This window comes from Nocardia sp. NPDC050378 (assembly GCF_040655675.1).
In the GTDB taxonomy this organism is placed as follows: Bacteria; Actinomycetota; Actinomycetes; order Mycobacteriales; family Mycobacteriaceae; genus Nocardia; species Nocardia coubleae.
In genome coordinates, this window is the sequence record NZ_JBFAKI010000001.1 from 1 (window position 1) to 115,343 (window position 115,343).

The 115,343-nt window shown below is 67.5% G+C and carries 102 protein-coding genes and 5 tRNA genes (1 of these 107 running past the window's edge); 52 read left to right on the plus strand and 55 right to left on the minus strand.

Annotation, left to right across the window (positions count from 1 at the left end):
- Positions 1–168: 168 nt before the first annotated feature.
- The 4 genes from AB0I35_RS00005 to AB0I35_RS00020 form a co-directional block, all read right to left on the minus strand.
- The gene (locus AB0I35_RS00005; RefSeq protein WP_357392914.1) at positions 169–2,076 is read right to left on the minus strand and encodes an ABC transporter ATP-binding protein; all 1,908 of its coding nucleotides are present in this window, start codon (positions 2,074–2,076) and stop codon (positions 169–171) included.
- The gene (locus AB0I35_RS00010; RefSeq protein WP_357392916.1) at positions 2,073–3,806 is read right to left on the minus strand and encodes an ABC transporter ATP-binding protein; all 1,734 of its coding nucleotides are present in this window, start codon (positions 3,804–3,806) and stop codon (positions 2,073–2,075) included. Before AB0I35_RS00010 ends, AB0I35_RS00005 begins: the two co-directional genes overlap by 4 nt.
- Positions 3,807–3,900: 94 nt before the next feature.
- Entirely contained in the window at positions 3,901–4,377 is a 477-nt protein-coding gene (locus AB0I35_RS00015; RefSeq protein ID WP_357392918.1) for an Rrf2 family transcriptional regulator, read from the minus strand.
- Positions 4,378–4,458: 81 nt separating this feature from the next.
- The gene (locus AB0I35_RS00020; protein WP_357392920.1) at positions 4,459–5,055 is read right to left on the minus strand and encodes a TetR/AcrR family transcriptional regulator; all 597 of its coding nucleotides are present in this window, start codon (positions 5,053–5,055) and stop codon (positions 4,459–4,461) included.
- A 133-nt stretch (positions 5,056–5,188) separates the two neighbouring features.
- On the opposite strand from AB0I35_RS00020, the gene AB0I35_RS00025 reads away from it, so the two are divergent.
- Both AB0I35_RS00025 and AB0I35_RS00030 read left to right on the plus strand, forming a co-directional pair.
- Positions 5,189–7,483 (plus strand): MMPL family transporter, encoded by a 2,295-nt coding sequence (locus AB0I35_RS00025; protein WP_357392922.1) that lies wholly within the window; start codon positions 5,189–5,191, stop codon positions 7,481–7,483.
- A 160-nt stretch (positions 7,484–7,643) separates the two neighbouring features.
- Positions 7,644–9,932 (plus strand): MMPL family transporter, encoded by a 2,289-nt coding sequence (locus tag AB0I35_RS00030; protein ID WP_357392924.1) that lies wholly within the window; start codon positions 7,644–7,646, stop codon positions 9,930–9,932.
- Positions 9,933–9,965: 33 nt separating this feature from the next.
- Here the strand turns inward: AB0I35_RS00030 and AB0I35_RS00035 are convergent, their stop codons facing one another.
- On the minus strand, positions 9,966–10,214 hold the full coding sequence (locus AB0I35_RS00035; protein ID WP_067494949.1) for a hypothetical protein: 249 nt from the start codon (positions 10,212–10,214) through the stop codon (positions 9,966–9,968).
- 287 nt (positions 10,215–10,501) lie between these two features.
- On the opposite strand from AB0I35_RS00035, the gene AB0I35_RS00040 reads away from it, so the two are divergent.
- Positions 10,502–11,518, plus strand: a complete 1,017-nt coding sequence (locus tag AB0I35_RS00040) for a helix-turn-helix domain-containing protein (protein WP_357392926.1) — start codon at positions 10,502–10,504, stop codon at positions 11,516–11,518.
- Here AB0I35_RS00040 and AB0I35_RS00045 read toward each other — a convergent pair.
- From AB0I35_RS00045 to AB0I35_RS00055, 3 genes are all read right to left on the minus strand, one after another.
- A tRNA-Ser gene (locus AB0I35_RS00045) sits at positions 11,497–11,587 on the minus strand. The genes AB0I35_RS00040 and AB0I35_RS00045 overlap by 22 nt on opposite strands.
- 46 nt (positions 11,588–11,633) lie before the next feature.
- The gene (locus AB0I35_RS00050; protein WP_357394103.1) at positions 11,634–12,068 is read right to left on the minus strand and encodes a nucleoside deaminase; all 435 of its coding nucleotides are present in this window, start codon (positions 12,066–12,068) and stop codon (positions 11,634–11,636) included.
- 11 nt (positions 12,069–12,079) lie between these two features.
- Entirely contained in the window at positions 12,080–12,619 is a 540-nt protein-coding gene (locus tag AB0I35_RS00055; RefSeq protein WP_067494712.1) for a tRNA adenosine deaminase-associated protein, read from the minus strand.
- A 40-nt stretch (positions 12,620–12,659) separates the two neighbouring features.
- Here AB0I35_RS00055 and AB0I35_RS00060 point away from each other — a divergent pair, with 40 nt between their 5' ends.
- On the plus strand, positions 12,660–13,625 hold the full coding sequence (locus tag AB0I35_RS00060) for a prephenate dehydrogenase (RefSeq protein WP_357392928.1): 966 nt from the start codon (positions 12,660–12,662) through the stop codon (positions 13,623–13,625).
- Positions 13,626–13,703: 78 nt separating this feature from the next.
- On the opposite strand, the gene AB0I35_RS00065 is transcribed toward AB0I35_RS00060, so the two are convergent.
- Genes AB0I35_RS00065 through AB0I35_RS00075 form a run of 3 tightly spaced genes read right to left on the minus strand, consistent with a single transcriptional unit; the run spans position 13,704 to position 18,041 of the window.
- Positions 13,704–14,321, minus strand: a complete 618-nt coding sequence (locus AB0I35_RS00065; RefSeq protein ID WP_357392930.1) for a putative glycolipid-binding domain-containing protein — start codon at positions 14,319–14,321, stop codon at positions 13,704–13,706.
- Positions 14,322–14,370: 49 nt separating this feature from the next.
- On the minus strand, positions 14,371–16,212 hold the full coding sequence (locus tag AB0I35_RS00070) for an ABC transporter ATP-binding protein (protein WP_357392932.1): 1,842 nt from the start codon (positions 16,210–16,212) through the stop codon (positions 14,371–14,373).
- The gene (locus AB0I35_RS00075) at positions 16,212–18,041 is read right to left on the minus strand and encodes an ABC transporter ATP-binding protein (protein WP_357392934.1); all 1,830 of its coding nucleotides are present in this window, start codon (positions 18,039–18,041) and stop codon (positions 16,212–16,214) included. Before AB0I35_RS00075 ends, AB0I35_RS00070 begins: the two co-directional genes overlap by 1 nt.
- Before the next feature lie 271 nt (positions 18,042–18,312).
- On the opposite strand from AB0I35_RS00075, the gene dcm reads away from it, so the two are divergent.
- Both dcm and AB0I35_RS00085 read left to right on the plus strand, forming a co-directional pair.
- On the plus strand, positions 18,313–19,446 hold the full coding sequence (gene dcm, locus AB0I35_RS00080; RefSeq protein WP_357394105.1) for a DNA (cytosine-5-)-methyltransferase: 1,134 nt from the start codon (positions 18,313–18,315) through the stop codon (positions 19,444–19,446).
- Positions 19,443–19,892: a very short patch repair endonuclease gene (locus AB0I35_RS00085; RefSeq protein ID WP_357392936.1), complete on the plus strand. Its 450-nt coding sequence runs from the start codon at positions 19,443–19,445 to the stop codon at positions 19,890–19,892. Before dcm ends, AB0I35_RS00085 begins: the two co-directional genes overlap by 4 nt.
- 42 nt (positions 19,893–19,934) lie before the next feature.
- On the opposite strand, the gene AB0I35_RS00090 is transcribed toward AB0I35_RS00085, so the two are convergent.
- A complete protein-coding gene (locus AB0I35_RS00090; protein WP_255495604.1) occupies positions 19,935–20,063 on the minus strand; it encodes a hypothetical protein in 129 nt (42 codons plus the stop codon).
- Between the two features lie 113 nt (positions 20,064–20,176).
- Positions 20,177–21,757 (minus strand): esterase-like activity of phytase family protein, encoded by a 1,581-nt coding sequence (locus AB0I35_RS00095; protein ID WP_357392938.1) that lies wholly within the window; start codon positions 21,755–21,757, stop codon positions 20,177–20,179.
- Between the two features lie 85 nt (positions 21,758–21,842).
- Here AB0I35_RS00095 and AB0I35_RS00100 point away from each other — a divergent pair, with 85 nt between their 5' ends.
- Both AB0I35_RS00100 and AB0I35_RS00105 read left to right on the plus strand, forming a co-directional pair.
- Positions 21,843–22,238, plus strand: a complete 396-nt coding sequence (locus AB0I35_RS00100) for a RidA family protein (RefSeq protein WP_357392940.1) — start codon at positions 21,843–21,845, stop codon at positions 22,236–22,238.
- A gap of 144 nt (positions 22,239–22,382) precedes the next feature.
- The gene (locus AB0I35_RS00105) at positions 22,383–23,108 is read left to right on the plus strand and encodes a maleylpyruvate isomerase family mycothiol-dependent enzyme (RefSeq protein WP_357392942.1); all 726 of its coding nucleotides are present in this window, start codon (positions 22,383–22,385) and stop codon (positions 23,106–23,108) included.
- A gap of 56 nt (positions 23,109–23,164) precedes the next feature.
- Here the strand turns inward: AB0I35_RS00105 and AB0I35_RS00110 are convergent.
- From AB0I35_RS00110 to AB0I35_RS00120, 3 genes are all read right to left on the minus strand, one after another.
- Positions 23,165–23,237, minus strand: a tRNA-Arg gene (locus AB0I35_RS00110).
- 31 nt (positions 23,238–23,268) lie between these two features.
- Positions 23,269–23,358, minus strand: a tRNA-Ser gene (locus AB0I35_RS00115).
- Between the two features lie 93 nt (positions 23,359–23,451).
- On the minus strand, positions 23,452–24,180 hold the full coding sequence (locus AB0I35_RS00120; RefSeq protein ID WP_357392944.1) for a dienelactone hydrolase family protein: 729 nt from the start codon (positions 24,178–24,180) through the stop codon (positions 23,452–23,454).
- Between the two features lie 45 nt (positions 24,181–24,225).
- Between AB0I35_RS00120 and hisC the strand changes: the two genes are divergently transcribed.
- Positions 24,226–25,293, plus strand: a complete 1,068-nt coding sequence (gene hisC, locus AB0I35_RS00125; RefSeq protein ID WP_357392945.1) for a histidinol-phosphate transaminase — start codon at positions 24,226–24,228, stop codon at positions 25,291–25,293.
- 244 nt (positions 25,294–25,537) lie between these two features.
- Positions 25,538–26,326 (plus strand): PRC and DUF2382 domain-containing protein, encoded by a 789-nt coding sequence (locus AB0I35_RS00130; protein ID WP_067640297.1) that lies wholly within the window; start codon positions 25,538–25,540, stop codon positions 26,324–26,326.
- A gap of 82 nt (positions 26,327–26,408) precedes the next feature.
- Here AB0I35_RS00130 and AB0I35_RS00135 read toward each other — a convergent pair.
- Positions 26,409–26,508: transfer RNA gene (locus tag AB0I35_RS00135), tRNA-OTHER, on the minus strand.
- Between the two features lie 144 nt (positions 26,509–26,652).
- On the opposite strand from AB0I35_RS00135, the gene AB0I35_RS00140 reads away from it, so the two are divergent.
- A complete protein-coding gene (locus AB0I35_RS00140) occupies positions 26,653–27,012 on the plus strand; it encodes an antibiotic biosynthesis monooxygenase (protein ID WP_357392947.1) in 360 nt (119 codons plus the stop codon).
- 401 nt (positions 27,013–27,413) lie between these two features.
- Here the strand turns inward: AB0I35_RS00140 and AB0I35_RS00145 are convergent, their stop codons facing one another.
- The gene (locus AB0I35_RS00145; RefSeq protein ID WP_357392949.1) at positions 27,414–27,569 is read right to left on the minus strand and encodes a hypothetical protein; all 156 of its coding nucleotides are present in this window, start codon (positions 27,567–27,569) and stop codon (positions 27,414–27,416) included.
- 819 nt (positions 27,570–28,388) lie between these two features.
- On the opposite strand from AB0I35_RS00145, the gene AB0I35_RS00150 reads away from it, so the two are divergent.
- Positions 28,389–29,216 (plus strand): hypothetical protein, encoded by an 828-nt coding sequence (locus AB0I35_RS00150; RefSeq protein ID WP_357392951.1) that lies wholly within the window; start codon positions 28,389–28,391, stop codon positions 29,214–29,216.
- A gap of 62 nt (positions 29,217–29,278) precedes the next feature.
- Here the strand turns inward: AB0I35_RS00150 and AB0I35_RS00155 are convergent, their stop codons facing one another.
- Positions 29,279–29,965, minus strand: coding sequence for a GntR family transcriptional regulator (locus tag AB0I35_RS00155; RefSeq protein ID WP_357392953.1), 687 nt, complete (start codon positions 29,963–29,965; stop codon positions 29,279–29,281).
- A gap of 225 nt (positions 29,966–30,190) precedes the next feature.
- Between AB0I35_RS00155 and AB0I35_RS00160 the strand changes: the two genes are divergently transcribed.
- The 11 genes from AB0I35_RS00160 (at position 30,191) to AB0I35_RS00210 (ending at position 37,515) form a co-directional block, all read left to right on the plus strand.
- Positions 30,191–30,637 (plus strand): hypothetical protein, encoded by a 447-nt coding sequence (locus tag AB0I35_RS00160; protein WP_357392955.1) that lies wholly within the window; start codon positions 30,191–30,193, stop codon positions 30,635–30,637.
- Positions 30,638–30,642: 5 nt separating this feature from the next.
- Positions 30,643–30,906, plus strand: a complete 264-nt coding sequence (locus tag AB0I35_RS00165; protein ID WP_357392957.1) for a hypothetical protein — start codon at positions 30,643–30,645, stop codon at positions 30,904–30,906.
- A gap of 2 nt (positions 30,907–30,908) precedes the next feature.
- Entirely contained in the window at positions 30,909–31,508 is a 600-nt protein-coding gene (locus tag AB0I35_RS00170; RefSeq protein ID WP_357392958.1) for a DUF2637 domain-containing protein, read from the plus strand.
- Position 31,509: 1 nt separating this feature from the next.
- Positions 31,510–31,713 (plus strand): hypothetical protein, encoded by a 204-nt coding sequence (locus AB0I35_RS00175; RefSeq protein ID WP_357392959.1) that lies wholly within the window; start codon positions 31,510–31,512, stop codon positions 31,711–31,713.
- Positions 31,713–33,032 (plus strand): FtsK/SpoIIIE domain-containing protein, encoded by a 1,320-nt coding sequence (locus AB0I35_RS00180; RefSeq protein ID WP_357392961.1) that lies wholly within the window; start codon positions 31,713–31,715, stop codon positions 33,030–33,032. Before AB0I35_RS00175 ends, AB0I35_RS00180 begins: the two co-directional genes overlap by 1 nt.
- Positions 33,029–33,349, plus strand: coding sequence for a hypothetical protein (locus tag AB0I35_RS00185; protein ID WP_357392963.1), 321 nt, complete (start codon positions 33,029–33,031; stop codon positions 33,347–33,349). The genes AB0I35_RS00180 and AB0I35_RS00185 overlap by 4 nt, the downstream gene beginning before the upstream one ends.
- A gap of 2 nt (positions 33,350–33,351) precedes the next feature.
- Entirely contained in the window at positions 33,352–33,531 is a 180-nt protein-coding gene (locus AB0I35_RS00190; RefSeq protein WP_067494771.1) for a hypothetical protein, read from the plus strand.
- A gap of 139 nt (positions 33,532–33,670) precedes the next feature.
- Positions 33,671–34,321 carry a hypothetical protein gene (locus AB0I35_RS00195; RefSeq protein WP_357392965.1) on the plus strand — a complete coding sequence of 217 codons (651 nt, stop codon included), beginning with the start codon at positions 33,671–33,673 and terminating at the stop codon, positions 34,319–34,321.
- 32 nt (positions 34,322–34,353) lie between these two features.
- Complete coding sequence (locus tag AB0I35_RS00200) at positions 34,354–36,102, plus strand: replication initiator (RefSeq protein WP_357392967.1); 1,749 nt, start codon at positions 34,354–34,356, stop codon at positions 36,100–36,102.
- 13 nt (positions 36,103–36,115) lie between these two features.
- On the plus strand, positions 36,116–36,295 hold the full coding sequence (locus AB0I35_RS00205; protein ID WP_067494776.1) for a helix-turn-helix domain-containing protein: 180 nt from the start codon (positions 36,116–36,118) through the stop codon (positions 36,293–36,295).
- A complete protein-coding gene (locus AB0I35_RS00210) occupies positions 36,292–37,515 on the plus strand; it encodes a tyrosine-type recombinase/integrase (protein ID WP_357392969.1) in 1,224 nt (407 codons plus the stop codon). Before AB0I35_RS00205 ends, AB0I35_RS00210 begins: the two co-directional genes overlap by 4 nt.
- A gap of 15 nt (positions 37,516–37,530) precedes the next feature.
- Here the strand turns inward: AB0I35_RS00210 and AB0I35_RS00215 are convergent.
- Positions 37,531–37,615 (minus strand) — tRNA-Ser (locus AB0I35_RS00215).
- Positions 37,616–37,775: 160 nt separating this feature from the next.
- Here AB0I35_RS00215 and AB0I35_RS00220 point away from each other — a divergent pair.
- Positions 37,776–38,759 carry an NAD(P)H-quinone oxidoreductase gene (locus AB0I35_RS00220; protein WP_357392971.1) on the plus strand — a complete coding sequence of 328 codons (984 nt, stop codon included), beginning with the start codon at positions 37,776–37,778 and terminating at the stop codon, positions 38,757–38,759.
- 31 nt (positions 38,760–38,790) lie between these two features.
- Here the strand turns inward: AB0I35_RS00220 and AB0I35_RS00225 are convergent, their stop codons facing one another.
- Positions 38,791–39,993, minus strand: a complete 1,203-nt coding sequence (locus AB0I35_RS00225; protein WP_357392973.1) for a cysteine desulfurase-like protein — start codon at positions 39,991–39,993, stop codon at positions 38,791–38,793.
- A gap of 86 nt (positions 39,994–40,079) precedes the next feature.
- Here AB0I35_RS00225 and AB0I35_RS00230 point away from each other — a divergent pair, with 86 nt between their 5' ends.
- The 6 genes from AB0I35_RS00230 to rsgA all read left to right on the plus strand — a co-directional run bounded on the left by AB0I35_RS00230 (position 40,080) and on the right by rsgA (position 45,495).
- On the plus strand, positions 40,080–40,670 hold the full coding sequence (locus AB0I35_RS00230; protein ID WP_357392975.1) for a bacterial proteasome activator family protein: 591 nt from the start codon (positions 40,080–40,082) through the stop codon (positions 40,668–40,670).
- 173 nt (positions 40,671–40,843) lie between these two features.
- Entirely contained in the window at positions 40,844–41,671 is an 828-nt protein-coding gene (locus tag AB0I35_RS00235) for an ABC transporter permease (RefSeq protein ID WP_357394107.1), read from the plus strand.
- 18 nt (positions 41,672–41,689) lie between these two features.
- Positions 41,690–42,508, plus strand: a complete 819-nt coding sequence (locus AB0I35_RS00240) for an ABC transporter ATP-binding protein (protein ID WP_357394109.1) — start codon at positions 41,690–41,692, stop codon at positions 42,506–42,508.
- Between the two features lie 124 nt (positions 42,509–42,632).
- Positions 42,633–43,661 carry a glycosyltransferase family 2 protein gene (locus AB0I35_RS00245; protein WP_357392977.1) on the plus strand — a complete coding sequence of 343 codons (1,029 nt, stop codon included), beginning with the start codon at positions 42,633–42,635 and terminating at the stop codon, positions 43,659–43,661.
- 39 nt (positions 43,662–43,700) lie between these two features.
- Positions 43,701–44,228 (plus strand): hypothetical protein, encoded by a 528-nt coding sequence (locus tag AB0I35_RS00250; protein ID WP_357392979.1) that lies wholly within the window; start codon positions 43,701–43,703, stop codon positions 44,226–44,228.
- A gap of 235 nt (positions 44,229–44,463) precedes the next feature.
- Positions 44,464–45,495 carry a ribosome small subunit-dependent GTPase A gene (gene rsgA / locus AB0I35_RS00255; RefSeq protein ID WP_357392981.1) on the plus strand — a complete coding sequence of 344 codons (1,032 nt, stop codon included), beginning with the start codon at positions 44,464–44,466 and terminating at the stop codon, positions 45,493–45,495.
- Between the two features lie 194 nt (positions 45,496–45,689).
- On the opposite strand, the gene AB0I35_RS00260 is transcribed toward rsgA, so the two are convergent.
- Both AB0I35_RS00260 and AB0I35_RS00265 read right to left on the minus strand, forming a co-directional pair.
- Positions 45,690–47,588: a glycosyltransferase gene (locus tag AB0I35_RS00260; protein ID WP_357392983.1), complete on the minus strand. Its 1,899-nt coding sequence runs from the start codon at positions 47,586–47,588 to the stop codon at positions 45,690–45,692.
- A 110-nt stretch (positions 47,589–47,698) separates the two neighbouring features.
- On the minus strand, positions 47,699–48,229 hold the full coding sequence (locus AB0I35_RS00265) for a GtrA family protein (protein WP_357392985.1): 531 nt from the start codon (positions 48,227–48,229) through the stop codon (positions 47,699–47,701).
- Positions 48,230–48,357: 128 nt separating this feature from the next.
- Between AB0I35_RS00265 and AB0I35_RS00270 the strand changes: the two genes are divergently transcribed.
- Together AB0I35_RS00270 and AB0I35_RS00275 are read left to right on the plus strand one after the other, a co-directional pair.
- The gene (locus AB0I35_RS00270; RefSeq protein WP_357392987.1) at positions 48,358–49,323 is read left to right on the plus strand and encodes a glycosyltransferase; all 966 of its coding nucleotides are present in this window, start codon (positions 48,358–48,360) and stop codon (positions 49,321–49,323) included.
- Positions 49,320–50,837: a DUF2142 domain-containing protein gene (locus AB0I35_RS00275; protein ID WP_357392989.1), complete on the plus strand. Its 1,518-nt coding sequence runs from the start codon at positions 49,320–49,322 to the stop codon at positions 50,835–50,837. The genes AB0I35_RS00270 and AB0I35_RS00275 overlap by 4 nt, the downstream gene beginning before the upstream one ends.
- 25 nt (positions 50,838–50,862) lie before the next feature.
- Here AB0I35_RS00275 and rfbB read toward each other — a convergent pair whose 3' ends face one another.
- Positions 50,863–51,864 (minus strand): dTDP-glucose 4,6-dehydratase, encoded by a 1,002-nt coding sequence (rfbB, locus tag AB0I35_RS00280; RefSeq protein ID WP_357392991.1) that lies wholly within the window; start codon positions 51,862–51,864, stop codon positions 50,863–50,865.
- A gap of 305 nt (positions 51,865–52,169) precedes the next feature.
- On the opposite strand from rfbB, the gene AB0I35_RS00285 reads away from it, so the two are divergent.
- A complete protein-coding gene (locus AB0I35_RS00285) occupies positions 52,170–52,871 on the plus strand; it encodes a hypothetical protein (protein ID WP_357392992.1) in 702 nt (233 codons plus the stop codon).
- A 114-nt stretch (positions 52,872–52,985) separates the two neighbouring features.
- Here the strand turns inward: AB0I35_RS00285 and AB0I35_RS00290 are convergent, their stop codons facing one another.
- Complete coding sequence (locus tag AB0I35_RS00290; RefSeq protein WP_357392994.1) at positions 52,986–54,035, minus strand: alpha/beta hydrolase; 1,050 nt, start codon at positions 54,033–54,035, stop codon at positions 52,986–52,988.
- Between the two features lie 242 nt (positions 54,036–54,277).
- Here AB0I35_RS00290 and rfbA point away from each other — a divergent pair, with 242 nt between their 5' ends.
- Positions 54,278–55,150 carry a glucose-1-phosphate thymidylyltransferase RfbA gene (gene rfbA / locus AB0I35_RS00295; RefSeq protein WP_067494815.1) on the plus strand — a complete coding sequence of 291 codons (873 nt, stop codon included), beginning with the start codon at positions 54,278–54,280 and terminating at the stop codon, positions 55,148–55,150.
- Positions 55,151–55,153: 3 nt separating this feature from the next.
- Positions 55,154–55,702: a dTDP-4-dehydrorhamnose 3,5-epimerase gene (gene rfbC, locus AB0I35_RS00300; RefSeq protein ID WP_357392996.1), complete on the plus strand. Its 549-nt coding sequence runs from the start codon at positions 55,154–55,156 to the stop codon at positions 55,700–55,702.
- 51 nt (positions 55,703–55,753) lie between these two features.
- On the opposite strand, the gene AB0I35_RS00305 is transcribed toward rfbC, so the two are convergent.
- The gene (locus tag AB0I35_RS00305) at positions 55,754–57,217 is read right to left on the minus strand and encodes an MFS transporter (RefSeq protein ID WP_357392998.1); all 1,464 of its coding nucleotides are present in this window, start codon (positions 57,215–57,217) and stop codon (positions 55,754–55,756) included.
- Between the two features lie 85 nt (positions 57,218–57,302).
- Here AB0I35_RS00305 and AB0I35_RS00310 point away from each other — a divergent pair, with 85 nt between their 5' ends.
- Positions 57,303–57,701 carry a MarR family transcriptional regulator gene (locus tag AB0I35_RS00310; RefSeq protein WP_067494823.1) on the plus strand — a complete coding sequence of 133 codons (399 nt, stop codon included), beginning with the start codon at positions 57,303–57,305 and terminating at the stop codon, positions 57,699–57,701.
- Between the two features lie 4 nt (positions 57,702–57,705).
- Here the strand turns inward: AB0I35_RS00310 and AB0I35_RS00315 are convergent, their stop codons facing one another.
- Both AB0I35_RS00315 and AB0I35_RS00320 read right to left on the minus strand, forming a co-directional pair.
- Positions 57,706–58,551: a helix-turn-helix transcriptional regulator gene (locus AB0I35_RS00315; RefSeq protein ID WP_357393000.1), complete on the minus strand. Its 846-nt coding sequence runs from the start codon at positions 58,549–58,551 to the stop codon at positions 57,706–57,708.
- 121 nt (positions 58,552–58,672) lie between these two features.
- Positions 58,673–59,278, minus strand: a complete 606-nt coding sequence (locus tag AB0I35_RS00320) for a DUF4282 domain-containing protein (protein WP_357393002.1) — start codon at positions 59,276–59,278, stop codon at positions 58,673–58,675.
- Positions 59,279–59,458: 180 nt separating this feature from the next.
- Here AB0I35_RS00320 and AB0I35_RS00325 point away from each other — a divergent pair, with 180 nt between their 5' ends.
- From AB0I35_RS00325 to AB0I35_RS00335, 3 genes are all read left to right on the plus strand, one after another.
- Positions 59,459–59,950, plus strand: a complete 492-nt coding sequence (locus AB0I35_RS00325; RefSeq protein ID WP_357393004.1) for a hypothetical protein — start codon at positions 59,459–59,461, stop codon at positions 59,948–59,950.
- Between the two features lie 108 nt (positions 59,951–60,058).
- The gene (locus AB0I35_RS00330) at positions 60,059–62,221 is read left to right on the plus strand and encodes a molybdopterin-dependent oxidoreductase (RefSeq protein ID WP_357393006.1); all 2,163 of its coding nucleotides are present in this window, start codon (positions 60,059–60,061) and stop codon (positions 62,219–62,221) included.
- A 140-nt stretch (positions 62,222–62,361) separates the two neighbouring features.
- Positions 62,362–62,985 carry a pyridoxamine 5'-phosphate oxidase family protein gene (locus AB0I35_RS00335; RefSeq protein ID WP_357393008.1) on the plus strand — a complete coding sequence of 208 codons (624 nt, stop codon included), beginning with the start codon at positions 62,362–62,364 and terminating at the stop codon, positions 62,983–62,985.
- A gap of 1 nt (position 62,986) precedes the next feature.
- On the opposite strand, the gene AB0I35_RS00340 is transcribed toward AB0I35_RS00335, so the two are convergent.
- On the minus strand, positions 62,987–63,442 hold the full coding sequence (locus AB0I35_RS00340; protein WP_084457194.1) for a GtrA family protein: 456 nt from the start codon (positions 63,440–63,442) through the stop codon (positions 62,987–62,989).
- A 69-nt stretch (positions 63,443–63,511) separates the two neighbouring features.
- Between AB0I35_RS00340 and AB0I35_RS00345 the strand changes: the two genes are divergently transcribed.
- The 7 genes from AB0I35_RS00345 to AB0I35_RS00375 all read left to right on the plus strand — a co-directional run bounded on the left by AB0I35_RS00345 (position 63,512) and on the right by AB0I35_RS00375 (position 73,118).
- Positions 63,512–64,927 carry an FAD-binding oxidoreductase gene (locus AB0I35_RS00345; protein ID WP_357394111.1) on the plus strand — a complete coding sequence of 472 codons (1,416 nt, stop codon included), beginning with the start codon at positions 63,512–63,514 and terminating at the stop codon, positions 64,925–64,927.
- Entirely contained in the window at positions 64,924–65,703 is a 780-nt protein-coding gene (locus AB0I35_RS00350; protein WP_357393010.1) for a decaprenylphospho-beta-D-erythro-pentofuranosid-2-ulose 2-reductase, read from the plus strand. The genes AB0I35_RS00345 and AB0I35_RS00350 overlap by 4 nt, the downstream gene beginning before the upstream one ends.
- 149 nt (positions 65,704–65,852) lie before the next feature.
- Positions 65,853–67,823, plus strand: coding sequence for an arabinofuranosyltransferase (locus AB0I35_RS00355; RefSeq protein WP_357393012.1), 1,971 nt, complete (start codon positions 65,853–65,855; stop codon positions 67,821–67,823).
- Positions 67,824–67,984: 161 nt separating this feature from the next.
- A complete protein-coding gene (locus tag AB0I35_RS00360) occupies positions 67,985–68,521 on the plus strand; it encodes a hypothetical protein (RefSeq protein ID WP_357393014.1) in 537 nt (178 codons plus the stop codon).
- A 191-nt stretch (positions 68,522–68,712) separates the two neighbouring features.
- Complete coding sequence (locus AB0I35_RS00365) at positions 68,713–69,222, plus strand: hypothetical protein (RefSeq protein WP_357393016.1); 510 nt, start codon at positions 68,713–68,715, stop codon at positions 69,220–69,222.
- Positions 69,223–69,270: 48 nt separating this feature from the next.
- Entirely contained in the window at positions 69,271–72,804 is a 3,534-nt protein-coding gene (locus AB0I35_RS00370) for an arabinosyltransferase domain-containing protein (RefSeq protein WP_357393018.1), read from the plus strand.
- A 152-nt stretch (positions 72,805–72,956) separates the two neighbouring features.
- On the plus strand, positions 72,957–73,118 hold the full coding sequence (locus tag AB0I35_RS00375; RefSeq protein ID WP_157101793.1) for a hypothetical protein: 162 nt from the start codon (positions 72,957–72,959) through the stop codon (positions 73,116–73,118).
- Positions 73,119–73,189: 71 nt separating this feature from the next.
- Here the strand turns inward: AB0I35_RS00375 and AB0I35_RS00380 are convergent, their stop codons facing one another.
- On the minus strand, positions 73,190–76,474 hold the full coding sequence (locus AB0I35_RS00380) for an arabinosyltransferase domain-containing protein (RefSeq protein WP_357394112.1): 3,285 nt from the start codon (positions 76,472–76,474) through the stop codon (positions 73,190–73,192).
- 519 nt (positions 76,475–76,993) lie between these two features.
- Positions 76,994–77,296 carry a hypothetical protein gene (locus AB0I35_RS00385; RefSeq protein WP_357393019.1) on the minus strand — a complete coding sequence of 101 codons (303 nt, stop codon included), beginning with the start codon at positions 77,294–77,296 and terminating at the stop codon, positions 76,994–76,996.
- Here AB0I35_RS00385 and AB0I35_RS00390 point away from each other — a divergent pair.
- The 3 genes from AB0I35_RS00390 to AB0I35_RS00400 all read left to right on the plus strand — a co-directional run bounded on the left by AB0I35_RS00390 (position 77,286) and on the right by AB0I35_RS00400 (position 79,211).
- The gene (locus tag AB0I35_RS00390) at positions 77,286–77,624 is read left to right on the plus strand and encodes a hypothetical protein (protein WP_245655373.1); all 339 of its coding nucleotides are present in this window, start codon (positions 77,286–77,288) and stop codon (positions 77,622–77,624) included. The genes AB0I35_RS00385 and AB0I35_RS00390 overlap by 11 nt on opposite strands.
- 189 nt (positions 77,625–77,813) lie before the next feature.
- Entirely contained in the window at positions 77,814–78,311 is a 498-nt protein-coding gene (locus AB0I35_RS00395) for a peptidylprolyl isomerase (RefSeq protein ID WP_357393021.1), read from the plus strand.
- Positions 78,312–78,647: 336 nt separating this feature from the next.
- A complete protein-coding gene (locus AB0I35_RS00400) occupies positions 78,648–79,211 on the plus strand; it encodes a Uma2 family endonuclease (protein ID WP_357393023.1) in 564 nt (187 codons plus the stop codon).
- A 582-nt stretch (positions 79,212–79,793) separates the two neighbouring features.
- Here AB0I35_RS00400 and AB0I35_RS00405 read toward each other — a convergent pair.
- The 21 genes from AB0I35_RS00405 to AB0I35_RS00505 form a co-directional block, all read right to left on the minus strand.
- Positions 79,794–81,338: an acyl-CoA carboxylase subunit beta gene (locus AB0I35_RS00405; RefSeq protein ID WP_357393025.1), complete on the minus strand. Its 1,545-nt coding sequence runs from the start codon at positions 81,336–81,338 to the stop codon at positions 79,794–79,796.
- 5 nt (positions 81,339–81,343) lie between these two features.
- Complete coding sequence (gene pks13, locus AB0I35_RS00410) at positions 81,344–86,512, minus strand: polyketide synthase Pks13 (protein WP_357394114.1); 5,169 nt, start codon at positions 86,510–86,512, stop codon at positions 81,344–81,346.
- Between the two features lie 132 nt (positions 86,513–86,644).
- On the minus strand, positions 86,645–88,558 hold the full coding sequence (gene fadD32 / locus AB0I35_RS00415) for a long-chain-fatty-acid--AMP ligase FadD32 (protein WP_357393026.1): 1,914 nt from the start codon (positions 88,556–88,558) through the stop codon (positions 86,645–86,647).
- 213 nt (positions 88,559–88,771) lie between these two features.
- Positions 88,772–89,791, minus strand: coding sequence for an LLM class F420-dependent oxidoreductase (locus tag AB0I35_RS00420; protein WP_067494879.1), 1,020 nt, complete (start codon positions 89,789–89,791; stop codon positions 88,772–88,774).
- Positions 89,792–89,944: 153 nt separating this feature from the next.
- Positions 89,945–90,934 (minus strand): cutinase family protein, encoded by a 990-nt coding sequence (locus AB0I35_RS00425; protein WP_357393028.1) that lies wholly within the window; start codon positions 90,932–90,934, stop codon positions 89,945–89,947.
- A complete protein-coding gene (locus AB0I35_RS00430; protein ID WP_357393030.1) occupies positions 90,934–91,437 on the minus strand; it encodes a DUF732 domain-containing protein in 504 nt (167 codons plus the stop codon). The genes AB0I35_RS00425 and AB0I35_RS00430 overlap by 1 nt, the downstream gene beginning before the upstream one ends.
- Positions 91,438–91,550: 113 nt before the next feature.
- Positions 91,551–93,317, minus strand: a complete 1,767-nt coding sequence (locus AB0I35_RS00435) for an alpha/beta hydrolase-fold protein (RefSeq protein WP_357394116.1) — start codon at positions 93,315–93,317, stop codon at positions 91,551–91,553.
- A 216-nt stretch (positions 93,318–93,533) separates the two neighbouring features.
- Positions 93,534–94,571, minus strand: coding sequence for an alpha/beta hydrolase family protein (locus AB0I35_RS00440; RefSeq protein WP_357393032.1), 1,038 nt, complete (start codon positions 94,569–94,571; stop codon positions 93,534–93,536).
- A 333-nt stretch (positions 94,572–94,904) separates the two neighbouring features.
- Positions 94,905–95,963, minus strand: a complete 1,059-nt coding sequence (locus tag AB0I35_RS00445; protein WP_357393034.1) for an alpha/beta hydrolase family protein — start codon at positions 95,961–95,963, stop codon at positions 94,905–94,907.
- A gap of 301 nt (positions 95,964–96,264) precedes the next feature.
- Positions 96,265–97,335: an alpha/beta hydrolase family protein gene (locus tag AB0I35_RS00450; RefSeq protein ID WP_067494891.1), complete on the minus strand. Its 1,071-nt coding sequence runs from the start codon at positions 97,333–97,335 to the stop codon at positions 96,265–96,267.
- A 157-nt stretch (positions 97,336–97,492) separates the two neighbouring features.
- Entirely contained in the window at positions 97,493–99,355 is a 1,863-nt protein-coding gene (zomB, locus tag AB0I35_RS00455; protein WP_357394118.1) for a flagellar motor control protein ZomB, read from the minus strand.
- Positions 99,356–99,398: 43 nt separating this feature from the next.
- Entirely contained in the window at positions 99,399–100,331 is a 933-nt protein-coding gene (locus AB0I35_RS00460; RefSeq protein WP_067494894.1) for a decaprenyl-phosphate phosphoribosyltransferase, read from the minus strand.
- A gap of 26 nt (positions 100,332–100,357) precedes the next feature.
- On the minus strand, positions 100,358–100,870 hold the full coding sequence (locus AB0I35_RS00465; protein WP_067494988.1) for a phosphatase PAP2 family protein: 513 nt from the start codon (positions 100,868–100,870) through the stop codon (positions 100,358–100,360).
- 71 nt (positions 100,871–100,941) lie between these two features.
- Positions 100,942–102,867: a glycosyltransferase gene (locus AB0I35_RS00470; RefSeq protein ID WP_357393037.1), complete on the minus strand. Its 1,926-nt coding sequence runs from the start codon at positions 102,865–102,867 to the stop codon at positions 100,942–100,944.
- Positions 102,864–104,102 carry a UDP-galactopyranose mutase gene (glf, locus tag AB0I35_RS00475; RefSeq protein ID WP_357393039.1) on the minus strand — a complete coding sequence of 413 codons (1,239 nt, stop codon included), beginning with the start codon at positions 104,100–104,102 and terminating at the stop codon, positions 102,864–102,866. Before glf ends, AB0I35_RS00470 begins: the two co-directional genes overlap by 4 nt.
- 159 nt (positions 104,103–104,261) lie before the next feature.
- Entirely contained in the window at positions 104,262–104,882 is a 621-nt protein-coding gene (locus AB0I35_RS00480; protein WP_357393041.1) for a hypothetical protein, read from the minus strand.
- Positions 104,883–104,930: 48 nt separating this feature from the next.
- Entirely contained in the window at positions 104,931–105,476 is a 546-nt protein-coding gene (locus AB0I35_RS00485) for a hypothetical protein (RefSeq protein ID WP_357393043.1), read from the minus strand.
- A 24-nt stretch (positions 105,477–105,500) separates the two neighbouring features.
- On the minus strand, positions 105,501–105,911 hold the full coding sequence (locus AB0I35_RS00490) for a hypothetical protein (protein WP_357393045.1): 411 nt from the start codon (positions 105,909–105,911) through the stop codon (positions 105,501–105,503).
- 30 nt (positions 105,912–105,941) lie between these two features.
- Positions 105,942–106,514: a hypothetical protein gene (locus AB0I35_RS00495; RefSeq protein WP_357393047.1), complete on the minus strand. Its 573-nt coding sequence runs from the start codon at positions 106,512–106,514 to the stop codon at positions 105,942–105,944.
- A gap of 117 nt (positions 106,515–106,631) precedes the next feature.
- The gene (locus tag AB0I35_RS00500) at positions 106,632–107,390 is read right to left on the minus strand and encodes a MerR family transcriptional regulator (protein WP_357393049.1); all 759 of its coding nucleotides are present in this window, start codon (positions 107,388–107,390) and stop codon (positions 106,632–106,634) included.
- 68 nt (positions 107,391–107,458) lie between these two features.
- A complete protein-coding gene (locus tag AB0I35_RS00505) occupies positions 107,459–108,172 on the minus strand; it encodes an SDR family oxidoreductase (RefSeq protein ID WP_357393051.1) in 714 nt (237 codons plus the stop codon).
- A 107-nt stretch (positions 108,173–108,279) separates the two neighbouring features.
- Between AB0I35_RS00505 and AB0I35_RS00510 the strand changes: the two genes are divergently transcribed.
- Positions 108,280–108,906 (plus strand): helix-turn-helix domain-containing protein, encoded by a 627-nt coding sequence (locus tag AB0I35_RS00510; RefSeq protein WP_357393053.1) that lies wholly within the window; start codon positions 108,280–108,282, stop codon positions 108,904–108,906.
- Positions 108,907–108,964: 58 nt separating this feature from the next.
- Here AB0I35_RS00510 and AB0I35_RS00515 read toward each other — a convergent pair whose 3' ends face one another.
- Positions 108,965–109,879, minus strand: coding sequence for an EamA family transporter (locus AB0I35_RS00515; protein WP_357393055.1), 915 nt, complete (start codon positions 109,877–109,879; stop codon positions 108,965–108,967).
- A gap of 104 nt (positions 109,880–109,983) precedes the next feature.
- Between AB0I35_RS00515 and AB0I35_RS00520 the strand changes: the two genes are divergently transcribed.
- Positions 109,984–110,484, plus strand: coding sequence for a MarR family transcriptional regulator (locus AB0I35_RS00520; protein WP_357393057.1), 501 nt, complete (start codon positions 109,984–109,986; stop codon positions 110,482–110,484).
- 220 nt (positions 110,485–110,704) lie between these two features.
- Here AB0I35_RS00520 and AB0I35_RS00525 read toward each other — a convergent pair whose 3' ends face one another.
- Complete coding sequence (locus AB0I35_RS00525; protein ID WP_357393059.1) at positions 110,705–112,306, minus strand: SpoIID/LytB domain-containing protein; 1,602 nt, start codon at positions 112,304–112,306, stop codon at positions 110,705–110,707.
- Positions 112,307–112,575: 269 nt separating this feature from the next.
- Between AB0I35_RS00525 and AB0I35_RS00530 the strand changes: the two genes are divergently transcribed.
- Positions 112,576–115,068: an N-acetylmuramoyl-L-alanine amidase gene (locus AB0I35_RS00530; protein ID WP_357393061.1), complete on the plus strand. Its 2,493-nt coding sequence runs from the start codon at positions 112,576–112,578 to the stop codon at positions 115,066–115,068.
- Between the two features lie 94 nt (positions 115,069–115,162).
- On the opposite strand, the gene AB0I35_RS00535 is transcribed toward AB0I35_RS00530, so the two are convergent.
- A protein-coding gene (locus AB0I35_RS00535) for an HAD family hydrolase (protein WP_357393063.1) crosses the window boundary here: on the minus strand, positions 115,163–115,343 show its 3' portion. The gene runs 647 nt beyond the window's last position; only the last 181 of its 828 coding nucleotides appear in the window; its start codon lies beyond the right edge, outside the window — the gene reads right to left on this strand; the stop codon is at positions 115,163–115,165.

The window sequence follows — 115,343 nt, forward strand, 5'->3', positions numbered from 1 at the left end:
CAGTCCCCGCGCGTCGGCAAGGGCATGCGAACAGGTCAGGGCGACAACGGTTCCACCGCCTGCCAGAGGTGCCGCCGACACAGGTGCCGTTGCGTAGGCGACGAAGGAGCAAGCAACGGCACCTGATCGTCGGGACTTGCGGGGCCGCCGACTCGAGCGCGCCAGCGCTCAATCCAACACAGCCGCGAACTGGGCGTTGTAGAGGCGGTAGTAGGCGCCACGTTCCTCGAGCAGGCGTTCGTGGTTGCCGTGTTCGACGATGCGGCCCTTCTCCATCACCACGATCAGGTCGGCGTCGCGGATCGTCGAAAGCCGGTGGGCGATCACGAAACTCGTGCGGTCGCGGCGCAGTGCGGCGGTGGCGTGCTGCACCAGCAGTTCGGTGCGCGTGTCGACCGAGCTGGTCGCCTCGTCGAGGATCAGGATCGACGGCTTGGCCAGGAACGCGCGGGCGATGGTGATGAGCTGCTTCTCACCGGCGCTCACCCCGCCACCTTCCTCGTCGATCACCGTGTCGTAGCCGTCGGGCAGCGAGTGCACGAACCGGTCGACGTAGGCGGCGCGGGCCGCAGCGATGATGTCGTGCTCGGAGGCGTTGGGATTGCCGTAGGCGATGTTCTCGCGGATGGTGCCCTGGAACAGCCAGGTGTCCTGCAGCACCATGCCGATGCGCGAACGCAGGTGGTCGCGGGTGATGGTGGTGATGTCGACGTCGTCGATGGAGATGGTGCCCGCGTCGATCTCGTAGAAGCGCATCAGCAGGTTCACCAGCGTGGTCTTGCCCGCACCGGTCGGTCCGACGATGGCGATCACATGCCCCGGGTCGGCCACCAGCGAAAGCCGTTCGATGACCGGGGTTTCCGGGTCGTAGCCGAAGGACACCGCGTCGAACTCCACCCGGCCGCGGTCGACCGGGCGCGAGTTCTCCACCAGCGGGTCGGGGCTCTGTTCCTCGGCGTCGAGGATCTCGAAGATCCGCTCGGCCGAGGCCACCCCGGACTGCAGCAGGTTGGCCATGGCGCCGATCTGGGTGAGCGGCTGGCTGAACTGGCGCGAGTACTGGATGAAGGCCTGCACCTCACCGAGCGAGAGATTGCCGGTGGCCACCCGCAGGCCACCGACCAGCGCGATGAACACGAAGTTCACGTTTCCGAGGAACATGATCGCGGGCATGATGAGGCCGGAGATGAACTGCGCCTTGAAGCTGGCGTTGTAGAGCCTGTCGTTGCGCTCGTCGAACTCCCGGCCGACCTCGCGGCTGCGGCCGAACGCGGTGATGATCTCGTGGCCGGTGTAGGCCTCCTCCACCGAGGAATTCACCTCACCGGTGTATTTCCACTGGTTCACGAAGTGCGGCTTGGACCGCTTGGCGATCTGCGCGGTGACGACGATGGCCGCGGGCACCGTGAGCAGGGCGATCAACGCCAGCAGCGGCGAGATCCAGAACATCATGATCAGGATGCCGACCACGGTGAACAGCGACACGAGCAGCTGGCTCATGGTCTGCTGCAGGCTCTGGGAAACATTGTCGACGTCGTTGGTGACGCGGCTGAGCACGTCGCCGCGCGGTGCGGTGTCGAAGTAGCGCAGCGGCAGCCGGTGCAGCTTGTTCTCCACGTCGTCGCGCAGGCGTTTGACCGTGCGGTTGATGACGACATTGAGCAGATAACCCTGCAGCCAGCCGAATACCGCGGCGACCACGTAGAGCACCAGGACCAGCGTGAGCACCCGGCCGACCGCGCCGAAGTCGATACCGGTGCCGGGCACCACGTTCATGGCCGAGAGCATGTCGGCGCGGGTGTTCTCCCCCCGCTGACGCAGCATCTCGACGGTCTCGTCCTTGCTCAGTCCCGCCGGGAGCTGCTTGCCGACGAACCCGTCGAACACCAGGTTCGTCGCCTTGCCGAGCAACCAGGGGCCGAGGGTGTTGAGCACCACCGAGGTGACGACCAGCGCGATGATGACCGCGACGGAGAATTTCTCCGGCGCGAGCCTGCGCAGCAGCCGCTTCAGCGACGGAACGAACGATTTCGGTTTGGTACCCGGGGCGCCGGGGACGGGTGCACCCGGCCTCATCGAGCCTCCTCCACACTGAGCTGGGACTCGACGATCTCGCGGTACTCCGGGCACCGCTGCATCAGTTCGTCATGGGTGCCGAGGCCTGCCATCGCACCGTCCTCGAGGACGACGATCTGGTCGGCGTCGCGAATGGTCTGGATCCGCTGGGCCACGATGATCACCGACGCGTCGGCGGTCTCGGGTTTCAGCGCCGCGCGCAACCGGGCGTCGGTCGCCACGTCGAGCGCGGAGAACGAATCGTCGAACAGGTAGACGCGCGGCTTGCGCACCAGCGCGCGGGCGATGCACAGGCGCTGACGCTGACCGCCCGACACCGTCGTACCGCCCTGGGCGACCGGGGTGTCGAGGCCCTGCGGCATCTCGCGCACGAAGTCGGCCGCCTGGGCCACCTCGAGCGCGTGCCAGAGCTCCTCGTCGGTGGCGTCGGGTTTGCCGTAGCGCAGGTTGCTCGCGACGGTTCCGGAGAACAGGTACGCCTTCTGCGGCACCAATCCGATTCCGCCGCGCAGAGATTCGAGGTCGAGGTGCCGCACGTCGGTGCCGCCCACGTACACCGCGCCGTCGGTGACATCGATCAGGCGCGGGATCAGATTGACGAGCGTGGTCTTGCCCGCGCCGGTGGAACCGACCACGGCCGTCGTCGTGCCGGGCGCCACCTGGAAGCGGATCGCCCGCAGGACCGGCTTCTCCGCACCGGGGTAGGCGAATTCGGCGAACTGCAGATCGACGGTGGCCGGGTCGCCTGCGAACGGCTGCGGCAGGCGCGGCGGGCGCACCGAGGACTCGGTGTCGAGCACCGCGCCGATCCGGTCGGCCGAGACCGCCGCACGGGGGGCCATCATCGCCAGGAACGAGGCCATCATCACGGCCATCAGGATCTGCATGATGTAGGACAGCATCGCGGTGAGCGAGCCGATCTGCATGGTGCCGTCGTCGACGTGATGCCCACCGAACCAGATCACCCCGACGGCGGTGACATTGGAGATGAGCATGACGATCGGGAACATCAGCGCCATCAGCTTGCCCACGCGCAACGAGGCGTCGGTGAGCGAGGTGTTGGCCATCCCGAAGCGCCAGATCTCCTGACGTTCCCGCACGAACGCGCGGATCACCCGGATACCGGTGATCTGCTCGCGCAGCACCCGGTTCACTCCGTCGATGCGTTCCTGCATCTGCCGGAAGCCCGGCACCATCTTCGCCACGACCAGCCCCATGCTCAGCGCCAGCGCGGGCACCGCGATGAGCAGCAGCCACGAGAGCCCGGCGTCTTCGCGCACCGCCATGATGATGCCGCCGACGCACATGATCGGTGCCATCACCAGAATCGTCACCGACATCACGATGAGCAGCTGCACCTGCTGGATGTCGTTGGTGGAGCGGGTGATGAGCGAGGGCGCGCCGAACAGACCGACCTCGCGCGCGGAGAACGTCTCGACCCGGTGCAGCACGGCGCCACGCATGTCCCGGCCCGCGCCCATCGCCGCCTGCGCGCCGAAGTACACCGAGGCCGACGAGGCGATGATCTGCACGCAGCTCACCGCGAGCATCCACAGGCCGGTGGTCCAGATGTAGCCGATATCGCCCCTGGTGATGCCGTTGTCGATGAGGTCGGCATTGAGGCTCGGCAGGTAGAGCATCGCGATGACCGAGACCAGCTGGAGCCCGAGGACCCCGGCCAGCTGGGCGCGGTACGGGGCCAGGTAGGTCCGCAGCAGGGTGATCAACATGATGGACGCAGGCTACCGCGTGCGACGAACCGTCGCCCCCGAGTTATCCAGGCGTTTCACCAGGCCTGTGGATAAACCTGGACCTGTGGACAGATCACGTGCCTGCCGGAGTACGGGGCTCACGCCGAGCCCAGGCTCCAGGATCCGCGATCAGGTCACCGATGAAACCGGGCAGTCGGTCGGCGGCGATGTCGGCGATCGACACGTTCTCGAGCACGGCCCGGATATTCACCCGCAGCGCGATCCACACCTGCTGCAGCGGCTCACCCGCGCCGGGGTAGCGCACGTCTTCCGGGCGCTGCCCACGCACCGAGGCCAGCGGCGATTCCACGCCACGGATCACATCGGCCACCGAGATCTCCTCGGCGGGCCTGCCGAGCCGGTACCCGCCGTCCGGCCCGCGCCTGCTGCGCACCAGCTCGGCGCGACGCAGCTCGGCGAGCACGGTCTCGAGGACTTTCGGCGGGATCTGCGCCGCGGCGGCGATGGCCTCGGCCTTCACGACCCCATCGGCCGCGGCGAGCTCGAGCAACGTTCGCACCGCGTAATCGACTCTTGCGGTGATATGCACGGTTCGAACCTACGCGGTCGCCCGGCGTGCGCGGTCAGCGGCCGGAGGCGGCAGCGGAGCGTAACCACGCAGGCCGCCCGCTCACGCCGAATCGGCACCGCCGGCAAGTACGGCGGTCGCCGCGTCGAGCAGCGTCTGCTCGACGAGCGCGTCGGTGGCTCCCGGCGCCAGCTCGATCGACAGCAGTGCGACCCCGAGCACCTCGATGGCTCCGGCCGCGCGCAGCATCGACTCCGGCGTCGGATTCGGTCCGGACAACCATGCCCGCAGCTCTCGAGTCGGCTCCATGAGATCCGGGTAGCGGTCGGCGATGGCGTTGACGATGGCCGCGGTGTCGCGCACGCACAGTGCCCCCGCGTCGCGGTGGCGGATCATGCCGCGCAGGTAGGTGCGCAGGACGGCGCGAATGCCCTCGCTGTCGTAGGGGACGGCATCGATATCGGTGACGATGTCGCGCATGTGGTCGATGATCGGGTCGATGATCGCCAGCAGCAGATCGAGCTTGGACGCGTAGTGGTAGTACAGCGAGGCCTTTGTGATTCCCACCATATCGGCGACCTCGCGCAGACTGGTCTGCTCGAAGCCCTTGGCGGCGAACAGCCGGAGGGCGGCGTCACGAATCGCCTGTTTAGTACCTCCACCTGCGGTAACCGTGTCGGTGGTCTCCCGGACAGCCATATCGCAATCCTCCCATGAATCGTTGTGATCTATCCGGCGCCCATAAAATTGAGGTTGCCCCTCCACTTACGCCGTCGGTAGTCTACCTACCGCACGGTAGACAAAATCATTCACGATGTGGAGGCGGGGACACGTGTCCGTATACCTGTACAGATGGGGAAAGTTCGCTTTCCGCCGTAAATGGATAGTGTTGCCGGTCTGGCTACTGCTGTTCCTGCTGCTCGGCGGCCTCGGAGCCAGCCTCAGCAAGCCGATGAGCAACGACTTCAGCATGCCCGAGCTGCCCTCGGCGCGCGCCAACGAAATCCTCGACAAGCACTTCCCCGGCATGTCCGAACAGTTCAAGTTCGACGCCGTGGCAGGCACCTACGTGATCGCCGCGCCGCAGGGCCAGCAGCTCACCGACCCGGCCAACCGCGCCGCGATCGAGGCGTTCATCGCCAAGCTCGGCGGTCTCGAGATCGTCGACAAGACCAAGCCGCTGGCCGACCCGATCGAGATGACCGACAAGATGGGTTGCCTGAGCAACCCTGACCCGTCGACCTGTTCGAGCGCCCCGCTCAACGTCCTCAGCGAGACCGCGCCGAAAACCGTCGCCACGCTCAACGTCCCGTTCACCATCAAGAACGTCACCGACGTGACCGACGCCGAGCGCGACGCCGCCTTCGAGGTCGGCGCCGACGCCCGCAACGCGGGCCTGACCGTCGAACTCAGCGGTTCCATCGCGATGAAGCAGGAACAGCCGAGCGGCAAGTCCGAGCTCATCGGTATGGGCGTCGCCCTGATCGTCATGGTGATCGCCTTCGGCGCCATCGTCGCCGCGGTCGTCCCGATCGTCACCGCCATCGTCGGCCTCGGCGCCGCGACCTCGACGATCATGCTCGGCACCTCCTTCATGGAAGTGCCCGGCTTCACCACCTTCCTCGCCTCGATGATCGGTATCGCGCTGTCGATCGACTACGCGCTGTTCATCGTCTCGCGCTACAAACACGAACTGTCCGTGCGTGATTCGGCCGAGGAAGCCGCCGGTACCGCGCTGGGCACCGCCGGTTCGGCCGTGGTGTTCGCCGGTCTCACCGTCATCATCGCGCTCGGCGCGCTGAGCATCGTCGGCGTGGAGTTCCTGACCTTCATGGGTCTCGGTGGCGCCATCGCCGCCGCGTTCGCGGTGCTCACCGCCGTCACCCTGATGCCCGCGCTGATGGGCGCCTTCGGTAAGGCCCTGTTCAAGCCGAAGCTGCCGCTGGTGGCACAGCACGATCCCGAGGACGACACCTCGGTCACCAACGGCCAGCGTTTCGCTCGCCTGATCGGCAAGGCGCCGTGGGTCGCCCTGATCCTGTCGGTGGTCGTGCTCGGCGCGCTCGCCGCGCCCGCCGCGGGCCTGAACCTCGGCCTGCCCGGCGAGGACAGCCTGCCCAAGACCTCGACCGTGCGTAAGGCCTACGACCTGCGCACCGAGGGCTTCGGTGAGGGCAGCAACGGTGTGCTCATGGTCGTCGCCGACCTGAGCGCCACGCCCGAGGGTCAGCGTGAGGCGGCGCTCGGCGCGCTGCGCGACAAGCTCGCCTCCTACGAGGGCATGGACTACGTCACCGAGCCGCAGTGGAGCGAGGACAAGCAGGGCGCCATGCTCAACGGCGTCCCGGTTTCCGGTCCGAACAACCAGGAAACCAAGGATCTCGTGCAGTCAGCGCGCGGTGCCGAGGCCGAGCTGCAGGCGCAGTACGGCATGCAGTACGGCATTACCGGTACCACCGCCATCTACGCCGACGTCGACCACGCGCTGCTCAGCAAGATCGTGCCGTACCTGGCGATCGTCGCCGGTGCCGCGTTCATCCTGCTGATCCTGGTGTTCCGCTCGATCCTGGTCCCGCTCACCGCGGCACTCGGGTTCCTGTTGTCGATGGCTGCCACCTTCGGTGCCACCGTGCTGATCTTCCAGGAGGGCACCTTCGGGCTGATCGAGGACCCACAGCCGCTGGTCAGCTTCCTGCCGATCATGTTGATCGGCTTGGTGTTCGGCCTCGCGATGGACTACCAGGTGTTCCTGGTGACCCGCATGCGTGAGGAATTCGTGCACGGCCGTTCGCCGAAGGACGCCATGGTCGCCGGTTACCACCACGGCGCCCGCGTGGTCACCTCGGCCGCGATCATCATGATCTCGGTGTTCGGCTCCTTCATCATGGAAACCGACGTCACCGCGAAGTCGTTCGGTTTCGCGCTGGCCGCCGGTGTCGCCATCGACGCCTTCGTGGTCCGCATGGTGATCGTGCCCGCGCTGCTGGTGATCATGGGCAAGTGGGCCTGGTGGATGCCGAAGTGGCTCGACCGCATCGTTCCCGATATCGATGTCGAGGGCGCCAAGCTCGAGCAGCTGCGCAACTCGGGCACCGAGACGGTGAAACACCCGGTCGCCGTCGGCTGACGGTAGTCCCCCCACGACCCCGCGATCCGCCCATGGATCGCGGGGTCGTCGCATGTGCGGGCCCGGTTGCTTGATATCGCGGTATCGCGGCAGCAGACTCAGGTCTAGTTCGACCCGGCTCTACCTCCACGTTCTGCATCGAATCACCGAGGAGAAACCCGTGTCCGTCTATCTGTACCGGTGGGGAAAGCTGGCCTTTCGCCGCAAATGGATCGTCCTCCCCGTCTGGTTACTCTGCTTCATGGTGCTCGGCGGACTCGGTGCCCAGCTGCAGAAGCCGATGACCGACGACTTCAGCATGCCGAACCTGCCGTCGGAGCGGGCGACCGAAATCCTCGACAAGCACTTCCCCGGTATGTCGGAGGCGTTCGCGTTCGACGCGGTCACCGGCACCTACGTCGTCGGCGCGCCCGCCGGCCAGAAGCTCACCGATCCGGCCAACCGCCAGGCCGTCGCGGCGATGATCGAGCGGCTGGAGCAGTTGCCGATCGTCGATCACACCGAACCGATCGTCGACCCGATCACGGCCACCGAGGAGATGGGTTGCCTTACCGCGCAGCCTGATCCGTCGACCTGCAGTGGCGCGCCGCTCAACGTGCTGAACGAGTCGGCACCCGACACCGTCGCCTACTTCAGCGTGCCGTTCACCATCAAAGAGTTCGCCGATGTGAAGCCCGAGGACCGCGAGGCCGCCTACGCCGTCGGCGACGACGCCCGCGCCGCCGGACTCACGGTGGAGATGAGCGGCAGCCTGCCCATGGAGCAGGAGATGCCGAGCGGCAAATCCGAGATGATCGGTATGGCCGTTGCCCTGGTGGTGATGATCGTGGCGTTCGGCGCGATCGTCGCGGCCTTCGTGCCGATCATCACCGCGATCGTCGGCCTCGGCGCCGCGACCTCGCTGATCTTCCTGTCCACCACGGTGCTCGAGATTCCGAGCTTTACGACGTTCCTGGCCTCGATGATCGGTATCGCGCTGTCGATCGACTACGCGCTGTTCATCGTCTCCCGATACAAACACGAACTGACCGTGCAGGATTCGGCCGAGGAAGCCGCGGGTACCGCGCTCGGCACGGCGGGCTCGGCGGTGGTGTTCGCGGGTCTCACCGTCATCATCGCGCTCGCCGGGCTGGCCATCGTCGGTGTCCGGTTCCTGACGTTCATGGGTCTGGGTGGTGCCGTGGCGGCCGCGTTCGCCGTGCTCACCGCGATCACCCTCATGCCCGCGTTGCTCGGTGCGTTCGGCAAGGCCCTGTTCAAGCCGAAGCTTCCGCTGATCGCCCAGCACGATCCCGAGGACGACAGCGTCGTCACCAACGGCACCCGCGTCGCCCGGGTGATCGCCAAGTTCCCCGCGGTGACGATGATCCTTGCCATCGTGGTGCTCGGGTTGCTCGCCGCGCCCGCGCTGAACCTGAACCTCGGCCTGCCCGGCGAGGACAGCCTGCCCAAGTCGACCACCGTGCGTAAGGCCTACGACCTGCGCACCGAGGGTTTCGGTGAGGGCAGCAACGGCGTGTTGCAGGTGGCCGTCGACCTGGCCGACACCCCCGCCGATCAGCGGCCAGCCGCGCTGAACGCCTTGCGTGACAAACTCACGTCCTACCCCGACATGGATCTGGTCACCGAACCGCAGATGAGCTCCGACGGTGCGGGCGCCCTCATCAACGGTATTCCCAAGGCCGGACCCAACGACCAGTCGACCAAGGACCTGGTGCAGTCGGCACGCGACGCCGAAGCCGCGCTGCACGAGCAGTACGGAATGTCCTACGGCATCACGGGAACCACCGCGATCTACGCCGATATCGACCACGTGCTGCTGAGCAAGATCGTGCCGTACATGGCGATCGTCGCCGGTGCCGCGTTCATCCTGCTGATCCTGGTGTTCCGCTCGATCCTCGTCCCGCTCACCGCGGCACTCGGATTCCTGCTGTCGATGGCTGCCACCTTCGGCGCGACCGTGCTGATCTTCCAGGAGGGCAAGCTCGGGCTGATCACGGATCCCCACCCGCTGGTGAGCTTCCTGCCGATCATGTTGATCGGCTTGGTATTCGGGCTCGCGATGGACTACCAGGTGTTCCTGGTGACCCGCATGCGCGAGGAATACGTGCACGGTTCCGACCCGACCGAGTCCGTGGTGAAGGGTTATCACCACGGCGCTCGCGTGGTCACCTCGGCCGCGATCATCATGATCTCGGTGTTCGGTTCGTTCCTGCTCGAATCCGATGTCACCGCCAAGTCGATGGGCTTCGCGCTGGCGGCGGGTGTCGCACTCGACGCCTTCCTCGTGCGGATGGTGCTCATTCCCGCACTGCTTGTGCTGCTCGGCAAATGGGCCTGGTGGATGCCCGCCTGGCTGGACAAGATCGTCCCCGACATCGACGTGGAAGGCGCCAAGCTGCGCGAGATCCACCGCAACGATCGGGAGATGGTCGCCACAAAGCTGTGAGCGCCGGGCCGGGCACTCGTTCGGGTGCCCGGCCTATTTGCTCGGCTGCGGAACCTCACATTCGGTGACCCTCGGGTTCAGCCCGATGTAGTTCCCCGGCCCCGCCGCCGCCGTCACGGCGATCGTCGCCCAATCCGAGCACTCCCTCGGCAGTTTCGAGAAATAGTGCCGCTGACCTGCGGCGAGCAGCCCCACGGCCACCCACCCGAGCACGATCAGAACCAAGAGCTTCCCCCCGAGCCCGATCCCGGACTTCGCGGGTGGCGGCACACGCCCGCGCATAATCATCGTTCCTTCCCGGATTTCGGTGTAACTCAGTCTATTACGGAGTACTACACCGCAGGTCGGACGCAGGTGAATAGCCGTCGACAGGTCTCGATCAGCGCGTTGTTGTGGGTTTCGCGGGTTCGCGACGGGCGGCGGCGGGCGGGCACACACCGTGCCTGATGGCGTTCGCGGCGTGGATGCCGAGTGCGAATTCCTTCAATTTCTTCCACATGAACCCATGGTCGCGGGCTGCGAAGGCCACGAGAAGTGGCGTAGATGACGACTATCGCTAAGATTCAGACATGGGTTCGACAGTGTCGGTGCTCGCCTACGACGGGATGACGGCGTTCGAGGCCGGCATCGTCATCGAGGTGTTCGGCCTCGTGTGGCCCGACATCGATCAGCCCTGGTACGAGCTGAAGGTCTGCACCGAAACACCCGACCCCATCCGGGTGATCGGCGGCGCGACCATGAGCAGCCCCTACGGTCTCGCCGACTTCGCCGCCGCCGACACGGTGGTGGTGCCGAGCGTCGCCGACCCGCGCGCCGCCACCTCACCGGCGCTGATCGAGGCACTCCAGCAGGCGCATCGCAACGGGGCACGCGTCGTGTCGATCTGCTCTGGTGCTTTCGCGCTCGCGGCCGCCGGGCTGCTGGACGGTCGCCGGGCCACCACGCACTGGCGATACACCGACCTGCTGCGTGAGCGGTATCCCGCCGTGGTCGTCGACGCCGAACCGCTCTACACCGACGACGGCGACATCCTCACCAGCGCGGGCTGCGCGGCGGGCCTCGACCTGGCGCTGCACCTGGTGCGCACCGACATGGGCGCGTCCGTCGCGAACGCGGTCGCGCGCAGGCTGGTGATCCAGCCGCACCGCACCGGCGGCCAGGCGCAGTACATCGAGTCCCCGATGCCGCCCGAACCTCTCGACGACCCGGTCGGCCGCAGCCTGGCCTGGGCCGCCGAACACATCCACGAACCGATCGGCGTCGCCGACCTCGCCCGAGTGGCGGGCCTGTCCCAGCGCACCTACCTGCGCCACTTCGTTCGGTCCACCGGCACCACCCCGAGCAAATGGCTCACCACCCAACGCATTCAAGCCGCCCTGGTGATGCTCGAAACCAGCGCTGCCCCGGTGGAGGAGATCGCCACGGCCGTCGGCTTCGCCACCGCGGTCACTTTCCGCCACCACTTCGCGAAGGCGCTGCACACCTCCCCCTCGGCGTACCGCAACACCTTCCGAACCGCACAAAGCAAAAGCCCCTCACCTGCCGGAACAGGTAAGGGGCTTGCTGGCGGTGGCGGAGGGATTTGAACCCTCGGACGGGGGTTACCCGTCACACGCTTTCGAGGCGTGCTCCTTAGGCCGCTCGGACACGCCACCGCCGACTACGGTACCGGATAGGGGGCGCGATCACTAAATCGGCTGGTCAGCGCTGGTTGCGGAAGAAGGTGTCGAGGAGGGCGACGCAGTCGGATTCGAGGATTCCGGCGCGTACCTGGGGGCGGTGGTTGAGGCGGCGGTCGCGGACTACGTCCCACAGGGAGCCGACGGCGCCGGTCTTGGGTTCCCAGGCGCCGAAGATCACCTTCTCGACGCGGGCCAATACCAGCGCGCCCGCGCACATCGTGCACGGTTCCAAGGTGACCGCGAGGGTCGCGCCTTCGAGCCGCCAACCGTCGCCGTGGACGGCTGCGGCTTTTCGCAGGGCGAGAACCTCCGCATGCGCGGTCGGGTCGCCGAGGGCTTCGCGCGCGTTGGCCGCGCGGGCCAGCTCACGGCCCTGCGCATCGAAGACGACGGCGCCGACCGGCACATCGCGCGGGTCGGCGTCGGCGGCGGCCGCGAGCGCGGCGCGCAGCATGTCCTCGTCGGTCACTTCTGCAGTTTGTCCAGCACCGCCGCGTATTCGTCGGCGAAACCGAGGCGCTCGGCGATCAGTTTCAGCTGTTCGTCCGGGTAGAGGTCGGTGTCGGCGAGGATCACGCTGAGTACCGGTTCGGGTAGGCCGAGGTCGGCGAGTACGCCGAGGTCGCCCTCTTCCCACGGTTCGATGTCGTCGAGCTCGTCGGGGTCGATGTCGGGGATCTCGACATTGAGTGCGTCGAGGACGTCGGCGGCGATGTCGTAGTCGATCGCGGCGGTCGCGTCGGAGACGAGCAGCCGGGTGCCGCTCGGCGCGGGCCGCAGCACGATGAAGAACTCGTCGTCGACGTCGAGCAGCCCGAACACCGCACCGGAGCTGCGCAATGCCTTCAATTCGGTCTCGGCGGTGGAGAGGTCGACGAGGGCGTCGTGGCTGAGAGGACTGCACCGCCACGTACCTTCTTCGCGGACCACCGCCACGGCGAACCCTTCGACGTCGAAGTCGTCATCCGACGCCGCCCTGTTCGTGCCCGAGCGCTGTGCTGCCATGGACCAAACGGTAGTCTGTCCCGCCCGAATTGATGAACTCGTGTGCCAATCTGTTCTCGTGAGTATCGACGAGCGTGGCGCCGTATGTGTCCTCGGAACGGGTCTGATCGGCGGCTCCGTGCTGCGCGCGGCCGTGGACGCCGGGTACGAGGCGTTCGGGTACAACCGGTCGGCCGACGGGGCACAGGCCGCCCGGCTCGACGGTTTCGACGTGTCGGGTGACCTGCCCGAGGTGCTGAACCGGGCCGCTGCCGCCGACGCGCTCGTGGTGCTCGCGGTGCCGATGCCCGCCGTCGCGCCGGTGCTCGCGCAGGTCGCGGCCTATGCGCCGGGGTGTGCGCTGACCGATGTGGTCAGCGTGAAGGGGCCGGTGGCCGACGCCGTGCGCAAGCAGGGGCTCGAAGCCGGGTACGTGGGCGGTCATCCGATGGCAGGAACCGCCGAGTCGGGTTGGGCCGCAACCGATCCCGAGCTGTTCCGCGGAGCCGTGTGGGCCGTCGGAGTAGACGAGGGCACCCGGGTGCAGCCGTGGTCGCGGGTGGTTCGGCTGGCTTTGGACTGCGGTTCCGTGGTGGTTCCGGTCGTCGCCGAGGAGCACGACCGAGCCGTCGCACGGATCTCACACCTGCCGCATGTGCTGGCCGAGGCACTGGCCGCCGCCGGTGCGAGCGGGGGCGAACTGGCGCTCGGGTTGGCCGCCGGCTCATTCCGCGACGGGACCCGGGTGGCCGGGACCGCGCCGGACCTGGTGCGTGCCATCTGCGAACCGAACGCGACCGCGCTCGGCCTGGTGCTCGACCAGACCATCGACGCCCTGGTGCGGGCCCGCGACACCCTGCGTACAGACGCGACCCTCGGCGAACTTGTCGAGACGGGTTACCGCGGGCGGACAGCGTACGAGAATCGCGCACGATGGGACATCACCGGCATCGTGCCCGGCTCGCCCGGATGGTTGGACGAGCTGCGCGAGGCGGGTCGACGCGGAGGCGTGTTGCGAGAGCTCTGACCGCGAGCCTGCCCGCGCTGACACCGCCGATCTCGGCCCCGGACAACGACTCCACCGCAGGCAGGTGCATCGGCTGGCTCAGACGCGCTCGGCCAGCCCGGGATAGTCGAGGACGAATCCTTCCGGGTCCACCGTCAACGTGGCGCTCGAGACCGGGGACAGCACGTTGATGCCGTCGGCGGCGCTCGAATAGGTGAGTTCGGCCTCCTGCACCAGCAGGTCGGGCAAACGCACGTAGACGACCGGCACCTGCACGTCACCGACGGCGTGCTGCAGGCTGAACCGGCGGATGGGGAGCGTGTTGAAGAACGGGCTGAGCACCACGTCCACATCGAGGGCGCCGGCGAACGTCGAACGCACATGGGTACCGCCCGCGTCGACGAGCCAGTAGTTCTCCTCGTCGCGCGACACCGATGCGTGGCGTTCACCGGCAGCGGTGGTGGTGCGCAGCGACAAACGCCTGGTCGCGCCCGCTTCGTCGGTGACCAGGTCGTAGGAGGCACTGAACGCCGGGTGCTCGTGGTTGGCGCTGCCGATCATCCGGCCCGCGGCTCTGATCCGGTTGCCGTTCACCGTCACCCGGACCGATTCCATCCGGGAGTTGTCGTGGGCTCGCCAGGTGAGCACCGCCGGCCACCGAGAGGCCGGTCTGTTCTCGGTGGGGCCTGCGGCCGGGCCCGGGGCTGGGGTCGTCACCTCTCTACGGTAAGCGACACCGGGCCCGGTGCTGTACAACACGAGCGCATCACACCAGCGAATCCCGCCAGGCGGCGTGCAGTCCGGCGAAGCGGCCCTGGCCTGCGATCAGCTCGGCCGGTGCGCCGTCCTCGACCACGCGGCCGCCGTCGAGCACCAGCACCCGGTCGGCAATGGCGACCGTGGACAGCCGGTGCGCGATGATGACGGCCGTCCGGTTCCGCAACAGCGTCTCCAGCGCACGCTGCACCAGGCGCTCACCGGGGATGTCGAGACTCGACGTCGCCTCGTCGAGCACGATCACCACCGGATCGGCGAGGAACACCCTGGCGAAGGCGACCAGCTGACGCTGACCGGCCGATAATCGTCCGCCCCTGGTTCGCACGTCGGTGTCGTACCCGTCCGGCAACGACCCGACGAACTGGTCGAGCCCGACCGCGCGGGCCGCCGCCCGCACCTCGGCATCGGTGGCCGATGGCCTGCCGAGCCGGATGTTGTCGGCGATCGTGCCGGAGAACAGGTACGCCTCCTGCGTGATCATCACGACGTGTCTGCGCAGCTCGGTGTCGGCCAGTTCGCGCAGGTCGACACCGTCGAGGGTGATGGTGCCGCCGGACGGGTCGTAGAACCGGGTGAGCAGCTTGGCCAGCGTCGACTTGCCGGCGCCGGTGGCGCCGACCAGTGCGACGATCTGCCCGGCCGGAATGTCGAGGTCGAATTCCGGCAGCACCGGCGAGGCCGCGTCGTAGCCGAACCACACCTTGTCCATCCGCACCGCACCGGTGGGATGTTCGACGGTGACCGGCTCGACCGGTTCCGCGACCGCCGGTTCCTCCTCGAGCACACCGGAGATCTTCTCGAGCGCCGCGGCCGCCGACTGGTAGGAGTTGAACACCTGCGCCAGCTCGTCGAGCGGGCCGAAGAACTGGTCGAGGTAGAGCAGGTAGGCCGCGAGCACGCCGATGGCCAGGTTGCCCTCCATCACCTGCCAGGACCCGACGAGCAGCACGACGACCGTCGTCACCTTGCCGATGAAGTTCGACAGACCCACGTAGTCGCCGACGCCGCGCATCGCGGTGGTCGTCGCCTTCTGGTACGCCGCGTCCTCGACACCGAGTACTTCCTGGTTGCGGTGTTCGCGCCGAAACGCCTGCACCGCCCGCATGCCGCTCATCGATTCGACGAACTGCACGACGACCCTGGCGATCGCACCACGGGTCCGCCGGTAGCCCGCCCGCTGCCGCCGCTGCGCCCACCGGGTGACGAACACCAGCGGCACGAACCCGAGCAGCACGATGGCCGCGAGCATCGGGTCGAGCCAGACGAGCAGAACGGCGATGGTGACCACCGAGAGCAGCGCGCTCGCCGCCTGGTTCAGCGCCCCCTCGAGCAGGTCCTGCAGCGCCTCGATATCGCTGGTGAGCCGGGTGACGACCTTGCCGGAGGTGTATTTCTCGTGGAACGACACACTCAACCGCTGGGTGTGCGCGAAGGTGCGCACCCGCAGGTCGAACAGCACCCGCTGGCTCAGTGCTCCGGCCGCGCGCAGGAACGCGAAGGTGGTGAGTCCCGACAGCACCGTCACCGCGATGAACCCGGCGACGGTCGCGATCAGCGGCGTCCAGTTCCCTTGGCGCCCTTGGGTTATTCCGTGGTCGAGCCCGTAGGCGATGAACAACGGCACCGACACCTTCGCCGCGTTGTCCAGCACGATCAGGACGAAGGTGAGGACGGCCAGTTTTCGATAGGGCCGGACCAGATCGAGCAGCAGCCGACGGGAACGACCGGCGAGCACCACGTTGCCGGTGCCGGTGACGACGTCGTCCTCCTTGGCGATGCCGCGCCAGTCGGCTGCCTGTTCCTGTTGTGTTTCAACCGTTTCGGTGGTCATCAGACACCACCCATCAGTTCGCGGTAATGACGGCTCGTGCGCAGCAACTTGTCGTGGGTGCCCTCGGCGACGATGCGCCCGTCGGCGAGCAGTGCCACCCGATCGGCTAGTGCGGCGGTGGACGGGCGGTGCGCCACCAGCAGAGTCGTCGCACCGGAGAGCACCGCGCGCAGCCGATCCTGCACGCGCTCCTCGGTTTCCACGTCCAGCGCGGAGAGCGGGTCGTCGAGCACCATGATCCGGCCCGCGTCGGCATCCGCCGCACCGGTGAGCACCGCCCTGGCCAGCGCGAGCCGTTGCCGTTGCCCGCCGGACAGGCTCATGCCCTGCTCGCCGATCCTGGTGTCGAGGCCCCACGGCAGCGCGTCGACGAAGTCGGTGGCCTGGGCGATGTCGAGCGCGCGCCGCACGTCGTCGTCGGTGGCGCTCGGGTCGCCGAGAGCCACGTTCTCGCGCACGCTCGCCGAGAACAGCACCGGCTCCTCGAAGGCAACCGTCACCACCCGGCGCAGGTCGGGCAATCGCAGCGTGGCGATGTCGACGCCGTCGATGGTGATGTGACCGGCGTTCACGTCGTAGAGGCGCGGAATCAGCTCGAGCAGGGCGGTTTTGCCGCTACCGGTCGCGCCGACGAGCGCGACCGTCTCGCCCGGCCTGATCCGCAGCGAGACATCCTCCAGCACAACGTTTTCCGGACCGCCGTCGGCGCGCGGGTAACCGAACCGGACGCCCTCGATCTCCAGTTCGCCACGCACCGGCACGGGCAGGGCGACCGGGTCCGGCGGGTCGGCGATGTCGAGCGGGGTGTCGATGATCTCCCAGTACCGGTCGGCGGCGGTCCGTGCCTCGAACAGCTCCGACAGCAGGAAGCCGAGCCAGATCACCGGCCACTGCAGGAACGTTTCCAGCGTGACGGCGGCGACCAGGGTGCCGATGGTCATGGAGCCCTGCGCCACCGCGTATCCACCGACACCGAGCGACAACGCGATCGCGATGGTAGGCAGGGCGACCAGCGCCGACCACAGCGTGGCGTCCAGATGCACCTTCGTCAGCTCGGTACGTTGCAGTTCACGCGACAGAGCGGTGAAGCGGGCGCCGAAGAACTGGCCACGGCCGAGCGCCTTGAGCACACGCACGCCCTGCGCGGATTCCTGGGCGATGGTCGCCAGGTCTCCCGCCTGGTCCTGGGAGCGGCGCGAGGCCACCTCGAACCGGCGGACGAAACGCGCGCAGTACACGGTGAGCGGCAGGCAGGTCACCGTGAAAATCAGCCCCACTTGCCAATTGAGCACGAACAAGGCGATGAGCCCGACGGGCGCGATCACCGAGTTGACGATGAGGAACGGCCCGGCGAACGCGACGAACCGGCGTAGCGCCGACATGTCGTCGATCGCACGCGAGAGCAGCTGGCCGGACTGCCACCCGTCGTGACGACCGATCGATAACGCCTGCAGCTTCGCGAACAGCTTCGCCCGCATGGTGATTTCGAACGTCGTCGCAGGTTTGGACACCAACCAGCGTCTGCCCCACATGCCGAACGATTCGAGTGCGCCGAGCAGGAACACGAACGCGACCGGCACGAGCAGGCCCGCGAAATCGCGGCGGGCGATCGGTCCGTCGATGATGCGGGCGATGACCAGCGGTGTCACCACCGCGGTCGCCGCCATCATGATGGCCAGCAGGTTCGCCAGGATCAGCGGGACCCGGTACGGCTTCAGGTACGGCAGGAACCGGCGCAGCGAGCGCATACCCCCGCGCGCTCGCTGTGTGGGTTGCCCGGAACTGTCGGCCTCCGATTCGGCGACCGCCAGTTCTGATGTGACAGACAAAGACTCCCCCTCGGGTCCGGTTGGATGGTTGGTTACCGGAACGGACTCCCAGACGATGTTCGCATCGGGGTCCGACAAGTAGGCCCTTCCAGAGTCGCACCGGACCCCCGTTCCCGGCCACCGATTTTTCTGCCGGACGAAAGCATCCACAGCCGTGCACAGCCCCGGCTGCTACGCCCTCTGCCGCTGTTCAGCGGCCCGATACAATGCCGCAGGCGCGAGAAGTGGGTGGTTGCGCGTTCCGACAAGCACAGGAGGACTGTTGACGCGGATGGTCGGGTTGTTCGCCGGGATCGGCGGGCTCGAACTCGGCCTCGGCAGACACGGATGGTCCACCGAGTTGCTGTGTGAGATCGATCCGGGTGCGCAGGGCGTGCTCGCCGCGCGTTTTCCCGAAACACCTCTGCACGCCGACATCACCCGCCTGCGTTCGCTGCCCGCGCGCACCGAACTGGTCGCGGCGGGGTTCCCGTGCCAGGACCTGTCCCAGGCCGGGCGCACCGCAGGTATCACCGGTCGCCGTTCCGGTCTGGTCGACGAGGTGTTCCGGCTGGTCCGGCGGCAGCGCGGGCCACGCTGGCTGCTGATCGAGAACGTGCCGTTCATGCTCCAGCTGGGTCGTGGCGCGGCGATGCGCCACATCACCACCGCCCTGGAGGAACTCGGATACACCTGGGCCTACCGGGTGGTCGACGGTCGCGCGTTCGGCCTGCCGCAACGGCGCCAGCGCGTGTTGATGCTCGCCTCCCGCACCGAGGACCCGCGCCAGGTCCTGTTCGGTGACGACGCGGGCCCGCGCGACTACGGCGACCCCGACCGCGACCCGTGCGGCTTCTACTGGACCGAGGGCGTGCGCGGCCTCGGCTGGGCGGTGAACGCGGTGCCGACCTTGAAGGGCGGTTCCGGGCTCGGCATCGCCAGCCCGCCCGCGGTGCGGCTTCCGGCGGGCGAGATCGTCACCCCTGGCATCATCGATGGGGAACGATTACAGGGTTTCGATGCCGAGTGGACCGCGCCCGCGCTCGACGTGCCGGGTGTGCGGCAGGGGCATCGGTGGAAGCTGGTCGGTAACGCGGTGAGTGTGCGGATGGCGAACTGGGTGGGTGAGCGGCTGGCCGCGCCGCTGGAGCCGCTCACCGTCGGTGCGCCACTGCGACCGGGCGCACCGTGGCCGAGCGCGGCGTGGGGGCATGCGGGCGTGGTGCATCAGGTGCCGCTGTCGACGTGGCCGGTCCACGAGCCCTATGAGGATCTGAAGAACTTCCTCGCCGAACCCCGATTGCTCTCCCCGCGTGCCACGGCCGGGTTCTTGCGACGAACGTCCATGGGCAACTTACGTTTTCCGCCCGGATTCCTCGACGACGTGCGCGACCACCTCGATCGCATGGGTGGCTGGGCGGCATGACCGGGCGGCGGGATCACGGAGACGACGCTCCGCGGTCGGCACCCGTCACCGATGCGGCGACCAGCGCGCGGATGTCGCGCCAGCGCCGTGCCCACACCGCTCCCGAACTCGCCCTACGGCGCGAGCTGCACCGCGCGGGCCTGCGCTATTTCGTCGACCGCGCGCCGATCAAGGGCCAGCGCCGGCGCGCCGATGTGGTTTTCCCACGCCGTCGTGTCGCCGTCTATGTCGACGGTTGCTTCTGGCATCGGTGTCCCGAACACGCGACCGATCCGAAGAACAACGCCGAGTGGTGGGCGCGGAAACTGGCGGGCAATGTCGCCCGCGATCGCGCCACCGATGCCGCGTTGATCGCGGCGGGCTGGCAGGTGGTGCGGGTGTGGGAACACGAGGACCCGCGGATGGTCGCCCAGCAGATCGTCGCGTTGGTTCGCGGAACTGGTTGATCGGGGTTCGGCCCTCGTCCGAGAATGCCCGGGCGCGCTTGGTCAGCGGCGGCGGGGCGAGCGGTCGGCGCGGACGCGGACCAGGGAACGGGGTGCGTTGGCGGCGGCGTAGCCGGAGACCACCATCGCCAGGATCGTGGCGAAGCCGGCCAGTGCGATCACGTAGCTCATCTAAGACCTTCCGGTTGGTTACATCGCCCAGCTTGCCCGCCCAACCTGACAACAACCTGTGCGCCCCGTGATGAAACCGCATGTGCCCCGGTAATGCACCCCGTTCGACCCGCCTACTTCACGGTGATCTTCACCGTGTGACCACCCACCTTCGCGGGCAGTTTCGTCGTGTCGACCACCAGCACCTCACCGGTGTCCTGTAATCCGTTGGCCAGCGTCTTCGGCTTCAATCCGAACGGCGGTTGCTCACCGGTGCTCGCGGCGAGACCGAAGTCACTGTCGTTGGCGATGTAGATGGTCTTGCCGCCGTCGAGCGAGGCGATGCCCTCGATCTTGTCGTGGCCGAAGAACCTGCCCTTGTCATCGAGCTCGGTGACCAGGTCCGCCAGGTCGAGATTGCTCTTCTTCTCCACCGGTGTGATGCCCGATTTCTTCGATGCGGCCACGCCTTCGGCGGTCGGGACGGTACCGATCAGGGATTCGATCGGCTTGCCGTCGACCAACAGGCCGCCCCTTTCAGCGTCGTACCGCGCACCCGCGAGGGTGGATTGGGGACCGACGTCGGTGGCACCGACGATGTCGATCGTCCAGATCTTCTTGTCCGCCTTGGGCGCCAGGTTGCCGTCACGTTCGACGACCAGGAAGGTAGTGGCGCTCAGCGCCGTGATTTCCGAGACCGCGACCTTGTTCTGCTTCGGGTTCTCCAACGGGTAGAGGAATTCCCTCTGCGCCTTGGTTTTCAGATCGACCGTGACAATCCGCGCGAACGGCACTTCCTTCGCCGAGCCGTCCAGGCCGGGTGTCTTCAGCGCGCTCTGCACCATGCCGACCAGTGTGCTGCCGTCCGGGGTGATGGTGAGCCCTTCCATGCCCTGGTTGGGGCTGCGCAGGGCGATCTCCTTCGGCAGCCCGCTGCCGGGCGCCAGCCGTTCGATCTCGGTGCCGTCGGCGGCGAAGTGCACCAGGAACGGTCCGTATTCGTCCGATACCCAAAACGTGCCGTCGGCGAGGGCGACAAGGCCTTCCGGGTCGAGGCCGTGATCGGTGGCCGGCAGCACCGTGCCCGCCAGATCCTTGATGGTTTCGCCGGTACTGGCCGCCGAATCGACCTGGCCGTTGAACGGGACACCCGCCCGGTTGCGCAGCTCGATGCTCGACTGCAGCACGGCCTTGCTGCCGACCAGCTTGAACTTGCCGATCTTCGGAACGAACGTCGGTGTGGGCGAGAGCTTCTCGTTCTTTCCCGGGCCGTCGACATTGGGGCCGCGGTCGGTGAGGCCGTAGAACTCGTCGGTGCTGCCCGGCACCGGCGTCCACGCCGACCCGAAACCGCTGCCCTGCACCGTGGTCCCGCCGAAGTCACCGAGCACCGGGATGTCGGTGGTGTACAGCCGGACCGCGTCGCTGGTGGTCACGGTGAACTGGTCGAGCCCGGAGTAGCCGGCGACCGGTGTGTACACGTAGGACCCGTCGGTCTTGCGGGTGAGGTTGCCGTGCTCGGGCTCCGTGCTCACGCCGAGCACCGCGTCCCCACCCACGCTCGCCACGAGTTCGTCCAGCGAGATCACCAACGACTGGTCCTTCGTCGTGGTGAAGTCGGGATCGGAGCCTGGCGTCGAGCAGGCCGCCGTGACGGCGGCGGCACACAGCGCGGCCGTGAGCGGGAAGAGACGAAGAGCTGGTCGTGCGTTCATCCGCCTTGCGTACCGCGCGCAACCGACCAGCAGACGACCGGGAAATGAATTGTCCTCCCGCAGCCGGTGCTCCATTCTGGCCACCATGACAACAACCCGGCTCAACATTTCCTCCGCCTCCGACTTCGAAGATGTCGTCGGATATTCGCGCGCCGTGCGGGTGGGCGACCATGTGCTGGTCAGCGGCACGACGGCGGCGCTGCCCGGTGGGGGCGCGGTCGGTGGCGACGATATCGGCGCCCAGACCCGCGAGATCCTCGCGCGGATCGCCACCGCACTCGACCAGGCGGGCGCGAGTGTGCGCGATGTGGTGCGGACCAGGATGTTCGTCACTGATATCTCCCGTTGGCCGGAGGTCGCGGCCGCTCACGCCGAGGTATTCGGCGATATCCGGCCCGCGGCGTCGATGTACGAGGTCACCGCGTTGATCGCGCCCGGGCTGCTGGTGGAGATCGAAGCCGACGCGATCGTCGCCGGCTGATCGTCGCATCACGGGCACTTCGCGCCCTGGGCGGCGACGGCGAAAAGTGCACAGTTGTCCACAGGTTTCGAGTTATCCACAGGGCCGCGTCGAGGGCGTCGTGAACGCCGGTGCCGCCCGCACCGAACTACTACCCTCGATGTCGTGACCAGCGAAATGGCAACGCCCACCGACCTGTTGGCTCAGGTCTCCGCCTCCACCGCGCGTCTCGGAGCCTCGATCGACGCGCTCGGCGAATCGGCCCTGGCCGAGCCGTCCCAGCTGCCCGGCTGGACCCGCGGCCATGTCGTCGCCCACTTGTCCCGCAATGCGGACAGCTTGCTGAACCTGCTGCTGTGGGCGCACACCGGCATCGAGATCCCGCAGTATCCGAGCGTGGCGGTGCGCGACGCCGACATCGAAACCGGTGCGGGCCGCGCGCCCGACGTGCAGCGGGCCGACTTCGCCGCGTCGGCCCATCGCTGGCAGGCCCTGGCCACCACCATGTCCGCCGCCGACTGGGCGGCCGAGGTCCGCAACCGCCAGAGCGGCACCCTCACCGCCGACATCGTCCCGTGGATGCGCCTGCGCGAAACCGAGATCCACCACGTCGACCTCGGCGTCGGCTACACCCCCGCCGACTGGCCGAAGGAATTCGTCGCCCGCCTGCTCCCCGAAACCGTCGCCGACCTCTCCGCCAAGGTCCACCCTGAAGCCACACCAACCTTCGACATCCAAGCCACCGACACCGACTTCATCGCCACCATCGGCCCCGACCGCCCCCACCACACCGTCCTCGGCCCCGCCACCTCCCTCCTGGCCTGGCTCCTGGGCCGCACCCCCGGCACCGACCTGACCGGCCCCCTCCCCCCACTCCCCGCCTGGAAATAACCACCCACAAAAAAATCCGCCTCCTACCGGTGATACCGGTAGGAGGCGGATTGTTGTGCGCCCGAAGGGATTCGAACCCCTAACCTCTTGATCCGTAGTCAAGTGCTCTATCCGTTGAGCTACGGGCGCATGGTCTTCAGTTGTACCGGCGAACCGGGTGTGGCGGAGGCGAGAGGATTTGAACCTCCGGTCCCCGTGAAGGGACAACTCATTAGCAGTGAGTCCCATTCGGCCGCTCTGGCACGCCTCCTGGAGCCTTCTCTTTCGAGGGCACCGGTCCTTGTCGAACCGCCGGGAATGAAGATTACACGAGCAGTCGTAGGAGTCCAAAACGCCTGGTCAGCTAGCGTAAATTGCTGTCGAACCAGTCGTAGATGCGGGTCTGGGAATCGATGCGGATGGCGGCGGCCGCGTCGTCGTCGGGGTCGGGGCGGTCGGCGCGATGGCGCAGGCCGGGGTAGGTGACGGTGAGACTGGCCACATTCGCGCGGGCGGTGGCGTCGCGGAGCTGGTCGACGGCCTCGGGTGGGGTGGCGGGATCGTCGGCGCCGAACAGGCCGAGCCAGGGGGCTTGCAGGCTGGGAGCTACCTCCACCAGTGAGGTGCGCTGGTCGGGGAGCGGGTCGACGATGCCGGCGGCGGCCACGCTCACGGCCGCGCCGATGGGTCGGTTGGTGGCCACGAGGAAGGCGGCCGTGCCCGCGGTGTCGAAACCGAGGACGCCGATGGTGTCGGGGAAGACTCCGCGGCGGGTGAGCCAGTCGAAGCCCGCGTCGAAGTCGGCGAACAATTCGTCGCCGAACACCTCGTGGACGTCGTCGTCGGGGAGACGATCGAACAGGTGCGGGGCGACGACGATCCAGCCTTCCAGCGCGAGCGATCGCATGAGCTCGACGAGCTGGGGCGGGAACTCCCGCGATTCGTGCAGGACGACGATGCCGCCGCGCGCCGTTCGTTCCGGCTCGACGACGGTGATCGGCACCGAGGTGCGCGCGCTGGTTTCGGCGCCACCCGGCTCACCGGCGGACTCCACCGGCCGCAGTGGAGCGACATCGTTGTAAGTGCCCGGCATATTCCCAGCGTAGGCGGCAGAATCGGTCTTGGGTAGGGTGGAGCGGTGACAGCGCGTATCCGGCCCGACCTGGCCACCATTCCCGCCTATGTTCCCGGCCGTACCCACCCGGACGCGGTGAAGCTGGCCTCGAACGAGACGACGTTCGGCCCGCTGCCGAGCGCGGCGAAGGCGATCGCGGCGGCGGCCGAGCAGGCCAACCGGTACCCCGACAACCAGGTCACCGAGTTGCGGACGGCGCTGGCCGAATTCCTCGGTGTGAGCGTTGCCAATGTGGCGGTCGGTTGCGGCAGTGTGGCGCTGTGTCAGGAACTCGTGCAGATCACCTGCGATGCCACGACCGACGAGGTGGTTTTCGCGTGGCGCTCGTTCGAGGCGTACCCGATCGTCACCCAGGTGGGCAATGCCACCTCGGTGCCGGTGCCGCTGACCGCCGATCATCGCCACGACCTGGACGCGATGGCCGACGCGATCACGGAACGAACCAAGCTGATCTTCGTCTGCAACCCGAACAACCCGACCGGCACGGCGCACCCAGGCGCTGAGCTGGAGCGTTTCCTCGATCGGGTGCCCCCACACGTGCTGGTGGTGCTCGACGAGGCGTATTTCGAGTATCTGCGGCTGCCGGAGACCGACGGTATCGAGATCGGCCGCACCCGGCCCAATGTCGTTGTGCTCCGGACCTTCTCGAAGGCGTACGGCTTGGCCGGGTTGCGTGTGGGGTACGCCGTGGGCGATCCCGAGGTGATCACCGCGCTGCTGAAGGTGCATATCCCGTTCAGCGTGAACCGGGTGGCCCAGGCGGCCGCGATCGCGTCGTTGGAGGCGCACGGCGAGCTGCTCGACCGCACCGACGTGCTCATCACCCAGCGGGCGCAGGTGCGCGGCGCACTGCTGGCCGCCGGGTACGAGGTGCCACCGAGTGAGGCCAATTTCGTCTGGCTGCCGCTCGGTGCGCACAGCCTGGCATTCGCCGAAGCGAGCGCTGCTGTGGGTGTGCTGGTTCGCCCGTTCGCCGGTGACGGTGTGCGCGTGACCATCGGCGACCCGCACGAGAACGAGCGTTTCCTCGCCTTCGCCACCGCACCGGAGACGGCGCTCCGCTTCCGCTGACCGCTGCGCCACTTGCCTTTTCGGGCGTAAAGATGGACGACTGACCGATTACGTCGCGTCTTTCGCGGCCCGATCTCATAACCGCGCCCTCACCTCGGGTTGTTTGGCCCCCTGGACCCCGGGTATTTGCCGCCACGTAGCTGATCTGGTCACCCCGATCACTGCGACCCGACTGGTCACCCACAACCACGCGGGCTGCCCCACAAACCGGGATCACGGCCCGCACCCGGTAGGAGGGATGAAAATGAGCAAGGCAACTTTGGATTCGCTGATCGGCGCCACCGCCTATGACGAGCGGGGCGAGAAGATCGGCAAGGTCAAGCAGATCTACATCGACAACAACACGGGCTCCCCGACCTGGGCCGCCGTCTCGACCGGCCTCTTCAGTGCCGACTCGCTGGTGCCGCTGGCGGGGGCCGAACACAAGGCCGATGAGGACACGTTGCGTCTGCACGTCGACAAGGAGCAGGTGAAGTCCGCCCCGCATCTCGACGACGGCGGCCGCATCAGCGCCCAGTCCGAGCAGGAACTGTTCCGTCACTACCACGTGGACCCGCGCTCGGCCGGCTGGAACACCTACGGTCGTCAGCAGATCCGCCCCGGTACCGACGAGCCGATGACCCACGGCAATCCGGCGGCCATGAACCGTGGCACCACCGACGATTCGATGATCCGTTCGGAGGAGCAGCTGCGCGTCGACACCGAAAGCGAGGAGGTCGGCACCGCACGGCTGCGTAAGTACGTGGTGACCGAGGAGCAGACCATCAAGGTCCCGACCACCCACGAAGAGGCGCACATCGTCCGCGAGCCCATCACCGGCGAGCGCACCGGTCGAACCGAGATCGGTGACGACGAGCGCGAGGTGACGCTGCACGCCGACCAGGTACACGTCCAGAAGGAAGCGGTCCCGGTGGAACGGGTCCGTCTCGAGGTGGACGAGGTCGCCGACGAACAGACCGTCTCCGACACCGTCCGCAAGGAGCGTGTGGAAACCGAAGGCTTCGACGACGATCGTCGTCGGAACAAGCCGTGACGTGAATGCTCGCTCAGGCCCCGGTAGCACACCGGGGCCTGGCCGCGTCCGGGGCCGGATAACCGGGGCGAAAGCCCAGTTGTGGCGGAGACGGAGGGATTTGAACCCCCGATGGTGTTACCCATGCTCGCTTTCAAGTCGAATAGCGACCGTCCGCCGGGAGTCTACTGACGTCCGTACCCCTACGCGAAGTGCTGAAATGCTTCCGTGGGGGTTTCGTCGTGTCCGGGGTCGTATGCGCGAGTTGTGACAACGGAGTGACAAATTCGGGAGCCGGGTCTTGGCTCAGCGCTGGACGCAGCAATCAGCGGGAGGAAGATGAGGCCATGACGTCGTGGAGTGCCGAGTTGCCATTCGTCCGGGGAACCACCCCGCCGTACTATGCCGCGATCTTGACAACGGCGTTGTCGACCGAGCCCGCGGACTTGGTTGGATACGCTGAGGCGGCAGCAGAAATGGCCGACCTCGCAGCACAGATTGATGGCTACCTCGGCATGGAGTTCGCGCGAGACGAGGGGTGCGGCATCACTGTGTCGTACTGGCGTGATCTGAACGCCCTCCGAAACTGGCGTGACAACCTCGAACACGTCGCAGCCCAACGCCAAGGGCGCGAGAGGTTTTATCGGGGCTACCGGGCACGAATATCCCGTGTCGAACGTGAATATGAATGGGCTCGGCAAGGTTGAATCCGATTCGCCCCCATGCAGGGAGCACACGCGCCGAGGCAGCAGGTTCTTGGCCCTGTTGTGGGTTGGGTTGCGCACACCTGGGGCTGGCTCACCGCCTGCCCGATAAGGCCTGCCTTTCACGCGCAGAGGCTCACAGGTCAAGGGTGGCGATAGCCATCAGCGACAGCTGACGCCAAGGGCGCTCTTGAGGTGTGAGGGGCGCGGGATCACAATGCAGGCCAACCCAGCACAGGGCCACGCGGCCACCGGTCGCGATACCACCGACCTCACCGCGGATTCCGTTCAGCAATTCGCCGGGCTGGGTGTTCCTGGCCTGGGGTCGGCGTCGTTGGCGACCCGCTACCGGCTTCGTTGACGGCGGCCAGGTGGTGAAGGGGGCCGAAGCCCCCTCCGGGCGGTCAGTGGTACTCGAGCTGCTCGGCCTCGAGGTAGGCGTCCAGGCAGGGCTGGCAGGCGAAGTAGGGGCGCCAGGGGCCGAGGTCGTGCTCGGGGAAGACGGTGGTGGCGGGGGCGGATTCGCAGGCCCAGCAGGTGGGGGCGGTGGTGATGTTCATGGTCGGGGTTCCTCTCCGGTTGGGGTGGTCTGGCTCTGTGTCGGTGGAATCTGGGCTCGCCCGAACCAGGCCGCACCCGCCCCGGCAAAGGCTCGCCACCCGAGGTGGTCACCCGGCAGAGTGATCGAGGTGAGGTGAAGTGCCCGAAATGACGTCGCCGCTGGTGACCACCTCGGGTGGTGACACGTCTTGGTCTTTGCCGGGGTGGGTGTGGTCTGGTACGCCTCCGGCAGATTTCGTCGACGCAGAGACAGACCGCCACAACCGGAGAGGAACCCTGGTGAGTGTCGCTGCGAAACTGCTTGCGTCGGAACGTGAGCCATGACCAACGGGACACAACGACTGGACATGCCGCGATCTGACCGGACCAAGACAACCGACCGGGGCAGGGTGGAGACCATTGGCCGGGACTGGTGGCGGTTCGGTGACCCCGTGCATGAGTCCGGCAGGTGGGTCTATGAGGCAAGCGAGCGAAGCTCGTGCGGCAGCACCGTATGGGAGTCGGTGTGCTGGGGGCCGTCGATGGGCACAGTGCCGGCCGATCGGGCTCGGGAATTTCGTTCAGCAATCCGCGGTCGGGCACGTCATCGCCCGCCCTCGCCTCGAGCTCGGTGCCATTGAGCAATCAGGAGTCGGGTCACCTGCTGGTAGCGCGTGCGCGTCGCCGACGTGCCGACGCGCCCAGGCGGCGCCTTATCAGCCTGGGGTGCGCGTCGCAGCGCGGCGGCGGCGCGCACGCGCCGCCGCAGGCGCCTTGACTCTATATAGCGAAATTCAGCAACAACCCGCGAAGTTGATGCGAGCACGGACAATTGACCCATGACTGGCCTAGCACTGACAGCGGAGCGGCGTGCAGAACTGGCCGCGCTCCTGAACGACGATGCCAAGTTGGATGCGACATACCCGCACGTTGCGGACTATCTCGATACGGTGATGCGCCTGTCTGGGTCCGGGGATCCGGAACGGGACGCATCGTTCGACCTCCGCATGGTCCACTTCCTGACCGGTAATACGCCTGTGGCGGATAACCCGTACTGGGAGATTGTCGGCCCCGTGGTCTCACGTGATGATTCAGGGCGACGGGTGATCGGTGCAGGGGCGGGCAGTGCACGGATCGCGTACGCGGAGACGGTGCTACAAGCGGCATATGCCTACGCGATCCCGTCGCCCGAGACCATCGCATGGGTCCGCGACTTCGCCGGTGCCAGTCCGGTCCTGGACCTCGGTGCAGGTCGGGGGTATTGGGCCGCACAGCTGGCTGCAGCCGATGTGACAGTGGCCGCCTACGACGTCGAACCGCCGGACTCGGTGCCGAATCCGTCCTTCCCTGGTGGGAGTGGACAGCAGGACGTGTGGCATCCGGTCGAAGACCTGGCACGGTACGCCGAAGCTGATAAGTCGGAGGCTGTCTTGTTCCTCTGCTGGCCTCCCGGCTGGGGCTCCCCGATGGCCTCGGACGCGCTGACGGAGTTCGAGAATGCTGGCGGAAGACGATTGGTGTTCGTCGGCGAGGAAGCTGGGGGCAAGACCGGTGACGACCTGTTTTTCGCGATGCTGTCGGACCGCTGGAAACTTGCATCCCAGGACGTCGAACATGTGGCATGGCCGCGCAACCGAGATGTAGCCCAAGCTTGGACCTTGGCATAGCGGGAACAACAACGAAGCCCGGCGCCCTTGATCAGGGGTGCCGGGCTTCGTTGTGTCGAAAGTCAGTGCGTAGCTGGCACTTCGGGGGTCAACGCCATCCGAAACACGAAGGCCTCATAACGGTCGCGCGGGTATGAAACATAGGAAAGCATTAGCACCTGGTTACCGGGACTGATGAACCGCTGCTGGACCGACTTCACCAGAGTGCCCGGGGCGACGCCCAGCCATTCGGCGTGCAGCGCGGTCGGTAGGGAATCCGAGACGGTCTCCTCGAGGAACGTCGCCGCGGTTGTCCCTTCGACGCCGATGGGCTGGTAGTTGTCCGAAATCGAGATCGGTCGGCCGTCCTCGCTTGCTCGCACCACCTCGTGTGTCACGCGGGCGCCTGGCTTGAGGCCGAGCTCCGCGGCGACAGTGTCGCTGGCGTTGATCTCCTGCTTGTGCCGGTCGATCACGATGGCCTGGTCCGACTCTCTGGCGTAGGTGTCTTCCGGGTCCTCGAGCTGCCGCTCCGGCGATACGCGGATGAGGTTGGGCCGGTCTGCGACGAACGTCCCGCGTCGTGGAACAGACCGCACGAGCCCCTGTCGGCTGAGTAGGTCGATCGCCTGCCTGATGACGATGTCCGAGACGCTGTGCCGCGATGCCAGCTCGGCGTAGCTGGGTAGCTGTGTTCCGGGCCTCAGGGCCCCGCTTCGAATTTCACGGGCGAATTCGCCAGCGATAGACACGTATGCCGGTTCGGACATAGATCTGGTTCCTTTCGGTCGGGCGCTCGATCTCCAGGCTCAGTATACGCAACTACGTATACATACTGGTCAACGCCCGTTTACGTCCATGCCGCAAACCCCCAGCCACGCCTATGTATACGCAAGCCTTGTGTGTATACACAACTGCGTATACACTGAGACCCGCGCGGACGAACACCGACAGCGCGACTCGAAACCTCAACCAACACAAAGGAGCTGATTTCAATGGCACTCAAGGACATGTGGATTCCCACCGACTTCGCCGCCGTTTTCCCGCAGGGGCTGATGTTGGTGGGTGATATCGAGCCGGACGAGGAGTTCAGCTCGGACCGCAACGCCCCGAAGCGGCAGAAGATCGACATGGATCGCGACGGCAACGGCTCGCGTAAGCGCCTGTGGAAGGCCACGGTCATGGACCCGGCCGGTGCGGGCAAGGGCGCGAAGAACACCGGCCTGGACATCACGTTCATCTCCGATGTCGTCCCGGTGCCGTCCGCGCCGGAGGTGATGCCCGGCTTCCGCCCGATCGCGCTGGAAGGGCTGATGCTCAAGCCGCGCGTGGTCGGCAACGGTGAGTTCAAGTCGATCGGGTTCTACATCCGGGCTACCGGCATCGTCGGCGACAACTCCGGTGCGAAGGTCAACGAGCCCGCCGCCCGCAAGGCCGCGTGATCACGATGACCTACTTCAGCGCCGATGCCGGGCTGGCGCTCAGCGCCGAACCGATCTATTCCGAAGCTCGACCGGAGTCCGGTGATGACGCCGGTAGCCGTGCCTACGTTCGGATCAACTGTGTCATGGAACACGGCTGGCTGAGCGTGATGCTCTCGGTCGAGGCCGCTCGGGTGCTGGCCGAGCACCTGCCTCGGGTGGTGATGGCGCATGACGCCGCCGAGCGCGCCGCCAAGGAACGGGCTGCCGCGATCGCTGAGGCGGCGTAGCGATGGGTACGGCGGATCAGCAGTCCTCAGGGATGCGGTGGGCGCGCTGGTCCGCCGTCCTGGTTCTGATCGGTATCGGTGCCGCGGCGTTCGTGTTGTCGTTCGCCGCGCTGCAAGACCTCGCGATCATGGGCGGCACACCACGGGGTTTGGCGTGGCTTTTCCCGGTGATCGTGGACGGCACCATCATCCAAGCCACGATGGCCGTGGTCGCCTTGCCGCCGGAATCGGCTGAGCGGTCCTGGTTCTCACGCATCCTCGTCGGCGGGGCGGCGGTGTCGGTGTCGAGCAACTCGATCCACGCCTACCTGACCGGCCACGGTTGGGGCGGTGCCCTGTTGGCCGCGATCCCGCCCCTGGCCCTGCTCATCGACACACACGGCCTCGTCCTGCTTCGCCGTGCGGCACAACATGATTCGGCCCCGACCGTCGTGGTCGAGTCGGCACCTGAAACACCGGCCGTCGCGCCTGATCCGGCGCCCACGGTCGAACCCACATCTTCCGGCCCGGTCCCTGCATCGGTGCCGACCTTCCATCCTTCTCCGCGTTCGGCTGCGCCGTTGCTGCCTGTCGCGGTCCCGATCCCTACAGGGGGCAACTGACATGACTGATCACTCGTTCTTCACGGTGACCACTGACGCTGACGACAACGCTTTCAGCGTCCGCTACTGCGAGCCCATCGGCATGATTGTCGTCGGACTCGGTGACGGCAAGCTGTACATGCCGCCGGTAGATGCCGCGACCTTGGTCGACCAGATCACCGCGGCGCTGAACGCCTACACCTCGACGCTGCGGGCGGTGGCGTGATGGGCTCGACGATCGTTCCGCTCGCGGCCGTGCTGGCCACGGGGCTGATGTTGTGGTGGCGACACCTCGACAACCCCACCCGGCCGGTGCGTGAGGTGGACCCGTTCGCGGGAGTGCCGGCCGAATTGCGCACCGCCGCTCTCGTCCTCACCGATGCTCGTCACCTCAAGCTGATGTGGTTGGCGGTTGGGTTGGGTTCGGAAACCGGGTGGCCCAGTGTCGTCGGCGGGGTCGACCTGATCCCGTCCGGTGCGGTGTTCGACGTGCAGATGATCGGCGGGCAGAAGCTCACCGACTGGACCAACGAAGAAACCCGCGATGCTCTCGCGCACTACCTCGGCGTCGCGAAAGTTCTTGTGCAGCAGTCTGGCCCGTCGTTCGTGCGGGTGGAGCTGCGGACCTTCGACACCCTCGCGGCTGCGGTCGATGTCCCTGACGTGACGGCCTCGACAGGGGTCGATCTGGAAGAGGTGCTGACCGGGGTCCGCGAGGACGGGCAACTGTGGTTGCTGCGGGTCCTGTACGCCCACATCCTGCTCGCCGGTGCGACCGGTTCGGGTAAGGGCTCGGTGTTGTGGTCGATCATCCGGGGCATCGGTCCGGCGATCAAAGCCGGGTTCGTGGATGTGTGGATGGCAGACCCGAAGGGCGGCATGGAATTCGGGCGCGGGCACAAGCTGTGGGTGCGGTTCGAATGGACCGCTGACGGCATCCTGGGCCTGCTCGCCGAAGCGGTCGAGGTGATGCAGAACCGGGCTGCGGAACTGCGCTCGGCCGGTATCCGCAAGCACATCCCGACCACCGATGCACCGCTGATCCTGATCGTGATCGATGAGGCTGCCGCCCTGTCGGCGTATGCCAATCGTGAACAGCGCCAGGAGTTCGAACGCCTGCTCGGCCTGCTGCTCTCCCAGGGGCGCGCGGTCGGGGTCTCGGTCATCGCCGCGTTGCAGGACCCGTCGAAGGAAACGATGCCGTTGCGGCAACTGTTCCCGGTCCGGATCGGGCTGCGCCTGGACGAGCCGACACAAACCGCGATGATCCACGGCCACGGCGCCAAAGATCGCGGCGCGCTGTGCCATGAGATCCCCGAGACCACGCCCGGTGTGGGCTACGTCGGGGAAGACGGCACCACCGAGTTCGTGCGGGTGCGTGCGTTCTGGGTCTCCGACGAGCAGATCGACGCGATCGTCGACGCCTACGCCCCGACACCGACCATCACCGCCGCTGATGACGGTGATGACGATTTCGATCCCACCACCTTCGACCCGGACTACATCCCCGGCGAAGACGACAACCCGATGGAGCGTGCGGCATGAAACGCGGACTCGTCACCGAATCCCACGTCGTCATCTACTGCGACACCTGCGGTGATGTCCTCACCGACGCCGATGGGGAATCGATCTGCTTCGACACCACCCACCAAGCCGTCGGCTTCCTCAACGTCAAGGTTTCGGGCTGGTCCTACGACGGCGACCGCGTCACCTGCGATGCCTGTTCCGGAGCTGCGGAATGCGCCGTCAAAGGGCACCGCTGGGCCCCGGGCTGGCAACAGGAGATCTGGCCCGTATCCGGCGCCCAAGCCGCCTGCAACAACTGCGGCATCACCAAATCCGAACTTGCACAGGAGAACTGACCATGAAGCACTACAACAACGGTCTCGCTGACGTGATCGACTTCGCCGCCCGTGCCCGCTGCCGTGCCGAAGCCCGCGGCCTCGACCCGGCCACCGTGGCGGCAACCGTGCTCGCCGAAACCGGCACCGTCCCGGCCTGGAACGACTACGCCGACACGGGCGGATGGGACGACGTGGCATGACCACCCGAAATCCCAAACCAACACGGCCGCACCCGAACCCGGTTGTTGCCAAAGCGGCCGAGGAAGTCACCGCAGCGAAGAAGAACACCCATCAACTCGAACTGTTCCCCGTGACCGACCTGCACCGGAAGAAGCCGTCATGACCCGCACACAAACGATCACCATCACCGAACAGGTCGATTACTTCGACGTGATCCTCGACGCGCTCGGGCGGGCCATGATCGCTGTCGTCGCAGGGCTCGGGCGGTTGCTGTGGTGGGCGCTGTTGTTCCCGCTGATCTCGGTCCCAATCGCTGCCACCGCCGGTGTCTGGCTGCTGGTCGGGTGGGCTGCCGGGCTCGGGGTGGCCGGGGTGACGGTCGCGGTGATGGTGCTGTGGCGACATTGGAGCCCGCAGACCTTCGAGCGCTGGCTCACCGGTCGTATCCGCTCCCGGTGGTTGGCCTGGTTCCGGTACCGGCGCCGCTGGGCCACCCTGCTCACCGCCTGCGACCTGGTCAACCGTGACGGGGACCGGGTGTTGGTGCCTCGGCTGGTGTCGGTCCACATCGGCGACACCGTCGACACGGTGCACGCCCGGATGCTGCCCGGCCACACCCCCGACTCCTGGACCCACCGGGCCGAGGCCCTCGCCCACGGGTTCGGCGCCCAGCAGGCACGTCTGCGGTTCTCCGGGCCCGGACAACTGGCGATCACCTTCCGCCGCTCCGATGCCCTGGCTGAACCGATCCTCGCCCCGATCGAATCCATCGCCGGATTCAAGACCGTTCCCGGCACCGAAGCCGCATGACCACACCCACCACAACCGAGGGAGGCCGCACCATGTCCACCACGACCGCTACGGCCTCCCTCGGCCGTTCCACCGCACCGATCGTCGGTCTCGCGCCGAACCGCGAAACGGCCGCCGACCGTCGCGCGATGCCCGACCTGACCGACATCGCCGAACACCTGGCCGACAAGGAAGGCGTGTGCGCTCGAGTCGTCCCCATGCGCGCCTTCGACCCCATCACTTCCCGCACCTCCTATGTCGGCGCGCCGTGCAAGTCCACGGTGGCCTCGGTCTGCCCCGCGTGCGCCAGGGCCAACCGGTACCTGCGGATGACCCAGCTCCGGGAGGGCTGGTGCGCTGAACACGAACCCGCTGACGCTGAACCGGTCATCACCCAAGCACAGCAAGACGTATTCGGCGCTCGCGCACTTCTGTTCACCGACTACCACGACGCTCGCCGCGCTGGGGATCACGAACTCGCCGAAGCGATCAAGGCTCTGGTGGCCGACCTCGACACCGAGCTCCGCGAACTCGGCGTGCGTGGCCGACTCCCCGCCCTCGATGAGAAACCGCGACGGAAAGCGAAGTCGACCCGGCGCCGTGACGATGTGCCGGACCTGCCGCGTAAGAAGGTGAACAAGAACCTCACCGTGGGTGCTGCCTTCGCCGACGGCAAGTATCGGCCTTCGACGTTCTTCACGCTCACGCTGCCCTCGTATGGGTCGATCAACCGCGTCCGCGACCCACAGACCGGCGAGATGGTCTCGGACGGCTCGCCGCGTGACCCGGAGTCCTACGACTACACCCGGCAGGCTCGCGACACGATCCACCTCGCGAAACTGTTCGATCGGTGGGTTCAGAACCTGCGCCGGGCGGTCGGTTGGAACGTGCAGTACTGGGCCTCGGTCGAACCTCAGAAGCGCGGCGCCCCACACTTGCATATCGCGATCCGCGGTTCCATCCCGACGAAACTGCTGTTCCAGGTGACGGCCGCGACGTATGTGAATGTGTGGTGGCCGCACTTCGACCGGCCCGTCTACAGCGACGGCAACATGCCGGTCTGGGACTATTCGGCCGGCACTTTCGTCGACCCCCGCACCCACAAGCCGCTGACGTATTGGGATGACGCGTTGGCAGTCATGGATACCGTCGATGACCTCGAACCGGCCCACACGATGCGGTTCGGTGGGCAGGCCAAGCCGGTGCAGATCCTCGGCGGCTCAGAGGAGATGGACAACAAGGTTCGCTACCTGACGAAGTACCTCACGAAGTCGATCGGCGAAGTCCTCGAACCGGATTCGACCCGCGTCGCCGTGCACTACGACCGGCTACACGCGGAGTTGTGCGACACCCCGTGCTCGCCACGCTGCGGGGTCTGGTTGCGCTACGGCATCGTCCCCAAGGGCGCCAGCGAGAAGACCCAGCCGGGCAAGTGCAAAGGCAACGCGCACCGCCGCGAAACCCTCGGCCTGCCCGGTCGCCGTTGCCTGAACTCGGGGAAGTGGTCGGGCAAAACCATCCCCGATCACAAAGCCGAACGCCTCGAATTCGTCCGCGCCGAGCTCGCCCGTGTCGGCATCGTCAAGCCGGATACCTCGCACCTGCGGATCACCCCGGTACGCCCGGGCGACAAGGACGCGCCACCACGCTCACACCTGGTGATGAACCTCATCACGCGGCGGATCAACGAACGCGCCGAGTACACAACGGCCCGCCTCGCGATAGACGACGGACCACCAGGTGTTCCACGTGAAACCGTTGTGCCACAAGACATTTCGATACAACCACGAACCGCCGCATAGGGAGGAACCCAACATGTCCAAGCTTCTGAACGAACAGGAAGTGCGCAAGCTGATCCCGATCGGACACAGCAAGTACTACGAGCTGATCGGCTCCGGTGCGCTGCGCTCGGTCAAGATCGGTCGCCGCCGGTTCGTCACCGAACAGGCCATTGCCGACTACATCGCCGGGCTGGATCAGGCGGCGGCAGCATGAGCAGGCGTCAGCTCCCGCCCCAGATCGAAAAGATCACGCTCAAGAGCGGGGCGATTCGTTACCAGGTGACGACAGAGGCCGGTACAGACCCAGTGACCGGCAAGCGTCGGCAGACCCGCAAGCGCTACCGAACCGAGAAGGAAGCCCGCGATGCTCTGGGCTCGGTGGCGTCGGCGGTCTCTCAGGGTGCCTACGTCGCGCGGTCGTCGGTGACGGTCGAGCAGGCGTGCCGGGAGTGGCTCGACGGCAAGCGCATCGCCAAGAGCACCAAAGCGGCCTACCGTCACGCCCTGCAACCGCTTCGGGACCGTCACGGCTCATTGCCGATCCAGCAGCTCGCCAAGGCTCACCTTGACGACCTCGTGAGCGATCTGCAAGACGGCGAGTTCGTCTATGCGCACGGGCGGCCGTGCAAGACGTGGAACGCTCAGAGCATCAATCCCATGCTTCGGATCACGGGCAAGGTGCTGGCGTCCCAGATGGGCCAAGGCCGGTTGGCGCGCAATGTCGCTGATCTGGTGGACCGGGTGCCGGGGTCGCGTAAGGAGATGGAGACCTACACCGCTGCCGAGGTGCGCAAGGTGCTCGCGGTGGCAGATCGTGACCGGATCGGGCAGGCGTGGCACCTCGCGTTGACGGGCCTTCGGCGTGGTGAAATCTGCGGATTGCGTTGGGCTGACATCGATTTCGCGGCCGGTACGGTCAAGATCGAGAACACGCGGATTCAGGTGGACGGCAAGGTGGTGGAGAAGACCACCAAGACTGAGAAGTCGCGGCGGACGCTGCCGCTCACGCCCGCGATCACGGAGGCGCTCAAGCGTGCACGGGCGATCCAGGCCGCCGAGCGGCTCGAACTCGGGGCCTCCTACGGCTCGGGTGAGTACGTCGTCTGTGATGAGGCCGGTAACCCTGCGGACCCGTCGAAGATGTCTCGGGAGTGGCACCGGGTCTGTGAAGCTGCCGGAGTTCGTCATCTGCGCTTGCACGATGCCCGGCACACCTGCGGGACGCTGCTGCACCTACAGAACGTGCCGATCGCGGTAGTCTCGGCCTGGCTGGGCCACTGTGATGCCGCGTTCACGATGCGCACCTACGTCCACAGCCAGCCCGACGCTCTCGCCGACGCTGCCCGCAGTTTGAACGCGGTTGTGACAAACCGTGACAAGATCGGCGGCGCTCGTCCGATCCGAACTCGGCCACGCCGCAAGTCCGCCAGCTGACCTGCGGGTCATTTGCGGAGACGGAGGGATTTGAACCCCCGATGGTGTTACCCATGCTCGCTTTCAAGGCGAGTGCATTCGGCCGCTCTGCCACGTCTCCCTGAGCAGAAATACTAGCGGACGCGACCGCGACAACAGATCTCGCACGAACATGGGTAACTCCCCGGGCACGGGCCGACTCGCCCCAAAACGATCCGCAAGACGCCAACGCACAGCCCACGCACTTAGTCTGGCCAAAAGACACGGAGAGGCGGTCGAGCATGCGTGCTATCGAGCTGAACGGGTTCGGTGGGCCCGAGGTGATGGAGTGGACCGTGACGGTCGATCCCGAACCCGGCCCCGGCGAGGTGTTGATCGAAGTTGTTGCCGCAGGGGTGAATCGGGCCGATGTGATGCAGCGACGCGGCTTCTATCCCCCGCCCCCGGACGCCAGCTCCGTGCCCGGTCTCGAGTGCTCCGGAACCATCGTCGAACTCGGCGCGGGGGTCACGGATTGGCAGGTCGGTGATCGGGTGTGCGCGCTGCTCGCGGGCGGCGGATACGCCGAGTTGGCGGCTGTGCCGACCACCCAGCTGTTGCCGGTGCCCGAGGAGATGGACCTGGCTGCCGCCGCGGGCTTGCCCGAGGTGGCGGCAACAGTGTGGTCGAACCTGGTGATGACCGCGGGCATGGGCTCGGGGCAGCTGGTGCTGATCCACGGCGGTGGCGGCGGCATCGGTACGCACGCCATCCAGGTGGCGCGGAGACGGGGCGCGCGGGTGGCGGTGACGGCCGGGTCGGACGAGAAGCTGGCCAAATGCGCGGGCCTGGGCGCCGAAATCCTCGTCAACTACCGCACCCAGGATTTCGTGACGGTGCTCGCCGACGCCGGTGGCGCCGACATCATTCTCGACAACATGGGCGCCGCCTACCTGGAACGCAATGTGGAGGCGCTCGCCCCGCACGGCCGGTTGGTGGTGATCGGGCTGCAAGGCGGCACTACCGGGTCGCTGAATATCGGTGGGCTGCTGCGCAAATGGGGTTCGGTGCACGCCACGAACCTGCGCGCCCGACCACGGGCCGGCGTGGGCAGCAAGGCCGAGGTCATCGCCGCGGTGCGCACGCAGTTGTGGCCGGATGTGGTGGCGGGCGAGATCTTTCCGGTGATCTCGGCAGAACTGCCCATCACCGAAGCCGGCCGCGCCCACGAGTTGCTCGACGCAGCCGAAACTTTCGGCAAGGTCGTGCTTCGAGTGCGCGACTGAGAACCGGAGCGGAAATGGCGGCGGGCGCGGACTATTCGAGCGAGCTGAGGGCCCGGCCCAGCTGGTCGATTTCGTAGCGCGTGGTGTACGGGGCCAGGCCGATGGTGACGGCCCCGCCCTCGTCGTTGACACCGAGGGCGTCGAGTAGTCGGCTGCCGCCGTGCACCCCGCTGACCGTGCCGATGCGGGCGTCGGCCAGCTTGGCCGCCACCTTCTCCGCCTGCATGCCCGCCATCGTGAAGCTGACGGTGGGGATGCGGGTGGAGGCGCGGCCGATCACGGTCAGGCCCTCGACCTGCTCCAGCACCAGCATGAGGTGGTCGAAGAGTTGATCGTGGTAGTCCTGCAGCGAGGTGATCGATATTTCGAGGCGTTCGCGGCGGGTACCGGTGGCGCGCTCGTCGAGTCCGGCGAGAAAGTCGATCGACTGGGTGAGCCCGGCGAGCAGCGCGTACTGGTGCCCGCCCACCTCCAGACGTTCAGCCCCCTTGGCGTAGGGGTTGAGCGACATCGACGGGATGCGGTCGAGGAACGCGGGGTCGCGGAACACCAGCGCACCGACCTGCGGACCGCCCCACGACGGCGCACTCAGGGCGACCACATCGGCATTGAGTTCATCGATGTCGATCAGCGCGTACGGTGCGGCGCCGAACGCGTCGGCGACCAGCAGACCACCCACATCGTGGACCCGGTCGGCGGCCACCCGAACGGCGGGCGCCGAACCGACGATCGGCGACGCGGCGGTGAGCGCGACCAGGCGCGCGGTCGGCCCGATCAGCTCCTCGAACTGCCACGACGGCATCTCACACGTCTCGATCTCCACCTCGGCCCAGCGCACGTGCGCGCCGTAGCGGTTGGCGATGCGCAGCCACGGTGCGACATTGGCCTCGTCGTCGAGGCGGGAGAGCACGATGCCCGTGCCGAGACCCAGGCGCGAACTCAGGGACTCGGCGAGCCAGGCGAGCAGAACCGCACGATCGGGACCGAGCACGACGCCGGCCGGATCTCCGCCGACGAGGTCGGCGACCGCCTCCCGGGCGGCATCGAGGATCGCGCCGCTGCGGGTCGCCGCACCGTGGCGGCCGATGTGGGAAAACGAGGAGGTACGGAAACCCGTTGAGACGGCACGCGATACCGAATCGGGAACCAGCATCCCCGCCTGCGGGTCCAGATGGATCCAGCCGTCGCCCAGGGACGGTATCAGGCCCCGAACCCTCGCGACGTCATAAGTCATGGTGGCCACTTTAAGGGCAGCGGGCGTCGCGGTGTAACCGCGTGGGGGTTTTAGCGCGAAGCCGACACACGCGCAATGATGGGGCTATGACGCACTCGGAGGACACCCCCGAATCCATCGTCGTGATCGGTCCCGACGGTCGGCCGGTCACCGTGCCCGCCGACTCCGACGCCGCGGCCGAATACACCGCGCAGGTGGTCGACGGGGACAAGAAGGCCGACGACAACCGTGACGAGTCGGCCGAGTCGCTGGCCGACATGGTGGAGCAGCCCGCCAAGGTGATGCGGATCGGGACCATGATCAAACAGCTGCTCGAGGAGGTGCGCGCCGCTCCCCTCGACGACGCGAGCCGCTCGCGCCTCAAGGACATCCACAAGTCCTCGGTCCGCGAACTCGAGCAGGGCCTCGCCCCCGAGCTGCGCGAGGAACTCGAACGCCTCACCCTCCCCTTCACCGACGAGTCCGTCCCGTCCGATGCCGAACTGCGCATCGCCCAAGCCCAGCTCGTCGGCTGGCTCGAAGGTTTGTTCCACGGCATCCAGACCGCCCTGTTCGCCCAGCAGATGGCCGCCCGCGCCCAACTCGAACAGATGCGCCAGGGCGCCCTCCCGCCCGGCATGCACGCGGCCGATGGGAAGGCAGGCCACGGCCATGTCGGCGGCGGGCAGTACCTGTAAGGTCGGGGATCGTGCCCGCTGCTGCCGCTCGTTCCGAATCGGTCTCCGACCAGGGTGACGCGCGTACCGAAGAGAGCCCCGTGCATACCGACGACACACCGACCGAAGCCGAGGTGGCCGACGCGGCCGCCGCCGAGCAGACCGCCGACGCCCCGCTGCTGGTGAAGACGCCGATGGTGTCGGATTCGCAGACGTTCCGACGCGCGTTCAAAGACATGCGCGACGGGTTCCATCAGCGTGAGCTGTGGTTGTCGCTGGGTTGGCAGGACATCAAGCAGCGCTATCGCCGGTCGGTGCTCGGTCCGTTCTGGATCACCATCGCGACCGGTCTGCAGGCGCTGGCGATGGGTCTGCTGTATTCGACGCTGTTGAATCAGCCGATCAGCGAGTACCTGCCGTATGTGACGATCGGTTTGATCATCTGGAACGTCATCAACGCCTCGATCATCGAGGGCGCCGATGTGTTCATCGCCAACGAAGGCCTGATCAAGCAGCTGCCCTCAGCCTTGAGCGTGCATGTGTACCGGCTGGTGTGGCGCCAGTTCCTGTTCTTCGTCCACAACGTGGCGATCTACGCGCTGCTGGTTGTGGTGTTCGCGCTCTGGCGCAACCTCGACGTTTCGGTGTTGCTCGCGATTCCGGCGATCGGCCTGCTGTTCCTCAACGCCATGTGGGTGACCATCGTCTTCGGCATCTTCGCCACTCGGTACCGCGACATCGCCCCCATCCTCGGTTCGATGACGCTGATGCTGTTCGTCCTCACCCCCGTGATGTGGTCGACGAAGGCGCTCGAGACCGCAGTCGGTGGGATGAGCGACCGGGCCAAGCTGATCGAGATCGTGCCGACCTTCCATTACCTGGAGATCGTGCGCGCGCCGCTGCTCGGTGAGCCGTCGCAGTGGCATCACTGGGCCATCGTCGGCGCGATCACGGTGGTCGGCTGGGTGGTCGCGATCCTGGCGCTCAAGCAGTACCGTGCCCGCGTCCCGTACTGGGTTTAGGAGACTGTCGTGAGCCGTGTGAGTATCGAAACCCATGACGCGTGGGTCGAGTTCCCGATCTTCGACGCCAAGTCGCGGTCGCTGAAGAAGGCCTTCCTCGGTAAGGCGGGCGGCGCGATCGGGCGCAACAGTTCCGACGTGGTGGTGGTCGAGGCGTTGCGCGAGATCAATCTGTCGCTCAAGGAAGGCGACCGGGTCGGACTGGTCGGGCACAACGGCGCGGGCAAGTCGACGCTGCTTCGCCTGCTCTCGGGCATCTACGAACCCTCGCGCGGCAGTGCGCGCATCCGCGGCCGGGTGGCACCCGTGTTCGACCTGGGTGTCGGCATGGACCCGGAGATCTCCGGCTACGAGAACATCATCATCCGCGGCCTGTTCCTCGGGCAGACCCGCAAGCAGATGCTGGCCAAGATCGACGAGATCGCCGACTTCACCGAGCTCGGCGAGTATCTGTCGATGCCGTTGCGCACCTACTCCACGGGTATGCGGGTGCGCCTGGCGATGGGTGTGGTCACCTCCATCGACCCCGAGATCCTGCTGCTCGACGAGGGCATCGGCGCGGTCGACGCCGAGTTCATGAAGAAGGCGCGCACTCGGCTCCAGTCGCTGGTCGCGCGGTCGGGCATCCTCGTTTTCGCCAGCCACTCCAACGAATTCCTCGCCCAGCTGTGCGATACCGCGATGTGGATCGACCACGGTCGCATCCGCGAACAGGGCGGCATCGAAGACGTTGTGCGAGCGTATGAAGGGCCCGAGGCGGGTAATCACGTAGCACAGGTGCTTCGCGAGCTGGAAGCCGAATCCGGCGACAAAGAATTGGAGCGGAACAAGGCATGAGCGGTCAACGGCCGGAGGCGGCAGCGCAGCGTAACCACGTAGGCCGTCCGGTCATGCCTGGTGACACAGCATGAGCGGTCGAAGTGAGGACGCCGTCCCGGCCGCTGTGCCAGGTGGGTTCAGCATGGCTGATCGGCTCGAGGCGGGGGTTGCCCCCGTGGAGCCCGCCGCCGTGCTCCCCGTGACCGAGGAGCCCGAGCTGCCCGCAGGCGCCGAACCGGCCGATCTGAGCACCGACACCGGACCGGACGCGCGGATCATCGCGGTCGTCGTCACCCACAAGCGCCGCGAACTGCTCGCCGAATCGCTGAAAGTGCTTGCCTCGCAGTCGCGTCCGATCGACCATCTGATCGTCGTCGACAACGCCAACGAGGACGAGGTGGCCGAGCTGGTCGCCCAGCAGCCCATCGAGGCCACCTACCTCGGTTCGCGCCACAACCTCGGCGGCGCCGGCGGTTTCGCGCTCGGCATGCTGCACGCGCTCACCCAGGGCGCGGACTGGGTGTGGCTGGCCGACGACGACGGCCGACCCGACGGCCCGGAAGTTCTCGCGACGCTGATCGATTGCGCGCGCAGGCACAACCTGGTCGAGGTATCGCCGGTGGTGTGCGATATCGACGATCCCGATCGGCTCGCTTTCCCGCTGCGCCGGGGCGTGGTGTGGCGCAGGCGACGCTCGGAGCTCGGTGACGAGGACTTCCTGCCCGGCATCGCGTCGCTGTTCAACGGCGCGCTGATCTCGGCGAAGGCCGTCGACCTGATCGGTGTGCCCGACCTGCGCCTGTTCGTGCGTGGCGACGAGGTGGAGGTGCATCGGCGCCTGGTCCGGTCGGGCCTGCCGTTCGGTACCTGCCTGCAGACCGCGTACCTGCACCCCAACGGTGCCGAGGAGTTCAAGCCGATCCTGGGCGGGCGCATGCACACCCAGTACCCTGACGATCCGGTGAAGCGCTACTTCACCTATCGCAATCGCGGGTACCTGATGTCGCAGCCGGGTATGCGGAAGCTGTTGCCGCAGGAGTGGATTCGGTTCTCCTGGTTCTTCCTGGTAACGCGCCGCGATCCGGCGGGCTTGAAGGAATGGTTCCGGTTGCGCTCGCTCGGACGCAATGAGCAGTTCGGCAAGCCGGACCAGCGCGGCCCCCAGAAATAGGGGCATAGATCCTAGGGCTCGCGACATAGGATTCGCCAGGTGACCTTACGAACGAGTTTCGCGTCCACCGCCGCCGCCGTTCTCGCAGGCAGCGCGCTGTGCCTGGCCGTGCCCGGCACCGCCGCCGCCGCCGACACCTGTCAGCTCGGCGCCTCCAATGTCGGCCCCCGCTCCTGCGTGATGAACGAAGTGCGCACGGCCCCGGTGCCCACGCTCGGCAACGGCGTGTGCTTCGGCATCGTCAATGTCGGCGGCACCGCGTTCGACGGACCGCTCAACGACCCGAGCGTGGCGCCCGGCGCCACCCACAGCATCTCGCTGCGCATCTCGCACGGCTTGCTCGGCAACATGGCGCCCGCCCTGCTCACCTGCGATGTGAACGTCATCGTCGACTGGCGGAACCTGGACAACGGCGTCACCGGCTCCATGACGCATTTCGTGCCCGCTCGGCACAACAGCACCTACCCGTTCCAGGTGATCGCCCCCACCGGCCCCGGCCGGTTCCAGCTCACCGTCCGGACCGACCGGCCGAGCCTGCCCGCCTCGACCGAGGTTGTCGTTCCCTGACCTGCGTCGATGCCTCCGGCGAGCCGCTCGGGCTCTTGCCGGGATAAATCGGTTGTGCGGTGCCGCGGGTATGCGGCACAGTAGGAGCAACGTTGGAGAGGAGGTGGATGTCCGTGAGTACAGACGTGTGGATTGCCGTGCCCGGGGTGCGCGATGGCGCGCCGACTGTTCCGGACATCACCTCTACTCGCTGAGCCCGACGTCGGGCTCGGCGCCCGACGAAGGACTTCCACCGATGGTCGACTACGACCTGCTCGTCCCTTACGGCTGGACCGAAGCCGTAGCTTCCGAATATCTCCCGCTGCTCGGCGATCTCGTGCCCGCACGCATCGTCCGGATGGATCGCAGCGAATGCGATGTGGTCGCACCGGGCGGCCCCGCTCGTGCCGCCTGCCCGCGTGACATCACCGGCTTGTGCACCGGCGACTGGGTCGGTCTGGACGCCGAAGGCACTGTGCGCCTGCTGCTTCCGCGCCGCTCGGCGATCATGCGATCGTCGGTGTCGGGGCGCTCGGTCGCCCAGGTCCTCGCCACCAATGTCGACACTGTGCTGATCTGCAGTGCCGCCGACGGTGACGTCGACCTGGGACGGATCGAGCGGATGCTCGCCCTCGCCTGGGAGAGCAATGCCCAGCCCGTGGTCGTGCTCACCAAAGCCGATGCGGCGGATCACCTTCCGCTCGACGAGGTGCGTGCGGTCGCGCCGGGGGCGACGGTGCTCGCGGTGAGCGCCGCCGCCGAAACTGGGCTGGATGTGCTCACGGCCGTGCTGCACGGCACGGTTGCCTTGATCGGGCCGTCCGGCGCGGGCAAGTCGACCCTTGCCAACGCCCTGCTCGGCGCGGAAGTGTTCGCCACCAACGCTGTTCGCGCGGTCGACGGCAAGGGCCGCCACACCACCGTCCACCGGGAACTGCGACCACTACCCGGCGGCGGCACCCTCATCGACACACCGGGTCTACGCGGCATCGGCCTCTACGACGCCGCCGACGGTATCGGCAAAACCTTCAGCGACATCGAATCCCTCGCCGCTGAGTGCCGTTTCGCCGACTGCGCGCACGAGACCGAACCGGGCTGCGCGGTCCAGGCGGGCATCGCCGACGGCACCATCACCGAGCGCCGCCTCACCAGCTACCGCAAGCTGGCGAAGGAGAACGAGTGGATGGCCGCGCGCACCGACAAGCGCCTGGCCGCCGAACGCGAACGCGCGTGGCGCTCCATCGCCCGCCAGCACCGCAAGCAGTACCGCGACCGCGGCTACCGCTGACCTGGTCAGCCGATCACCACGCTCTGGTGGCGGAAGCCTCTCGGGAAACGCCGCCACCACAGCGTGGTGATCTTGATCGGCGACGGCGACCGCGTGCGCCCGGTCGCGACGATGACCTGGTCAGGCGATCACCAGGCTCTGGTGGCGGAGGACTCTCGGCCGATGCCGCCACCAGAGCCTGATGATCTTGATCGTCAGCTGGGGTCGATGCCGTAGAGGCGGGCCCAGTTCTCACGGCTGGTGAGTTCGGGGACCGCCGCGCGGTATTCGGCCTGGAGCCTGGGGAGTTCGCGGCGGAGTTTGCGTAGCGTGCGGTAGGTGCGGATGAGCAGGGCGCGGGCACGGGCCTTGTCGCGGCGGCGCACGCGGACACCCGACTGGGAGGCGTCGGTGACGACCACGTGGTCGAACAGGCCCACATGCCACCAGTGCGCGTCCTCGCGGGTGACACCGATCAGGCCGTGCTGGGTGCGCCCGGTCCACTGCATGATCGCGCGCTTGATGAGCACGAGGGTGATGCGGCTGGGCTCACCGCTTGCCCGGCGCACCTGGATCTCGGCGGAGTTCACCGGCGGGGTCGCGGCGGGGTGCTTGATGGTCTCCGGATAGTCGTTGCGGGAGGTGCGGGCCGCGGCCAGCGCCTCGATTCCGCCGTCGCGCAACACCTTCGGACCCTTCATGAAGTCCTCGATGCCCTGCAGGGTGGTATGCACCAGGCCGTACTGCATGCCGACGAGGTGTTCGGCGATGTAGCGGAAGAAGTCCTTGGTGACGGCCTTGCCGTCGAGGTCGGTGTGCAGGGCGCCGACGATGAGCGAGTTGCGCGTGGAGAAGTAGCGCGCCCAGTCGTCGTAGTCCTTCCAGTAGAAGTCGGCGTGCCAGACGGCGGCGTTGGGCAGGGTGACGGTGACGAAACCGTGCTCGCGGGCCCGGATGCCGTATTCGACGTCGTCCCACTGGAAGAAGATCGGAACCGGAAGACCGATCTTCTTCACGACCTCGGCCGGGATCAGGCAGGTCCACCATGCGTTGTAGCCCGCGTCGACGCGGCGCTCCTGGTTCTTCTTGAGCATGGAGGTGTTGCGCAGCGCCTTGGGCACCTTCTGACCGTGCTTGAGCTCGCCCAGGCGCACGTCCTCGGCGCCGACGTTGAGGTAGTCGGGGTTGAGCAGGAACAGCATCTGCGCGCCGACCAGCGTCGGCTCGACCGTCAGGTTCGCGAACGCCTGCAGCCGCAGGACGGTCTCGGGTTCGCAGAGGATGTCGTCGTCCATCAGGATGACGTCGGCATGCTCGTTGGCCGCCGACACCTCGTACAGGCCGCGGGTGAAACCGCCCGCGCCACCGAGATTGGGCTGACGGATGTAGCGCAGCTTGTCCCCGAAATCGGGGCGGACCTGCTGGAACAGCGGTCGGTTCTCGACCAGGTCGGTGCCCTGGTCCACGACGTAGACCGCGTCGATGGCGGCCAGCACCGTGGGGTCCGAGGCCAGCGCGGCGACGGTGTGGGCGCAGTCCTCGGCCCGGTTGAAGGTGCAGATCGCGATGGCGACCGGGCGAACCGCCTCGGGCGCCTTGGCGGTCCAGCTCAGCTCGGTGATGTCGAGTTCGCCGCCGAGCGCGTCGAACTCGAGCCACAGGGCGCCACCGTCGACGTACTGGTCGAGCGGCGCGGTCAGGCTCACGAACCCGCTGCTGGTCGCCACCAGCGAGGCGACGATGCGGCGGTGGCCGGCGATATCGGAGGCGACCAGGCGCACGTTCGCCTTGTTCCCCACCTGCAGATTCGCGGTGGCGGTCACCTCGGTGACGGTGGTCCAGCGCTGCCAGTAGCTCGCGGCGAACCGGCCGAAATAGGTGTTGGTGTGCGCGGTCGCGCCCTTGGGCAGGTGCAGCGACAGGCGCTCGCGGATAGCGGCACCGCCCTTGACGACGGCGTAGAGTTCGTCGCTCACCCGGGCCGACGGGCCGGTGAAGATGCCCCTGGCCAGGACCAAGCGTTCGGGTGCCGAGTGTTCACCACGCAGTGACGCGGGTGCGGCCTCGTGCCGTTCGTTCGATTCGGTCACGACTCGAGTAGCCGACTGCTCCATGAAGTCCTCGAAATTCTCGGTATCGACTGCGCCGACGCAAGCAGTCACGTAAGGAAAGGGCGGCGCGGCGGGCGGGGTGAGGATATCAATCACCGCCGGGCCGGGCGCCGTCAGTGAGGGGTAACAGCACCCCGCGCGTGTTGCTCACCGGTAGCCTCGGCGCCGGTGAACACGAATTTGTCGTAGGCCCAATAACGGAATATGACAGCAAGCGTCTGGCCGATGACGGTCGCGGAAATGTTGTCCGACAGCGGCGACGACAGGTCGAGCACATAGCGGGAAAAGCCGAGGCAGCCCAGTTGCAGGCCGATCGCCACGACATTCACCAACGCGTACAACAGGTATTCGCGGCCCGCACTGCCGGACTTCTTGTGCGCGAAGGTCCACCACTTGTTGCCGAAGTAGGTGACCACCGTCGCCACCACGATCGCGACGACTTTCGCGGTGAGCGGGGAGTGATAGAGCACACCTTCGGTCAGCGACAATCCGCCGCCCCAGAACACCAGCAGGTTGTACGTACCGGCGTCGACGAGGAAACCGACCGCGCCGACGACGAGGAACGCCGCCCCCTGCCGCAACGCCGTCGTCACCTTCGTCAGCAGCGAAGCGGGGGCGGGCTCGGACAGATCAGGGTGGGACACGGGCCGACGGTACACCGAGAACCCGCGTGTCCCCGAGTTACGCTCGGCGAACCGGATGAGCGCCGAAGACCTGTGCTGTGTACCCTCCCGGTGACCCTTTTAATGCCTACATCTGAGGATTGACCCGGGTGGACTCCACCGAGCTTCGCATTGCCGCCGTGGTCCCCTGCCACAACGAAGAGGCCGCGGTCGCCAAGGTCGTCGCCGACCTGAAGGCCGCCGTGCCGGGGATCGTCGTCTACGTCTACGACAACCTGAGCACCGACCGCACCGCCGAATGCGCCCGCGAGGCCGGGGCGATCGTGCGCTACGAGAACACCAAGGGCAAGGGCAACGTGGTTCGCCGCGCCTTCGCCGATATCGAGGCCGACGTCTACCTGATGATCGACGGCGACGACACCTACGAGGCGTCGGCCGCACCGCTGATGATCAAGACCCTGCTCGAGGGCCCCTACGATCACGTGCTCGGGGTGCGCAAGCAGGACGAGGACACCAACGCCTACCGGTCCGGGCACGAGACCGGCAACAAGGTGCTCAACGGCGTGGTCGGCAAGGTGTTCGGCGACAATGTCGAAGACATGCTGAGCGGTTTCCGGGTGTTCTCGCGCCGCTTCGTCAAGAGCTTCCCCGCCGTCTCCCGCGAGTTCGAGATCGAGACCGAACTGACCGTGCACTCGCTGCACCTGCGGGTTCCGCAGACCGCGGTGCAGGTGGGTTTCCGTGACCGCCCCGCGGGCAGCGAATCGAAGCTGCGCACCTACCGCGACGGCACCAAGATCCTCGCGCTGATCCTCGGCCTGGCCAGGCACGAACGCCCGGTCGCCTTCTACGGCCTGTTCGGCACGCTGGCCCTGCTGTTCTCGGTGATCCTCACCGTGCCGATCGTGATCGAGTTCTACAACACCAACGAGGTGGCGCGGTTCCCGACGCTGTTCTTCGCGTTCACGCTGATGCTGCTCGGCTGCCTGGCCTGGACCGCGGGGCTGATTCTGGACGGCATCCGCCGGTCGCGGCACGAAGCGGCGCGGTTGGTGTACCTGCGGTATTCGGCCGTCGGCGAGAGTGCGGACATCGCGGCCGGAGACCGTCGGTGACCAGCACCGTCGAGCCGGAAACCGTCGCCGCCGAACAGGTACCCGCGACCGAACGCAAAGACCGCCTGCCCGCCCCCGTCCGTTCGCTGACCGGCCGGTTCGGTGCCGCGACGGTGGCGTTCGCCGTGCTCGCGACGGTGTTCGGCGCGCTGTTCGCCGTGCTCACCCCCGCGTTCTGGGGCCACGACGAGATCACCCAGTTCGGGCGCGCCTACCAGGTGGCGCACGGCGGGGTGTTCCCGCAGCGCATCCACGACGATCGCGGCGTCGCCTACGGCGGGCAGATCCCGGTGAGCATCGACGAGCTCATGGGCTACGCGTTCCGCGACTACAACGACAACCCCGAGGAACCGGGCGCGATGGTCGCCGACCCCGGCGCCTACGACCGCCTCGCCGGTGCCGACATCTCCTCGGCGACCCGGCCGATGTGGTTCACCAACACCGCCGCCTACTCCCCCGTGCCGTATGTGCCTGCCGCCGTGGGCATCCGGGCAGGCGAGGCGCTCGGCCTGAACATCGGCGGGATGTACCTGCTCACCCGGCTGGCCGGGTTGGCGGCCTATCTCGCGGTGGTCGGGTTCGGGCTCTACGCCCTGCGGCAGCGGCGCAGCCAGTGGCTGGTTTTCACCGTCGCCGTGCTGCCGATCGCGCTGTTCCAGGCGGGCACCGTCACCGCCGACACACTCACCAACGCGCTGGCCATTCTGGTATCGGCGCTGCTGGTGAAGGCACTGTTCATCGGTGACCGGCTGAGCAAGCCCGAGACCGCCGCCCTGCTGGCCGCCACGATCGCGCTGCCGCTGAGCAAACCCGCCTACGTGCTGCTGGCCATGCTGATCGTGGTCGTGCCCGCCGAACGCCTCGGTTTCACGGGCAAGCTGAAAGTGCTGCCGTGGGTCTTCGCGATCACCGGCGGCACGCTGTTCCTGGTCTGGACCAAGATCGCCGCGCCGACCGGCGACGGCATGAGCCTGATGCGCCCACCGCACCAGTGGGGTCAGGTGCGTCCGGGTGACCAGCTGCGCGGGATCCTCGGCGACCCGCTGCACTTCGTGCACACCTTCGGCGAGAGCATCGCCCTGCGCGATCACCGCTGGTTCAACCAGTTCTTCGGTGAACTCGGCTTCGCCTACGTCGACGCGCCCGCGCTGACGATGCTGGCCTGCCTGATCGCGTTCGCGGTGAGCTTCGGCATCGCCGACCTGCTGACCAGCACGCCGCGCCGCACCCTGATCGTCGCGGCGACGGTGCTCGCCAGCGTGGCGATGGTCTACGTGACGCTGTACATGTCGTTCACGCCGGTGGACTACTACATCATCGACGGCGTGCAGGGCAGGTACTTCGTGCCGCTGGCCGTCCTCGGTATCGCGGTGGTGATCCGCTGGGTGCCACTGCGGCTGCGCGATGCCGACGGTGTCGTCCCGACCCGCGGACCGGGACTCACCGTGGCCTGCGCGTCGCTGATCGCGCTGATCGCCGCTGCCGCAACGTATTACACCGTCGTCTGGGGCTGAACCCCGCGGACGACGGTGTAGTCCGTCAGAGTTTCTGTTCGCCCGCGGCGGCGTAGGCGCGTTCGGTGTCGGCCTTCTTCGGCCGCCACCAGTCCTCGTTCTCGCGGTACCAGGTGATGGTGTCGGCCAGCCCGGCCCGGAAGTCGCTGTAGCGCGGCGACCAGCCGAGTTCCGTGCGCAGCAGGCTCGCATCGATCGCGTAGCGCTGATCGTGGCCGGGCCGGTCGGTGACGTGGTCGAAATCGGTGGGATCGCGATCGAACGCTTCCAGAATCAACTGCACAACGGTGAGATTGTCGAGTTCACCATCGGCGCCGATGAGATAGGTCTGCCCGATTCGGCCGCGCTCGAGAATGTCCCAGACCGCGCGATTGTGGTCGTCGACGTGAATCCAGTCGCGCACCTGATGACCGGCACCGTACAAACGCGGGCGCACGCCGTCGATCAAATTGGTGATCTGGCGTGGGATGAATTTCTCCACGTGCTGATACGGGCCGTAATTGTTGGAACAGTTCGACAGCGTGGCACGCACACCGAAGGAACGGGTCCAGGCGCGCACGAGCAGATCGCTGCCCGCTTTCGTCGCCGAATACGGGCTCGACGGGTTGTAGGCCGTTGTTTCGGTGAAGGCGGGGTCGTCGGGGGTGAGGTCGCCGTACACCTCGTCGGTGGAAACGTGGTGGTAGCGCACGTCGTGGCGGCGCACGGCCTGCAGCAGCGAGTAGGTGCCGACGATATTGGTCTGCACGAAGGGCCACGGCTCGGCGAGCGAGTTGTCGTTGTGGGATTCGGCGGCGAAATGCACAACCGCGTCGACACCGCTGACGAGATTGTCGACGAGGTCGAGATCGGCGATGTCGCCGTGGACGAATTCGATGCGGTCGGCCACCGGATCGAGCGACGCGCGGTTTCCGGCGTAGGTGAGCACGTCGAGGACGGTCACCGCTACGTCGGGGCGCGTGGCCACCGTCTGCTGGACGAAATTCGCACCGATGAATCCGGCCCCGCCGGTAACGAGCACTCGCACGTCGACAACGATACGTGCTCGCGATCGGGGACAGAAAGCGAACCGGCACTCGCCCAGGTAGAAACAGTCACGGTATTTACACCGTGATGTCCGTCACACCGGCTCCGTTCAGGTTACGGCCCGGGGTCTGCTTTCCTGAGAAAAACCCTAGTCGGCACTCAGGTTGCTAGGTGCGCACCGGCCCCGGGGTATCAACGGTGAACAGAATTTGAATAGAAGTACACAGGTGGTTCACCGCTCGTTAGCTGCGGGGGCTTTTGATCATCGGGTCCCCTCCGAACGCTCCAACATCGAGGTTCAACAAAATGCTGATGAGGAAATTCGCCGCCACTTCGGCGCTGCTGATCGCTGCCATGGGCGTCGCCGCCGGCACCGCGCACGCCGAAGAGGCCCCGGCCGCCGCTGCCCCGATCAACTACACCGCCGAAATCGTCGAGGACTCGAAGGCCGTCGTCACCACCGACGCCGGCTCGATGGTCGTCGAGGACAATGTCCTGAAGATCAAGGCGGCCGACGGCACCGTCGTCGCGGGCACCCCGTTGGCGTTCCGCATCGAAGAGCACGAGCTCCCGATCGTGGCCGAGATCTCCGGCAACACCGCCACCCTGACCCCGGTGATGGACCCGGCCAAGGCCGTCTACAAGCCGGTCGCCCTGCCTTACGAGGCGCAGGCGCCCTGGAAGACCGAGTACGACCGTGAGGTCGCGGCGTTCAACCGCCTGAAGGACACCATCTCCGTCGGCGCCACCATGGGTGCCCTCGTCGGTGGCCTCGGTGGCGCGGCTGTCGGCTGCATCGCCGGTGCCGGTGCGGGCCTGGTCCTGACCGGTGCCCTCCTCGCCCTGTTCGGCGCGGGCCCGCTGGCCGGCTGCATCGCCGGTGCCGCCGCTGTCGGCTTCCTCGGTGTGCTGGCCGGTCAGCTGTTCGTCACCGCTCCGGTCGCCATCGGTGCGGCGATCCAGTACTTCGCCACCGTCACCTCGCCGTTCACCCCGCCGGCCAAGTGATTCCGGTTCGGAACGTGCGATAACCGCACTCGCGTAAGCACATTCGCGAGCAGGTACGCCAGGTGCCCCGCTGCGACTCGACAGAGTTGCGGCGGGGCACCTGTCGTTTCGGGGTCAGGCGGTGCGGGCACGTTCGGCGGGCGCCACCGCTTCCCGCACGAACTTGGCGACCCGTCCGAGCGCCGAACGGCTCTCCGGCATGTCCGGCAGGATGCTCATGAAGGCGTGCACCTGCCCCCGCCACAGCTCGAGTGTGTGCGGCACACCCGCCGCACCGAGCCGATGGGCCATGAGTTCGCAGTCGTAGCGCAGCAATTCGTCTTCGGCCGCGATCAGCAGTACCGGGGGCAACCCGGCCAGGTCGGCGTTGACCGGCGAGAGCTTCGCGTCGAGCGGACCCTCGTGCTCGGCGCCGAGACGGACCACGGCCTCCAGCCCGGCCAGCGGAATGTAGGCGTCGCGGCGCACGTTCACGTAGTCCTTCTTCGCCCGGTAGTCCAGATCGAGCAGCGGACTCAAGCCGACGAGACCGGCGGGCAGCGGCAATCCGATGTCGCGGGCGCGCAGCGCGGTGGCGAAGGTGAGGAACCCACCCGCCGAGTCACCGGCGAAGACGATGCGGCCCGGGTCGGCGCCGTGGCGCAGCAGCCAGCGGTAGGCCAGGACGCAGTCGTCGATGGCGGCGTCGATCGAACCCGGCAGCTGACGGTATTCCACATTGAGCACCGGCAGCCCGGTCCGCCTGGCCAGCCCGGCGGCGATGGCCCGATGGGTCGACAACCCGCAGACGGCGAAGCCGCCGCCGTGCAGATACAGCAGCGCGCCGTGGCGCAGCGCCCGCGAGGCGCCGGCGGGACGGATCATCTCCATCTTGAACCCGTCGAGCTGGATCTGTTCGCGCTCGATGCCCATCGGTTCGGGGCGCAGGCGCGCGAGCAGGTCGACGGCGATTCCGCCGAGGGGAATGGTCCTCCGGTTGATGGGCACGGTGCGCAACAGCGGTCCGACTACGCCGACGCAGGCACCCATCAGCACTCGTGACGAGGTGCTCGTCCGCCCGGAGTTGACGACGATTCCCGCCGCCTTCGGGCTGGTGGTGACCCTGGGGACAGCGGGGACGATCCCGCCCAACACACCGGGCCTGCCGATCTTCGAGGCTTCCATCGCGCACCTACCTCACACTGGCGCGTCGACTCGTTGGCCCGGGTGCGAGCCCCGGATCGGATGTCGACGCTGACATCTAACACAGTGATGTTTCACACATCGACGCTCACATAATCAGATGAACGCCGTCGTGTCCCAGTTATCGACCGACACACCCGGATGCGAAACGTTCGTGATCAATTCGTCCACGTGTCGGAACCTCCCCGTCTCCTGCGGCACCCGAGCTGGCAGACTTGCCACCTATGCGCGGAATCATCTTGGCGGGCGGCACCGGATCGCGGCTGCACCCGATCACGCGCGGGGTGAGCAAGCAGCTCGTCCCGGTCTACGACAAACCGATGGTGTACTACCCCTTGTCCACCCTCATGTTGGCAGGGATCGACGACATTCTCGTCATCACCACGCCGGAGGATGCCGAGGCGTTCACCCGGTTGCTCGGTGACGGCAGCCAGTTCGGGGTGTCGATCAGCTATGTGGTCCAGCCCGAACCCGACGGCCTGGCCAGGGCTTTCGTGCTCGGCGCCGACCACATCGGCACCGAACCCGCCGCGCTCGTGCTCGGCGACAACATCTTCCACGGCCCCGGCCTCGGCGCCAGCCTGCACCGCTTCCACGACATCGACGGCGGCGCGGTGTTCGCCTACTGGGTGAGCGACCCCACCGCCTACGGCGTGGTGGAGTTCGTGGACGGTCGCGCGGTCTCCATCGAGGAGAAGCCGAAGGTGCCGCGCTCCAACTACGCCATCCCCGGTCTGTACTTCTACGACAACGACGTGGTCGAGATCGCGCGCGAGCTGCGTCCGTCGGCGCGCGGGGAGTACGAGATCACCGACATCAACCGCGCCTATCTCGAGCAGGGCAGGCTCAGCGTCGACGTGCTCGCGCGCGGCACCGCCTGGCTCGACACCGGCACCTTCGACTCGTTGCTCGACGCCGCCAACTACGTGCGGACCATCGAGGAACGCCAGGGCCTCAAGATCGGGGTGCCCGAGGAGGTGGCGTGGCGGCGCGGGCTGATCTCCGACGACCAGCTGTGCGAACTGGCCGAGCCGATGGTTCGCTCCGGCTACGGCCGCTACCTGCTCGACCTGATCGACCGCGGAAAAGACTGGTAGCGCATGGAGATCCGTGAACTGGCCATCCCCGGCGCGTGGGTGGTCACTCCCCGCCTGCTCGGCGACGACCGTGGCATGTTCTGTGAGTCGTTCAAGGCCTCGGAGTTCGAGAAGGCCACCGGGCGGCCCTTCGACCTGCACCAGGTGAACACCTCGGTGTCGGCGGCGGGAGTGCTGCGCGGCATCCACTACACCGAGGACCCGCCCGGTCAGGCCAAGTACGTGACGTGTGTGCGCGGCGCCTTTCTCGACGTGGTCGTCGACCTGCGACCGGGTTCGCCCACCTACGGCCGCTGGGACAGCGTGCTGCTCGACGACGTGGACCGCCGCTCGGTGTTCCTGTCCGAGGGCCTCGGCCACGCCATCCTCTCGCTGGAGAACTACTCGACGGTGACCTACCTGTGCTCGCTCGAGTACACCCCCGAATTCGACCGTGACCTGGACGCTTTCGACCCCCGGCTGGCCATCGACTGGCCGACGCAAGGCCGCGACGGCCGTCCGCTCACCTTCATCCGCTCCGCCAAGGACGAGGCAGCGCCGGGGTTCGCCTGATACGCCGAATGGCACCACCTGCGAAAGGTGGTGCCGTTCAGCGCTTTCGGATCAGACCGTCTGGAGCACCTTCTCCTCGACCACCGGCGCGTCGGTGACCCGCTTACGCGGCCAGAAGACGGTGAGCGCGACCAGCGCGCCGAGCACCGTGACACCGGCGGCGAACTCGAGGCCCGGCCGGTAGGTGTCGAGCATCTGCTGCGGCGAGGTGCCGTGCGCGGTGCCGGAGGTGACGATGGCGGTGGTCACCGCGAGCACCACGGCCGCGCCGACCTGCATCGAGGTCTGCAGCACACCGGCCGCCAGGCCCTGCTCCTCGTCGTCGATACCGCTGGTGGCCTGCACGTTGATGGCGGGGAAGCCCACCCAGCCGATGCCGATCAGCAGGACCGCGGGCAGCAGCACGGTCAGGTAGTCGGGCGCGGTGTCGATCCGCAGGAACAGCAGGTAGCCGACGGCCATCACCGACATGGTCACGGCGATCACCGGGCCGGTGCCGAAGCGGTCGATCAGCTTGTCGGAGAAGAACGCCGAGGCGACGACCAGGATGCCGACCGGCAGCAGCGCCATGGCGAGCTTCAGGGGCGACCAGCCGAGCGTGTCCTGCAGGTACAGCGTGACGATGAACTGCCAGCTGAAGTACGAGCCGGCGACCGCGATGATGGCCAGGCTGGCCCGCACCAGCGACACCTTGCGCAGGATGCCGAGCCGGACCAGCGGGTGGGCGACGCGCTGTTCGGTGACGACGAACGCGGCGAACAGGGCGACCACGGCGATGAACGAGATGACGGTCCGGGCCGAGGCCCAACCGACCTCCGGCGCGGTGACCACGGTGTAGACCAGCAGCAGCATGCCCGAGGTCGACAGCAGCGCGCCGAGCAGATCGTGGCCGCCTTCCTCGGCCTTGCCGTCCTTGGGGATCAGCACGAACGCCGAGATCAGCGCGGCGACGGCGATCGGGACGGGCAGCAGGAAGGTCCAGCGCCAGCCGACGCCGGTCATCAGGCCGCCGAAGAGCAGGCCCATGGAATAGCCGCCCGCGCCGAACACGGTGTAGATGGACAGCGCCTTGTTGCGCGCTTTTCCTTCGGCGAAGGTGGTAGCGATGATCGACAGGCCGGTCGGCGCGGTGAACGCGGCGGCGAGGCCCTTCACGAAGCGGGTGACGATCAGCAGCGTCGGGTCGCTGACCAGGCCACCGATCAGGGACGCCACCGCGAAGACGGCCAGGGCGATGAGGAACACCTTGCGGCGCCCGAGCAGGTCGGCCGTGCGGCCACCGAGCAGCAGCAGACCGCCGTAGCCGAGGACGTAACCGCCCACGAGCCACTGCAGGGTGGTGGTGGACATATCGAGTTCGGCGCCGATGGACGGCAGGGCGACGCCGATCATCGAAACATCGAGACCGTCGAGGAACAGAACAATGCACAGGGTGATCAGCAGGCCCCAGAGGCGAGCGGACCACCGGGTCGGGTCGGTCGCCTCGGCGGCCGAGAGCGTTGCTGGCGAAGTCATGCGGAGGACATTACATGCATGCGCATTTAATGCCAACACATTTAATGCGGTTGCATAGATCGGTCGGGCGCACTAAGATGGCCGCATGTCGAACCCGGCCAACACAGCTCGGCGCAACGAAGCGCCCACCGAGCTGGTCGGCCAGTGGCGCGCATTGCTCGACCGGCACGCCGCCGTGAGCTGCGCACTGGAGAAGGCGCTTCAGAACGAACACCGGATCGGACTCAGCGAGTTCGAGATCCTCGACCGTCTCGTCGACGCGGCCTGCGAGAAATACCGCATGACCGACCTGTCCGGCGACATCTACCTGAGTCAAAGCGCTCTGTCCCGCGCCGTGGCCCGGCTCGAACGCGACGATCTGGTCGAACGCATCACCTGCGACGGCGACCGGCGGGCGTGTTTCGTCAAGCTCACGGAAAAGGGCAGGGCGGTCTACGACCAAGCCCTGCCCACGCACCGTTCGGTGCTCACCGACTCCTGGTAAGGAGCTACACCGTCGCGCTCGCAGCGGCGGTGATGTCGGTGAATGCGGCTCGGTAGCGGTCGAATTCGGCCGGCTTGTCGAGATAGACCGAACCGGCGAAGGTCTCCACGTAGACCACCGGCGGTTCCTGCTTGTCGACCGCGTTGTCACCGTCGAAATCGAGCACGGTGAACCGGCCCGACTCGAGCCCGGCGTGGTAGCCGCAGTCGTCCGGGATCACTCTGATGTCGACGGTCTCGCGTTCGGCCAGCTCGCGCAGCCGCGCACGCTGACCGGCGAGCACCCGATCGTCACCGATCCGGCGCGACAGCACCGACGCGGCGAGCACCACCCGCAACCGCAACGGCGAGCCCGCCCTGGTGAGCAACGCCTGCCTGGCCGCGCTCACCCGCAGCCGCCGTTCCAGGTCGGCGTCGGTGAGTTCGGGGACCGTGCGTTCGAGCAGCGCCCTGGTGTAGTCCTCGGTCTGCAACAGCGCCGGGACCAGGCCGTCCTCGTAGATCGACAGCTCGGCCGCCGCCTCTTCGAGGCCGATGTAGACCTCGAAACCCTCCGGAATCACATCGCCGTAACTCGTCCACCATCCCCTTGCCTTGGTTTCGCGAGCCAGCGCCGCCAACGGTTCCACCTGGTCGGCGGGCGCGCCGTACACCTTGCACATGGCCTCGACATCGAGGCTGCGCAGCGATGTCTGCCCCGTTTCGATCCGCCAGATCTTCGCTTCCGACCACTCGAGTTGCGCCGCCGCGGTTCTGGTGGTCATCCGCGCACGGTTGCGCAGGTCACGTAAGTGCCTGCCCAGCTGCCTGCGCGGCATGGTCGAACCGGTGACGCCCTGCGGTGAAGCCATACTTCCCCCCTGTATCCAAATCCGGCCTCCCCCTTGTCCTCTGGAGGCCGCCGTTCGCAGCTGACGCATCATCAGATCTGCGGACGGATTGTTTCACAACGAATCGGACACCGCGCAAGACCTACTTCTTCTTCCGGAATCGCCAGAACTGAACGGCGCGAACATCTTCGGACAACTGATTCACCGGTTCGGCGACATCGGACAGCGCCTGGAACAGTCCGTCGGCGAGTTCACTGATGTGCTCGACCCGACCCGCGAGCCGGGCGGCGTTGTCGGCGAATTCGAGCATCAACCGCACCGACGCGGCGATGGTGAGCCCGAGCGGAACGGCCACGAGGGCGGCGAGCACACCGAGCACCGCCGAGGCCTTCCACATCAGCACCGTCAGCGCGATCGGCAGGCCGATCGCGAAGGAGATCACGCACAGGATGTAGGCCAGCGGCAGCAGCGTGCGGGTCGCGGGCCTGCGGAATTGCACGTCGAGCAGGGAGCGCAGCGCCTCGGCGCCCCACTGGGTGGCCGAGCTGGTGCTGCGGAACGGATCGTCGAAGCCCGCGTCGCGCGCGAGCCTCATCGCCTCGGCTTCTTCGGAGTCCTCGGCCTGCTCCCGCGAACGCGACGCCGTACGCTTCACGTCGGCCTCTTTCCAAGAGAGCCAGCGAGATTCGGCCTCGAACTCCTCGGCCTCCGGCTCACCGGCCGGGGTGGTGTTCGGCACGTCGGTCATAGTCCGAATCCTGCCCGCTTTCCGACGACACGCCAACACCACGGGGACCGAACCTGCGATAGCGAAGGTTCGTCGAATGAGACGAAGCAGACACTCTCGATTATTTTTCGGAATCCGCGTAACAACTCGGCCACCTTGCGCCGATACGCCCATGAACGCAGGAACAGAGCTCTTCGGGGAATGGAGAACACAGTGCGCACGACGTTTCCGACCAACACTATGGCCGCCGACAAGGGTGCCGCCGCGCTGGACTACGCCGCGCGGGGTTGGAACGTCGCCGAAACCACCAACGGCCTGTGCCTGGTGACCGACGAGAACGTTTCGGCCATCGAGATCACCGGTGAGATGGCAGGCGAGGTTCGCCGCTTCCTGCGCGCCAACAACCTGTCCGGCCCCGTGATCGAGATCCCGGGCGCCGAGCGTCGCGAGATCCACCTGGTGACCGGCGTCGCCAAGGCCACCATGGCCATCGCCGCGATGCGCGAGGCCGGTGTGCTGGTGCACACCGACGGTGCGAGCATCCCGCTGCCGCCCACCCAGCTGGCCGCCGGTTCGGCCGCGTGGGGTGTCGCCCCGTCCGAGGCCCGCTGGATCCCGCCGGTCGTGGCGCTCGGTGCCGCCGTGCGCGCCGCCGCCACCCGCAAGCGCGCCACCCTGACCGTGGCCTGCTGAGGCAGCTTTTCCACAGACGACCCGCGACCGCGACGCCATCCCCACGTCGCCTCGCGGGTTTTCTGCGTTTCCTGGTGCCGAGCGGCCGGGGTGGAGTAGGCATGAACCATGGCTCCGCGTTCGTTGCTTCGCACCTGTCCGCTCTGTGAGGCCGTCTGCGGCCTGAGCATCACCCTCGACGACAACGACCGGGTGCTCTCGGTGCGCGGTGACCGCGACGACCCGTTCAGCAAGGGCTTCCTCTGCCCGAAGGGCGCCGGTTTCGGCAAGCTCGACGACGACCCCGACCTGGTCACCACCCCGCTCATCCGCGACGGCGCCGACTTCCGCCCGGCGAGCTGGGACGAAGCGTTCGACCTGATCGCCGAGCGTTTCGCCGCCGTCCGCGCGGCGCATGGCACCGGCGCCACCGGCATCTACCTCGGCAACCCCACCGCCCACACGGTCGCCGGCGCCCTCTACGCGCCCGCGCTGGTCCGCGCGCTGAGCACCCGGCACGTGTACTCGGCGAGTACCGCCGATCAGATGCCGAAACAGGTGGCCGCCGGGCTGATGTTCGGCGACCCGATGGTCATCCCGGTTCCCGACCTGGACCGCACCGATTACCTGCTCGTGCTCGGTGCCAACCCACTGGAATCCAATGGTTCCCTGTGCACGGCGCCGAACTTCCCCGGCCGGCTGAAGGCGTTGAAGGCGCGCGGCGGCAGGTTCGTCGTGGTCGACCCGCGCGCGACGCGGACGGCGGAGCTGGCCGACGAACACCTGTTCATCCGGCCGGGCACCGACGCGTATCTGCTGTTCGCGGTGGTGCACACGCTGTTCGCCGAGAACCTCGTGGACGTGCGGGTCGACGTCGACGGTCTCGACGAACTCCGCGCGGCCGCACAGGATTTCACCCCCGAGGTCGCGGCCGAACGCACCGGCATTCCGGCCGACACCGTCCGCCGTATCGCCCGCGAGCTGGCCGCCGCGCCGACGGCCGCCGTGTATGCCCGGATCGGCACGTGCACCACCGAATTCGGCACGCTCACCCAGTGGCTCGTCGACGCGGTCAACACGCTCACCGGCAACCTCGACAGCCCCGGCGGCGCCATGTTCGCCACCCCGGCGGCCCTCGGTGTGGTCCGCACAAAACCGTTCCGGCCCGGCCGCTGGACCAGCCGGGTACGCGAATTGCCCGAAACGATGGGCGAATTGCCCGTGGCCACCCTCGCCGACGAACTCGAAACCCCTGGTGACGGCCAGATCCGGGCGCTGGTGACGGTGGCGGGCAACCCGGTGCTCTCGGCGCCGAGCGGTGCGCGACTCGATGTGGGGCTGGCCGGTCTCGACTTCATGGTGAGCGTCGACCGGTACGTCAACGAGACGACCCGGCACGCGAATGTCATTCTGCCGCCGCCTCGTTCGATCCAGTCACCACACTACGACTTCGCGCTGCTGCACTTCGCGGTGCGCAACTACGCGCGCTACTCGCGCCCGCTGGTGCCGCTCGACGGCAGGCCGTCGGAATCGGCGGTGCTGGCCCGGCTCGCGGCGGCTGTGAGCGGGCAACCGCATCGCGGCGACGACGCCCTCGCGGCGATCGACGAACTGGTCATCGCAGGCATGCTGCACAAGGCGGGCATGAGCGAACGGCGCGACGAGCTCGAAGGCGCCGACACCACCGAACAGCGCGTCGACCTGATGCTCAAACTGGGTCCGTACGGCGCGTGGAACGGCGGCGACCTCGGCCTGCGCACCCTGCTCGACAACCCGCACGGCATCGACCTCGGCCCACTTCAGCCGCGTCTGCCAGGGGTGCTGCGGACCGCGTCGGGACGCGTCGACCTGGCACCGCGGCCCTTGCTCGCCGACGTCGCGCGCCTACGGGAGGGGCTCGCGGCGAGTGCACCGCCCATGGTGCTGATCGGGCGCAGGCAGCTGCGTTCCAACAACAGCTGGATGCACAACATCGAGGCACTCGTCGGCGGATCCAACCACTGCACCCTGCACATCCACCCCGACGACGCCGACCGCCTCGGCATCGGCGAGGCGGCCGAGATCACCTCGGCCGCAGGCTCGCTGACCGTGCAAGTGGAACTGACAGCGGCGATCATGCCCGGGGTCGTGAGCCTGCCGCACGGGTGGGGACACGCCACGAGCACCACCCAGTCGGTGGCGCGCGCGCATGCGGGCGTGAATGCCAATGCGCTGACCGACAATTCGATCGTCGACGCGATCACGGGAACCGCCGTCTTCAACGGCGTACCGGTGACGGTAGGACCAGCCTGATCGGTCGTCGTTTTTGGAAATCCCCCAGCAAACCGTGTGGTCGTTGCCTTCGCAATTGTGGACACGCCACACGGCGCGCCGAACTCCCCTAGACTCCGATGAGATTGTGGTCACAGCACTTCGGCAGCAGAGGGGCCCCGATGCCTGGAACACAGGTCGGTAGCGACGGAGAGCACGAACTTCAGGAAACGTTGGGTACCACCGAGCGCGCCGAACGGTTCTACGACGACCAGGTCATCGACTATCTGAACCCGATGATGAGGGAATTCGTCACCCGGATGGACATGGCGTTCATCTCCACCGCCGACGCGCACGGCGAATGCGACGCCAGCTTCCGCGCGGGCACCCCCGGTTTCCTGCACGTGATCGACGATCGCACGATTGCGTACCCCGAATACCGTGGTAACGGAGTGATGGCCAGCCTCGGCAATATCCTCGAGAACCCGCACGTGGGCATCCTGATGATCGACTTCGTCCGCGACCTCATCGGCCTGCACGTGAACGGGAAGGCCCGCATGGTGGCCGACAGCGAATTACGCGAGGCCGTATGCGATCTGCCGTCCGCCGAACGGGGCAAAGCGGCGCAGGTGTGGGTGGTCGTCGACGTGGAAGAGGCATACATCCACTGCCGCAAACACATTCCGCAGATGATTCCCGTCACCCGCGACCGCCGCGAATGGGGCACCGACAATGTCCGCGCGAAAGGCGGCGACTACTTCGGCGTGAAGGCGGGCCGCCGGCACGCCGAAGTCAAAGCGGGCTGACCTACTTGATCTTGAAGATCACCACCCGCTGCACGACGAAGTTGATCACCGTCGCGGTGCCCTGCGCGACGACGAACGCCACCGCCTGACGCCACCACTGGTCGGGCAGCGCGAACGCGAACGCGGCATACATCCCGAGTTGCACGGCGAAGGTCACCGCGTACAGCGCGACGACCGCCACGAACCGCTTGCGGCTCGGTTCGGCCTGGAACGTCCAGCGACGATTGATCAGGTACGCCGTCGTCGTCCCGGCGATGAAGCTGATCGCCTTGGCGAGCACCTCCGGCACCCCGAGCACGTTCGACAGCAACAGCAGCAAACCGAAGTCGACGATCGCCGAGAAACCGCCGGTGAGGGTGAACCGGACAATCTGCGTCTTCAGATCGACATCGGTACCCCCCGGCTCGTCGACCAGCGGAATTTCGGGGGGCAGGGGCAGATGCGGCTGTGCTTGCACCTGAGGAAGGGTACGAGACCGGTCACAGGTTGTGCCATGCCTGTAGCCTCTAAGCCGATGTCTGAGAACATTTCGACCACCAACGACGGGCCGTTTGCGCTTCCTACGCGTACGCGCAAGCTCACCGGTTGGGGTCGCACCGCACCCACCTCCGCCGAAGTGCTCTCGACCGGCGATCCCGAGCTGATCGCCAAGGCCGTGCGCATGGTCGCCGAGGACAACGACAGCAAGCCGGCGCATCTGCGACGCGGCGTGATCGCCCGTGGCCTCGGCCGCTCCTACGGCGACCACGCCCAGAACGCGGGCGGCCTCGTCATCGACATGCCCGCGCTCAACCGCATCCACCGCATCGACCGCGACACCCGCCTGGTCGACGTGGACGGCGGCGTGAGCCTGGACCAGCTGATGAAGGCCGCGCTCCCGTTCGGGCTGTGGGTTCCCGTGCTACCCGGCACCCGCCAGGTGACCATCGGCGGCGCCATCGCCTCCGATATCCACGGCAAGAACCACCACAGCGAGGGCAGCTTCGGCAACCACGTCCGCTCGATCGACCTGCTCGTCGCGGACGGTTCGGTGCGCACGGTGTCGCCCGAGCACGACGCCGAGCTGTTCTGGGCGACGGTCGGTGGCAACGGGCTCACCGGCATCATCCTGCGCGCGACCATCGAGATGGCGCCCACGGAGACGGCCTACTTCCTCAACGACGGGGTGAAGACCTCGACGCTGGACGAGACCGTGGCCGCCCACAGCGACGGCAGCGAGGCGAACTACACCTACTCGAGCGCCTGGTTCGACGTGATCAGCCCGCTGCCGAAGCTCGGCCGCGCGACGATCACCCGCGGCCGCCTGGCCAAGCTGGACGAGCTGCCCAAGAAGCTGCAGAAGAAGCCGCTGAAGTTCGACGCGCCGCACCTGATGACGGTGCCCGACATCTTCCCGAACTTCACCATGAACAAGCTGACGCTCTCGGCGGTCGGCGAGGCGTACTACGCCATGGGCGGCAACTACACCGGCAAGGTGCAGAACCTGACGCAGTTCTACCACCCGCTCGACATGATCTCGGAGTGGAACCGTGGCTACGGTTCCAACGGGTTCCTGCAGTACCAGTTCGTGGTGCCGACCGAGGCGGTCGAGGAGTTCAAGCGGATCATCATCGACATCCAGGCGTCCGGCCACTACTCGGCGCTCAACGTGTTCAAGCTGTTCGGCCCCGGCAACGACGCACCGCTGAGCTTCCCGATGCCCGGCTGGAACATCTGCGTTGACTTCCCGATCAAGCCGGGCCTCAACGAGCTGGTCACCGAGCTGGACCGCCGCGTGATGGAATTCGGCGGCCGTCTCTACACGGCGAAGGACTCGCGCACCAGCGCCGAGACCTTCCACAAGATGTATCCCCGGATCGACGAGTGGATCAAGGTCCGCCGCAGCGTCGACCCGAACGGCGTGTTCATGTCCGATATGGCCAGGAGGCTGGAGCTCCAGTGATCAACGCAGTTGGCAACCCGCAGACCATCCTGCTGTTCGGCGGCACCTCCGAGATCGGTCTCGCGATCTGCGCGGAGTACCTGCGCAAGAGCCCCGCGCGGATCATCCTGGCGAACCTGCCCGGCGACCCGCTGCTCGACGACGCCGTCGCCGAGCTGAAGGGCGCCGGTGCCACGGCGGTCGAGGTCATCGACTTCGACGCCCTCGACACCGAGTCGCACCCGAAGGTGGTCGACGCCGCGTTCGCCGGTGGTGACGTGGACGTCGCGATCGTGGCGTTCGGCGTGCTCGGTGACGCCGAGCAGCTGTGGCAGGACCAGCGCAAGGCGGTCATGACCGTCGGCATCAACTACACCGCCGGTGTGTCGGTGGGTGTGCTGGTCGGCGACAAGTTCAAGGCGCAGGGTCACGGCCGGTTCATCGTGATGTCGTCGGTGGCGGGCGAGCGGGTTCGTCGCTCGAACTTCGTGTACGGCTCGACCAAGGCCGGCCTCGACGGCTTCTACCTGGGTTTGGGCGAGGCGCTTCGTCCCCACGGCCCGCGCGTCACCGTCGTCCGGCCGATGCAGGTGCGTACCTCCGCGACCAAGGCCCACTGGGAAGCGACCGGCTCCAAGGAAGCGCCCCTCACGGTCGACCCGGAAGACGTCGCCCGCCAGGCCGTCGCCGCCTCGGAGAAGGGCACCGAAATCGTGTGGACCCCCAACGAGGCCCGCTTCGTGATGTCGGCCCTGCGCCACGTGCCGCGCCCGATCTTCCGCAAGCTCCCCATCTGATCGAGAGTCACCGCGACTGCCGCACCGCCACTCCGGCGGTGCGGCAGTTTCTTTGTGCCGGGGCCTCGGCGCGAGCCCGACGGACTCGGCACGCTCCACTAGGCTGACCCGGACCGTCGAGCTGAGTGGACCCGGAGGAATGCGCGCCGATGACTACCGATGACAACGTGCGGGCGGGGCGCGCGACAGCGACCGGTCTCGCCGAAGGTGCCGCGGCGGCGCTCGTCGCGCTGGTCGTGGCGGTGGTCGGGCTGTTCGCGTTCTCGGCGGTGCAGTGGCCAGCGTTCAACTCCTCCAACGTGACTCGGGCGCTGACCACCGTCGGGCAGGTCGTCTCGGTGGGGCTGCTGGTGGTCTCGGTGTTGCTGATCCGGCTGCGTAAGTGGCCCGTGGTCGCGAAACTCGCCTCCTGGGTGGGCATTTCGGGATTCGTCACGGTGACACTCGGGATGCCGTTGGCGGCGACGAAGCTGTACCTGTTCGGCGTTTCGGTCGACCAGGAATTCCGCACCGAGTATCTGACGCGGCTCACCGACAGTGCGGCACTGCGGGACATGACCTATGTGGATCTGCCGCCGTTCTATCCGGCCGGGTGGTTCTGGATCGGTGGGCGGGTCGGGAACCTGCTCGGCATGGACGGCTGGGAGGTGTTCAAGCCGTACTCGATCGGGATGCTCGCCGTGGCCGCCACGGTGGCGCTCGTGCTGTGGGCGCAGCTGGTGCGCGCCGACACGGCCGTGGGTGCCGCGGCCGCTGTTACCGCGATGACCCTGGCCTATGCCTCGCCCGAGGCGTACGGGGCGGTGCTCGTCGTGTTCATTCCGCCGGTGCTCGTGCTGGCGTGGGGTGCGCTGCACCGCCGCTCGGGCGGGTGGGGCGCGGTGCTCGGGACCGGGTTGTTCCTCGGGGTCGCGGCGTGTTTCTACACGCTGTACCTGGCGATCGCGGCGTTCACCGTGGTGCTGATGGCGGTGATCGCCGCCGCGTGCGCGCTGTACGCACGGCGGGCGAGCGGACGGGCGATCGGCAAGCGCGATGCGGCCGTCACCACCGAGCCCGCGTGGCGGGTGGTTGTCGGGCCGTTCACGCGGCTGGCGGCGATCGGCGTGCTCGCGATCGCGGTGGCGCTGGTGGTGTGGACGCCGTATCTGCTGAAGATGCTGTCGGGCGCGAAGTTGCCCTCCGGCAACGCTTTCCACTATCTGCCCGAGTCGGGCGCGCAGCTGGCTTTCCCGATGCTCGAGTTCTCCCTGCGCGGGGCGCTGTGCCTGCTCGGGTTGCTGTGGCTGGTCGTGCGGGCGGGATCGTCGCGGCGCGCGCAGGCGCTCGGCATCGGCGTGGTGGCGATCTACCTGTGGACATTGCTGTCGATGGCCGCGACGGCGGCGGGCACCACCCTGCTGTCGTTCCGGCTGGAACCGGTGCTGCTCGCTTTGCTCGCCGCGGCAGGCGTTTTCGGCTTTGTCGAGGGTGGTCGCGCGGTGTATCAGGCGCTGAACGAACCCGCGCCGGTGCGTACCGCGGCTGCCGCGCTCGCGGTGCTCGGTGCGATGGCCTTCGCCCAGATGATCCCCACCGTTCTGGTCCACGAGATCGACACCGCCTACACCGACACGGTGCCCACCGAAACACCCGACGCCTACGGCACTTTCGGTGAACGCGGCGACAAGCGCCGCCCCTCCGCGGTGGCCTACTACCACGCCGTCGACCAGGCTCTACTTGCGCAAACCGGCCGTCCCCGTGACGAATCCGTCGTCCTCACGGCCGATACCAGCTTCCTGTCCTTCTACCCCTACTTCGGTTTCCAGGCCCTCACCTCGCACTACGCGAACCCCCTCGCCGACTTCAAGGCCCGCGCCGACACCATCGCCGCCTGGAGCGAACTCGACTCCCCCCAGGCCCTCCTCGACGCCATGTCGGCCGCCCCCTGGCGCGCCCCCGACGCCTTCCTCTTCCGCCGCGACGGCGACAACTACACCCTCCGCCTCGCCGAAGACGTCTACCCCAACGACCCCAACGTCAAGCGCTACACCGTCACCTTCCCCCGCGCCCTCTTCACCTCCCCCACCTTCACCACCACCGACATCGGCCCCTTCACCCTCGTCACCGTCGACCGCTGATTCCGCGAAACCGAGTTCGCGCAACCCTGTCTTCCGAGCGGGGAGGCGCACTACACTTGGCGGTGCGGAACGGTCGTCGCCGGTGGGGGTCGGCGGATGGCGAAGGTTATCGATTCCTGCACGTTGTGGGTCCGGGTGGCCCGTTACCGGAGGAGGACTTCATGTCCGATCCGTTGCACACCAGGGTGTGCCTCACCGGAATGAACTGCATCTGTCCGAGTATCAGTGTGTTCGTGGTGCCCGAGCCGCTGGTCCGGGGCGGGCAGATGCTGCATCTGCTGGAACAGGCGCCGGTGGCCGAACGTGGGCCCGAACCCGATCCCGAACTCATCGACCTCATCGAGGCCGTGCGCACGCCCTTGAATCTGCCCGGGCTCGCCCGGGTGCAGCGGGTGGCGTTCACCGGCCCACGGCACGACCCCACCGCGGCGCGCACGGTGCTGCACGACCATCTGATCGAGGAACCGGCGCCGATCGGCCTCGATGTGGACGATCCGGCGGAGCTCACCCGGCTCTCGATGCTGCCCGAACACCGGATCGGCCCCCGGCGCATCGACGACTTCCAGGCGCACTCGGTGCGTCAGGCGATGGCGGCGGTGTACCAGTTTTTCGGCGTGGACCAGCGGGTACCCCTCGTCTACCACGGATTCGCCGACCCCGGCGACGGCTGGTTCGCCCTGCGCGCATCGGCAGCCTGACCGGACATGTGTCCATAGACACCCGGTAGCTGCTGGTGTGCGGAGCACCGATAGACAACAATATGTGCGGTTGCAGCGAACAAACCGCACAGTCCGTCGGACGGGGCGGGTACGCTGCGAAATGTTGACAAGTTCGGCCGACCGAAATCAGTTTTGGTAGCGCTGATCGGTACGGATGCAGAGGTATAGCTATGACGCTCAGCAGACCGGAGCGAATCGATTTCCTGATGCGGGAACACCGCCAGGACGCCGAACCTGCGCCACGGGAACAACTGCACTCACTCGGCGATATCGAGAAGTTCGTGGTCGATGCCGCGATCGCCATGCTCTCCCCCGGTCAGAAGTTCGCTTTGCTGTGGTCACTGCAGGTCGGCGGGCATCTGGTGGCGGGCGTTCAGGTCAAGGAGCGCGACGGGTCGGTCACCAATATGGTGCCGCCGACCGAGGTCGTCGAATACCTGGCCGACCACAAGCGCATGTCCTACGACCCGGCGGTCGGCGCCTGGCTGAGTGCGGAGATCTTCATCGCCGGACCCACCCGTTTCAAGGCCACCTACTCGGCGGGCACAGTCGCGGACTGGATGCCCGAGGTGTCGGTCGACGATCTGCGCGCCGAGTTCGTGGCCTACCCGCGGCCGGTCGCGGAGATTCCCGATTGGGCCCGCTCGCAGCTCGATTGGTCGAACAGGATGACCGGATAGGACGCGGCGCCCCCGCACGATCGGGTCGGGTGGCTAGCATCAACCCCCGTGCGACCGGACCGATCTGAACGAGCGTTCACCCGATACCGCCTGATCGCCCTCGTCTGTGGGCTGCTCGGGTTCGTGCTTGCCCTGCTCACACCGCTGTTGCCGGTGCGCCAGGACCGCGCGAGCCTCGACTGGCCGCAGGCGGGTGCGACGAGTGTGCAAGCACCACTCGTGTCGTATGTGCCCCAGCAGGTGAACGCGCAATTGCCGTGTCCGGTGCTGCGCGGACTGCCCGGCGGTGATGTGCGCGGCCCGGAGGGTGAGAACCCCACTCCGCAGCCGACGACCTTGCTCACCACGATCCCTGCCGAATCCGGGCAGATCACCAAGGGTCTGAGTGTCGTCGCGCGCGAGGGCGTGCTCACGGTGCAGGCCCGCGATGTGCCGATGCTGTCGGCGCCGATCGAGGAGATCGCGAACTGCGACCACATCGCGATCGAATCCACCCTCGCCGCGACCACTGTCGAGTTCGTCGGGGTGACGCGGGCCGACGGCAGCCCGTTCCGCAACACCGTCACCGTGGACAAGCGGCCGCAGATCGTCGGGGTGTACACCGATCTCGACGAAGCCCAACTCACCGGCGCCCGGTTCCACGCCGATATCGACTCCCGCTTCACCTCCACCCCGACGCCGCTGAAACTGGCCGTGATGATCGTGGCCGCGCTCGCCACCCTCGCCGCGCTGGTCGCCCTGCACCTGCTAGACCGCGCCGACGGCCGCCGCGCCCGCCACTTCCTGCCCCGGCACTGGTGGCGCATCACGCCGACCGACGTGGTCGTGGTGGCGACGCTGCTCGGCTGGCATGTGATCGGCGCGAACACCTCCGACGACGGCTACATCCTGAACATGGCGCGCGCCTCCGGCCCGTCGGGCTACATGGCGAACTACTACCGCTGGTTCGGGGTGCCCGAGGCGCCGTTCGGATGGTCCTACGAGCTGCTGGCCTGGATGACGAAGATCTCCGACGCCAGCCCGTGGATGCGGCTGCCCGCACTCGCCGCGGGCCTGGTGTGCTGGGTTGTGATCAGCCGGGAAGTGCTGCCCCGCCTCGGTTCTCGGGTGCGGCGCGACAAGGTGGCGCTGTGGACGGCGGGCCTGGTGTTCCTCGCCTTCTGGCTCCCCTACGACAACGGTCTTCGCCCCGAACCACTCATCGCGGCCGGCGCCCTGCTCACCTGGTGCGCCATCGAACGCGCGATCGCCACCGCCCGCCTGCTCCCCGCCGCTCTCGCGATCCTCATCGCCGCGTTCTCCCTGGCCGCGGGTCCGACCGGACTCATCTGCATCGCCGCGCTCATCGCAGGCACGCGCCCGGTCATGCAGATCATCATCAAGCGGGCACAGGGCCTACGTCCGCGCGAAATCGCCGCCGACAGGGATGGGTTCAACGCCACCGAGGAGGCGAAGGCGGGGCGCGCCCCCGAAGTCACGGGAGCCGAATTCGCGGGCACGGGCGTTGCCGCAGGTGCCGCCGCGGCCCCGTCCGCCACCGGCGCATCCGCCGAGGACAGCACCGTCGACACCCCGACCTCGGCTGACGAACGAACGGTCGGCAGCCGACTCCCCAGCACGGGCAGCGGTGCACATGCCGCATCCGGCCGACTTTCCTCGGCCACCAAGGTTTTCCGCTACGCCGCCCTGCTTGCCCCCGGCATAGCCGCAGGCACCCTGGTCCTCATCGTCGTCTTCGCCGACCAGACCCTGGCGACCGTCATGGAAGCCACCCGCGTACGCACCCTGGTCGGCCCCAACGCGGCGTGGTTCGACGAACGCACCCGCTGGGATTCGTTGTTCATGCTCTCCCCCGACGGTTCGCTGGCCAGGCGTTTCGGCGTCCTCGTGATGCTGCTGTGCCTGCTGGTGTGCATCCTGCAGGTGTTGCGCAAGGGCCGTATCCCCGGCACCTCGCGCGGCCCGTCGGTGCGCATTCTCGGCATCGTGTTCGGTGCGCTGCTGCTGATGATGTGGACGCCGACCAAGTGGACACACCACTTCGGTGTGTACGCGGGCCTGGCGGGCTCGCTTGCCGCACTGGCCGCTGTCGCGGTGGGCGCCAACGGTATTCGCGCGCCACGCAATCGCGCTCTGTTCACCGCGGCGGTCCTGTTCCTGCTCGCACTCACCTTCACCGGCTCCAACGGTTGGTGGTACGTGTCCAGCTTCGGAGTGCCGTTCTGGGACAAGGCGCCGATGGTCGCGGGCAAGGGTGTGTCGACGCTGCTACTCGGACTCAGCGTGCTCGCCCTGCTGGTCGCCCTGTACTTCCACCTGCGCGACCCGTATCGCAAGCCGTCGCGGCCAGCCCGTTTCGACCGTTTCGCCACCATGCCGTTGACGATCGCGGCCGCGCTGCTCGTGGCGTTCGAGGTGGCCTCGATGCTGAAGGGCGCGGTGACGCAGTATCCGGCGTATTCGATCGCCAAGTCGAATATCGAGTCGCTGCAGGGCAATACGTGCGCGCTGGCCAACGACGTACTGGTGGAGACGAATACGGCCGATTCCCTGCTCACCCCGATCAGCGGCGCCCCTGCCGACGGACTGAGCACCGAATCGGTGGCCTTCACCCCGAACGGGGTGGCCGCCGACCTCACCGCCGACGCCGACGAGACCGTCGTCGGCGGGGCCAACTCCGTCGACAAGGATTCGGCCAACAAGACGACCAACACCACCGGCGCGGGCACCGGCGGCGGTACGAGCACCGAGGCGGGCATCAACGGCAGCACCGTCGCCCTGCCGTTCGGCCTGGACCCGGCCCGCACGCCGGTGCTCGGTTCCCACCAGGACGGTGTGCAGCAGCAGGCGAAGCTGACCTCGCAGTGGTACGGCGCCGATGTCGACGCCGTGCGCGACGATCCCTCCTACCAGGCGCTTGTCGTCACCGCCGCGGGCCGCATCCGCTACGTCGACAACGACGGCGTGGTGCACTACGGCCAGGACTTGGTCGTCGAGTACGGTACCCGCGCCGAGGACGGATCGGTGCAGGTCACCGGCTCGATCCAGCCCCTCGACATCGGCCCGTCTCCGTCGTGGCGCAATTTGCGCGTGCCGCTGGATCGCCTGCCCGCGGGCGTGAACGCGGTGCGCCTGGTCGCCACCGACAACGACATCACCCAGAAGCAGTGGCTCGCGGTGACCCCGCCGCGCCTGCCGAAACTGGCCTCCCTCGACTCGGTGGTCGGGCACACCGATCCCGTGCTCCTCGACTGGCATGTCGGCCTGGCGTTCCCGTGTCAGCGCCCGTTCGAGCACCACGACGGTGTCGCCGAGGCGCCGAAGTGGCGGATCCTTCCCGACCGGGTGGGTTCGGACGCTGCCAACGCCTGGCAGGACGACATCGGTGGTGGCCCGCTCGGGTGGACAGGTCTGCTGATGAAGGCCGAGACTGTACCCACCTACCTGGATCGTGATCTCGGTCGCGACTGGGGCTCGCTGGAGCGGTTCACCCCGTACGAACCGGCGCCGCCCGCCGACATCACGGTGCGGGTGGTAGAGCAGTCCGGACGGGCGAAGGAACCGGATATCCGGGCGCGGTAGAGACTGGGGCAGCGCATGGGCAGTGATCGGGCAGTTGCGCTGCTGTTTCACGAAAACCCCAGTGTCACTGCACATTTCGGTTCGGTGAAAGACCCGTTAAGGAGCGGCTCAACTTGGCCCGTTCTCAGGTTTGGGCACGTACCCTGGTGGGTATGACAGGAGCCTTCGATGACATGGACCTGCGGGATCTCGTCGACCTGCTCAGCGACGACGAGAAGAAGGAATTACGACCTGCCGTGATGCGGGTGCTGGAAAGACTGCCCTCCCAGGAGGTATTACGCCGCGACCTCAACCGTCGCTTGCTCAACGTCTGACCTTCCACACACGGCATACAAACCGAAGGCGGGGACCACGATGGTGGTCCCCGCCTTCACGCTTTTCCGCCTCAGAACACCCGAAGCGGTCCCGGACTCCAGAAACCGTCGCGACCCGTCGTCGCGGTCTCGAGCTGGGCCGGCTCGGCCTGGATGTGCTGGTCGTAGCGTTCCAGCGAACCCCAGTCGCGGGCCCAGTCGTCCTTCAGATAGGTGGGGATGGTCACCCGGGCGGCCAGCATCTGCGCGAAGCCGAGCGGGCCACCGAACTCCTGTGCCTGCCAGGTGTCGGTCGAGGAGATGGCCAGCGGGCGGTCGGGCAGGATGCGGTAGTTGGGCACCTCGGCCACGCCGTTCTCGTGCGAGAACGGACGCTGGCACGGGAACTGCAGGCCGACGGCCCAGTCGAGCAGCACCGGCTGGGTACGACCGATGAAGCTGTCGAGGCTCTGCAGCTTGGGCACCCGCGGCGGGGTGAACGCCAGCCACTGGTCGCCGATCAGGATCGGGTCGTTGGCCAGGATGCGCACGGCGTTCGCCTCGGGCGCCAGCTCCGCCAGCGGCACCCGCAGGTTGCGCCACGACGGCGCCGGGCCGATATCGCGCGGCTGGTAGGTGCCGAGCGGGGTCACACTGCCGTCGGGGTTGCGCGTGCCGTACTCCACGAGCAGCGACTGGCCGTACTTGTCGGCGCCGGTGTCGTCCTTGGAGGCGATGCGACCGGCCGCGCTGATGACGATCAGCGGCGACTCCTCGGTGCGCGCCGGCAGCCCGTACCAGGACGACTCGAGGCGGGCGCGCTGCTGCATGCCCTCCTGGTAGGAGCCGAGCACCGGCGTCTGGGCGGGGTCGAGGCCGAACGGCAGGGCGACGGTCGACCCGTTGACACCGCGCGCTCCCTCACCACCGCCGGTGCCCGCGCTCTCACCCTCGGCGAAGGCGGCGCCGACCGACTGGTTGCTGGTGTTGCCGGTACCCGGCTTCACCTCGACGGCATCGGCCGACAGGTCGCTCGGCACGCCGTTGGGGCTGAACCCTTCGGCCAGGGTGCCGCGAAGCGGATCGGCCGGGTCGACGAGGGGACGCGACGGGTCGACGATCGGGTCGAGCCTGCCGCTGTTCGGGTCGGCTTCCACCAGCACGTCGCGGGCCAGGCCGCAGCTCTCGCCACCGAGCGCGTCGATGTTGGAGCGGGCAAGCGAGTACGCCGGGTACTGCTGGGTGGCGCCCTTCACCAGCGAGAGCACCTCGAAGGCGACCATCAGCCCGACAACGACGGTGAGCGGGATGGCGGCGAACTTACGAATCCGCCTGCCGCGCTTGGTCTTCGCCGACGGCTGCGGTTTCACGTAGTCCTCGCGCAGCGCGTACCAGCCGACCAGGGCCAACCCGACACCGAACAGGATCAGCATCACGGTGTTGGACTGCACCCCGCGCAGCGAGATGGTCTTGTCGAACCACGGCACGCCGTAGCTGGACACGTACCAGTACCCGTTGATGCCCGAGAACGACAGCGCGAGCACGAACAGCAGACCGGCGAGGAAGATCGCCCGGTTCTTGCGCGAACGCAACGCGCTCTGCGACACGGCGACGGCCGTCACCGCGGCCAGTGATCCGGCGATACCCGCGTACGCGCCGAAGTGGTGGGTCCACTTCGTCGGGTTGAACATCATGAAGAAGATCGTGCCGAACACCACGGCCATCAAACGCCAGGTCGGACCCGACGCGATCCCGGGCACCTGACGGCGGCGCAGCAGCACCAGCAGCGTCGTGAACAGGCACAGCAACATCACCAGGAAGGCGAAGCGGCGGGCCAGCGAGCCGTCGACGGTCTCGACGAACATGTAGTAGTAGCGCAGGTAGTCCTCGTACCAGGCCAGGTTCGGGCCGGTGGCCTGGCGCACCCGGTTCGCCTCCTGGATGCCGGCGAAGGTCTGGTCGCTGTAGACCACGGTGAGCACGAGCAGGCCCGCCGAGGCGATCGGCGCGAGCAGCGCGGCCGTGCCGAACTGGCGATGCCGACGCACGATGATCCGCACCAGCGGCCGGATGCCGGCCAGCAGCGCGGCCACACACATCAGGCCGGTCGGGGCCGCGGCCAACGTGAACGCGGCGACGAGCACCGCGATCCCGGCGGGCAGCAGCCGACCGGTGGCGATGGCGCGTTCGATCGAGACCCAGGTGAGCAGCGCGCCGAGGGCGACGATCGGCTCCGAGCGCAGGCCGTTGTCGAACGGCAACCAGAAGGCGAGGAACACCAGACCACCGGTCCACAGCGCCACCTGGCTGCGTTTGACCGCGTTGCCGAGACGGGGCACCACCTCACGGCTGATCACCATCCAGCACAGGATCGCGCAGATCAGCGCAGGCACACGCACCCACGGGCTGGCCGTGGAGATCTCGGCGAACACCTGGATGACGTAGTAGTACCAGCCGAACGGCGCCTCCGGCACGCCGTACCAGCGGAAGTAGTTGGCCATGTAGCCCGCTTCGGGAGCCACCCGGACCATCGAGAGGATGTAACCGTCGTCGGAGGTGTTGGCGCCGACGAAATGCCACACGAGCAGGGTGCCGATCACCGCGCCGTCGGCCCAGGTGGGCTCGAGCCAGTTCTTCGGCAGGAACCGGCGGTGCCCACGCCCGTCGCTACCGTCGAGCTGGGCGAGCGCACCGAGTGCCAGCAGGGTGCACAGCACGGCCGCGATGATCGCGATGAGTTTCACCGCCGACGGGCTCGACGAGAACCTGGTGTCGATGGTCGAGGTGAGCGAGAGGCCCTGGGGTACTTCGCCTTCCAGGTCGGAGAACACGCCGACGATCTGCGGGCGCAGGTCGCCGCCGAGCTCGCCTTCCACCGGGACGCGCACTGTCTCCGTCGCGCCGGGCCGACCCGGGATCGGCCGCTCGATCTCGGTGGTCAGGCCGTCGAAGGAGGCGCGGGTGCGGTGCTGATCCGAGCTGATGGTGATGGTCGTACAGCCGCCCATCTCCGAGCGTTGTGCCGAGGCGACCACCGCGTTGCGGTCGACCACGTCGACGGCCGTGTCGGAGACGCGAACGAACAGCGCCTCCAGCGCCGCGCCGTCGCCCTGGGGCGGTGCCGTGGCCAGCAGCATGCCGCCCTGGGCGGGCAACCGGTCGACCGCCGCGCACGGGATGGTGGCGTTCAGGTCGATCGGCACCTGCGACATCAGGGGCGCTTGCAGATTGCCGAGCTTGCCGTTCTGCGGCCAGTTCAGCTGCGCGGTGGTCTGAGTGACCGGCAGGAACGGCGTCGCCACCGCGAACACGGCTCCCAGGAGTCCGGCGATCAGCGCGATCCATCGCGCGATGCGGAAGTCCTTCGCGGAGGCCACCGGTTCTGCGGGTGGCTTGGAGAGAACAGCTGTTGCGGCGTCTGGCACGGTTCGCCATGGTATCTGCTGGGTTGACTCAGCGTTGGTGCGCGCGAGTCAGCGGCCGTGGAGTCGTCGGATTGCCAGTGTGAAGTTCAAGTATTTCATTAGGTTTAACCTGGTAGAGCCCGTGATCCTCCCGCCGGCCCCACTTGTTTCACCATGATGCATATCAGCTATCGATCCTGGTCTGTTCGGAGTAGTCGAAAGTGACCGAAGAAGGCACAGGAGTTATTCGATGATACCAGCGCGGGTCCTTGGTGTTGATAAAAAGTGCGGTAACTGTTACACGCGGTAACGTCAGTGCATTCTAAGGCCGGAATCCGCGTATACGCACCCTTTTCACGAAAGTTTCCGCACGAAATCGTCGCGATGAATCGAGCGCTGTAAACAATTCCCATTCGTACTCTTGAACGTGACAGCTTTCATCCCGAAAGTCTGTCGGCTTCACCTAGGAGTACGCATGAGCCATACCAATTTCTATACGCGTGCAGCCCTGGCTTCCGTGAGTTGTGCGGCAGCCGCAATTGCCTTCGGAATAGGGCCGGCGCACGCCGCCGGATCCACCACCGTTTCGCCCGCCGGGGCGAATGTGTCGGCAACCAATTCGGGGACGGTGAAGTTCGTGGCGGGCAGCGTCACGGTGACCTGCACGACCTCGAGCACCACCGGCGCGGTACCCGCCGCGCCCAACAACTCGAACCCGAGCGGGCCGGTGACGGTTCCGATCGCGGCACCGAGCATCACCGGGTGCACCACGAGCATGTGGGGTGTGAGCGCCACCGTCACCACCAGCGGCAGCTGGGCGATCACCGGCCAGAACGGCTCGCCCATCACGGGCAGCCTGGTGATTCCCACGGGTGGCGCGGTGATCAAGACCTCCGGTCTTGCCACCTGCACCGCCGTTGTCGCCCCCACGGCACCGGCGAATGTGGCCGGTTCGTGGACCAACGGTTCGCCCTCGACGGTGTCGCTGAACAACGCCTCGGCGCCCATCAAGGTGACCGGTGGATTCGGCTGCCCGACCAGCTCGACCACCGGAACGGTGACGGCCACCTACAAGGTGAACAACACCACCGACCCGTCCACGCCGATTACCGTCGGCCCCTGATAACGGGTCTTTTTCACGGGTTTTGTCGCGGTGACGGGTAACGCGACGAAGTCACCGCGAATCGGGTGAAGCACACCGGTGTGCGAAATCGGCCCGCGTGCGTTCGGGTGCGCACGCGGGCCTCCGACATTTCCGCCGCAAACAGACCCCGGTCACTTCCACACCCCTCCCGTCCCTAGACTCGACCGTATGACCAAGGTGAATCTCGTAACAAACCTCGGACCGATCGTGCTCGAGTTGGACGACCAGGCCGCGCCGAACACGGTCGCCAACTTCGTGAACTACGTGAACTCCGGCCATTACAACGGCACCGTCTTCCACCGCGTCATCCCCGGTTTCATGGTGCAGGGCGGCGGCTTCGAGCCCGGCCTGAAGCAGAAGCCCACCCAGGCGCCCATCCAGAACGAAGCGACCAACGGCCTCAAGAACGACAAGTACACCGTCGCGATGGCCCGCACCAACGACCCCCACTCGGCCACCGCCCAGTTCTTCATCAACGTCTCCGACAACGCCTTCCTCAACCACACGGCCCCCCAGGGCCAGGGCTGGGGCTACGCCGTGTTCGGCAAGGTCGCCGAGGGCACCGAGGTGGTCGACAAGATCGCCGGCGTCCCCACCGGCAACGCGGGCCCCCACCAGGACGTCCCCGTCAACGACGTCGTCATCGAATCGGCCACCGTCGCCTGATCTTTCGATGCTTGCCCCGGGCCGCCACCTTTTTCGGTGGCGGCCCGTCCTCGAATCCGCCAGCGCGGTCGAATGCGGCCCCAGTGCACGCGCCGCCGAGCAGGAGGCACAGAACAAGCGCACCGGCTTGATGCTGATGGGTGGTCGCGCATTGATGAGTATCGGCTGCGCGTTCTGTGCCCTTCCCTTGGTCCCTCCTCCCATTCGGTGCGGGTCCGACCGGTGAGTAAGTCGGCGAGGCCGACTCCCGCCCGAGTACCTCGAGCACTCCGAGTACCTCGAGTACACTGAACCGGCGGGATCGGGCCCGCTCAGAGGCGTCCGAGAGGAGCGTGCGTGACTGCCGAGACAGCGCCCGCGTGGATGCATGAGCAGATCACGGCGGAGGTCTACGACTCCTGGTCCGAAGAGCAGTGTGCGGGTATCGAGATCGTCGACGGGATGGTTGTAGTGGGCCCGAGCGCCTCCAAGCGCCACAACCGGTTGGCTCGTTTGCTGGCGAACGCGCTCGATGCAGCAGCGGGTAACGACTGGAACGCCGACACCGACTTCGACGTGCGGCTACAAGACGTCCCGCTGACCAACCGGCGACCGGACGTGGTGGTGTACCGAGCGGAAACTATCGACGTAAACCCCACCCGCCCCGAGCATGTCCTCCTCGTGGTCGAGGTCGTCTCCCCCGGCTCGGAAACGACGGATCGCGTGGTGAAAGTAGATCAGTACGCGAAGGCAGGAATTGCCTTCTATTGGCGAATCGAGCAGGCGGCAAACGGCATTCCAATCGTTTACACCTATGTCCTAGATCCGGCCACACGGACATACCGAACGGGTGAAATGTTCACCGGCACCGTCAAGTCCTCGATTCCGTTCCCGATGGAGATCGACCTCGGGAAAATCTAGACGTTCACGGGACTCAGTCGGCCCAGGCTTTCTGCGGCTCTGTGTCGAGGGTGATGCCGATCGGGGTCCGGAATGGTGACTTCGGAGCCGAACGGCTGGACCAGCACGCGTTCGTAGTCGCTGTCGACTGGATTACTACACACCACCACGCAACCCTTCTCCCCTCGATGAGCTCTAGCCGAAACACCTTCCGATATCCGACCGGCGACGCGATCGAGTTCTTCGAACTCATCGGTCGTCATGAGCGGGCTCACGCGCTGCGGATATGTCACGCGGTGGTTCTATCGGTCCGTCCGATCACTGAACAGCTGGTCCAAGTCGATGACGGCCCGCTGCTGCGGACGGTGTCATCGACGCGGTCATCGAACCAGCCACCCGCCTGCATACGCCAACGCGGGACACGACTACCCGAGCGCCTGGAGGTACTACAGAAAAAGCGGCTGGTCGGATAAGACACCGGAGCTCGACGTGGCAGACGTACCGGAGAGCGACAACGAGGACACCGAGCTCGGCAACGACGAGTAGTCAGCGCGAACACGACGCGCGCCGAAGCTGGAACCGGCGCTCCGGCGGACACGATGCTTACAACGGCAGGACGTGGTGTTTGCGGGGGTTGCGCTGGAGCTTCTTGTCCTGCAACAACTTCAGGGCTCGGCGGAGTTCGAGGCGGGTGGTTGCGGGTTCGATTACCGCGTCGATGAAGCCGCGTTCGGCGGCTACCCAGGGGGTGGCGATGTTGGCGTTGTAGAAATCGATCAGGTTTTGGCGGATGGCGGCGCGCTGGTCTTCGGGGGCGGCGGCGATCTGGGCGGCGCCGAGGAGGCTCACGGCGCCCTCGGCACCCATCACGGCGAGGCGGGCGGTCGGCCAGGCGAGGTTGATATCGGCGCCGAGCTGCTTGGAGCCCATCACCGCGTAGCCGCCGCCATAAGACTTGCGGACCACCAGGGTGATCTTGGGGACCGAGGCTTCCACGTAGGAGAACAGGAAGCGACCGCCGCGCTTGATGACGCCGACCTTCTCCTGTTCCACGCCGGGCAGGAAGCCGGGGGTGTCGACGACGAAGATCAGCGGGATCTCGAACGCGTCGCACAGGCGCACGAAGTGCGAGGCCTTGTCCGAGGCGCGCGCGTCGAGGGCGCCGGCCGAGGCCAGCGGCTGGTTGGCGACCACGCCGACGCTGCGGCCGTCGACCCTGGCGAAACCGGTGATGATGTTGGGTCCGGTGCCCGCGCTGATCTCCTTGAACTCGCCGTCGTCGAAGATGCGCAGCAGGATGTCGTACATGTCGTAACCGGCGTTGTCGGAGTCCGGCATGATCGTGTTCAGCTCACGATCGGAGTCGGTGATGTCGGGCTCGAGGCCCGGGTTCACGACCGGCGGGAGTTCCTGGCAGCTGCTCGGCATGTAGGCCAGGTACTCGCGGACCCACTGGAACGCGGCGGCCTCGTCGACGGCCACGTGGTGGATGTTGCCGTACTCGGCCTGTGTCTTCGCACCGCCGAGTTCCTCGAGGCTGACGTCCTCGCCGGTGACCTCTTTGATGATCTTCGGACCGGTGACGAACATGTGCGCCGACTCGGTCGCCACCACCACATCGGTGCAGATCGGCTGGTACACCGCGCCACCGGCGCAGTTGCCGAGGATCACCGACACCAGCGGCACCATGCCCGACAGCGGCTCCACATTGGTCGCCATCCACGCGTACCAGGCCAGCGAGCTGATGGCCTCCTGCACGCGCGCGCCACCGGAATCGTTGATGCCGACCAGCGGGATACCGACCTTGGCGGCGTACTGCATGATCCCGCACAGCTTGCGGCCGAACGCCTCACCGACCGAACCGCCGTACACGGTCTGGTCGTGCGAGAACACCGCGACCGGACGGCCGTCGACCTGTCCGTGTCCGACGACGACACCGTCGCCGTAGAGGGCGGTCGGGTCGCCGGGTTTGCGGACCAGCGCACCGATCTCGACGAAGGTGCCCGGATCCATCAGCATGTTGATCCGGTCGCGGGCACTCGGAATGCCCTTACGCGCCCGCTTTTCGATACCCTTCGCGCCCGCGGGCTCTTTGGCGAGCTCGAGCCGTTGGTTCAGATCGGCAAGCTTTTCGGCGGTCGTGCTCAACTAACTCAATCTCCCTTTGCGGAAATCGCGGCCAGCTTGGCGGCGAGGTCGGCACCGATCTGGCCGATCCGCGGTTCGTCGACGATCTGCAGGTGGTCGCCCGGAATGTGGACGATCTCCAGGTTGGGAATGTATTCGTCCCAGCCGCCGTTGGGGCGGCGGTCGGCAAAACGCGGCTCGAGCTGAATCATGCCGTCGTGGTATCGGTCGGCCAGGTACAGCACAGCGTCGCCGTCGTACCGCGAAGGCTGCGCCTTGGCAAGGTGACGGCTCTCGATCCACGAGGTGCGCTGATGCTCGAGCACGCCACCGGGAATCTTCGCGCCGGTGAGTTTCACCAGGCTGGCCACGATGTCGTACTGCTCCTCATCGCTGGCCGCTGCCAGTTGCTGCAGCTCCTCGTCGGGCAGTTCACCGTCGACGCCGTAGGTCGACTTCGCGAACTGCTGGTAACGCTTGATGCGGCGCATCCGCTCTTCGGAGCTGTTGTCTTCGTCCTGCACCGGCAACGCCAGGTCGATCAGACCGACAACACGCACATCGGCGCCCTCTTCACGCAGCAGCTGAGCGACCTGCAGCGACAGCACCGCACCGAGCGACCAGCCGTACAGCACGTACGGGCCGTTGCCCTGGATCTTGCGCAATTCGGGCAGGTACTGACGCGCACGCTCCTCGATGTCGCCTTCGACACGCTCGAAGCCGTACATCGGCGTATCTGCGGGCAGGCGCTTCAGCAGCGGCTCGTAGACCAGCGTGTTGCCACCTGACGGATGGAACACGAAGACCGGCACAGCATCCGAACCGTCGACGCGCGGACGCAGCGGACGCACGAAGCCATCCACTTCGGTGCTGCTGTCCTGCAGATTGCGCACGATCTCGGCGAGCTGCTCGATGGTTTCGCAATCGAGCACATCGTCGACCGTCACCTCGGCCTTGACCCGCTCCGAGAGCCGGGCCGCCATCTTCTCGGCGACGTCCTCTTCGAGAATCGGCAGGGTGTTGTAGACACCGCCGGGCGACGTGCCGGTGACCACGGCCCACGTGGCGTACGCGAGGCGCTCGGCCGCGTCACGTGGCGGAACGTTGTCCTCATCCACACTCGCGTCGGCGAAGTAGTCGATATCGGCAACGGCCGGCTCTTCCGAAACCGGCTCGGCCACAGCCGCATCGGTGGCAGGAGCATCGGAAACCGACTCTCCCGCAGCGCTTTCCGACGGAAGCTCAGCCCCGGCAGCCTTGGCCGCGGCCAACGGATCATCCCCCGCCGCGATAGCGGCCCGCGCCGCCTCGACGAAGTTCGCGTCGACCCCGAGCTCCACATCCTCGCCCGCGGCCCGCGCCGCGGCCTGCTTCTCCGCCATCGCCGCGACCTCGTCGCGGTGCTCGATCGCGTAGCGCAGCACCTTGGCCACCTCGTGCAGGCTGGCGTCGCGCACGGCCGACACCTGCAGCTGCGGGATGTCGAATTCGTATTCCACGCGGTTCTTGATGCGCATGGCCATCAGCGAGTCGAGGCCGAGTTCCATCAGGGGGATCTCCATGGGGAGGTCCTCGACGGCGTAGCCCATGGACTCGGCGACGATCACGCACAGTCGCTGCTCGACGGTCTCGCTGCCGTTGGGGTCCCAGCGGTCGCTGGTGGCGACGGCGATCTCGGCGGCCGAGGGCTCGGCCACCGGAACCGCGACGGGCGCGGCCGGTTCGGGCAGGACGGCACCGGAGGTGACGACCGCGTCGAACAGCAGGGTGAACCCGACCGGCGTCTTCGCGTGCACCTGCACCGACGCCCCACCCAGGTGGGGGGTCAGCGTGGTGGTGAGGGTGCCGGTGGTCGGCAGCTCGGCGTGCGGGCGCGTCACTGTGACGGCGACATCGGAAAGCACCTGCGCGGCAGCGGCCTTCACCAGGGCGGCGAGGTCGTTGACGGAGGCCGCCTGGACCTCCCAGGCGTGCCGGCCGTCGGGCATCGCGACGTGCGCGCCGGGCACGCGGGTGTTGCCCGAACCCGAGGACATCGTGACCTTCGGCCAGTACTCCTTGCGCACGAACGCGGTACGCGGGATATCGGCGTAATCACCTTCGGGCAGCAGCGAACTCAGGTTCACCGCGTGACCGTGCACGTAGAGCTGAGCGAGCGCGCCGATGACACCGGCCGACTCGTCCTCCTTGCGCTTCAAGGTCGGGATGAGCTGCGCGTCGTGCACACCGGCCGCGAAGGTGGTGCCCAGAACCTGCATCAGCGCAACGGAATTCGGCGCCAGCTCGAGGAACGTGGTGTGTCCGGTGTCGACGGCGGCCTTGATCGCGTTGGTGAAGTACACGCTGTGGCGCATGTTCTTCACCCAGTACGGCTCGTCGTGGATCGGGTCGGTGCCGGGCTTGAAGTACAGGCCTTCGTGCACGGTCGAGTACAGGCCGACCTTCAGCGACGTGGGCTCGATGCCCGCGAGTTCGGCGGCGAGTTCGCCGAGCAACGGATCCATCTGGGAGGTGTGGCCCGCGCCGCGGGTCGGCAGGATGCGGGCGAACTTGCCCATGCCCTCCACCTCGGCGACGATCTGCTCCACCTGATCGCGCGGACCACCGATGACGGTGTTCGTCGGCGCCGCGTACACCGCGCACTCCACGTCGGGGAAGCGCGGCAGCAGCTGCGCCACGTCGTGGGCGCTGAGTTCGACCAGTGCCATATTGCGCACGTCGTCCTCGGTGATCATCTGCTCGCCCTCGCCCATCAGGCGCGAGCGGGCGCAGATCACGCGCACCGCGTCCTCGATCGACAGACCGCCCGCGATGTAGGCGCCCGCGACCTCACCCATCGAATGCCCCACCACCGCGGCGGGTTCCGCGCCGTGTGCGCGCAGCACGGCGGCGAGGCCGAGCTGGATGGTGAAGATACCGACCTGGCAGGTGCCGACGTCGTAGTCCTGCTCGTCGTCGAGGAACATCTCGCGGATCGAGTAACCGGCTTCGTCCTGCACCAGCTCGTCGACCTCGTCGACCTTCTTGCGGAAGTTCGAGTTCTCGGTGTAGAGCTGCTTGGCCATCTTGCGGTGCTGGGAGCCGAAACCGGCCATCACCCACACCGGACCGTTGGACGCGGGCGAGTCGGCGGTGAACACACCGGCGCCCGGCTTGCCCTCGGCGATCGCGCGCAGACCGGCCACGGCCTCTTCGTGCGTCTTGGCGACGACCACACCGCGCGAACGCTGGTGGCTGCGCTTGGCCAGCGACCGGGCCACGTCGGCCAGCGGCACATCCTTGCCCGCGCCCTCGAGCCAGTCGGCGAGCCGGGCGGCGGCGCGCTTGCGGCGCGACGGCAGGTAGGCCGAGACGGCGAGGATCACCGGCAGCGGCTCGGCGCGGTCACCGTCCCACTCGAGCGGGGCGGGTTCGACGGCGGCCTCGGTGATCGCGACGGCCTCGGCCACCACATCGGTGGACTCGGCGCCCTCGCGCTGCTCGGCGACCTGCTCGGACGTCACGTCCTCGACGACCGGCTGCGAGGGCACATACTCCTGCAGCACCACGTGCGCGTTGGTGCCACCGAAACCGAAACCGGAGATACCGACGGTCGCCACGCCGCTGTAGCGGGGGAACTCGGTCGGCTCGTCGACGACCTTGAGGTTGGCCTGCTCGAACGGGATGTACGGGCTCGGGCCCGCGTAGTTGATGTTCGGCGGAATCACGTTGTGCTGGAACGACATCAGCACCTTGGCCAGGGCGGGTACGCCCGCACCGGATTCGAGGTGGCCGAAGTTGGTCTTCACCGAACCGAGCAAGGCGGGCTTGTCGGCCTCGCGGCCACGGCCGATGACGCGGGCCAGCGCGTCGGCCTCGATCGGGTCACCGATGGGGGTGCCGGTGCCGTGCGCCTCGATGTAGTCCACCGAGGAGGGCGCGATGCGCGCGTCGCGGTAGGCCGCGCGCAGCACGTCGACCTGGGCGTCGGGGTTGGGGGCGAACAGGCCGTTGGAGCGGCCGTCGGAGTTCACGGCGGAACCCTTGATCACGCCGAGGATGTTGTCGCCGTCGCGTTCGGCGTCGACGAGGCGCTTGAGCACGACAAGGCCCGCGCCCTCGGAACGGACCATGCCGTCGGCGTCGGCGGAGAACGCCTTGATGTGCCCGTCCTTGGCGACCGCGCCGTTCTGGTCGAAACCGAGCGTGATCACCGGGGCGAGGATCATGTTCACGCCGCCGGCGAGCGCCACGTCGGCCTCGCCGTCACGCAGCGCGCGCACCGCCTGGTGCACGGCGACGATGGTCGAGGAGCACGCGGTGTCGACGGTGATCGACGGGCCACGGAAATCGAAGAAGTACGAGACACGGTTCGCGATCACACCGGTCGACGCGCCGAGCAGGGCATACCCCTCGGCCGACACCGGCAGATCCGGATCACGGTCGCCCAGACCCAGCGAGGCGAGCAGCTGGAAATCGCTGGTCGAGGAGCCGACGAACACGCCGACCTTGCCGCCCTTGAGGTCACTGGCCGGAATACGCGCGTGCTCGAGCGCCTCCCAGGTGAGCTCCATCATCAGCCGCTGCTGCGGGTCGACCCGCTCCACCTCGACCGGCGACATCGCGAAGAACTCCGCGTCGAAGCCCTTCACCACGTCCTGGTCCAGATAGCCGCCCAGGGTGTTGCCCGCCTCGATGGCCGCCGCGACCGACGGATCGGCGCGGAACTCGTCCCAGCGGCCCTCGGGCAGCTCACGGATCGCGTCGCCGCGACCCATGATGAACTCCCAGGTCGACTCGGGGGTGTCGCCCGCACCCGGCAGCCGCGTCGACAGGCCGACCACGGCGATGTCGTGCGCCTCACCGGGGGCGAAGCTCGCGGTGTACTCGTCGGCCGACTCCTCGACCTCCTCCGGCTCACCGTTGACGATGATCTCGGCCAGCGACGCGATGGTCGGGTGCTGGTAGATCACCGTGGGCGCCAGCGAAACGCCGGTGCGGTCCTCGATGTCGCCGCCGAGGGCCAGCGCGTCGCGCGAGGCCAGCCCGAACTCCTCCATCGGCCGGTCGACAGTGATCGCGTCGATCGACTGACCGGTCGCCTCGGCCACCCAGCTACGCAGCCACTCGCGCAGTTCGGCGACCGAGAGCTCGCTCGTCGCGCCGACATCCGGAGTGCGGGGAGTGCCCTCGTTGTCATCGGGGGAGTTCGTCATCGCACCGCCGTCGTCGTGGGAGCCATCGTTGTCAGCCATCAATCCTCAAGCTACCTGTCTGCGTACAGGGCGCGCCGTGGAACCGACGCCCGGCACGCGTGCACCGGGCGTCGTCGGTCGTGTCGCGCCGAATTACTCTTCCGGTGCATCGGGGAAAGCCTGCTGGGTGTAACCACCGCGCAGCGTTCCCTCGAGGTAAGCGGCCTTGCAGGCGCGCCGGGCGATCTTGCCGCTGGACGTACGCGGAATGGAACCCGCCGGCACCAGCAGCACGTCGCGCGCGGTGACGCCGTGGCGCTGCGAGATCGCCGCACGCACCGCGTCGGCGATCGGGCCCGGGTCGGCCTTACCGGCGCCGGGACCGCGTTCGGCCACGATCACCAGCTGCTCGGAGGCGTCGTCGGCGTCGAACTTCAGGCCCGAGTGGCTGTCGGCGGCGAACACCTCGGCGGGCAGCTGGTTGGCGGGCACCGCGAAGGCGGCGACGAAACCGGGACGCAGTGCCGTCGAGGCCTCCTGGGCGGAGTACTCGAGGTCCTGCGGGTAGTGGTTGCGGCCGTCGACGATCACCAGGTCCTTCACGCGACCGGTGATGTACAGCTCGCCCTCGAAGTACACGCCGTAGTCGCCGGTGCGCATCCAGTCGGCGCCGGGCTCGGTGCCCTCGGTGTGCCCACCCGGCTGCGCCTGGGCGATCTTGTTGCGGAACGTCTTGGCCGACTCGTCGGGGCGACCCCAGTAGCCGATGCCCATGTTCTTGCCGTGCAGCCAGATCTCGCCGACCCGGCCGTCGGGCAGCTCACGGCCGCCCTTGGGATCGTCGATCGACTCGGGGTCGATGATCGCGGCCCACTGCGACAACCCGACGTAACCGCAGGAGACCTGCGCGATGGCGTTCGGCGCGGTCGGCTCGACCCGAACCATCCGGCCCGCGTTCAGCTCGTCGCGGTCGACGTAGATGTACTTGGCCTCGTCCTCGGACTTGGTCGCCGAGACGAACAGCGTCGCCTCCGCCATGCCGTAGCAGGGCTTGATGGCGGTCTTGGGCAGACCGAAGGGCGCGAACGCCTCGTTGAACTTCTTCATCGAGGACACCGTCACCGGCTCGGAGCCGTTGATCAGGCCGATCACGTTCGACAGGTCGAGCGACTCGCCGGCCTTCGGCACACCACGCGCGGCGGCGTGCTCGAACGCGAAGTTCGGCGCGGCCGCGAACGTACCGGCACCGTCGGAGACCGCGGCCAGCTCGTTGATCCAGCGCGACGGGCGGCGCACGAACGCGCTCGGCGACATGATGGTGATGAACTTGCCGCCGACGGCGGGCAGGATCACGGTCAGCAGGCCCATGTCGTGGAACAGCGGCAGCCAGGTGACGCCGCGCGAGTTCTCGTTCATGTTCAGCGACTTGATCATCTGCAGCAGGTTCGTCCCGACCGCGCGGTGCGTGATCTCCACACCGGCGGGGGTGCGGGTGGAACCCGAGGTGTACTGCAGGTAGGCGATGTCGTCGATCGCGGTGTCCGGGCGGACCCAGGAGTCACCGAGGGTGTCGGGGATCGCGTCGACGGCGATGATGCGCGGGCGCTGAGCGGCGGGCAGCGAACGGAAGAACTGGCGCACGCCTGCCGCCGAGGAGGTAGCGGTGAGGATCGCCGACGGCTCGCAGTCGCCGAGCACGGCGTGCAGCCGGTCGGTGTGGCCGGGCTCGTCGGGATCGAACAGCGGCACCGAGATGGTGCCCGCGTAGATCGCGGCGAAGAAGGAGATCACGTAGTCCAGGCCCTGCGGCGCGAGGATCGCGACCCGGTCGCCCGGGTTGGTCACCTGTTGCAGGCGAGCGGCCACCGCGCGCAGCCGAACTCCGAACTCCTGCCAGGTCAGCTCGTGCACCTCGCCGTCGCGTTCCCGCGAATAGTCGATGTAGCGGTACGCGAGCGTGTTCGCATCGTTACGGGTGTGCTTCTCGACGTGATCGACCAGGGTCCGACCCTCGGGAATAACGATGTTCCCGGTCTCGTCCAGGTAGTCGTCGAAAGTCTCTTCCATTCCTTCTTCTCCTCCGAGGCCGAGTCACCGGTGAATTCGTCCAACGCATTTCGACGTTGACGCCGGTGCGGCCACGACTCGCTATCGCCACCGGCCCCCGGAGCACGCCGGAGCATGCATCCTGACAACCTGCGGATTTTCGAGCGGTCTGCGCGGTAGACCGCTATCGGCTAGATGTTCTCAAACCAGAGTCATGTTACAGAGAACCCCCGCTCAGTCCTCCCGCAGCAGCGGAATGACAGGCGCGAACGCGTCCATCTGGGTGGGGAAGATGCCGACATACGACATCGACGTGAGTTCGCGCACACGCTTGATCTGTTCGGCGATTTCCTCGAACGTGCCGATCGCGACGTAGGGCGAGTTCAGAATATCTTCCACCGACAGTTCCACGTCGACCTCGAGGTCCGGGTGCAGGCCGCGATCGATCGCGCGTAGCGCCATCTCGGCGGTCTTCTCCCGGTCGTCGGTGATGACGATGGCGGTGATGGCCCAGTTCAGTTCGATGTCGGCGAACCGGTCACCGGCAGCGGCCTTGACGATGTTGACCTTCTCGATCGTCTTCTCGAGCGTGATGCCCGAGAGCAGGCCCTTGCCGTTCTTGGTCGTCTGCGGCACCACCGAGACGATGTCGGCGTGCTTGGCCGCCAGGGCGAGCATCTTCGGTCCGCCACCACCGGTACACAGCGGCGGACGCGGGCCCTGCCTCGGGCGCGGCGTGCCCTTGATGCCGCGCACCTGGTAGTGCTTGCCCTCGAAGTTGCATTCCTGGCCGCGCAGCAGCGTGTCGAGGATCGTCAGCGACTCGTCGAGCTTCTCCAGGCGCACGCCGGGACGCTCGTACGGAATGCCCGCGTTCTCGAACTCTTCCTTGATCCAGCCCGCGCCGACGCCGACTTCCAGCCTGCCCTTGGACAGCACGTCGATGGTCGCCAGGTCCTTGGCGAGCACGACGGGATGGCGGAATCCGTTGGCCAGCACCGAGGTGCCGAGCCGGATCTTGCTCGTGGCCTGCGTGAGTGCGCCCAGCGCGGCGATCGGGCCGATCTGGTCACCCAGGTGATCGGGCACGACGAACGTGTCGTAACCCATCTCCTCGGCTTCCTGTGCCGTCTGGACGAACTTGCGCGCGCCACCCTCCTGCTTGTTGCCCTCGCCCGCCGCGGCGAAACGGAACGGACGCAGCGGCGTACCCAGCGCGGTCAACTCACCGACGGGTGCCCCAGCTTCGGTCATGAACTCTTCGCTCCTGGCTCTCCGGTGTGTTCGGGCGCAATCACCAGCGCACTTTACAGCGTGCGAGCGAACAGTACTGCGGATGTCACAGCGAGGCATGAACCACGCCAAACATGGCGGCCCTGTGACTGTGACAACCTCGTCTTGCGAAACTCAGGAATGCGGTGGATGGGGGGCGTTCTGGATGAGCTCGCTCGCCCAGTTCACCGTCCACTGGGTGGCGGTGGTGCCCTGCCCGTCGACGGTATTCGTGGCGTAGAGGGCGTGTACCGGATTGCCCGCCGACCTGATCAGCGCCGCGAGACTGCCGAGCGCGTTCACCGGATTGAGAGCTTCGCGCGGCGCGTCGCAGATCATGTCGCCGGGTGCGCAGATGGAGAACACCTTCGGTGCCAGCTCACCGAAACCCCCCTCACGCGGGCCGGTCATCGTGATGCCCGGCACGTTCACCCCACGCAACGCGACTTCGGCACCCTCACCCGCGGGTGGCGGGTCGCCGATCTCGGTCGGCTGGCCGGGGCCGGTGTTCGCGGTGCGGCGGCCGTCGGCGATCACGGTGACGCCGAGTACCCGGTCGGCGGGAATCGGGCCATTGCCCGCGCCGATCTGGGCGGCCACGTCACCAGCGATCACCGCGCCCTGGGAGAACCCGGCGATGACATAGGTGGTGAGCGGGCACTGCTGGTGACGCTGGGCCAGGATGTCGGTGGCCCGCGCGGTGCCCTCGGTGCGGCTGTTGTTGTAGGAGGCCTGACCGTCGGGCGGGATGGCGATCGGGTTGGAGAACTGTGCCACGTAGGGCACGGTGTACACCTCGAGCCGGTTGTCCGGGAACTGGGCGCGCAGCGGATTGGTGATGCTGAGCATCAGCGAGATCGGATTGGCCGTGGGGTTGTACGGGTCGTCGTTGCTTGCCGACTCCCAGGTACCGGGAATCGACAGCAACATCACATCGGGACAGTCCGCCGACTGCGACGTCGGTGGCGGGGGCCCGGGCGGCGTCGGCCCCGGCTCACGCAACCGGCCCGCGAGCAGGTACCACAGCAGCACGATGACGATGATCGCCAGGATGAGCAGCGCGAGTACCGTCAGACACCCCGCAGGCCAGAACCTGCGGGTACGTCGCGTCGGTCGGGGATTCATCAGCAGTAGGTGGAGTTCGCGGCCGCGATGTAGATCTCGGCGGCCTTGTTGACGTCCATCTTGGCCGGGTCGAACGCGGCATCGGTGCCCGCCATCGCGGCGACGAAGGTGGCGATGTCGGCGTCACTGGCGCCGGTGCTCTTCGCCGAGCAGATGTAGGTGGCCGCGGTGATCGCGCTGGTCTGGTCGGCCGGGTGGATGCCGTTCTTCGCCAGCTCGTCGAGGAACGCCTTGTCCTTGCCCGCGGCCGGGGTCTGCTCGACGGTCGGCGCGATCTGCGGCTGCTCGGGCGCCGAGGTCTCGGACTCCGGCGCCGCCGAGGTGGTGTCCTCGGCCGCCGAGGTGGCGGGAGCCTGCGTGGTCGCCGACGCGGCGGCGCTCGCACTCGACGACAGGGTCGGTGTCTGCGAGGCGGTCGAGTCGTTGTCGCCGCAGGCGGACAGCAGGGCGACGGCCGCGAGGGCCGCGACCGATCCGGCTACCTTGCCAGGGATCCGATGCATGAAGATGTCTTTCCTCGATCGTTAGTCAGGGGAGCGGTCGCTGCCAAGGCTAGCCGGACACACGGGTGGTCCGGGCGCCCCGGCACGAACCTCAGCGAGTTCTCAGCCCGAGCTCACACACCATGCACTTCTGATCTGCCGTCACGCACCACGATGAACCCGGTCTGAAAGTTCTGCTGCACACCACCCGGAACGGTGAACTCGTCGCTCACCGGGTACCCCAGACGGCCGTTCTCGAAGCCCTGTGCGGCCCAGGCGTCGGCCAGCGGGCCCGGTCGCACGGCGAAGGCACCCGAGAGCGGGCTCCAGTAGATGGTGCCGCCCTCGAACCGGGTGGCCCGGCCGAAGTCCTTCAGCGGCAGCTCACCCGACACCGGGAACCCCAGCGGGCTGTTCTCGAATCCGAGTTGGGCGTACTTGTCGAGGATGAAGCCCTCCACGCGGTGCGCGCCGGTGGCGGCGCTGTGGAACATGGTGCCGTGCTCGAAGGCCTGCACCGCGCCGTCACGGCTGGGCGTGCGCGCCTCGGCGGCCAACGGGTAGCCCGCGGGCCCGCCCTCGAAGCCCTGCCTGCCCCATTCCTCGAGGAAGGCGCCGCGCACCACCTGCGCGCCGGTCTGCGGCGTCCAGTAGATCGAGCCGCCCTCGAAGGTCTGCATGCGGCCGCGCCCGTCGGGCAGGCCGTGCTCGTCGCCGGTCGGCAGCCCCAACGGCGAAGCGGCACCGCCGATTCCGGCATACGTGCCGCCGATCCGGCCGCCGACGGCATGGGTGCCGGTCGCGGCCGAATGGAACACCCGGCCGTTCATGAAGTCCTGCACCACCCCGGCGCCTGCCGCGTACTCCCCCGTGACGCACCCGCCGAGCCAATTCGCCACCTGCACAACCGAACCGATCGCCCCGCCCGCCGCGCACTGCGCCCCGCCGGGCTCCGTGCCGAGCGCGGCCGCGGCTTGCGGCCACGACTGACGCATCTCGAAATCCCAGTACGGCCACGAATGTGTGCCCGCCGGACGGTAATTCGCCTGCACCGGGATCGCCAGCTTCTCCAGCTTGGTCACGAAATTCTGCGTCGACAGGCGCGAGAGGATCTCCAGCCCGGTGCCCGCCCAGTTCTCGCTCAGCAGCGGGATCTCCCCCGCCTGATCGTGGCTGCCCGCCAGCCCGCTGCCACTCGAGACGTACATGCTCACGCCTTTGAGCTTCTCGGCGAGCAGGTAGGGATCGTGGGCCGCCCACTCCGGGCTGCCGGGTGGACCCCACATGGCCGAGGACTCGAACCCGCCCGCGTCGCGCACCGCGAATTCGATCGCCTGTGGCATGCCGAGCGTCGTCGTGGTGAGCAGGCCCGAGTACGAGGCCACGTATTTCATCAGGCCGGGATTGCGGCCCGCCAGGTTCATCGCGGCCGTGCCGCCCATCGAAAGCCCCTGGACGCCACGCACATCCGTCGTACGCCAATCGCGTTCGAGCACCGGCGGAAGTTCCTTGGTGAGGAAGGTCTCCCACTTGTACACATGGCCGTTGTTGGGTTCGAGCCAATCGGAGTAGAAGCTGGACTGACCGCCCACCGGCAGCACCACGTTCACGTTCTTGTCGGCGTAGAAGCCCTCGGCGTCGGCGTCTTTGGTCCAGCCGTTCTCGTCGTCCTGGGCGCGCAGGCCGTCGAGCATCAGCATCATCGGGAACGCGGCGTCGGGGCGGGCGTGCCAGTCGCGGGCCAGCAGCATCTGCACCTGGATGGGGGTGTTCATGGCGGGCGAGAAGACCGTCAGGGCCACCCGTCGGTCCGTCAGCCACTCCACCCGTTGCACCGACGCCACCGCGGCCTGCGCGGGCGTGGGAACGGTGAGTGTGGGGCACAGCAGGGCGGCGGTCATGGCCGCGATTCCGAGGATCCGCCGAATCGGCGCCCGGAGACGATGTTTCTGCAACACGCGCGACCTCCTATCCCCACCCTGGGACACAGCCTCCGTCACGTTGTACCGCAGTACCGGCCGATAACCGGGGAAGACACGCGAAGCGCCCGCACAGCAAAAAGACCGGCCCACCCTGCGGGTGAGCCGGTCTTCTCAGCGTTGCTGCGCGGAAACTACTCAGGCACCGAGCGCGCCGAGGATCTGCGGGCGCGCCTTCCACAGCTGGTCTTCCCAGTACTTCCACGAGTGGGTACCGGTGGCCGGGAAGTCGAAGGTGGCCGGGATGCCGAGGCTGGTCAGACGGCGCTGGAACGCCAGGGTGCTCACGAACGAGATGGCCTCGATGCCCATCGCGTTGGCGGTGTTGTACACCCCGCCCAGACCGGCCGGACGATCGTGCTGACCGGGCAGGCCGTTGGCCGAGGAGATGAACATCGGCAGACCACGCAGCTCCGGCGCGAACACCATCGGGTCCATCCGCAGCCACGCCGGGCTCCACGGAGCGGCCATGGAGTCGACGTTGAAGCGGCCCGCGTCGAGCATCATCACGCGGATGGCCTCACGCATGCCGGGGGCACCCCAGTTCAGCGGGCCCGACAGCGAGGAAGCGTGCTTGAACTGGTCGCGGTGCAGGGCGGCCAGGCGCAGCGCGGCCGGACCCGACATCGACAGGCCGAGCACCGCGTTGTTGTGGCGGGAAACGCCGTAGCCCTCGAGGAAGGCGGGCAGCTCTTCGGTGAGGAAGGTTTCCCACTTGTAGGTGGTCTTCTGACCGTTGGTGTTGGACGCGGCGGTCCAGTCGGCGTACCAGCTGGACTGGCCACCGACCGGCATCACCAGGGTGACGTTGTCGTTGGCGAACTGCTGCATCGCGTTGGTCTCGAAGGACCAGGCGTTGCGGTCGTCGCGGGCGCGCAGACCGTCGAGCAGGTACAGCGCGGCGTTGCCGCCGTTGCGGGCCCACTGGACCTGGACCTTCACCGGACCCATCTTCGACGGGACCATCAGTTCTTCGTAGCCACCCGCGGGCGCACGCAGTGCGACACCCGGAACCGGCGCGGCGAACGCAGTCGGGGCCGCCGCACCCGCGGCGATCGGCAGCACGAGGGCTGCTGCGCCGACAGCTAGAATTCGATTACGCCAACCACGAGGTGCTGTGCCCCGGGAGGTACCCGGCTGGTCACCCTTCGGCGCGACGGCCTTGCCGAAACGCATGTGAATTCCGCTCTCTTTCTGCTGTTATGGCATGCCAGACACGTCGGTGCCGACAACCGGATCCCGACACTCCGGTCGTCAGAAGAGATGAAACAACGATCTGGTCACACTTACGCTCGCTGGAGGATATTCGACCGGCGAATTAACTGCAAGGGCAGGGATATTGGCGGCTGGCGCCGCTGGGGTTTTCGGCCCTGAGGGCCTCGCACCCGAAGGGCGATACTGCGCCTGCGGCGTTACGTCTCGCCCTTCGGGCGCGAGGCGGCCGAAAACCCGCTGTTGTCCGGACACACGAAACCGGCGCCGAAAAGTTCGGCGCCGGTTCATGTTTTGTCAGCCGATATTGTTCGACAGGTCCGGGATCATGCGCAGGGCCTCATCGTTCCAAGTGTTCCAGGCGTGGATGCCGAAGGGCGGGAACGAGTAGGTGACATTGCGCGCGCCGAGGGTGGCCATGCGGACTTCGAAGGCGCGAGTGTTCGCCAGTGCCAGCGCTTCCAGCGCCATTCCGTTGACGGTGTTGATGTTCGGCCCGTCGGAACTGGTCGGCAAGCCTGAGCCCGCCGCTATCCACAGGCGGGTGTTGTTGCGGACCAGGTTGGGCGCGAACACGAACGGGTCCATCCGCAGCCACTGTGGGCCCCACGGCGGGGCCATGGAGTCCACGTTGTAGCCGCCCGCGTCGATCATGCCGAGGCGGATGGCCTCACGCATACCGGGCGCGGAGATGTTCAGGTAACCCGAGTAGGCGCCCGCGAAGGAGAACTGGTCGGGGTGGTAGGCGGCGAGCGTGAGCGCCGCCGAACCGCCCATCGACAGGCCGAACACGCCGTTGCGGGTGCGGCTGAAGCCGAGGCGGTCGCCGAGCGCGTTGGGCAGCTCCCTGGTGAGGAAGGTTTCCCACTGGTACCGGTAGCTCTTACCCGGTCCGCCGGCGAACGCGTCGATCGCGCCGGAACCGGTGGCCGGACCGGTGCCGGGCACACCGAAGAAGCTGCTCGGAGAATTCCAGTCGGCGTAGAAACTCGACATTCCACCGACCGGCATCACCACGTTGATATCGGCCCGCGCGAGCGCGTTGGGGATATCGGTCTCGATTTCCCAACCGTTGAGATGTTCGGGGGCACGCATACCGTCGAGGACATAGACCACTCGATTGGTGTTGCCGTTGGCCGCGCGCAGAATGCGCGTCTTCACCGGGCCCATGCCGGAATCGACCCAGAAGTCGAACGCGGCCGGGTTGAAGCCCGCGGCGGCCGGGGCGGCGGCGCCACCGACGGCCGTGGTGAGCGGGACGAGCAGAGCCATGGATACGCCCGCGGCCCATCGCCGCACCCACGATCCGCGGGTTGCGGTCTTCACGGGTCCACGCTCGCGGCGCAGTGTTCGCATTCGACTAGACCTTTCTCGGCAGACCGATAGCGCAAACCCCGAGCTACGCAGTCGGATTCCTCATCGGGCGCCGAAATGTGATCGAACCAGGGCAAAACGGACGATTCAACCTCGACGCATGCTCACTGAGTATCAAACGCTTCACGAACGCTTACATGTTGCTGGAAAGTGACCCGCAACACAACTCTCGGTGATCTGTCGCACATGATTCGTCACCGTCTTTGTCTCGGATCGTGACGCGAAAGCACAAAACCGCCCGGGTGCGAATGCACCCGGGCGGTTTCGCGTGAAACCAGCCGACTCAGCCGATGTTGGCCGAAAGGTCGGGGATCATTCGGTTGACTTCGGCCTCCCAGTTGCGCCAGTTGTGCACGCCGGTGATCGGGAAGTCGAAGGTGGCGTTGCCGCCGCCGAGGGTGGCCATGCGGACCTGGAAGGCCCGGCTGTTGACCATCGCGAGCAGTTCCAGCGGAACACCCTGCACGATCTCCATCGGGTTGGACACATCGCCCGCACCGGGGATACCGCTGGCGGCCGAGACCCAGATGCGGGTGCCGTTGGCCACCAGTCGCGGCGCGAAGACGAACGGGTCCATGCGCAGCCACTGCGGGCCCCACGGCGGCGCCATCGCGTCGATGTTGAAGGCGCCCGCGGAGATCATGGCGGTGCGCATCGCCTCACGCATACCCGGCGCGGAGATGTTCAGGTAGCCGGAGAACGAACCGGCGTAGCTGAACTGGTCGGGGTGGTAAGCGGCCAGGGTGAGGGCGGCCGAGCCACCCATCGACAGGCCGAAGACGCCGTTGTTGTTCGGGTTGAAACCGAGCCTGCTCGACAGCGCGTTACGCAGGTGGGTGGTCAGGAAGGTTTCCCACTTGTAGGTGTTCTTCTTGCCCGCCACCTGGGCCGGTGCGATCGACGAACCGGTCATCGACGACCCGGTGGCCGCCGAACCGGTGGAGCTACCGCCCGAACCGGCGTCGAGACCGAAGAAGTTGCTCGGCGCGTTCCAGTCCGCGTAGAAGCTGGACTGGCCGCCTACGGGCATCACGACGTTGATGTTGGCCGCGGTCAGCGCGCGGGCGACGTTGGTGTCGATTTCCCAGCCGTTGAGGTCGTCGCGGGCACGCATACCGTCGAGCGCGTAGACCACGCGGCCGGTGTTGCCGTCCGCGGCGCGGAAGATCCGCGACTTGATCGGGCCCATTTCGGAGTCGACCCAGAAATCGAAACCACTGGGATCGAATGCCGCCGTCGCGGTGCCGGTGGGACCTGCCACCGACGCCCCGAGCGGCAGCACGATCGCCAACGAAACCAGCACCGACCGCTTGAGCCAGCCGGCTCCCCTGGTTCTCAGACGTCCGCCACGCATTCTGTGTTGGGCCTTTCCTCGTGCGGTTCGCGCGGAACCGCGGTTGCAATGACCGCCGACTGACATCCGGCACACCAGTGCGCCGACGGAAGATCCTCGTTGACCCTATCGCTACATCGATAGCCTGGCGTTACCAAAAAGTAATTATGTGATCGATTCAGCGCTGTGGCTCGGGGTAGGGGTTGACCAACCCACACCGCTGGATCTCATACTTCGGGACGCGGTCGATGCGGTACTTCGCGAAGGTCATCGCATTGCGGAGGTTGTGCTTGAACCGATCGAAGGTGAGCGGGTCGCGCACGGAGATCATCAGGGCCTGCGTTTCGGGGCACGACATGGCGGTGCGTGCCTGGGTCACCCACTTCTCGTCCATGAACCACGGCATCCACGGATGGATGTCGACCATGCCCGAATCGACGACAACCCAGTCGGGGTACAGGCTCTTGTCGTGGCCGATGCGGCCGTCGACGAGCCGGTCCGAATGCGCGGCCAGCGGGTAGGCCAGGCCCATGGGGTCGATGACGCGCACGCTCAGCGGCACGTTCATGCTGGTCATGCCGAGGTTGAGGAAGTACACGGTGTGCCCGGCGCCGCCCTCGGGGATGGGCTGCGGCGGCGGGTCGAGGTACCAGAAGGTGAACGACGGCGAGTTCAGCAGCAGGCCGCCGTTGGGGTTGTTCGCGATGTCGTCGACCATGGCCCGCATGCGCGGGTAGTCGAGGTAGTCCTCGGCGCGGATCGGGTGGTCGTGACCGGTGTTGAGCACGTAGTACACGCGCTCGTCGACGATGCCCGAGGCGCTGATCTTGGTTCCGGTGGTGATGGCGGTGGTGCTCGCCGCGTACAGCGACCAGCCCGCCGTGCCGAGCAGCGCGACGAGCAGCACCGCGAACGACCAGTCCCTGGCCGCGAACGCCCGCACCGGGATGGGGACGACGGCCACCGGGAGCAGCAGCAGGAACAGCTGGGTGAGCAGCATCCGGCCGTGCATGAAGTCACCGCCCACGCGCACCGCGTACACAGTGAGCAGCACACCGCTCACCAGCACCATCACTACGACCGCGCTCGGCGAACGGAACCACGCGCGAATCGCGGCGATCGACCAGGTGGGCTTCACCCGGAACCCGTGCGCCATGGCGGCGAGCACGCCGGCGACCAGCAGGACGAGCAGCGGGATCCACAGGTAGTAGGGCCCGACCAGATCGGCCAGGTACTTCAGGCCCTGGCCCCACTTGGCACCGCCCGCGTCCTTGGCGACGGCGGTGTTGGGATAGGGCAGGCCGTAATAACCCATGCGCCAGATCTGGTAGGCGACTGGGACCAGCCCGGCGACGAGAACGATCAGCACGCGCAGCGCCACCGGCCCGAACCGGAACTGCGGCATCGGCGCGAGGAAGATCATGCCGAGCGCGAGCACCCCGATCAAGGTGGCCTCGGGCCGGACAAGCGGTGCGAGACCGGCCAGGAACACCAGCCCGAGCAGGCCGGGAACCCGCACGAGGGCGGCTTGGCTCCACCGGATCATCAGCCACCACAGCAGCCCGACCCAGCAGATCACCAGGCCGCTCTCCAGCCCGGAGGTGGCGTAGTCACGGGCGGGCGGCAGCGCGATGTAGACGAGCACACCCGCCGGGATCAGCAGCTGACCGGTGCTTCCGCCCCACAGCCGCGCGGTGCCGAGCATGGCGAACACCATCGCGAGCACCGAGACGACGAGGGCGACACCGAGCACCACGTATTCGAGCCTGGCCTGGGTGACCCAGCTGAAGAACCAGACGATGTAGGTCCAGGCGGTACTGGTATTGGTTTCGACCCGCTCGTCCATGTTGAAGACCGGGCCGTTGCCCGCGAGCAGGTTGCGCACTGTGCGAAGGACGATGAGCCCGTCGTCGGCGATCCAGCGCCGCTGCCAGGCACCGATCGCGAACAGCGCAGCGGTGAGCACGACCCCACCGACGAATGTGGCCCGGGACGCGGCTGCGAAACGCGCGGCCGGGCGCGCCTTTTCGGCGCTGCCCAACCGTTCGTCTTCAGATGTTTCCCGCTCCGCTACCACGATCTCGTCAGGTGAGATAGACAGCGACACCTACCGCTCCGATCCAGGCAATAGCGAGGAACTGCAGGATGCGGTCCCCCAGCGCGATCTCTTCGGGTTCACCGGCCTCGCCACCATCGACGTCGACCGCGTAACGCAGGACTGCGATGGTAAACGGCACCATCGAGATCGCGTACCACTGGGTGTCACGGGCCTCGCCCTGCTGGAACGCCCACAGTCCGTAGAACACCACGAGCGCGGTGGCCGCGAGCGTCCAGACGAAGCGCAGGTAGGTCGGGGTGTAGTACTGCAGCGACTTGCGGATCTTGGCGCCCGTGTCGAGCGCGATCTGCAACTCGGCGTAGCGCTTGCCCGCCGCCATGAACAGCGAACCGAACGCCATGATCAGCAGGAACCATTGCGACAGTTCGATATCCGCGGCCGCGCCACCGGCGATGGCGCGCAGCAGGAAGCCCGAGGAGACGATGCAGATGTCGAGCACGGCCTGGTGCTTGAGCCCGAGGCAGTACGCCAGCTGGATGCCGATGTACACGGCCATCACCACGGCGAGGTGCCACGACGCGAGGAACGAACCGGCGATCGAACCGACCAGCAGCACGGCGGCCAGCGCGTAAGCCAGGTTGACAGGAACGACGCCCGCCGCGATCGGCCGGAACCGCTTGGTCGGGTGGGCGCGGTCGGCCTCGACATCGAGCGAGTCGTTGACCAGGTAGATGCCCGACGCCGCCATGCAGAACACGACGAACGCGATCGCCACATGCGCGAGGATCCCCAGGTCGCTGACGGCTTCGGGGCCCGCGGCGAGCGGCGCGGCGAGCACGAGCACGTTCTTGACCCACTGACGTGGGCGAACGGCCTTGACGAGCCCGCCGGCCAGGGTCTTCGGCGGGCCCTTCACAGCAGCCTCGTCCAGGACGGCGGCGGACGGTTCTTCGCTCATCTCAGCCAGAGTTCTTTCGGTAGCGGTCACGGGCGGCGTCTCTTTTCGGCGGCGAGCACAGCGGCGGCCGACGCGGCCCCCAGTGCGGAACCGGCGAGCACATCGGAAGGGTAATGCACCCCGAGCACGACCCGGGACAACAGCATCGGTGGCACGAGCACCGCAGGCAAGGGTAGCCCCGTGAGCCTGCCGAGCAACACCGCCGCCGCCGTTGTGGAGGTCGCGTGCGAGGACGGGAAGCTCAGCTTGCTCGGCGTCGACACGTTGACCTGCACCGACGGATCGTTCGGGCGCGGGCGGCGGACGATGCGCTTGATGACGATCGAGGCCGCGTGCGCGCCGACGGCGCCGACGGCCACGCCCGCCCACTGACGGCGGCGCGGCTTGTCGACCAGCCAGCCCGCCGCCGCGATGCCGACCCAGCCGAGCGCGTGCTCACCGAAGTGCGACATCGCCCGGGCGGCCGACACGACGGCCGGGTTGGTGCCGATGGTGCCCTGCACGGCGTTGAGGATCGCGACCTCGACGGGCACCTCCACGTACTCGCCACTGCACGCGCAGTCGCCGCCGCAGCCCTCGTCGAGGAGTTCCAGTTCCGGGTTGATCGCGTTCACTTGGCGGTTCCTGTCAGGCCGAAGGTCTTCTCCCACGCCGCCGTGCTGGTCAGCTCGGCGTGCGCGGCCCGGTAGCGCTGCTGCATCTCCGGGAAGCGGGCGGTGAGCTCTTTGCGCAGGCGAAGGGCTTCCTTGAGCAGCTCCGCCGCCTTGCGCGGGTCGCGTTTGCGGTACACCACGCCACGGCCGTCGGCGGTCGTCACGGTCACGCCGTCGACCTGCGAGAGCAGGAACCAGCGCGCGTCCAGCGTCGGCACGTTGAGCTGTGGTGTCTCGTGGGCGGCCGGGTCGGCCTTGCGGAAGTTGTGCACCACGCCCTTGGCCAGGCGCGCCACCTTGGCGATGGGGTTGCCCGGTTCGCCGACGGCGCCGACACCGTGGCGGCTGGCCAGCGGCAGTTCGGTCGACGACGGAACCACGACGGCGTCCGGGTACTCCTTGCGCATCGCGTGGATCTTGCCCAGCGCGCTCGGCAGCAGGTCGAACAGACCTTCCGGCCCGGCGAGGAAGTCGCGGATCGCCTCGTTCTGGATGGCGACCGTGGAGTACTCGAGGCACAGCAGGTGCTTGAGGGTGGCCTTGACCGTGTTCACGATCATCGGCTTGCCGTCGCCCGGCAGGTGCAGCGAGGCGACCACCAGCCGGTTGCGCAGGTGGAAGTAGGCCTGCCAGTCGATGGCGTCGTCCTTGTCGGACCAGGCCATGTGCCAGACGGCGGCACCGGGGAGGGTGACCGTGGAGTACCCCGCCTCGCGTGCGCGCAGACCGTATTCGACGTCGTCCCACTTGAGGAACAGCGGCAGCGGCTGACCGATCTGCTCGGCGACCTTGCGCGGGATCACGCAGGTCCACCAGCCGTTGAAGTCGACGTCGATGCGCCGGTGCAGCAGCTTGGAGTTGTCGCGATCCTTGAGCGGGTATTTCGAGAAGTCGTGGTCGTATTCGACATTCGGCGCCGACGACCACATGAAGATCCCGCGATCGACGACCTCACCCATGCTGTGCAGGTGCGAGCGTTCCTGCAGGTTCAGCATCTGCCCGCCGACCAGCAGCGGCGACTTCGCGAACCGGGAGAACGCGAGGGCACGCAGGATCGAGTCGGGCTCGATCTCGATGTCGTCGTCCATGTAGAAGATGAACTCGGCGTCGGTCTTCAGCGCCTCGTACATCACTCGGCTGTACCCGCCGGAACCGCCGAGGTTGGGCTGGTCGCGGATGGTGAGCCGGTCGCCGAGAACCGCTGCGGCCTCGTCGAACCCGGGTTCGTCGACGACCTTGCGGTTGCCCTGGTCGGCGACGATCACCGCGGCGATATTGTCGAGCACCAGCGAGTCGGAGCCGAGGGCGCCGAGGGTTTTCACCAGGTCGGTGGGGCGGTTGAAGGTGGGCATGCCGACGGCGATGCTGCCGCTGCCCGGCGCCACCTGCGGCGCGTACCAACCGCCCGCGAGCAGGGTGACGGCCGTGTCGGTGGTGATGTCGAACCAGATCCAGCCGCCGTCCTCGAACGGGCCCAGATCGGTCTCGAATTCCACCGACACCGAGTCGGCTCCCTGCGGAACAGCGAACTCCTTGCCCTGCACGTGGATTCGCGATCCGTCGGCCTTGGAGCGGTACACGTCGACGCGACCGTGCCCGGCCAGTTCCAGCCGGAGCACCACCGACTTCAGCACGCTCCACCGACGCCAGTAGCTGGCGGGCAGCGCGTTGAAGTAGGTGCAGAACGACACCTCCGACTCCGCGCCGATCGAGAGCGCGGTGCGGCTGGTGGCGTGCGCGCGGCGGGCGTTGGTGGTGGATTCCTCCAGGTAGAGGGTCCGCACGTCCAACGGCTCGCCCGGGCGCGGCAGGATGACGCGTTGCAGCAGCGACTTGGCGCGGGTCTCGGTGGTCACGTCCTGCAACACCGGCTGCGCGCTCACTGCTCGTCCACCAGGGGCGCACCGGACTCGAGGTGCGGGCGGAGCACGTTCTCGAACATGCTCAGCGCCGAACCGATCGCCATGTGCATGTCCAGGTACTGGTAGGTGCCGAGGCGGCCACCGAAAAGCACCTTGTTCTCGGCGGTTTCGCGCTTGGCGCGCTCGCGGTAGGCGAGCAGTTTGGCGCGATCCTCCGGGGTGTTGATCGGGTAGTACGGTTCGTCGCCGGTCTGCGCGAAGCGGGAGAACTCGCGCATGATGACCGTTTTGTCGGTCGGGTAGTCGCGCTCCGGGTGGAAGTGGCGCGGCTCGATGATGCGGGTGAACGGCGCATCGGCGTCGTTGTAGTTCATCACCGAGGTGCCCTGGAAGTCGCCGATCTCGAGCACTTCGGTCTCGAAGTCGATGGTGCGCCAGCCCAATTCGCCTTCGGCGTAATCGAAGTACTGGTCGACGGGGCCGGTGTAGACGACGGGGGCGTCGGGGTTTGCGGCGCGGACCTCGTCACGCACGTCGAACCAGTCGGTGTCCAGGCGCACATCGATGAGCTCGGAGGCGGCCATGTTCTCCAGCCACTTCGTGTACCCCTCCTTGGGCAAGCCCTCGTAGGTGTCGTTGAAGTAGCGGTTGTCGAAGGTGTAGCGCACCGGCAGGCGGGTGATGTTGCCCGCGGGCAGTTCCTTCGGGTCGGTCTGCCACTGCTTGGCGGTGTAGTCGCGGATGAACGCCTCGTAGAGCGGGCGCCCGATCAGCGAGATCGCCTTCTCCTCGAGGTTCTGCGCGTCGGCAGACTTCACCTCGGCGGCCTGCTCGGCGATCAGCTTGCGGGCCTCTTCCGGCGTGAAGTAGCGGCCGAAGAACTGCGAGATCAAGCCCAAGCCCATAGGCAGCGGATATGCCTGGCCCTTGTGCAGGCCGAACACGCGGTGCTGGTAGCCGGTGAATTCGGTGAACTGGGTGACGTAGTCCCACACCTTCTTGTTCGAGGTGTGGAACAGGTGCGCGCCGTACTTGTGGATCTCGATTCCGGTTTCCGGATCGGGCTCGGAGTAGGCGTTGCCACCCAGGTGGTAGCGGCGGTCGATCACCAGCACCCGCTTACCCAGCACGTTCGCGGCCCGCTCGGCCACGGTCAGGCCGAAGAAGCCGGACCCGACCACGATCAGGTCGTACTGGTTTGCCTGGCTGGCGGAATCTGCGTTGACGGAGTTACCCGGGGACGATGCGGCGGTCACGGGTGCCCAGCGTATCGGAAGACCGCCGATTGTCCCGGCGGAGTCCGTGACCGACTTCTGACCTGCGCTTTTATCAGCCGCTACCAATAGGACCGAATCGACGGCAAGGCGTACGGCGCCGTCGGGAGTGAGTCGCTGTTCCGGGGCGGGATTCGGGTGTCAGTAGTAGGGATATGGGGTCGGGCGGCCGGCGCGGATCCAGCGGCCCGTCGAGGGGGCTGCCGTCAGGATGAGGATGATGAGGGGGAAGAACGAGATCACGAGGGCGCCCGCGATCGCGCCACCGGCCTCCGATGAGGAGGTCTGGCTCAGGGCCATGAGGGCCGAGACCCAGGTGCCTGCCAAGGCGAGGGTCGACAGCAGGATCAGGAGTACGCGGCCCGCGGTCTTGCGGCGGAACAAGAGAATCGAGCCCAGGAGCCACAGCAGGCTGGGGGCGGCGCCGATGGCGAGGCCGATGGTCACCTCGGACCGGCCCGCTTCGTCGGTGGCGCTGGTCGCCTCGGTGCCGAAGATGACGGCCGCGGCGATTCCGAGTCCGCCGAGGGCGATCAGCGACAGCAGCAGCGAGATGACAGCGGCGGTGATCGCCGTTCCCCCGCCGGGGCGTGGCGGGGCGTAGCCCGGCGGGTACGCGCCGTAAGCCGGTGCGCCATAGCCGTATTCGGCATAGGGCTGGGCACCGTAGGGCTGGGCGTAGGGGTCGGGGGCGTAGCCCGGTTGTGCGTAACCCTGTGCCGCGTACGGGTCGTAGCCCTGTGGGCCGTGCGGATACCCCATCGTTCCCCCTCCTGATGGGCTGTGTGCCCAGGTGCTGACCGGCTGAAACTATACGGCCGGTCCGACAAGATCTTTCGGGCGTGCGCGCGTGTAGGCCGCCGTCCACGGCAGGAGCGCCGGGAGCAGCACGATCGCGCCGAGACCGGTCGAGGTGCCCGCGGCGGTCCAGTTGTGATTGACGATCGCCGTCACCGCGCCCGGCACCCCACCGAGACCGACGAAGATCGAACGCAGTACCGATTGGTCGGCGAACCAGTGGATGCCGTACCCCGAGTCGTAGCCGATGAGCGTGGCGAGCAGGGCGAGCAGCCCGAGGCCGAGTTGCGCTGCGGCGGCCACGATCAGCACCCAGCGGCCGCTGTCGTCGCGGCGGGCGAGCAGCAACGCGCCGTAGCCGAAGGCGAACGCGGCGGCCAGCGCGCCGAGAGTGCTGAAGAGGACGAGCGAATCGTCGAGCAGCTCCGGGTCGCTGAAGAAGGTGCGCAGGACGTACGCCGCGCCGAGCAGATTCGCGACGGCGGCGAACGCGCCGAGGGTCACGGCGACGACGGCCGTCACGTCACCGAGAGTCGTTGTCTTCTCCTGCTCGAGCATGGTCCGACCGTATCCCGTCCGCCGCTATCGCGTCGCGGTCCAGCGGCGCGTCGGCTCGATCACGCTGAACACCACGATCACCACATTGAGCCCGAGCCAGCAGTCCAGCGGCCCGAACCGCCAGCCGTGACTCGCCCCGTTCAGCACGACGACAAGCCCCGTCGCCCCCGCCATCACCGCCGCCATCGTGAGCAGCACTCGCCTGCCGAGCATCCGGCGCCGCAGCAACAGCACCGCGCCGAGCAGATACACCACGCCGAGCCCGCCGACGATCCCCGCGCCCACATAGTCGAGATCGAGCTGACGCCCGAGCGTCCGCAGCACCGCGGTGGCCACCCCGACGACGATCCCCGCCACGCCGACCAGCACCCCCAGCCAGCCCGCGATCAGCGCGGTCACCGCGCGCGAAGGCCCCTCCGGCCGCACCTGCTCCACACTGTCCCCGCTACTTGTCGTTGTTCGGAGTCAGTTATACGGCGGAACCGCCGGGCGTGGGCCGCTCGGTGGGGCGAGCTGGGGATTCGGTTGTGTCGTGACCCATCGGTTGGACGAGGGAAGCACCGTGAGCACCAGAATGAGCGCGGAGACCGTCGACATCCCGACGAACATGACTTTCGACGAGACGGATGAATGCGTGGCCAGTGGGCCGAGACAGGCGAAGATCCCCAATCCACTACCGATGGTCACCATGGTGAGCCCCGCCGGTCGCCGCGCGAGCAGCAACACCCCACCCAGTCCGAGCAGCACGGCGAAGCCGGAACCGGTGAACAGCTCGATCTGGTTTTCGAGCTGCATCCGGTCCCAGTCGACATCGACCCTCGGGTCGCGCATGCTATCCACCACTTGCAGCCCTGCATAGCCGCCTTGCGCGAGCGCCAGCCCGGCAAGACCGCCGAAGATCGAGATGATCCCCGCGCTCATGACCGCACCGGGCGGCGACCAATCCAGGCTCCGACGCCGTGGCGTCGGCGGAAATCCCTGCGGTCCTGGCTGATTGTGCATTTCTCCCCCGAAAATCCGTGACAGCGCCAGCGGCAAGCGCCGATCGGGAGCCTACCGGCAGGCTCCACCCGCGCAACGCGATCGACCGCGCCCGGACGGTGATCGTCCGGGCGCGGTCGCTGTCTTCACACCCCGTCGCGCTCCGGCCAATCCCTACGCCGGATGCGCGGCGGCATACGCGCGGAACGCATCCCGGATGTACTCGGCGGTGTTATCGCCGTGCACGTCGTAGTTCTTCCGGAAGCGCGGATCGGCGACATACATCTCGCCGAGACCGACGAGATATTCGTTGGTCACCGGCCGACCCTGCGTACCGTCACCGAGCCAGGCGCGATGCCGTTCGACGATGGCCTGCACCGTGTCGCCTTCCACCGGAAGACCTGCGGCGTGGGCCTTTCCGAAGTCGGCGGCGATGTCGAGCTGGGTCTGCAGGAACTGCTGCTTACCCTCTTCGCTCAGCGAACGCCACCAGCGGTCGCCGCTCTCATAGGCCTCCTTGCCCCAGCGCTGGGTGACTTCTTCCTTGTACTGCGTGTGGTCGAAACCGTCGAAAACCTCTGCGGCCATGAGCGGTTCACCTCTTTCCGTCTTGTGCAATGTGGTCGACACCGACTCGATCTGCCGCGCGATCCGATCCTGTTGCTGGCGAAGCAGTTCCAGGTGCGTGCGTAGCGCGTCGGTGGTGTTCTGTTCACCGGCGAGAACCTCGGCGATCACCGGAAGGCCGAGCCCGAGTTCGCGCAGCAGCAGAATGCGCTGCAGGCGGACCAGGGAGTTCTGGTCGTAGTAGCGGTAGCCGTTGGCGCCGATCCGGCTCGGCTCCAGCAGCCCGAGCTGCCCGTAGTGGCGCAGCGTGCGGCTGGTGGTGCCCGCGGCCTTCGCGAGGTCCTGAATGGACCATTCACCCACCATGACCAGCTCCTTCCTCGTCGATGAGACCAGTCTGCAAGTTGACGCTACGTCAAGGTCAACACCGAAAGTCAGAACCCGATCTCGACCTCGACGGTGTCGCGTTCGGTGTACATCCGCCAGTACTCGGCGCCGAGTTCGGCGTTGCCGATGCGCGGTAGCACCATCCCGTCGGGGATCAGCTCGGGATGGGCGTCGACCTGGTGCTGCACCGCACTGTTCTCGATGAGCGAGCCGATGGCGAGCAGCCCGGCGAACACCCCGGTGCCGTCGAGTTCGGCCGCCAACTGCCGGACATACGCACGCTGGGCGCCGAGGGCAACGCCCATATTCGCGAGGTAGGGCTGCAGATTCACCTCGGACGCACCGGAGGAGAACAGCAGCGCACCCCGGCCGCGCGCGAGCATCCCGGGCAGGAGTTCGCGACCGAGCTGGATCGACGAATACACCTTGAGCGCGAACGGCACCTCGAGCGCGGCCCGGTCGACCTCACGGGTCGACGCACTGCGCACCGATATCCCGGCGGCGGCCGCGTGCACCGCCACCTCGATCGGGCCCAGTTCCTCCTCGACCCGGGCGATCACCCCGGTCAGCTGGGCGGGATCGGTGATGTCGGCCGCGAAGGGCTCGGCATCGATCCCGACAGCGCGCAACCCCGCTACGCGCTCGGCGGCCGCGCCGGGATCTCGTCCGATCGCCGCTATCCGAAAGCCGTTGTGCCCGAAGACCTGTGCTGTTCCCGCGCCGAGCCCTGGTCCGTATCCGAAAATCGCGAGTGTGCGCATCCGGTAAGCCTCTTCAAGTTGAGTGCTGGTTCAAGTTATCGGCAACGTAGCACTAACTTGAACCCTGGCTCAAGATATTTCGGCGGGCCGATTTGTAGGATCGGCGGATGCCCGAGGACAAACCGTTGCGCAGCGACGCCAAGCGCAACCGTGACGCCCTGGTCAGCGCGGCCCGGGAACTCTTCGAGGAACGCGGCCTCGACGCGCCGCTCAAGGAGATCGCCGCACGAGCGGGCGTGGCAATCGGCACCCTGTACAACCGATTCCCCACCCGCGACGAGCTCATCGCCGCCGCCGTCGACGACCGGGTCGGGGCGGGCGCTCGCATCGCCGAGCAGGCACTCGAACTCGACGACCCATGGGAGGCGTTCGTTTTCCTGGTCGAGGGCATCTGCGCGCTGCACGCCGAGGACCGCGTGCTCGGCGAGCTCGCCCTGCGCAACCCACCGAGCCCGGCCCTCGAACGCGCCCGCGTGCACGGTCACGATCTGATGCGCCGAATCGTCACGCGCGCACAGCGGGCCGGGGTGTTGCGCCCGGACTGGACACTCGAGGACATCGCCTTCATCACCTGGTCACACACCAGCGTGCTCGCCGCGACCGCGCACGTCGCCCCCGATCTGTGGCGCCGCAACCTCGCCCTCATCCTGGACGGCCTGCGCACGAAAGCCGCACACCCCCTGCCGGTTCCGGCCCTCACCGAGGACCAGCTGATGCAGGCGATGCGCGGCTGACGGCCCCCTCCGCCGAGGCGGGTACTTCTTCGGGGCCGCAGTCCAACGGCACTCGGTCTCAGCGAGAGGCGACGACCGGCTCTCGTGACACGGTCACGACGCGGGCGGGCTTCGCCGGGATCTGGCCGAGGACCGTGCCCGCGAGGGCGATGACGAGGCCGAGGACCTGGAGCGGGGCCAGTGCCTGGCTCAGTGCGAGCCAGCCGATGACCGCCGCGGTGACGGGGCTGAGCAGGCCGAGGAACGAGACCGAGGTGGCCGAGACGCGGGCGATGCCGCGGAACCACAGCCAGTAGGCCAGGGCGGTGCCGATGATGCCGAGGTAGAGGTAGCCGCCGACGGCTTCGGCGTCGAGGGCGGGTGGGGCGCCTTCTACGAACAGGGCGAGGGGGGTGATGAGGAGGCCCGCCGCGGTGAGCTGCCAGCCGGTGACGGTGAGCGGGCCGACGCCGGTCGGGTGGCCCCATTTCTTGGCGAGCACCGTGCCCGCGCCCAGCGAGGCAGCGGCTGCGAGGCCCGCGAGTACGCCGACGGTGTCGAGTTCGACAGTGCCGCGCAGGACGACGAGGCCGACCCCGAACACCCCGATCAGACCGGCGAGAACCTTACGGCGAGTGGGCGTTTCGGCCAGCAGGGCGGCGGCGAAACCCAGCGCGAACATGGGTGCGATCGCGGCGAGCACGCCCGCCACACCGCCGGGGAGCCGGTAGGCGGCGAGGAACAGCAGCGGGAAGAAGACGCCCATGTTGAGGGTGCCGAGCACGGCGGCGCGGCCGATCCAGATACCGCGCGGCAGGGTGCGGGTGATGGCGAGCAGGACGAGACCCACGGGGAGCGCCCGCATGAGGGCGGTGAACAGCGGCCGGTCGGGCGGGAGGAATTCGGTGGTGACGGCGTAGGTGGAGCCCCAGGCGATGGGGGTGAGGGCGGTGAGGGCGAGGGTGCGCGCGTCGCCGTGGGTTGCGGTCGTCATGGTCGCTCCTGATTGATAATCTCAACGTTGAAATATCTACTCCTGGCGATGCCTCAGCGTCAAGTAGATGAATGTTGAGATATTTAACGGAGAGAGGAAGTCGCATGTCCGATGCCGTGGACTCCATCGTCGAACACTGGAATCGCGAACGCCCCGACGTCGACGTGTCGCCGATGGCGGTGATCGGCCGCATCACGCGCCTCGGCCGCCTCTTCGATCAGGAACTGCGCACGTTCTTCGCACAGCACGACCTGGAACGCTGGGAATTCGACGTGCTCGCCACCCTGCGCCGCTCCGGCGGCACCAAGGGCCTCACCGCGGGCGCCCTCAACCGCGCCGCCATGGTCACCTCCGGCGCGATCACCAATCGCATCGACCGGCTCGCCGCGAAAGACCTGGTCCGCCGCGTCCCCTGCGCCGACGATCGCCGCTCGGTCTTCGTCCAGCTCACCGACAAGGGCACCGAACTGGTCGACCGCCTCCTGCCCCTGCACGTCGCCAACGAGGAACACCTACTCGCCGTCCTCTCCCCCGAAGACCGCGACAACCTCGTCGCCCTGCTGCGCACGTTGTCCATCAGCATGGGTGATACGTCGATCGACTGAAGGCCGTCGAGCACCGCGCTCGGGGCCCTCGGCCGCGTTGCCGAAGGTGCGGATGACGTGTCGCGGTGGGTGGTCCGCTGCCCGGGCGTCGCGCGACTCACGTGTGGCCGCGAACCCGGGTGCCGGACCCGGTCGATCGACGGCTTCTCGGCGCACAACATCGCACGGAGTACATCCGACGGCTCGACCGGGCGCACGGTTCGGGCGCGGCGGAGGATCGCTATTCGGGCGGAGCCGCGTTCGCCTGCACCGGTGGGGGGACGGCACCCGGGTCCGGTTCGAGGATCTGTTCCGGGGCGAGGTTCGGGTCGACGCCGCTGCTCGCCTCCGACTCCGGTGCGCTGCCACCGTTCGGATCGGTGCCACCGCTCGGGTCTGTCACGGTGTTCGGAGCGGCATCGCTCGGCGGCGACGCGACATTCGGATCGGTGACACTCGGCTCGGGAACGGTCGAGCCGGGCTCGGGGGCTGGGCCGACATCGGCGAGGTTCGGGAGTTGGGGCGCGCCTTCGAGCGGCGGATCATTCTGCGGTCCAACTTGTTTCGGGCCGGTGGCGGCTGAGCCGGGAAGCTGGCCGCCCACCTCGGGTACCAACTGCAGCAGGGTGGAGAAGTCGACCACTTGGGCGCCAAGGGTTTTCGTCGCCACGATGACGCCGTTGGTGTACAGGCGGTAGGTGCCCGCGCGTTGGGGCAGCATCATCTCCGGGCCGATGGGGGCGCCGATCGAACTGCCGGGCCCACCGAGGCGGCGGTATTCGGTGTCGATCACCGACTCCCCCGCCAGCGCTTCGATGGTCGGGCCGGGATCGGCGGGGAGCTCGGGAAGCGCTGGGATGGGCAGGGATTCGACGAGGTCGCCGGGGGCTGGGCCGACGGCGAAGGTTTCGATGTCGGCGGGTCGGCCGCCGTCGGGAGCGGCGGAGTACTCCGAGCGCAGGATCAGGCCGTCGCGCAGCAGCACCGTGCCGACGGTGGCGGCGACGGCATCGGTGGTTCGCGCGTCTTCCTTGACCGTGCCCGGGTAGACCTGGCAGTCGGTGGTGTCGCAGGTCTGCGCGTACGGGTAGCGGTCTTCGGCGAGGGCGTAGGAGCGGGCGGCGATGGCCTGGGCGCGCAGCGCTTCGAACGCGCCCTGATCGGCCCAGTTGGCCTGCATTTCGGCGGGCAGAACGCCGGCGAGATAGTCCTCGATATCGACCTGGTTCACAGTCCGGTACGAGCCGTTCTCCAACGCGACGCCGAGCGCGCCGCGATAGGCGGTGCCGCCGCAGAGGGTGAGGTGTTCGTCGGCGGGGCGACCCGGCCCGGCACCGATCGGGTAGACGTAGGGGTCGTCGGTTGCGCTCTGCCACAACACTTCTCCGTCGCAGCCCGCAGTCACCACCACGCTGGCACCACCGTCGGGCATCGGGGTGAGATGGGCGGCTTCGCCGGGTCCGATCATCCGGCCCGCGACCTGTGCGCCCGCGGCGGCATAGGTGTCGAGGGTGGCGTCGTCCTGGGCTTGCAGGCGTACGCCGATGGTGGTTGCTCCGATTTGGCCGAGTTCCGCCCCGGGGTAGTAGTGGCCGAGGATCTGTTCGGCGTTCCAGCCCGCGCGCGCGTTGTCGAAGGCGCCGACCTGGCTCATGCCGCGGCCGTGCCCCGCGCCGACCGTCGGCTCCACGTCCGGCAGCAGCTGCCACAGCCCGAGTGCCCCGGTGAGCACGAGCGCCGTACCGCCGACCAGCACCGGAAGGGGTGGCGTCGCGTGTATCGGAACCGCACGGCGGCGGGTGCCGCGACGGGTCTTGCGGGCGATCGAGGTATCCGCTCTCATCCTGCGCTCCCACGGTTCGGGGGTTCTACCGGCGGAGCTCGCGTCGGCATGTCGTCCGCGCCGAGCGGGTTCCGAGGGCTACATTCGAGCAATCACATAACTCTCGAGTTGAGGTTTAGATGTGTGACGTATGTTAACTAGTGTGGTGTGTGAGGCAAGAGGAAGCAAGCATCACTTGCCGGTGATCTGCCGCTAGGGATGACACTGCTCGACCCTGATTGGAGAGGCACGTGCGATACCGAAAGCCGAAACGTTCCTACGTGCTACCGGTGGTCACGACCCTCGCGGTCGCCGCGCCGATCGGCGCGTTCGCGCTCAGCGATTCGACCGATTACCGCAGCGCGAACAATTCGCAGTTCGCGGCGGTGCAGCCGGAGCTGTCGGAGGTCGCGCTCACGTCGGTCCCCGACATCACGATCCCGCTGCGCGATCTGACCGGCCTTGACCTGCCCGACCTGCACCTGTCCGACCTGCGCATGCTCGGGCTGCCGTCGTCGATCCCGATCCCGCCCGGAATCCCCGCCCCGCCGGGCGTGGCGCTGCCGACGGAGATCCCGCTCCCCCAGATCCCCACCAAGGCTCCGTCGACGCCGACCAAGCAGGCCGCGCCGTCCGCCACCCCCGGCGCGGCGCCCGCGCCCGGACGGCCCCCGGCGCCGACCACGGCAGTCCCGACCGCTCCCCCGGCGGCCGCACCACCAGCTGCTCCCGCACCGGCGCCCGGCGCGCCCGCCCCTGCCGCGCCACCCGCCGCCGCACCGGGCGCATCGGCACCAGGTGCGCCTGCGGCTCCGCAGGGCCAAGCGCCGGCACCAGCCGAAGCAGCTCCGGCGCCGGGCGCGGCCGCTCCGAACGCCCAGACAGCCCCCGCACCGGACGGTGCACCGCAAGACCAGACACCGGCCCAGGCGCCGGGCGCCCCACAAGACCAAGCCGCGCCCGCACCGCAGGCCCAGGTCCCGGCAGCCCGAAAGCTCCCCGCCGGAGCGAAATTCATCGCCGACCCGGAAAACCTGGAACCCGGCACCACCCCCGACACCCCGGCTCTCGCGCCGGGCGCGGTCGATCCGGAACTCGTCGACGAGGTCGGCGCCCAGGTCAAGGAGCTCACCCAGGAGACACCGTTCAGCATGGTCGCGCTCACCGCGCGCGACCTGGTCAACACCACGACCAAGCTGCGCGCCCGCCAGCCTGACGGCAGCTGGGGCCCCTGGTACAACGCCGATCCGATCGACACGCGCGCCACCGATCAGACCCCGGCCGACGCACCGACCGGCACCGAACCGATCTACGTCGGCGAGACGACCGCCGTGCAGATGCTGGTGACCCGCAAGCCCACCGCGTCCCCGGATCACGACCCGGCGCACCTCACCGAGGCCGCGCTCAAGGCGGTGCTCATCAATCCGGGGCGGGCGGCGATCGATGCCGCGCTCAACGATGTGGCGGCGGCCCTGCCAGGCGGCGGCCCCAAGGTCATCACCCGGGCGCAGTGGGGTGCCGACGAGTCGATCCGCTGCCAGGAACCCACCTACGACGACGGCATCGGCGGCGTCACCGTGCATCACACGGCGGGCCGCAACGACTACAGCCGGGCCGAGTCGGCGGGCATCGTCCGCGCGATCTACGCCTATCACGCCGAAACCCTCGGCTGGTGCGACATGGGCTACAACGCCCTGGTCGACCAGTACGGGCAGATCTTCGAGGGCCGCTACGGCGGCCTCGACCGGGACGTGCAAGGCGCACACGCGGGCGGATTCAACGAGAACACCGCCGGTGTGGCGCTGATGGGCAACTACGAGAACGAGCAGCCGAGCAACGAGGCGATCACCGCGATCGGCCGGTTCATCGGCTGGCGCACCGGGATCGCCGGTCTCGATCCCCAGGGCGAGACCGTGATGTATTCCGAGGGCACCGAGTTCACCCCGTACGCCCAGGACGAGGCGGTGGAGTTGCCGGTGGTGTTCGCGCACCGCGACGTGGGCAACACCGACTGCCCCGGCGACGCCGCCTACGCCATGATGGACCGCATTCGCGCCATCGCCGCGGGCAATTCGGTCACCGACGACGCGTCGAGCAACCCGCATCGTCCGCCGAGTAATCAGGCGCGGGCCCCGCAGGGCAATATGGCCGAGCTGGGCGCGCTGGTGGACAAGTTCCTCGGCCTGTCGAGTGAGAATCCGATCGCCAAGCACTGGGTGAGCCGCGGTGGTGCCGACGGTCCGCTCGGCGCGCCGCAGGCGGATCTGCTCGCGGGTGCGGGTGGGCGTCAGTACGCGAAGTTCGCGAACGGGTTCGTGTATTCGGGCGAGAACGGTCAGGTGTTCGAGGTGGTCGGCGCGATTCTCGACCGCTATCTGAGTCTGGGTGCCGACGCGGGCGTGCTCGGCCCGCCGACGGGCAGTTCGTACCTGGTCCCGGACGGTCTCCGCACGGATTTCCAGAACGGTTCGCTGGTGCTCAACGAGCTCACCGGCATCGTCACCACCTTCTGGAAGACCTACAACGACACCTACGAGCAGGAGATGAACGGCAGCAAGCCGGAACAGGCACCGCCGACCACCGCGCCGACCCTCGGCCTGGCGGTCCCGGCCGAACCGGGCGCACCGGAAGCCGCCGCACCGACCGGACCGCAGGCGCCGACCACGGCGCCACCCGCAGGTTCACAGGCGCCAGCCGGTCCGCAGGCGCCGGCTGTGCAGCAGGCCCCTGAGCAGGGGGTTCCGGCACAATCGGCGCCCGCCGAGCCCGCTCCCGCGGGCTGACCTTCCGCGGCGACGACAGAACCGGTGCGCTCCTTCGGGAGGGCACCGGTTCTTCGTTGTCAGCCCGGAACGTCCGCCGGCGCGACGGTGCGCCCTAGGCCCACCAACGCTCGAGCACCATCGCCACGCCGTCGTCCACGTTCGTCCCGGTCACCTCGTCGGCCGCCGCCCGCGCCTCGGGATGCGCGTTCCCCATCGCCACCCCGTGCCCGGCCATCGTCAGCATCGGCACGTCGTTGGGCATGTCGCCGAACGCGACGATCTCGTTCTCACGC

Excerpts from the sequence above, each read along its gene's own strand:
- AB0I35_RS00005 (WP_357392914.1), bottom strand. The coding sequence starts at position 2,076 with ATGAGGCCGGGTGCACCCGTCCCCGGCGCCCCGGGTACCAAACCGAAA.
- AB0I35_RS00010 (WP_357392916.1), bottom strand. The coding sequence starts at position 3,806 with ATGTTGATCACCCTGCTGCGGACCTACCTGGCCCCGTACCGCGCCCAG.
- AB0I35_RS00020 (WP_357392920.1), bottom strand. The coding sequence starts at position 5,055 with ATGGCTGTCCGGGAGACCACCGACACGGTTACCGCAGGTGGAGGTACT.
- AB0I35_RS00035 (WP_067494949.1), bottom strand. The coding sequence starts at position 10,214 with ATGCGCGGGCGTGTGCCGCCACCCGCGAAGTCCGGGATCGGGCTCGGG.
- AB0I35_RS00040 (WP_357392926.1), top strand. The coding sequence starts at position 10,502 with ATGGGTTCGACAGTGTCGGTGCTCGCCTACGACGGGATGACGGCGTTC.
- AB0I35_RS00050 (WP_357394103.1), bottom strand. The coding sequence starts at position 12,068 with ATGCTGCGCGCCGCGCTCGCGGCCGCCGCCGACGCCGACCCGCGCGAT.
- AB0I35_RS00055 (WP_067494712.1), bottom strand. The coding sequence starts at position 12,619 with ATGGCAGCACAGCGCTCGGGCACGAACAGGGCGGCGTCGGATGACGAC.
- AB0I35_RS00070 (WP_357392932.1), bottom strand. The coding sequence starts at position 16,212 with ATGACCACCGAAACGGTTGAAACACAACAGGAACAGGCAGCCGACTGG.
- dcm (WP_357394105.1), top strand. The coding sequence starts at position 18,313 with ATGGTCGGGTTGTTCGCCGGGATCGGCGGGCTCGAACTCGGCCTCGGC.
- AB0I35_RS00085 (WP_357392936.1), top strand. The coding sequence starts at position 19,443 with ATGACCGGGCGGCGGGATCACGGAGACGACGCTCCGCGGTCGGCACCC.
- AB0I35_RS00090 (WP_255495604.1), bottom strand. The coding sequence starts at position 20,063 with ATGAGCTACGTGATCGCACTGGCCGGCTTCGCCACGATCCTGGCGATG.
- AB0I35_RS00095 (WP_357392938.1), bottom strand. The coding sequence starts at position 21,757 with ATGAACGCACGACCAGCTCTTCGTCTCTTCCCGCTCACGGCCGCGCTG.
- AB0I35_RS00100 (WP_357392940.1), top strand. The coding sequence starts at position 21,843 with ATGACAACAACCCGGCTCAACATTTCCTCCGCCTCCGACTTCGAAGAT.
- AB0I35_RS00120 (WP_357392944.1), bottom strand. The coding sequence starts at position 24,180 with ATGCCGGGCACTTACAACGATGTCGCTCCACTGCGGCCGGTGGAGTCC.
- AB0I35_RS00130 (WP_067640297.1), top strand. The coding sequence starts at position 25,538 with ATGAGCAAGGCAACTTTGGATTCGCTGATCGGCGCCACCGCCTATGAC.
- AB0I35_RS00140 (WP_357392947.1), top strand. The coding sequence starts at position 26,653 with ATGACGTCGTGGAGTGCCGAGTTGCCATTCGTCCGGGGAACCACCCCG.
- AB0I35_RS00145 (WP_357392949.1), bottom strand. The coding sequence starts at position 27,569 with ATGAACATCACCACCGCCCCCACCTGCTGGGCCTGCGAATCCGCCCCC.
- AB0I35_RS00150 (WP_357392951.1), top strand. The coding sequence starts at position 28,389 with ATGACTGGCCTAGCACTGACAGCGGAGCGGCGTGCAGAACTGGCCGCG.
- AB0I35_RS00155 (WP_357392953.1), bottom strand. The coding sequence starts at position 29,965 with ATGTCCGAACCGGCATACGTGTCTATCGCTGGCGAATTCGCCCGTGAA.
- AB0I35_RS00160 (WP_357392955.1), top strand. The coding sequence starts at position 30,191 with ATGGCACTCAAGGACATGTGGATTCCCACCGACTTCGCCGCCGTTTTC.
- AB0I35_RS00165 (WP_357392957.1), top strand. The coding sequence starts at position 30,643 with ATGACCTACTTCAGCGCCGATGCCGGGCTGGCGCTCAGCGCCGAACCG.
- AB0I35_RS00170 (WP_357392958.1), top strand. The coding sequence starts at position 30,909 with ATGGGTACGGCGGATCAGCAGTCCTCAGGGATGCGGTGGGCGCGCTGG.
- AB0I35_RS00175 (WP_357392959.1), top strand. The coding sequence starts at position 31,510 with ATGACTGATCACTCGTTCTTCACGGTGACCACTGACGCTGACGACAAC.
- AB0I35_RS00180 (WP_357392961.1), top strand. The coding sequence starts at position 31,713 with ATGGGCTCGACGATCGTTCCGCTCGCGGCCGTGCTGGCCACGGGGCTG.
- AB0I35_RS00185 (WP_357392963.1), top strand. The coding sequence starts at position 33,029 with ATGAAACGCGGACTCGTCACCGAATCCCACGTCGTCATCTACTGCGAC.
- AB0I35_RS00190 (WP_067494771.1), top strand. The coding sequence starts at position 33,352 with ATGAAGCACTACAACAACGGTCTCGCTGACGTGATCGACTTCGCCGCC.
- AB0I35_RS00195 (WP_357392965.1), top strand. The coding sequence starts at position 33,671 with ATGACCCGCACACAAACGATCACCATCACCGAACAGGTCGATTACTTC.
- AB0I35_RS00200 (WP_357392967.1), top strand. The coding sequence starts at position 34,354 with ATGTCCACCACGACCGCTACGGCCTCCCTCGGCCGTTCCACCGCACCG.
- AB0I35_RS00205 (WP_067494776.1), top strand. The coding sequence starts at position 36,116 with ATGTCCAAGCTTCTGAACGAACAGGAAGTGCGCAAGCTGATCCCGATC.
- AB0I35_RS00210 (WP_357392969.1), top strand. The coding sequence starts at position 36,292 with ATGAGCAGGCGTCAGCTCCCGCCCCAGATCGAAAAGATCACGCTCAAG.
- AB0I35_RS00220 (WP_357392971.1), top strand. The coding sequence starts at position 37,776 with ATGCGTGCTATCGAGCTGAACGGGTTCGGTGGGCCCGAGGTGATGGAG.
- AB0I35_RS00225 (WP_357392973.1), bottom strand. The coding sequence starts at position 39,993 with ATGACTTATGACGTCGCGAGGGTTCGGGGCCTGATACCGTCCCTGGGC.
- AB0I35_RS00230 (WP_357392975.1), top strand. The coding sequence starts at position 40,080 with ATGACGCACTCGGAGGACACCCCCGAATCCATCGTCGTGATCGGTCCC.
- AB0I35_RS00235 (WP_357394107.1), top strand. The coding sequence starts at position 40,844 with ATGGTGTCGGATTCGCAGACGTTCCGACGCGCGTTCAAAGACATGCGC.
- AB0I35_RS00245 (WP_357392977.1), top strand. The coding sequence starts at position 42,633 with ATGGCTGATCGGCTCGAGGCGGGGGTTGCCCCCGTGGAGCCCGCCGCC.
- rsgA (WP_357392981.1), top strand. The coding sequence starts at position 44,464 with ATGGTCGACTACGACCTGCTCGTCCCTTACGGCTGGACCGAAGCCGTA.
- AB0I35_RS00260 (WP_357392983.1), bottom strand. The coding sequence starts at position 47,588 with ATGGAGCAGTCGGCTACTCGAGTCGTGACCGAATCGAACGAACGGCAC.
- AB0I35_RS00285 (WP_357392992.1), top strand. The coding sequence starts at position 52,170 with ATGCTGATGAGGAAATTCGCCGCCACTTCGGCGCTGCTGATCGCTGCC.
- AB0I35_RS00290 (WP_357392994.1), bottom strand. The coding sequence starts at position 54,035 with ATGGAAGCCTCGAAGATCGGCAGGCCCGGTGTGTTGGGCGGGATCGTC.
- rfbA (WP_067494815.1), top strand. The coding sequence starts at position 54,278 with ATGCGCGGAATCATCTTGGCGGGCGGCACCGGATCGCGGCTGCACCCG.
- rfbC (WP_357392996.1), top strand. The coding sequence starts at position 55,154 with ATGGAGATCCGTGAACTGGCCATCCCCGGCGCGTGGGTGGTCACTCCC.
- AB0I35_RS00305 (WP_357392998.1), bottom strand. The coding sequence starts at position 57,217 with ATGACTTCGCCAGCAACGCTCTCGGCCGCCGAGGCGACCGACCCGACC.
- AB0I35_RS00310 (WP_067494823.1), top strand. The coding sequence starts at position 57,303 with ATGTCGAACCCGGCCAACACAGCTCGGCGCAACGAAGCGCCCACCGAG.
- AB0I35_RS00315 (WP_357393000.1), bottom strand. The coding sequence starts at position 58,551 with ATGGCTTCACCGCAGGGCGTCACCGGTTCGACCATGCCGCGCAGGCAG.
- AB0I35_RS00320 (WP_357393002.1), bottom strand. The coding sequence starts at position 59,278 with ATGACCGACGTGCCGAACACCACCCCGGCCGGTGAGCCGGAGGCCGAG.
- AB0I35_RS00325 (WP_357393004.1), top strand. The coding sequence starts at position 59,459 with ATGGAGAACACAGTGCGCACGACGTTTCCGACCAACACTATGGCCGCC.
- AB0I35_RS00330 (WP_357393006.1), top strand. The coding sequence starts at position 60,059 with ATGGCTCCGCGTTCGTTGCTTCGCACCTGTCCGCTCTGTGAGGCCGTC.
- AB0I35_RS00335 (WP_357393008.1), top strand. The coding sequence starts at position 62,362 with ATGCCTGGAACACAGGTCGGTAGCGACGGAGAGCACGAACTTCAGGAA.
- AB0I35_RS00355 (WP_357393012.1), top strand. The coding sequence starts at position 65,853 with ATGACTACCGATGACAACGTGCGGGCGGGGCGCGCGACAGCGACCGGT.
- AB0I35_RS00360 (WP_357393014.1), top strand. The coding sequence starts at position 67,985 with ATGTCCGATCCGTTGCACACCAGGGTGTGCCTCACCGGAATGAACTGC.
- AB0I35_RS00365 (WP_357393016.1), top strand. The coding sequence starts at position 68,713 with ATGACGCTCAGCAGACCGGAGCGAATCGATTTCCTGATGCGGGAACAC.
- AB0I35_RS00375 (WP_157101793.1), top strand. The coding sequence starts at position 72,957 with ATGACAGGAGCCTTCGATGACATGGACCTGCGGGATCTCGTCGACCTG.
- AB0I35_RS00395 (WP_357393021.1), top strand. The coding sequence starts at position 77,814 with ATGACCAAGGTGAATCTCGTAACAAACCTCGGACCGATCGTGCTCGAG.
- pks13 (WP_357394114.1), bottom strand. The coding sequence starts at position 86,512 with ATGACGAACTCCCCCGATGACAACGAGGGCACTCCCCGCACTCCGGAT.
- fadD32 (WP_357393026.1), bottom strand. The coding sequence starts at position 88,558 with ATGGAAGAGACTTTCGACGACTACCTGGACGAGACCGGGAACATCGTT.
- AB0I35_RS00420 (WP_067494879.1), bottom strand. The coding sequence starts at position 89,791 with ATGACCGAAGCTGGGGCACCCGTCGGTGAGTTGACCGCGCTGGGTACG.
- AB0I35_RS00425 (WP_357393028.1), bottom strand. The coding sequence starts at position 90,934 with ATGAATCCCCGACCGACGCGACGTACCCGCAGGTTCTGGCCTGCGGGG.
- AB0I35_RS00430 (WP_357393030.1), bottom strand. The coding sequence starts at position 91,437 with ATGCATCGGATCCCTGGCAAGGTAGCCGGATCGGTCGCGGCCCTCGCG.
- AB0I35_RS00435 (WP_357394116.1), bottom strand. The coding sequence starts at position 93,317 with ATGACCGCCGCCCTGCTGTGCCCCACACTCACCGTTCCCACGCCCGCG.
- AB0I35_RS00440 (WP_357393032.1), bottom strand. The coding sequence starts at position 94,571 with ATGCGTTTCGGCAAGGCCGTCGCGCCGAAGGGTGACCAGCCGGGTACC.
- AB0I35_RS00445 (WP_357393034.1), bottom strand. The coding sequence starts at position 95,963 with ATGCGAACACTGCGCCGCGAGCGTGGACCCGTGAAGACCGCAACCCGC.
- AB0I35_RS00450 (WP_067494891.1), bottom strand. The coding sequence starts at position 97,335 with ATGCGTGGCGGACGTCTGAGAACCAGGGGAGCCGGCTGGCTCAAGCGG.
- AB0I35_RS00460 (WP_067494894.1), bottom strand. The coding sequence starts at position 100,331 with ATGAGCGAAGAACCGTCCGCCGCCGTCCTGGACGAGGCTGCTGTGAAG.
- AB0I35_RS00480 (WP_357393041.1), bottom strand. The coding sequence starts at position 104,882 with ATGGGGTATCCGCACGGCCCACAGGGCTACGACCCGTACGCGGCACAG.
- AB0I35_RS00485 (WP_357393043.1), bottom strand. The coding sequence starts at position 105,476 with ATGCTCGAGCAGGAGAAGACAACGACTCTCGGTGACGTGACGGCCGTC.
- AB0I35_RS00500 (WP_357393049.1), bottom strand. The coding sequence starts at position 107,390 with ATGGTGGGTGAATGGTCCATTCAGGACCTCGCGAAGGCCGCGGGCACC.
- AB0I35_RS00505 (WP_357393051.1), bottom strand. The coding sequence starts at position 108,172 with ATGCGCACACTCGCGATTTTCGGATACGGACCAGGGCTCGGCGCGGGA.
- AB0I35_RS00510 (WP_357393053.1), top strand. The coding sequence starts at position 108,280 with ATGCCCGAGGACAAACCGTTGCGCAGCGACGCCAAGCGCAACCGTGAC.
- AB0I35_RS00515 (WP_357393055.1), bottom strand. The coding sequence starts at position 109,879 with ATGACGACCGCAACCCACGGCGACGCGCGCACCCTCGCCCTCACCGCC.
- AB0I35_RS00520 (WP_357393057.1), top strand. The coding sequence starts at position 109,984 with ATGTCCGATGCCGTGGACTCCATCGTCGAACACTGGAATCGCGAACGC.
- AB0I35_RS00525 (WP_357393059.1), bottom strand. The coding sequence starts at position 112,306 with ATGAGAGCGGATACCTCGATCGCCCGCAAGACCCGTCGCGGCACCCGC.